Here is a 115343-nt window from a genome sequence, read left to right as displayed (position 1 = left end):
GGGCGAATTCGACCGGCATGCCGTCGGGGATGGTCTCGCGGGCCTCCTCAAGGAACTTCTCGTAGTCCTTGCGCGCGTAGACGGCGAGATGCTCGTCGGCGCGGTTGGCGGTCTGGCCGCCGTACTGGCTGGAGGCCACGTCCTTCATGATCTGCGTGATCTGCGTGGCGGCGATGGCGATGGACTTCGGGGAGGCCATCGGGGCGTTGCCGAGCGTGAAGCCGTTGGCGAGCATGTCCCAGAAGTTGGGCAGCGAGCAGTTGGACTGCGCGGTGAACGGCGAGTAGTCGGCGTCGTGGAAGTGGATGTCGCCCTTCATGTGCGCGTTGGAGACGGCCGGCGGCAGCATGTTGAACGCGGCGGCCTTGGAGACGGCTCCGGCGAGCAGGTCGCGCTGCGTGGCGTAGACGTTGGCGTCCTTGTTCGCGTTCTCGTGGATCAGGGTCGGATCCTGGTTGATGAAGCGGGCGACGGCCTCGTTCACGTCGGTGGCCTTGGCGCGCTGGATGTCCTTGTCGAGACGGTAGTTGGTGTAGGCGCGGGCCACGTCGTACAGGTGCGCGTCGATGAGCGCATGCTCGACGAGGTTCTGGATGTCCTCGATCTTGGCCGGACCGTTGTAGCGTCCCTTGATCTCGCCTTCGACCTGGTTGGCGAAGCCGCGGATCATCTTCTCCTCTTCCGGCCCGACCTGCTTGTCGAGGTCGCCGAAGGCGGACTTCACGGCCTCGATGATGTTGATCGGGTCGAAGTCGACCACGCGACCGTCACGCTTCTCGACCAGCACCGCGCCCTTGACGGTTCGGGCGGTCGTCGAGGCGGTGTCCATCACCTGAGTTTCCATCTGAAATCCTTCCTTGTCGATCGGTGCGGAGCGGCGTTTTCGCCGCCGATCCGCACCCTGTTAAGTTTTAGGCCCTATGTACTGTACGGCAACCCCACCCCGATATCTAGTGGCGACGCGCCGTATCAAACCTAGATATAGTGGTGAATGGCGGAATGACGCCGAAACAACCGGTTGTGTGATTTAGGTAACGGATTTTCTCCGCGTGTCGTGCGCGACGGCATGCGCGCGTATGACCGCCCGCTTCCGCGACCGGCGCAGACGCATCGGGCTTGTCCGTTATATACGCGAATCTGGACCGTATGAATTGGGATATGGGAAGCACGGCGCCGGCTCCCGCCGTACCGCTTGACCAGCTGCCGAGACTCGCCAGCGAGACGACGGCCGAGCGGCCATGGCCGGTGTCGGTGCTCAGTCAGAAGTTCCACACCGCCGTGGAGAAATGGCCGTCCGCATGGATCTGCGGGCAGATCACCGAAATCAACACGCGCCGCGCAGGCTCCGCATACCTGACCGTGCGCGACGACTTCGAGGACATCGCGATCTCCGTGTCCGGCTGGCGCGCGTTCGCCGCACAGGCCGCCGCATTCCGGCAGGGCGACCGCGTGGTGATCCACGGCAAGGCCGACATCTGGGTCAAGCAGACCCGGCTGAGCTTCATCGGCGACGAGATCCGCAAGATCGGCTCAGGCGGCGGACTCAAGGAGCAGATCGACGAGCTGCGCAAGAAACTCAAAGGCGAGGGGCTGTTCGACGCGGACCGCAAGGTGCCGCTGCCGGAGTTCCCGTCGTGCATCGGTCTGATTTGCGCCCCGCAGGCCCGCGCGGAAGGCGACGTGATCACGAACGTGAACCTGCGCTGGCCGTCCGTGCGATTCAAAGTCGTGCACGCGCACGTGCAGGGACCGCAGTGCCCGCCGGACATCGTCGCTGCGATCCGCAAGCTGGATGCCGATCCGGATGTGGACGTGATCATCGTGGCGCGCGGCGGCGGCGCGTTCGAGGATCTCATCGGCTTCTCCGACGAATCGGTGGTGCGCGCGACGGCCGCCTGCGCCACGCCGATCGTCTCCGCGATCGGACACGAGGACGATTGGACGCTGATCGACCTGGCCGCCGACCTGCGCGCCTCGACGCCGACCGACGCGGCGAAAAAGGTCGTGCCGGACGTGCGCGAGCAGTGGCAGCTGATCGACAATGCGATCCATCGTGCGCGCATGCGCATCGAGGCGCGGGTCGAAGGCGAACTGCGGCTGGTCGAAGGCTACGCGAACCGGCCGAGTCTGACGCGACCGCAGACGATGTTGGAGCCGCATCAGCGGTTCCTCGACGACGCGCGCCGGCGTATGGACATCGGGTTGACCCGGATCGTGGACGACGCGAGCCTGACGATCGAGAAACTGCACGCCAGTCTGACCGCGCTGAGTCCGCAATCCACGCTCGACCGCGGCTATGCGGTCGTGCAGACGACCGGCGGCCACGTGCTCGACGACCCGAACGACGTCTCCGGCGGCGATCCGCTGACCATCACCCTGAAGCACGGCCAGATCGACGCCACCGTTACCGGCAAAGCCCCTCAGGTATAACTCGCTCCCCCTGAAGGGGGAGCTGTCAGCAAAGCTGACTGAGGGGGGCGACACACCCGATACGCACAACCGTCACAACGCCTACGAACCCAAACCATTCAACGCAGACGCACGCAACAACCCCAAAGGAATCCATCATGACCGACAACAAGACCACCGAAACCACCACGTCGTCCCTGACCGACAAGGAGCGCGAGGCCATCGCGCAGATGCCCTACGAGGAGGCGCGCGACAAGCTCATCCAGGCCGTGCAGGCGCTTGAGGCAGGCGGCCTCAACCTCGACCAGTCGATGCGTCAGTGGGAGATCGGCGAGGCGCTTGCCAAGCGCGCGCAGAGCCTGCTGAACGACGTGAAGGCCAAGCTCGACGCCGCCCAGGCCGAGCAGGCGACCAGCGCCGACACCGCTGGGACTCAGTCGAATCTCGACTGAGTCCCCTTCGCGACCCGCTATCGCGGCCGCTCACTTCGCCTCGGCGCGGCATAGCCGCTCCCCTCACCTACGGACGCCCCACCGGGGCGTCCGCTTGACGGTTCGGCAGCTCAGCACAAAGCAATCTCGACTGAGTCCGTTATTTCACGGCGATGGTGGCGAGCAATGCCGCGTGATCGGATCCGGCGATCCTCTTGACCTGCATCTGGCCGGCGACGATGTCCCGGTCGAGCACGATATGGTCGATGCCGGCGAACCGCGGCAACGGCGTCAGGTCGGCGGGCCAGGTGAACGTGAACCCGTGTCCGGACTGCCTTGCCGCGTCCGAGAACCGGTCGCCAAGGAACCGGCGGAACGACGCATGGTCGTATGTCGCGTTGAAGTCGCCCATGAACACGTATCGTGCGTCGGTGCGCGAACGCATCAGCGCGAGTTCGTCCAGCGAGCGCTTCCACTGCGTCCAATACCCGGGTTTCGGCGACGTCGTGTGCACCGACACGAACCGGATCGGCAACGCTCCCCCGTTCTCGTCGCCGAACGTCACGGTGCCGCCCGGCATGAACGACGCGCTCGAATTCACCTCGTCGTCGGCGGGATCGGACAGGGGCGCCGCGGACCACAGTCCGTTGCCGTACACGCCGTCCGACGTGGACACCTGCATGTACGGCAGGTAGTCCTTGATGCCTGCCGCGTCGAGTGCCTCGACGAACGCGTCGGTCGTCTCCTGCAGAGCGAGCACCTCGACGCGCTGATCGCGCACGAGTTCGACGATGGCCTTGGCGTCGGCTTGTCCTCTATATACATTGCATGTCATGACGCGCGCATACCGGTCGGACGTATCCGCGGCGGCGCCCGACACTGCCGTCTCGGCCTCCGCGGGTAGCGTATCCGGCGCTTCGAAGAACGGATACTGCCACCACACCTGCACCGCCAGACACAGCACGGCGACCAACGCGGCCACCCATCGCCTCCCCATCAGCGCAAGCACCAGCGCCACGACGGCGACCAGTGCGAACCACGGCGTGACCGATACCAGCACCGGCACGTACGGCAACGCCTGCAGATCGGCGGGCAACGCGCGCGCGACCACCGCCACAGCGGCGAGAACCGCCAACGCCCACGCCGTCCATCCGGCGACCAGACGTCCGATGCGGGGATTGCCGGCACGCGACCCGCCAGCGGAACGGACCGCCGGCCGGCCCATCGGCCGTTTCGTTCCGCGTGACCGTGTCCGTGCGCCCATCGTCTTGTGCCTCCATGTGTCAAACGTCATCCCTTGCTCGCGCAACCTTACCGCATCGGGCGCGGAACCGCCCCGGCCCACACGAAGCATCCCCATTTCGGCCATGAAACCGACACAACAATCACATGTCCGACGCGACCGGCCGTGCGCCGGACCTTATGTTCATGTACAATGGTCGCTTGCGCCTCGGTAGCTCAGGGGATAGAGCACCGCTCTCCTAAAGCGGGTGTCGTCAGTTCGAATCTGATCCGGGGCACGTTCAACCCCTTGGAACCCAACGGTTCCAAGGGGTTTCCTGCTATCCCAGATTTTCAGGATCGATGAGGGAGGGACATGTCGCCGCGCACGCTCCACTTTCCATTGACCAGACACATCGTCGCTCACTTACCGTCACTGACCATCACTTACTTTCCAAGGATGAGCGAGAGGGTAAGTGATGGTCAGTGACGGTAAGTGAGCACGGAGAGACCGGCGATCAGCGCGGGGAGAAACCGCGCGAGTTGGTTGTCAGGTTCAACCCGCATGTATCGGCGTACCACGTCGAGCATGCCGCCCGTATACCCTCGTCCGTCCCCGATGTCCTCGATGTACGAGTACGCCCGGGAGTAGTCGATGGTGCTGTTCTCGGCACTGGAGACCAACGCGAACGGTCTTGCGCAGGTCGCCCGAAGCAATGTCGCGGCCTGTCTCGCTCCGCGAACGGATGTCCTCCGCGTCGACGGGATGGCGACGGCCCGCAGCCGCGTGGTCGCCCGCAGTGCGGAATACCAGCCACCGCCAATGCAGACCGCAAGAGCGATCGCCGCGACCACGGATATGACGACGGCGGGTGTCCCGCATCCACCGTCGGAAACGCCCGCCGCAAAATCTTCCCTGCATATCGGTCATCTAGTCGATTCTCGCCAGATCGGCGGCGCCGATGACACCGGCCATGTCGCCGGCCTTGGCTTCCAGAACGCTGGCATGCTGGCGGTACATGCTGGTCTCAAGATAGCGGCTGAACGCGGCTCGCGCGGGGTCAAGCAGTATGCCGCCGACCTCGGCGACGCCTCCGCCGATGACGAAGGTATCGGGGTCCAGCACGGAGGCCAGATTGGCCATGAGACGGCCAAGCCATTCGCCAAGCCGGTCGAACGCCTCGTTGGCGGTGAGATCGCCCTGCTGGGCGGCGTCCCTCACCATCGGGCCGATGAGCTTGCTTCGGTCGTATTCGCACGCCTCGAGCAGATGCTCCGACTGGCAGGGCTGCCTTCTGGCCGCGGACCATGCGAACCGTTCCAATGCGGAGCCGGAGGCATACTGTTCGGCGCATTCAAACAGACCGCACCCGCAGGCCTCGCCGTCGGGAACCATGCCCATGTGTCCAATCTCACCAGCCATGCCAAACCCGCCTCTGGCCTATTGACCGTTGACGATGACGGTGCCGCCGATATCGATGCCGAGCGTTTCCATGACTGATTTTCCTTGCTGCCGAGATGGTTGTTGAGAGCCGACCGTTGCTCAGTGGTTGCGGATGGCGTTGCGCAGTGGCAGAACGCTGGTGGGAGAGACGGACAGTTCGTCGAGTCCGATTTCGAGGAACGTGTCGGTCAGGCTCAGGTCCGCTCCGAGTTCGCCGCAGATGCCACACCAAATGTTGTGGCGGTGCGCCGCTTCGGTAGCCATCTGAATCATGCGCAGCACGGCGGGCGAATGCGGGTCGGCGAAGCGAGCGAGGTTCGGGTTCTGGCGGTCGCAGGCCAGCGTGTACTGGGTCAGATCGTTGGTGCCGATGGAGAAGAAGTCGACCTCGACGGCCAGTTCGTCGGCCATGATGACGGAGGCGGGAGTCTCGATCATGATGCCGACCTGGATGTGCTCGTTGAAGTCGATGTGCTCGCCGCGCAGCTCGTCTTTGACCTCGTCAAGGATCTTCCTGGCATCGCGCACCTCCTGCACCGAGGTGATCATGGGCAGCATGATGGCGATATTGCCGTACACGGAAGCCCGCAGGAGGGCACGCAACTGGACTTTGAAGATCTCTGGACGGGTCAGGCAGATGCGGATGGCACGGTAGCCGAGGGCGGGGTTGTCCTCGTGCTCCAGATTGAAGTAGCCGACCTGCTTGTCCGCGCCGATGTCAAGCGTACGGATGACGACGAGTCGATCGCCCATCTTTTGCGCGACCTCCTTGTACGCCTCGAACTGGAACTCCTCGGTCGGGTAGTCCTCGCTCTCCAGGTACAGGAACTCGCTGCGGAACAGGCCGATGCCCTCGGCGTCGTTGGCCAGCACCGCGGTCACGTCCGAGGGACGGCCGATGTTGGCGTACAGACGGACCTTCCGGCCGTCCTTGGTCTCAGTGGGCTTGCCTTTGAGCTCCTGCAGCAGGCGCAGGTGCTCCTCGTACTTGGCCTTCCTGCCGCGGTATTCGGCCAGCGTGGACTCATCCGGGTCGACGAACACCAGTCCGCTGGTGCCGTCGATCACGGCGGCGTGGCCGTCGTCATCCGGGTCGAAGGCGTCGCCGATGCCGATGATGGCGGGCAGCCCCATCGTGCGGGCCAGGATCGCGGTGTGCGAGTTCGAGGAGCCCTTGGCGGTCACGAAGCCCAAAACCTTGGCACGGTCGAGCTGCACGGTCTCGCTGGGGGCAAGGTCCTCGGCGAGGATGATGTGGCTATCGCCGTCTGTGGCTGCCGCGGTGCCGCCGCGCCGTCCTTCGAGCACGTTGATCACGCGGCGGGAAACATCCTTGACGTCGGCGGCGCGAGCCTGCATGTAGGAGTTGTCCATCGCGGCGAACATGGCGGCGAACTGTTCGGCGGTGCTGTTGACCGCGTACTCGGCGTTCACCTTGCTCTGAGTGATCAGGTCCTCGATGCTTTCCACGTAGTCCGGGTCCTGGAGCATGAGCTGGTGGGTGTCGAACAGTTCGGCCTTGCCCTCGCCGAACTCGGCCGCGGTCTTGTCGCGTAGTTGCTTGAGTTGTGCGACGGCCGTGTCACGGGCCGCGCGGAAGCGCTCCACCTCGGCCTGCGGATCGTCGACCACGCGGCGTTCGACGGCGTGGTCGGTGGTGTCGAGCACGCGGATCGCGCCGATGGCGATGCCGGCCGATACGCCGACGCCTTGTATCGTTCTCATCACAGATTCTCCTTGAGGAACCGCTCGAACTCCTCGGCGGCCTTGACCTCGTCGTTGCCCTCCACCTTGACGGTGACCTCGTCGCCCTGCTTGACGCCGAGTCCCATGACGCCGAAGATGCGCTTGGCGTCCACGGACTTGCCGCCGCGGTTGATGATGATGGTCGACTCGTATTGCTGCGCCTTGCCGACCAGCAGGCCGGCGGGCCGAGCGTGCATGCCCTCGGGGTCGGAGACGGTGAACGTGAATTCCTGGGTCATGATGACGCTCCTTATGCGTTTCCTATGGATTGACTCGATTGATGCGATTGACTCGATGCGATCGGCGCGCTCGGCGTCCGATTCACAGCTCCTCGCCGTTGGTGGCGATGACCTTCCGGTACCAGTCGAAGGACTTCTTGCGGTGACGCTCGAAGGTGCCATGTCCTTCGTCGTCGGCGTCGACGTAGATCAGCCCGTAGCGCTTCTTGAACTCGCCGGTGCCGAAGCTGACCACGTCGATGCAGCCCCACACGGTGTAGCCCATGACCTCCACGCCGTCGAGGTCGATGGCCTTGCCGACTTGTTCGATGTGGGCGCGCAGGTAGTCGATGCGGTCGTCGTCGTCGATGGTGCCGTCCGGGTTGACGGTGTCGTAGGCGCCGTAGCCGTTCTCCACGATGAAGATCGGCTTGCGGTAACGTTCGTACAGGACGCTCAGCGCGTAGCGCAGGCCGACCGGGTCGATCTGCCAGCCCCATTTGGTGGCGGGGATGTACGTGTTGCGCACCACTCCGGCGATGCCCGAGTCGAAATCGCCCGGGGTGGAGGCGTCGGCGGACAGGGCCATCGACATGTAGTAGCTGATGGAGATGAAGTCGACAGTGCCCTCGGCGATGGCCGTCTCGTCCCCCGGCTCCATGTGCGGGGTGACATCCTCGCGGGCCCACATGTTCCTCGCGTAGTTCGGGTATTCGCCGTTGACGTACACGTCGCCGAACACGAGCCGGTCGCGCATGGCGACTTCGGCGCGCATCACGTCGTCGGGGTTGCAGGTGGCCGGGTAGATCGGCACGATGGCCAGCATGCAGCCGATCTGGAAGTCGGGGTTGATCTCGTGGCCGCGCTTGACGACCAGGGCGCTGGCGACGAACTCGTTGTGCACGGCCTGCCAGACCTTGCGCTTGCGCTCGTGGATAGTGTCCATGTCGGAGAAGCGGATGCCGGAATCGGTGTAGGCGAAGATCGGGTTGTCGAGGTTCATCTGGTTGTTGACCTCGTTGAAGGTCAGCCAATACTTCACCTTGGTCTTGTAGCGTTCCATGACGGTGAGCGCGAACTTGACGAACAGGTCGATGAGCCTGCGGTCGGCGAACCCTCCGTATTTGAGGCTCAGGTTGAGCGGCATCTCGAAGTGTGAGAGCGTCACGACCGGCTCCATGCCCTTGGCCTTGAGGTCGTCGAACAGGTCGTCGTAGAACTTCAGTCCGGCCTCGTTGGGCTCGTCCTCCTCGCCATTAGGGAAGATACGCGACCATGCGATGGAGGTGCGGAAACATTTGAAGCCCATCTCCTGGAACAACGAGTCGTCGCCGCGAAAGCGGTGGTAGTAATCGTTGCCCCAGTGGTTCGGGTAGATCTTGCCGGTCTCGACGCTGCTGGTGATCTGCCGGGGCACGCCGTGCGCGCCCGCGGTCATCACGTCGGCGATGGACACGCCCTTGCCGTCCTCGTTCCACGCACCTTCGAGCTGGTGGGCGGCCACTGCGCCGCCCCACAGAAAGTTGCTTGGGAAACCCATGTTGTGTTCCTTTTCCCGATAAGCCCTATGGGTCAGTTGATCTTCTTGTACAACGCGATGAGCTCGTTGACCAGCAGTTTGACGGTCTCCGCGGCCATCATCTGGTCCTCGACGTGTGTCATGAGCAGGCTGACCTCGATCTTCTCTCCGGACGCCTCGCGCTGTACGAGGCTGGTGTGCAGGTCGTGGCCGGTCGCGAAGCTCTGGTCGCCGCTTTCGATGAGCTCGTCGGCCTTGTCGTACTTGCCGGCCTTGGCCGCCTGCAATGCCTCGATGTAGTCGGATTTGGCGCTTCCCGCGGCCGTGATCATCTGGAAGCAGAGGGTCTCCCAGTCGAAGTCCTTGTTGTCTTCTGCCATTGTTGCCACCCTTGGTTCGTTCGTTTGGTTGTCTGTTGTCCGTCTGTTGGGGTCGGGTTACTTGGAGGCGATGGCGATGGCATGTTCGAGCACCTTGTCGCCGCGCACCATGCCGTAGTCCTGCGGGTTGATGGCCTCAACCGGCTTGCCGGGCAGCAGCTTCTTGACGTGGTCGAGCTCGTAGCGCACCTGCGGGCCGAGCAGCACGGCGTCGGCGTTCGCGGCCTTCTCCTCGACCTCGGAGATCGGGTAGGCGTCGATTTCGGCCTCGATGCCCTTGGTCTCGGCGGCGGTACGCATCTTCTTGACCAGCATGCTGGTGGACATTCCGGCGTTGCAGCACAGTACGATCTTCATGGTGTTTTCCTTTCAGTGGGCCCCACACCGATCGTGGGGCGGTTGGTTGTTGCGGGTGTTATGTAAGTGTTGATAAGGAGGGAGCCAGGCAAAGGTGGTTGCTCGTACCGGGCTCCCATGTCATCCGATTGCCATCAATCAGAAGAGTCGGGCCGTGCGGCGGCTCAGGCCTTGGCCGCGGCGGCGGCCGTCTCGATGTCGGCGTCGTTGGCGATCTGCTCGGCGATCCATGCCTGGTCCTGCTTCTTGACGAACGGCAGGTAGACGACCACGGAGATCACGAGGATGATGAGCTGGATGAGCGCTGCCTTCCAGCCACCCAGCAGGAAGCCGGAGATGATCACCGGGGTGGTCCACGGCACCTGGACGGCGCCGAACGGAGGCATGAAGCCGATGTACATCGCGCCGTAGGTGATGATCATGGCGATCAGCGGGACTACGATGAACGGAATCAGGAAGAACGGGTTGAACACGATCGGAAGACCGAAGATGACCGGCTCGTTGATGTTGAACAGACCCGGCACGATGGACAGCTTCGACATTTCCTTCATCTGGCTCGACTTGGCCACGATCAGGCCGGCGATGAGCAGGCCGAGGGTGATGCCGGTGCCGCCGAACTTGACGAAGCAGTCGACGATCTGCGGGGTGAGGATGTGGCCGCCGTCGGCGGTGGTAACGGCCTTGCCTGCGTCCATGAGAGCCTGGTTGGCCACGGAGTTGGCGGTCAGCAGTGGCACCATGATGCCCATGACGACGTTCGGGCCGTGGATGCCGCACCAGAAGAGGATGGAAATGAGCAGGGTGATGATGATCGCGCCGGCCCAGTTGTCGGTGAGGTTCTGCATCGGGGTCTGCAGGATCTTGAAGATGAGCTCGGTGAAGCTCACGCCGCCGAACAGCTGGCACAGATGGTAGATGATGGCGGAACCGAGCACCACGAAGAAGCCGGGAATCATGGCGGAGAACGCGTTGGACACGCCCTCGGGCACGGAGTCGGGCAGCTTGATCTTGAGGTTGTGCTTCATGCACTTGACGAACACCAGGCCGGACAGCAGGCCGACGATGATGGCGGTGATCACGCCGTTGCCGCCGGTCCACGAGGTGGAGATCGCGCCGGATACGGAGGCGGTAGTGCCTTCCTTGATCGCGTCGACGGTGCTGTGGTCGATGCTCACCGAGGACGGCGAGAGGATGAAGAAGGCGACCAGGGCCAGCAGGCCGGAGGAGATGCCGTCTTCCTTCTCGTTGCGAGCGTAGGCGTAGCCGATGCCGACGGCGATGATGATGGCCAGGATGTTGAACGTGCCGGCGGACACCTGGTTCAGGCCGATGTTCCATTTATCGGTGAGCAGGTTGTTCATGAAGTCCGTGTAGCCCTCGAACGGCAGGTTCGCGAGCAGCAGGAACAGCGATCCCACCAGGGTGGCCGGCATCGTGAGCACGAAGCCGTCCTTCAGAGCGGTGACTGCCTTGGTCGTCGCGAATTTCATGAAGCCGTTGAGCAATGTGTTGCCGAACTCCTTCATTCTCGTCCTCCTTCGGACTGATGTGATCTTCCGGGCCGGCGTCCTTGCACCACCCCGGTTTCCTTTCCGTTGGTCAAGTCATTCGAATGAATAGGTAACATCCGAATGACTTGACTACAATATACGAGTTTCATTCGGCTGTGTCAAATTCATTCGAATGATTTTAGATACGGTGTGTCGCCTCCCCGAGGGAATACCGCAAGACGACGCGCCGCCCAACCGGCAACGCCGCCTCACGCATATAAGGGACTACTTCAGGTCGGCGAAATTAAAAAACGTGGCCTTCTTGTAGTGGTAGTAGACCGTGCCGGCGTTGAACATGCGTCCGCTGGCCAGATAGGCGTCGTCCTCGACCACCAGGGCGGGATCCCCAGCCGACAGGCCGAGGAGGTCGGCCCGGCCATAGTCCAGCTCTCGCGCGTATATCAGCTTGTCCGCAAAGCCCGTGCTCAGCCCCAGGTCCTCGCGAATATACGCATAGATGGAGCCGCTAGCAATCTCCTCGCTGAGATACGGCACGAACTCCTTGAGATACAGGGCGTACTCGATGGCGAACGGCTCGTCGTCCAGCAGGCGCAGGCGCGAGACGCTATAGACTTTGGCGTCGGCGGCGCACTTGAGGCGCGCAGAGTCCGCGCCCGCCTCGCGCTGCTCCAGCTTGATCAGCTTGGAGGACACGGAATGGCCGGGAAACTCCGAAGTCATGCCTCTCGTGCCGTTGATGTTGAGGCAGCCCTCGCGCCTGTTCTCCCGGACGAACATGCCGCTGCCCTGCACCGGGTACACATCGCCGAGCTCGGCCAGCAGGGCTATGGCGTTACGCACGCAGTACCGGGTCGCACCGAACTGCTCCATGAGCTCGGGCTCGGTGGGCAGCTTTCCCGTGTCACGGTATTTGCCCCTATCAATCTCCACCTTGAGAATCTTCGCCAGTTCACGGTACTTCATATGCCCTCCACAGTTGCATCATCCAGTCACGTCACTTCGACGTGACATACGACTGCCATAGTATCGCATGACTCAGATTCATTCGAATACTTCGCAGCTCCATTACAGCGCTCTTCCTGCATACCGGCAAGACAGACTGACGTACCGTCGCATCCGGCCGTCCTGCGCTGCTCATTGGATCAACGGCGGATCATCATGGTGCTCCAACACGGCCGCGACTAGCACATTGATCGCATAACGTGTGTATTCCGCAAGATCGATGGGGCCAGTGTCTTCGGACGAGTCGGCTCCGCCGTCGTCTTCCCCCTGCTGCAGCAGCCACTGGTACTGCAATCCGTCCATGACCGCGATGATGGCCGAGCTCGCCATCTCGGCTTCGGCCATGTTGATGGTGGCCTTGCGTTCCTTGGCCATCTGGACGAACGAGGCCATCAGGTCGTTGCGCAGGTCACGGTATCGGTCCCGGAAGTACGGCATGCTGGCGTTCTTTTTGACGACCGATTCTCCGGACATCATGGTGAACAGGCGCACCATGCCCGGATGCTTGGCGTTGTCGTCGGCCGTGGCAGCGAGATGGCGAAACCAGTCCTCGCCGTGGTCGATGTGCGTCTGCTCGCGCTGCTGGCCTCCGGAGACGTCGCGGTTTTTCACCACTTCCATCAGCAGGGCGCTTTTGGACCCGAAGTGGTGGAGCACGCCGGCCCGCGTGAGGCCGGTTCGTTCGGCGATCTCTTCCAGCGTCCCGTCGTTGAATCCCTTTTCCGCGAATACCTGCGACGCGGCGGCTATGATCTCGCGTCGTTTCTGCTCGGTTTCCGGGCGGTGCTTGCGGGGTTTGGACCCGCGGTCGCGCGCATCGTGCTGCACATTGTCCTGCATAATGACCTACCTACTACTACGATCGGGGTTTTCCATACGGCGTTTGACGGCCCGGTCAGGGCGCCATGGCCGCACCGCTCTCCACGCGCGTCCACCGGATGAGCCACGCCCTCGCATAGCACACTAGCCCGGGGAAAAAGAGCAGCGCCACGAGCAACAGCCACGGCACGAACGCCACCGACAGCACGGCGGCCAGCAGCGCGCACACCATCAGCGCGGATTGCAGCACATGCCCCAGCCCGGCGCGAACGGCCTCGCGAAACAGCATCGCAATCGGAACGTCCATTGCCGGCCGGAGCGCGAGCAGGGGAAACACGTTGACGCATGTCAGCATCCACACGGCTCCGACTGCAACCAGCGGCATCAGTATGTACTGGTTGCCGCCCGTCAGCATGGCAGCACCCCAGTACGCGGCAAGCAGCACGACGAATCCGGAGACCATGATCAGCCATACCGGCACTGCACGTTTCAGAGCGCGCAGGTAGGCCGATCTGAAACGGGACGCGATCGGCACGGAGCCTTCTTCGATCATGTCGAACCGCACGCGGAACATCGCCGCCGCACTTGCCCCGATCGTGACGATCGGCACGGAGCCGAGCAGGAACAGCAGGCTCAGTTCCATCACCTGCCAGACCAGTTCAAGCGTGCGGTATAGCTTGCCGTCAATGGAAAACAGTTTCATCGCATGCCATTATTCTCGTCGTTCCAGACCACGGTCAGCGCGGCCTTGGCCGGCAGCAGCGCCGCGCGCGACGAACCGCCCATTCCGGCGACGTTCACAACGACCCGCATGTCCTGATCGGTGTCGTTGAACAGCACCGCGACTGTGGAACCATCCAGATTGCGGCAGGCCAACGAACGCACGCCACCAGCCTGACTGCTGTCGATACGCACCGCACCAGGGCGGATGAACTTGCTGAAGTGGGCCAGACCGTAATAGTCCAGCGTGTATTCCACGGTCCGGTCGCGCCGGTCGACGCGCAGCAGGCCGCGACAGGTGCTGCGTCCGAAGCCGGGGACTACCGGTCCGTTGTGCTCGTCAAGCGCGAGGTTCCACAGGATGAACGATTTCGACCCGTTGCGCAGGATGTCGATGCCGGTGCGCATGAGGTTGCTGAACGCCGGTTCGAATTCGGGAATCCATTCGCCGCCGGAACCCTCGGTGAAGTACACGTCCTTGCCCGGGAAGACCGCCGCGACGCGCGACTGGCTGACGGGTCGGCCGCCGTACCAGTGCCATGCGATGCCGTCGAACGCGTCGGCCGCGTCGTCGAGCAGGTTCAGCGGATAATCGATGCGGTCCCAGTTGTGGTCATAGCCGAACACGCGCGTGGCGAGTCCCGCATCGTGCAGGGCGGGGCGCAGGAAGTCGCGCACGAAACGCACCTCCCGGTCCGCCGGCATCAGCATGCCCGGATAGTGGCCGGGCACGAACAGCGGCTCGTTCTGCGGCGTGACGGCGAATACCGGAACGCCCTGCTCGGCGTACGTCTGGAGGAACCGCACGAAGTACCGGGCGTAGACCTCGTAGCGATCCTCCTTGAGTTCTCCGCCGATCATGGAACCGCTGGTCTTCATCCATCCCGGCGCGCTCCAAGGCGAGGCGATGAGCTTGAGCTGCGGGTTGAGTTCCATGGCCCATTTGGTCAGCGGAATGATGCTTTCCTCGTCATGATGGATGGAGAAGTGCTCGAGTTCCATGTCCTCGTGTCCGTCGGGCATGTCGTCGTAGCTGTAGATCGTGCGTGCGTAGTCCGAGGCTCCCATCGGGTTGCGCAGCAGGGACAGGCCGATGCCGAGTTTGGGATCGAACAGTTTGGACATCGCGTACGTGCGATCCTTGTCGTCGAGCATCTGACCGATCAGGTGGGCGGATGCGTCGGTGAACGATGCGCCGAATCCGTCGATGCTCTGATGTCGGTGTCCGGGGTCGATGGTTATCGTCACGTCGGCGGCGCCGGCTGCGTCCTCTTCGATCGGCGTGAACATGCGTTCCGGGCCGTCGGTCATATATATGGTGTTCATGGGATTGGCTTCCTTATGGTCATACATGTTGGGTGTGAGACGTTTCGGGTCTGTCCCGTCACGGGACAGACCCGAAACGATGGCTTATTCGCCGAGCAGCTTCTCGTTGGCCTTGATCTTCTCGTTGCGCACCTTGTTGATGGCGTCGATGTCGTTGTTCTTCAGGAACGTTTTGTATTGGTCGACGATCTTGTCGAATTGCTTGTCCGAACCGGCTCGGATGAGCGAGACCAGCGTGGACGACCATTTGGTCGTGATGGCCGAGTACGAGCGGGCTTCCAGCGTGCCGGCGTCCGGCGCGATGTTCTCGATCTCGTACTGCGGGGTCAGATACTGCTGGTTGTGCTCCTGGAACTGCTTGATGGCGTCGGCGAAGGAGTCCTTGTTGAGCGCCTTGTACCGGTCGTGGCCGAAGAGCACGAACTCGCCCATGCGGTATTCCTTCTGCCATTTTTCGGAGTCGTTCAGGCGGATCTTGTTGGCTTCGGGAGTCCATGAGACGGTGCCGTCGGCGTTCGTCGTGTAGGTCTTGCCTTCGATGCCGTAGTTGACGAGCATTTCGCCGTAGTCGGACAGCAGGTAGGTGAAGATCTGGATGGCCTTGGCCGGGTTCTTGCACTGCTTGGTGATGTAGCTGACGGTCCAGCCGCTCAGACCGGTTTCGCTGAGCGTGGGCTTGCGTCCCTTGGTGCTGCGGATGCCGTCGATGGCGATGTACTGGCCGTCCGGGTTGGCCGACGCCCACTGCTGCAGGGGCGCGCTTTGGCCGACGAAGCTGGTGAGCAGCATGGTGGCGTATTTGCCGGTGCTTTCCTTCTCCTTGAACGTGTCGCCGTCGTCGGCGAAGCTGTCGTCGGAGATGTTGCCGTCCTTGTGCACCTGTCGCAGAGTCTTGAGCCAGGTCAGGTAGTCGTCGTCCATCTGCCGGTCGTAGAACGTGCCGTCCTCGCTCAGCGTGGGCACGCCGAGCATGTTCTGCAGCACGGTGTCGAGCGAGCTGTTGCCGCCGCTGAAGTCGTTGAATCCGAACGGCACGAGGTCGGGGAACTTCTCCTTGATGGCCTTCATGCCGGCGATGAATCCTTCGGGTGTGGTGAAGTCCTGGTCGCCGATGGCGGCGAGCACGTCCTTGCGGATGACGAACGCCTGCGAGGTGTGGATCATGCCGGACTTGTAGTCCTCGGACGTGTTGGAGTACGAGGGATAGCCGTGCGTCTTGCCGTCGGAGAGCTTGAACCAGTCGAGCGTCTCCTTCTTGGCGACCTTCATGAAGTACGGGTCGTATTTCGCTGCGAGGTCCTGCAGCGGGTACGACCAGTTCTTCGCGGCCTTGGCGACGCGCGACGTGCTGTCGAACACGGTGATCACGTCGGGCAGGTCGCCGCCGGCGAAGTACGTGTTGAGCTTGGTATCGTCGCCCGTGACGAACTTGATGTCGACGTTGAGGTCCTCCTTGATCTTCTTGGTGATCAGGTCCTGCCCGAACGACTTGTTCCACCAGTCGGCGTTCACGTACCAGGTGAGCGTGTTGTCCTTGGACGTGTCCGACTGCCATGCCGGCTTGTCCGCGGAGAGCGTGTACGCGGGGTCGGGCAGGGCGTCGACCGTGTTCGTGGTGTAGGCGTTGTCGACGCCGCAGGCGGCCAGCGGGGCGACCATTGCCGTCGCGGCCAGACCCGCGATGAGGGTTCGGATGATGCGATTGCGCTTCATTGCTGTGCTCCTTGATTCCGTTGCCGTCTCAGCCCTTGACCGCGCCGAGCATCGTGCCGCCGACGAAGTAGCGCTGCACCAGCGGGTAGAGCACGAGGATCGGCACGATCGTGATGATGATGGTCGACAGGCGCACGCCTCGCGTGGTGGTGTCGAGCACGGCGGAAGCCATGTTGCCGTTCTCGGACGCGGCCTGCGACTGCATGATGATGTTGTACAGGCGCATCTGCAGCGGGTACAGCTGCTCGTTGTTGACGTACAGTTTCGTGGTCATGAAGTCGTTCCACTGGGCGACGCCGTGGAACAGGCCGATCGTGGCCAGTCCGGGCATCGACAGCGGCAGGATGATCGAGGAGAAGACGCGCCATTCGCTCGCGCCGTCGATCTTCGCGGATTCGATCAGCGATTCGGGGATCTGGCGGAAGAAGTTCATCAGGATGATCACGTCGTAGTAGCTGAACAGCGCGGGGATGATATACACCCAGAACGTGTCGAGCAGGCCGAGCGACTTGATGAGCAGGAACGTGGGGATCATGCCGCCGCCGAAGAACATCGTGATGATGCCCATCGCCGAATACAGCTTGCGGCCCTTGAGGTACGCCTTGCTCATCGGGTAGGCGAACAGCGCGCAGAACAACGTGTGCGCGACCACACCGACCGCGGTCTTCGCCACGGAGATGAACAGCGCGTTCCACATGCCGTTGTCGGTGAACACGGCCTTGTAGTTGTCGAGCGTGAACTTGTCGGGTACCAGCGCGAGCCCGCCGGTCGAACCAGACGCGGAGAACGAGGCGACGACGATGTTCCACACGGGCACCGCGATCAACAGCGTGAAGATGACCAGCAGCGTGCAGTTGACCGCGTCGAACGCGCGGGAGGAATGATGGATGCGGCGCTTGGGGTCGAGCGCTCCGGATGACTTGTCTTGTGCCATGATGCTGCTTCCTTACAGTACCGACTGGTTGTCGTTGATCTTCTTGGTGACCGCGTTGGTGACGACCAGCAGGATCGCGGAGATGATCGAGATGCCGAGACCGACCGCGGTGGCGTAGGAGAAGTCGCCCTGCGTCATGCCCATGCGGTAGACGTACGAGTTGATGACTTCTGCCTTGGACTGGTTCTGCGAGTTCATGAGCACCAGGGTCTGGTCGAGGTTCGAATTGAGGATGCCGGAGACCGACAGGATCAGGTTGAGCGTGATCATGTTGCTGATGCCGGGCAGGGTGATGTGCCAGATGCGCTTGATCTTCGACGCGCCGTCGAGTTCGGCCGCCTCGTACAGGCTCCGGTCGATGCCGGCCATGGTGGCCAGGTAGAGGATCGTGCCCCAGCCGGCCTCCTTCCACACATCGGACAGCGACGCGATGCCCCAGTACTTGTCGGCGTCGAGCAGATAGTTCGCGCCAGCATCGATGCCGAAGACGTGCAGCGTCGAGTTCAGCAGGCCGTTGGAAGACAGCCAGCTGATCAGCATGCCGCCGAGGATGATCCAAGAGAAGAAGTGCGGCAGATAGGTGATGGTCTGCACGATCTTCTTGAACGGCTTCCACGGCACCTCATAGATCATCACGGCGAGGATGATCGGCAGAATGAATCCGAGAACGAGCTTGATCACGCTGATGCCCAGCGTGTTGACGACGGAATCCCAGAAATAGGAGTCGCCGAGGATGATCCTGAAATTGTCGAGTCCGACCCATGGGGCGTCGCCGATCGTGTCCACCACGGTGTAGTTCTTGAATGCCAGCACCAATCCGTAGATCGGAATGTAGTTGAAGATGATCATGAAGATGATGCCAGGCAGCACCATGATCTGTAACTGCCACTGGTAGAAGAAGCCCTGCCACCAGCGCGCGAACCGCACGCCCAACGACGCATGTTGCTCCGCAACAGCCATGCCTGTTCCTTTCCTTGTCTCGCGAATCAGCGACGACATTGCCATCCATGGCTTTCTCTCCGTTGAGGGAATCCGCCGCTCTTCGATACTCGAAAGTATATTACTCAGAGTAAGTAAAAGTCAAATTCAGGATTCACGAGGTACTGCCGCCATTTCTCATTGAAATTTCAGTATTTTCAGACACATATACACTCTCGTGACAAAATACAGTAAACTTACTATCAGTAACTTAACTATCAGTCACACCGCCCACGCACATACGGCAACGGGTAGAACAATCACAGACCAAAGAAGGAATCATGCACCCAGTCACCACACGGCAACCACGTCACAAACCGGCAACCGCTTTGGATCCGACCGTCGTATCCACGCAATACGGCCTGCTGGAAGGTATCCATACTGCCAACGACAAGACGAAGGACATCATCGAATACCGAGGCATCCCTTATGCCAAGCCACCGACAGGCGCGTTACGCTGGCAACCACCACAGGACCCCGAACCTTGGAACGGCGTATGTAAAGCCGATCACTACCGGTTCATGCCCATGCAGGACCTTGGACCAGACATCGAACCGTGGGGCTCCGACTTCTACTACGGAACCGTTCCGCAGATGAGCGAGGACTGCCTCTATCTCAATATCACCACCACGCAATCCGCGTTGGTCGGCACGGACAAGCGGCCGGTTTACGTATGGTTCCACGGAGGAAACCTCGACAGAGCGTATGCCTATGAGCAGGAAACGAACGCAGCCGCCTTCGCGGCCAACGGGATAGTTGCCGTCAGCGTCGAGCAGCGACTCGGAGCATTCGGATATCTTGCCTTGAAGCAGCTGACGGATGAGCAAGGGCACAGCGGCAACTATGGTCTTATGGACCAGATCAAGGCCATGCAATGGATAGCAGACAACATCGCGGCCTTTGGCGGAGACCCGTCCAACATCACCATAGGAGGACAATCGGGCGGCACTTCCAAATGCGTAGCGATGGCGGTCTCCCCCAAACTGCCCGTGCCAATACGAGGCATGATCCTCGAAAGCGGTCTGAAATGGACTGACACGTACCTATTGCAGAGCGCAGCGGAACAACGCGGGGCCGCATACCTTCGAGACCTCGGCCTTGCCCCGGATATTCCATTGAATCGGCTGCGATCCATGGATGCCGAACGGCTCATGGACACCGGTAGCGCTCATTGGCCGGGATACATGACGCAGGACGGCACCTATCTCATCCACGAGTCAGCAGCCAGCGCGATACGCGCCGGGGCATTCGACGCCATCAACATCCTCACAGGCACCAACTACGGCGAGGGAGACGACCATGGAATCGTCACCGCAGGGGATTTCCACGCCTATTACCGGCGTCTGCTTGGAGACCTGTATGATCAATACGCCTTCGAGGACCTCGTCACCGTCACCGACCGGACCGCAGCCTACACCGCGCGCGAACTGGAGACGTACGGCCTCGGCACCAACGGCGGCAGGAATCTGATGGTTGCCCGCGTCTTCGGCAGGATGATGAACAGACGCACCGACGGCGAACAGGCCACATACGCCTACCTGTTTTCGCACATCACACCGCAAAACATCGACGACATCGGGACCGGCCGGTCCCGAGCGGCCAACTGGGCATGGCATTCCAGCGAATTGTGGTATGCCTTCGACTCGCTGGACACCGGCGTGCCGCCGGCACGCCAATGGACCGGCTACGACCGAATCCTGGCCCGGCAGGTCAACTCTTACTGGTCCAACTTCATCAGGACCGGCGACCCCAATGGTCAATCCGATGGAAGCCCATTGCCTGCATGGCCGAAAGCCGACGACACGCTGGGCTACATTAATCTGGGCGACGGCATACAAGGTCACATCAAGGGATCATCGCTACTGGAACAGCTCCTCTACGAATATGCCACCAGGGCATTCGGACTGGATTGAATCAACGGCGAAAGCCAACGATTCGTCGGCACTATCATCATCACTCCAGCCGCTATCACACATCAGCACATCAACGAAAGGAAACCAATCATGGACGAAACGGCACGTATCGCTAATCTCATCGCGACCCGCACACAGGAACGAAACCTGAACGTGTACTACATACAGACACGACGAGCCGGAAAAATCACCGCCGACCTGCGCCGCCTGCCACGCAAGACCCGACTAAACATGTACTCCGTCAGCAAAAGCGTCACATCCATCGGCGTAGGACTGGCCGTTCAGGAAGGATTGACCGAACTCGACGAACACATATGCGACGCCCTTCCCGAGTATGTCCCAGACAACCCCAGCACCAATCTTCAAGCAGTCACCGTGCGGGATCTGCTCACCATGAGCTCCGGGCTCCGCGATCCGCTGTTCTTCTCGGAGGATGAGGACCGATACCGGGTTCATGACTGGATCTCATACTTCTTCCATGCCGATTTCGCGCACCAGCCGGGCACAAGGTTCCTATACAGCAACTTCAACACCTATATCGCCAGCTGCATCGTGGAGCGACGGGCTGGGCAGAATCTGCTGAACTACCTGCGCAACCGCCTGTTCGAGCCTTTGGACATCGGCAATCCGGACTGGACCCTCTGCCCGCAGGGTCACGTCTACGCCGCCAACGGCCTATACCTCACCATCGACGAACTCGGCAACTTCGGACAAATGCTCTGCCAGAACGGCGTCTTCAACGGTCTGCATCTTGTCGACGAGCAATACGTACGCGAAGCAACGACCAAACATATCGGTACCGATCCCGACCATAAGGAAAAGGCGCGCCATTCATACGGATATGGATACCAGTTCTGGATGGCGCCATGGCCGGGAGTCTTCCTCTGCGACGGCAGGTACGGGCAGTACTGCCTCGTCATCCCAGACCGGGAAACCGTGGTCAGCATCATGTCGATGGAACCGAACTACGGCGAGATACGCGACATCATGCTGGAGAGTACGGCCGAAGCGCTCAACCTGTAGGCGCAGGCGCTCACTGCCAGCACAGGACATTCTTGCATAAATTCATTCGGATGAATTAGGCTGAATGTGATGTTGATTCACGACAAACAGTACAGTCAATGTTTCACGGGAGAACACGCACATGGGCACATCCAAACTGGTATTCATCGACATTGACGGCACGCTGCTGGACAGCAGCCACCGCATTCCCGATTCCGCACGAGAGGAGTGCCGCCGAGCGCAACTGGCCGGTCACCGACTGTTCATCTGTTCGGGCCGTGCAGCGCTGGACATCGATCCGCCGGTGCTCGCACTTGGGTTCGACGGCATCGTATCCGACGGTGGCGCATGTGCCGAACTCAACGGTGAGACCATCATCGACGAGCGCATGCCCGCTGAATCCGTCCGCGCGGCGACCTCGTTCTTCATCGCGCACTCTATGCCGTATGCCTGGCACTGCACCGACGGCATGCACGCCACCGAACGCTTCCTGCACCGGCTCGGTATTTGGCGCAAACTGCTGCGACATCCGCAGATGCGCGGCTCTTGGCACACCATCACCGACCATTCTGCCCCGCTGCCTCCAGTCCGCAAAGGAACGTTCTACGTCCCCGAGAACGGCAGTCTCACCGTGGAGGACGTGTGTCGCGAGCTCGCTGGCTACGCGACCATTATCCACGGGTCAATCAACGCTTCCAGCGACGACAACGGCGAGATCCTCATCCCCGGAGTGGACAAGGGCACGGCGCTCATGAAAGTCTCTCAACGGCTTGGAGTTCCACTGTCCGACACGATCGCCATCGGCGACAGCGACAACGATCTTGAGATGATACAGACTGCCGGCATCGGCGTGGCGATGGGCAATGGCACCGAAGCCGTCAAATCAGTCGCCGACATGATTGCGCCAAACGTCGACAACAATGGTCTCGCGGCGGCACTGCATCGGCTGCTCCGCTAACATGCCAACCCGCCTCAGGAGAGAATGCTCCAGGCGGGGCTGTTCGACATACTCTCCGCGATCAGCGCGTGAACGCGGCCCCGGGTCATGCGCTGCGCGCATGACGGTGTCGTCTGGCCGCTCGCATGCTCGCGGCAGTGGGCCGCGTGGCATCTGACGAAGGTTTGCGGGTTAAGGGTCAAAACGTGGGTTTTAAATCCGGGGTGAGGTGTTCTCTCGTCTTGCGTGTTGGGGTGTGATTAACGGTTTGGGTGTTAATCCGGCTGGGTGCTTGACTTTTCGGGTTGGCTTGTTCCATGAGCAGGAACAAGTCCTCAAAGGCGAGAAAGTGCCCGGTGTGCAATGAACCGATGTGCAGGAACGGGTTCACGAAGGCCGGTGCGCAGCGTTGGAAGTGCGATGCCTGCCGACTGAGCTCGACCATGAAGCGGCAGGATCCGACCCGCATGGCGGAGTTCCGCGCATTCGTCGCGTGGCTGACCGGCAAGCAGTCCATGGGCGAGGCGGCGGCAGGGCTGGGATTGAAGCGCAAGGCGTTCGCCCGTCGAACCGCATGGTGCTGGCGCGTGGAACCGGCTTTGCCGTCTGTCCCGCGCGCTCATCGGTATGTGATGACGGACGGCACGTATGTCCCGTATGGCTGGTGCCTGCTGGTCCTGACCGGCGACGACGGCCGGCCGATCGCATGGCAGTGGTGCTCCGCGGAGACGAGGCCGGCATACCTGCAATTGTTTCGGGGCACGAAGAGGCCGAGCTCGCTGGTGTGTGACGGCGGCCAAGGCTGCCTCACGGCCGCCGAAACCCGCTGGAAAGAGGTACCCGTGCAGCGCTGCCTGGTGCACGTATTGCGCAACACCCGCGTCGACCTGACGAACAAACCCAGAAGTGCGGCGGGAAGGACGCTGCTCAAACTCGCGCGCGGACTCACCGAAATCAGTACTGCGGACGGGGCGGCCGCCTGGCTCGCGGACCTCAATGCATGGCACGGGGAACACGGGGATTACCTCAAGGAAAGAACCACGGCCAAACAGGATCCCGCGCACGCGAAGGGGCGCAAGTGGTGGTGGACGCACGAACGCCTGCGCCGCGCCTACTTCCGGCTCGTCAGATTGAACCGCGCCGGGATGCTGTTCGCGTTCTGCGATCCCGCCGTCGTCAAGGGCGACGCGACATTGCCGTCGACGACGAACCAGCTGGAGGGCGGGGTCAACGCGGTCGTCAAACGGACCCTCGACCACCACCGGGGACTATCCGAGGCGCATATGAGACGCTGCTGCGAATGGGCGGTGTACATGCTCACCGCGGATCCCGACCCCGTGTCGTTCGTCACGCCCGACCATTGGAAATCCATCCGGAAGGAACCAGCGGAGGACGACGCACCGACGCCTGGAACCCTGACTGGCGTGCAACTGCCGGCCGCCGGCATCGACGCCTACGAGGGCGGGCTCGGCATCAGGAAAGGCTGGGCCGGACGCTCACACTAGCTCACCGACACGCCAGTGACACGACAAATAAGACACACTTTTCTTTACTTAACCCCTACATGGATGCCGAACGTCCGACGCAAAGGCAGGAACGTTGTAACACATACTCTGTTATATGTGTTATGAGTGTTATTCCGAGTTTGCAATCGTTGGAAGAGCAACGATTGTCGTAGTCATCGGAGCTCGCTGAGCATAACAGCGTTATTTTGAGCGGGGTTTCCTTGTCGTCACCGGCGTGGCCATCAACGCGAGAGAAGGGTCTCACCATATCCCGCCATCCGAAGATGCTCCCTTCCCCGTTGATTGATATGGACCCGGCTATGGATGGCCGCATCGCCGTGAATACCAGTCGGATAGCGGGAGACTCCGGTTCCATGAAAATCACACCCGGGTGTAATTGGGGTGTAATGACCTCTCAACAAACGCGGTTCCGGCCAACATCCCCAACATTCGAGAAACAAAGAAACCGCTATTTTCCAAGCTTTTCGACAGACGACAGCGTCGTCGCAACCACAGCCGAAGCCATCGAGAAAAGCGGGTGTCGTCGGTTCGAATCTGATCCGGGGCACGTTCAGGGCCCGAAATCTCGTGATTTCAGGCCTTTGCTTATATGTGCCGGCGTCCGGCCCGTTCCGCATCACAACCATCGGAGGTTACGGCATGCCCGCCTGCGCTAGTGTGGTGACCGGCTGATGTTGTCGCATACGGTCACGCTCCCCGCACGAAGGATGGTGCGGACGGCGGGCCGGGAAGGAAGGTCGATGATGACTGATGCATCGCACATGCCGCAGCGTTTCGCGCATTGCGGTTCGATATCCGCGCTCACGTTGGGATTGCCTGCGGCAACGGCGATTCCCGAAGAGAAGTCCCGCCTGCCCAAGGCGATGTTCGTCGGACACGCGCAGCTGTCTGCGAAATTGCGGCAGCGTCTGACGAACGACGTCGCGGGCATCACGATGCTGGCGTTGATGAGGCCGGCGAACATGCGTCTTGCCGCCGGCGTGCGCGTGCCGGAGATACTGGTGATCGGCCTTCGGCTGTCACCGAAGGCCACGACCGTGCCGACCGAAGTGATCGAGCTGATCGCCGCGCAACGCAGGTCGGGCATCGTGTTCGCCGTGGTACGCGACGTGCCGCACGAAGGTTCCGTGCGGGAGGAATGCACGCTGGCGGTGCGTCGCGCGCTGCCGGGGCGCGCAGGTCATGTGCCGGTGCATGAGGTGTTCGCCGACGAGTGGCGTCCCGCCGGCGAGGTGACGTTGGATACGGACGGCATCGACGTTGCGTCGGCGTCCATCGATGATCTGTGGGCGTCGTTGTGCGCGCAGGTCATCCTCGGTTCCGCGGACGGCGCGGATCTTGACGCGCGAATCGTGCGCCGCGCGCAGATCGGCCAGCTGGAGGCGACGGTCGACAAGCTCGCCCGCGATCATCAGCGGGCCAAGGACGCCGACCAGCGCAATGAGATCTTCGCGAAGCTGCACAAGGCCCGGCAGCAGCTCGAGGCGCTGCGCGCGCAATAGCACTGCCTTCGGCGGCACGCTCTTTCCCGTGGCGGTCTGTTTCCGTCGGATACCCGTCCGGCGCAAGCAGACCGCCACGTCCGTCATGGACGGCATTGCGTCCATCCGACAGACCTGACGGATATCACTTCCCCGTCAATGACATCGTTTGCTTTACAAGCGGAAAATCGACACGTTTGATGTGAACGCTATCACCGTACAAGACATGAACAATCGGGGACGAATTTGTGACAGACTGTGCGCGACCGTGTCGCACGGTCGCCGCCAAACGCTATGATTCCAATGTCTGAACAGGCATAGGAACGATCAAAGGAGAGCCATGTCCACCCTCGCCGTCGATATCGGAGGAACGAAGATCGCAGCCGCCGTGTGCGATGCAAACGATTCCATCATTCAGCGCTGGCGCGTTCCCACACCGATGAATGCGGACGCCATCAACGAGAACATCGCCAAGATCTACCACGAGGCCGTCGCCTCCGGCCACACCGACATTCAGGCCATCGGCGTCTCCGCCGCCGGCAACGTCGGCGCGGACCGCAAGACCATGACCTTCGCCGCGAACATCCCCTCCTGGCTCAACTACGACCTGTCCGAGCACATCGGCGCGCTCATCGGCCACGCCGTGCCGGTCGTCATCGAAAACGACGCGAACTGCGCCGGCTGGGGCGAATACGTGCACGGTGCCGGCAAGGGCAGCCGCAACATGGTGGCGTTGACCGTGGGCACCGGCCTCGGCGGCGCGATCGTGATCAACGGCGAACTGTACCGCGGCTCCTTCGGCATGGCCGCCGAGCTCGGCCACCTGCCGATGGTTCCGGACGGCGACACCTGCGGCTGCGGCTTGCGCGGCTGCGCCGAACGCTACACCTCCGGCAGCGCGCTCGAGCATTTCGCCAAGTCGGCCGTGCGCCGCCGCCCGCAGGACGCCAAGCGTCTGATGGAGCTGTGCGGAGGCGACATCACCAAGCTCGAAGGTCCGATGGTTTCGCAGGCCGCTCAGGAAGGCGACGTGCTCGGCCTGTACGCGTTCAACAAGATCGGCGAATGGCTCGGCCGCACGATGGCCGCGACCGCCGCGGTGCTCGACCCGGACATCTTCGTGATCGGCGGCGGCGTGGTGGCCGTCGGCGACATCCTCCTCGAGCCGGCCCGCTACAACTACGCCCGCTTCCTCGAAGGCAGCGCCTACCGTGGCCACGCGAAGATCGTCGCGGCCACCGCCGGCCAGGACGCCGGTCTGATCGGCGCCGCGAATCTCGCGCTGCGCTGAGACGCCAAGCGCCGTCGCATCATGAAGGGCTGTTCCGCTCCCCTCTCCGGAAGGGAGCGGAACAGCCCTTCGTTTATCGATTCCATCGATTCCACATATTGGACACGTCGTTCGTATCCGCATTTTCGGATGCCACAATGATCCGCAATCAGCAAAGGGGTTGGCCCGCAGATCAGTCATGCGGGACAGCCCCTTTCGCATGTTTCGGCCTCATCCGACAGCCGGAAACCAAGGACAGGAGATCCACATGAAGAAGAAGGCACTGGCCCTCGCCGCCGCGGCGTGCTCGCTGGCCATGCTGCTGGGCGGCTGCGGCTCGTCCGGCTCCAACACCGCATCGAAGGAAGGCGGCAAGGACATCGTCACCGTCTACGCCTCCGAACCGCAGAACCCGCTCATCCCGGGCAACACCAACGAGACCGGCGGCGGCAAGCCCGGCTCCCTGATCTTCGCGCTGCTCGTGTCCTTCGACGCGAAGGGCAACGCGCAGAACGAGGTCGCCGAGTCCATCACCCCGAACGACGACGCGACCCAGTACACCATCAAACTGAAGTCCGGCTGGAAGTTCACCGACGGCACCCCGGTCACCGCCGAATCCTTCACCAAGGCCTGGAGCTACACGGCCAACGCGAAGAACGCCCAGAAGGACACCTCGTTCCTGTCCACCATCAAGGGCTATGACGATCTGCAGGACGCCTCCAAGCTCGACGGCACCGAGCAGCTGTCCGGCCTGAAGGTGATCGACGACACCACCTTCACCGTCGACATGAGCCAGCCCGACGCCGTGTTCCCGGTCAAGATCGGCTGCCTCGCGTTCGCGCCGCTGCCGGAATCCTTCTACAAGGATCCGAAGGCCTTCGGCGAGCACCCGGTCGGCAACGGCCCGTACAAGTTCGTCTCCTGGGATCACAACAAGGAGATCAAGCTCGTCAAGAACCCCGACTACAAGGGCAACCAGGTCGCGAAGAACGACGGCATCACCTTCAAGATCTACACCGACGACGACGCGGCCTACGCCGACATCCAGTCCGGCAACCTCAACGTGATGGAGTCCGTCCCGGCCTCCGCCACCAAGACCTTCGAGAAGAACAAAAAGGTCATCGCGTACAACCAGGCCGGCTCGGTCTCCCAGACCTTCACCATCCCGTCCAGCCTCGAGCACTTCGACGTGACCACCGAGGAAGGCCAGCTGCGCCGCCAGGCCATCTCCAAGGCCATCAACCGCGAGCAGCTGACGGACAAGGTCCTCAACGGCACCGGCACCCCGGCCGTCGACTTCACATCCCCGCTCACCCCGGGCTACTCCGACTCCCTCAAGGGCGCCGACAACCTGAAGTACGACGCCGCGGCCGCCAAGGAACTGTGGGCCAAGGCCGACAAGATCTCCAAGTACGACGGCCAGCTCACCTTCTCCTACAACGCCGACGGCGGTTCCAAGCCGATCTACGACGCGATCGTCAACCAGCTGAAGAACAACCTGGGCATCGACGTGGCCACCAACCCGGTCCCGACCTTCCAGGAGTTCCGCAACGAAGTCACGGACCGTCAGATCAAGGGCGCGTTCCGTACCGGCTGGCAGCCGGACTACCCGTCCGCCGAGACCTACCTGTTCCAGCTGTACGATTCGGCCGCCGCTGACGGCAAGGGTTCGAACGACGGCGACTACAAGAACAAGGAGTTCGACGCCCTGATGACCAAGGCGTACGCCGCGAAGACCACCGACGAGGCGAACAAGATCTACCAGCAGGGCCAGGAGATCCTGCTCAACGACCTGCCGTCCATCCCGCTGTACTACTCCAACGCGGTCGGCGTGGCCTCCACCAACGTCAAGGGCTTCGAAATGAACTGGCAGAACCTGCCGGTCTACAACGAGCTGACGCTGAGCAAGTGACGGCTCGCCGAACCCCTCGGCCACAGTGACATCGAAAGGGACGAACTTCGGTTCGTCCCTTTTTTCATGCCTGAGACCGAGCAACGCGACGTCCGACTATCATGGAACCGATCGATCACCGCATCGAGAAAGGCGGACGGATATGGCAGTCATCACCAATCAACCGGACGGCGAGGCCGACACCACACAGACCAGCACCGTGAACGGCCCGCGATTTGATGCGCGGCTTGCCGAACGGCTCTCCCGATGGACCGAAATCGACGGCGATCTCGCCTCGATGCCCGCCGATCGCGCGCGGATGTTCCGCATGAACCGCTACCAGACCGCACTGTTCGATCTGCCACGGTCCGAATACTGGCATGATCCGGACGGCGTGGACGCGATCTGCGACATCGCCTATCTGCCGGACGGCGGCACCGACCGTACGGCCGGACAGTGCCGCGGACATCTGCTCGACATCTATCTGCCGCACGAGGCCACGGTGCGCGGCGGCCACACCACGCCGGTGTACGTCGATATCCACGGCGGCGGTTTCACGTACGGGTACAAGGAACTCAACCGCAATTTCAACACGCATCTGGCCGCGCGCGGATTCGCTGTGGTCTCGCTGAACTATCGGCCCGCGCCGCAGACCGATCTCAAGGGCCAGCTGGCCGACGTGCAGGCCGCATTGCGCTGGCTCAGGACGCATCTGGACGAGTATCCGGTCAACCCGGATGCGGTGTTCGTCACCGGCGATTCGGCCGGCGGCGCGCTGGCGCTGCTCACGCTGGCCATCGAGAACGATGAGGATGCGGCCTGCGCGTTCGGCATCGCGCAACCGTCCGGATTGCGGTTCTCGGGCGGTACGCTGGTGTGCGGCGTGTATTCGCTGGCGTCCGCAGCCACGGCCTCACGTGACGGCATGTCCGGCATCGGTTACGACCCGTCCAAGCGGCTCATGCTCGAGCAGCTGCTCGGCGGGGAGTTCTTCGCAGGGCTTGACGCCGCCGATCCGACGTATCTGACGGCAGAGGGCATTGTGAGCGCCGTCGACCTGCCACCGCTGTTCATCCTCACGTCCAGCGACGATTTTCTCGAGGCCGACTCGCTGGCATTGGCGACCGCATTGTCGCGCAAGGGCTCCGATTTCGAACTGTCCGACCGCAAGACGGGTCGTCATGAGACGCTCGGCCACGTCTATCCCGTCGGCATGACGTGGCTGGACGAAAGCCAGCAGGCGCTCGACGCGATCGCCCGCTTCTCCTTCGCCCGCTGCTGACGCGGCCTTACGGCCTGCGTCGAACGAAGGGATTCCAAGGCCATATGCAACGATTGTCGTGAATCGTATATCGATTCACGACAACGGACGGCCGGTGGTGCCTGATCAACGATCCTGCCTCACCGCAACATATCGGCGACCTCGCGTTTGCCCCTCTACCGTCAGTTGCCCGTTATCCACCATGACCTGCAGACGCTTGCGTACGGTTCGCGCGTCCAGGCCGGTGTCCTTGACGATTTGCGGCACGGTCACCATACCGATCGCATCCAGATGCCGACGAAGGGATAGATATATAGCATATTCGGAATCGACCCCTTCATAGGGAACGGCGGAAACCCGTTGACCGTCGTTCTTCCCGCCCTTAGTCGGTCCGGCATTCTCGAGAGCGCTCATGTTCCGAGGATCAATGGCCGCATCATGATCGTCCTTATCCTCCATCCGCCCCTCGGCCGGACCCGGAGTGCGCGATACGGGGACGGTCGCGGCGAACACATCGCCATCCTCGAATTCCGGTTCCTCGCCCGTATACAGCTCCGAAGCCTTCATCAGGCTCCGCAACCCGCTTCCCAACTTCTCCGCAATGCCGGTTTGGACGAACACGTCGGCGATGATCGGGTTTTTGGGCATCGGGGTGAACTCGCCAAGACGCATACGCCCTTCGAAGAAGGACCGCGACGCGTTGATCGTGCGGATCGACGCGGAATCCATGATGATCCGCGCCACTATGGGACTGGAGTATTCCCTATGCATCAGGCTGTTGGCAACCAGTTCACGAGCTATGACATCGCGTGGACTGGTACGCTTGTCCCCGTCCAGCGCGAAACGGTCCGGCAATCCCTTACGCACGAAGGCTGTCAGCTGATCATAGGCGTCGAACAGGTTCGTGCGTACCATCAACCGGTCGTCATAACGGTCGACGTCGTCGCGACGAACGATCGCATCGGTGACGTAGGCCGGACAGACCGAGGAGATCACGTCATCCTTGCCCAGCAGCAGCACCGCAGCCAGATTGAATCCCTCCTCGCCTGTCGTATAGTCACGATCGTACAGTTTGGCGCTGCGGAACAGTTCTTCGTCCGACATGCTTCCCCAAGGGTGTCCGGCGCGTTGGGCAACCGCCATGTTACGCATCCTCGAAATGAGATCGGCACGCAGATCGAACGGGGTGAGGTACCGGAAAATACGTCGCTCGGAGTAGTAGTTCTGTTTGCGGATATACATCTGGCTAATCTGAATGTCACCATCAATTCGAACATCGGTATCGGCGACGCGGTCATACACCACTCCCTTGTACCGAATCACCGATGATCCGGACGCCACCCATACCCGAATCACCGTGTGCCCATTGCAGATAATACGTTCCGTTTCCACAGTCGGCGCCGGAGAAAACAATCGCCGATTGCTGGTCACGTTCGCTATGTTACGTTCGATTTCCACAGCCCGTTTGTCGTCAACTCCGACGATGGAACCGTCGTCGTTGACGCCGAGATAGATATCGCCTCCCATGCGATTGGCGAAAGAGCACACCGTTTCGAATGTATCCGCATGAGGCAGATCACTGCAGCGTTTGAATTCGACCATCGACGACTCTCCGCCACATAGCACCTTCATCAGTTCATCCTGCGTCATGCCTATTCCCGTCTTACACATTCAATTTATGACATTAATACATCACACAATGCCTCAATTATGTATATAATACCAATCGATGGGCATCACGACAACCCAGACAATACACACTCGTTAAATCATGCATGAATAATGCACTAATCTCTCAATCCATTCTACTTGGCGCATGTATGCGCGGCACGCATCCCGCGTTTTCACACCAAGGGATTGCAGGCTTTCAGCTCGCAGGTCACGCCGGTTTCCTGGCGCGCCCATTCGGCGGCCTGCAATGCGGCGATGTTCCACAACGCGTGCGGGATGCCTCCGAAATCCGGTTGCGCGGCCCAGAAGGTCAGGTCGTCGGGGAAGGCGGTGATGGCCGTCCCCTCGGCCGGGGCACCGCCATCCGACGGCATGACGGTACGGTACAGGCGGCGGGCCAGCGTGGCGACGAATTCGTTGGCGGCGGCGAACGTTTCGGTCAGATGATCCTCGGCGGTCACCGGCGGGCCGACGATCTCCCATGATTCGACGTCGGCGGCGTCCCAGTGCGCGGATTCGCCGTCCACCTTGCGTTCCAGCGCAACGAACAGCTTGGCGAACTCGCCGGAGGTCAGCCCGGTGACCCGCCTGCGAGTGGACAATTCGATCGGTGACATGCGACGCTCCTCCCTTGCGTTTCCCCGGCGTGATCCGGGTCACGGCCGCCGACGCGGGCAGCCCCGGACGCACCGCACCGTCCGCGGCGGCCGAATCATATCCCACAGTAGCGGCATGTCAGGCCGATGCACGGCGCACCCGCGAACCCCGTCATTCCAGCCCTTCCGATACCATGGTGGGCGGTGGTTTGGCATGGATTCGACCGCCATGCGGACGGATACGACAACGGCGCCGCACGGGGCGGACGACATGCATGAACCGGAGAAACGGCGGAATTCCAACCTTTGTTAAGGAGAAACTGCAAGTGGCAGAATTCATTTACCAGATGATCAAGGCACGCAAGGCCTTCGGCGAGCGCGTGATCCTCGACGACGTGACGCTGAGCTTCCTGCCCGGCGCGAAGATCGGCGTGGTCGGTCCGAACGGCATGGGCAAGTCCACGCTGCTCAAGATCATGGCCGGAATCGAAACCGTGTCGAACGGCGAGGCGTACCTGACTCCGGGCTTCACGGTCGGCATCCTGCAGCAGGAGCCGCCGCTGGACGACACGAAGACCGTGGGCGAGAACATCAAGATGGCGTTCGGCCCGATCGCGGAAAAGGTGGCCCGCTTCAACCAGATCGGCGAGGAGATGGCGAACCCGGACGCCGACTTCGACGCGCTGATGGACGAGATGGGCAAGCTACAGACCGAGATCGACGCGGCGAACGGCTGGGATCTCGACTCGCAGCTCGAGCAGGCGATGGACGCGCTGCAGTGCCCCGACCCGGACACCCCGGTGAAGGTGTGCTCCGGCGGCGAGCGTCGCCGCGTGGCGCTGTGCAAGCTGCTGCTTGAGGCCCCGGACCTGCTGCTGCTCGACGAGCCCACCAACCACCTGGACGCCGAGTCGATCCTGTGGCTGGAGAAGTTCCTGCACCAGTACAAGGGCGCGGTCATCGCCGTCACCCACGACCGTTACTTCATGGACAACGTGGCCGAATGGATCTGCGAGGTCGACCGCGGCCACCTGTACCCGTACAAGGGCAACTACTCCACGTATCTGGAGACGAAGGCCAAGCGTATGGAGATCCAGGGTGCGAAGGACGCGAAGCTCGCCAAGCGCCTCAAGGACGAACTCGACTGGGTGCGTTCCTCTCCGAAGGCCCGTCAGGCCAAGAACAAGGCCCGTCTGGAGCGTTACGACCAGATGGAGCAGGAGGCGCGCAACAACAAGAAGCTCGACTTCTCCGAGATCCAGATTCCGGCCGGCCCGCGTCTGGGTTCGGTGGTGCTTGAGGCGAACCACATCCACAAGGCGTTCGGCGATCGCGTGCTCATCGACGACCTGAGCTTCACGCTGCCGCGCAACGGCATCGTCGGCGTGATCGGCCCGAACGGCGTCGGCAAGTCCACGCTGTTCAAGACGATCGTCGGCCTTGAGCCGCTGACTTCCGGCGAGCTGAAGATCGGCGAGACGGTGAAGATCAGCTACGTCGATCAGAACCGCGAGGGCCTCGACCCGAACAAGAACCTGTGGGAGGCGGTTTCCGGCGGCCTCGACTTCATCGACGTGGCGGGCACCGAGGTGCCGACCCGCGCCTATGTGGCCAGCTTCGGCTTCAAGGGTTCCGACCAGCAGAAGCTCACGGGCGTGCTCTCCGGCGGCGAGCGCAACCGTCTGAACCTCGCGCTGACCCTGAAGCAGGGCGGCAACCTGCTGCTGCTCGACGAGCCCACCAACGATCTTGACGTCGAGACGCTGGAATCGCTCGAGAACGCGCTGCTCGGATTCCCGGGCTGCGCCGTGGTCATCTCCCACGACCGTTGGTTCCTCGACCGCGTCGCCACACACATCCTCGCGTGGGAAGGCGACGACGAGAACCCGGCCAAGTGGTACTGGTTCGAGGGCAACTTCCAGGCGTATCAGGAGAACCGCGTCGCCCGCCTCGGCGAGGACGCCGCCCGCCCGCACCGCCTGCATCGCAAACTGACGCGCTGAGCCGTGAAGAAAACAGTCCGGTGGACTGTTTTTAGGCTCAGCCGAGCCACGACAGTGGCGAGGTAACAATGAGTCTCGCCGCAGGCGAGTCCTTAATCGCAGATTGACGCGCCGAGCCGTCAAGAAAACAGTGGCGGGTCCGTATCATCGGGCCCGCCACTGTCATATCCGCCCCGTCCTCGTTCACCCCACGCTCACATCACCCTTACGCGTTGCTTACGCTCGTTACAAAACGCCGTTCCGTTCTTTACCTGCGCCCGATAGACTGCTCAACAGCATTCACGAATATCATCTGACAGTCATGACGGGAGTTGGCAGGAATGACGCAGGCAACAGCATCCCCTTTGGATCATCTGGTGAACGTCCTACGGCTTGGGGAGCCGTCGGAATACCGGGGGCACATGTACATCAACGGCGAGAGCCTGCATTTCCCGACCGGCCGCGTGTACGGCGGTCAGGTGATCGCGCAGTCGCTGATCGCCGCATCGAAGACCGTCGACCCGGGTCGTCTGCCGAATTCGATCCACGGGTATTTCATTTCGGCGGGCGACATCCGTCAGGATCTGCTGTTCGACGTGGAGAAGCTGCGTGACGGACGCTCGTTCTCGGCCCGCCGCGTGAACGTCACGCAGTCGCAGGGTCCGATCCTGACGGCGATCGCCAGTTTCCAGCAGACCGGACAGCAGGGCGTCGAGTTCGCCGATCCGATGCCCGACGACGTGCCGGATCCCGAGACGTTGACCAGCGCGAAGGAGCTGATGACGCCGTACGCCGAACGTTCGCCGTTCGCGAAGTTCTACGCGGAGAAGTCGCCGTTCGACATCCGTCATGTCACGCCGACGATCATGCTCGGCCCTGACAAGGAGAGCGCGAAGCAGGATTCCGGCACGCAGATGGTGTGGATGAAGGCGGACGGCCATGCGGACGTGCCGCAGATCATGCATCGTGCGATGCTCGCGTTGGGTTGCGATCAGCTGATGATGGAGCCGGTGCTGCGCCGTGCCGGTCTGAGCATCGCCACGCCGGGCATCTCGTACGCGTCGATCGACCATTCGATGTGGTGGTATCGCGACGTGGACATCAACCAGTGGCATCTGTACGTGCAGGATACGCCGACCGCCGCGCACGGCCGCGGTCTGGGCTATGCGAAGGTGTATTCGCGGGACGGCGAACTGGTCGCCGTCATCGCGCAGGAGGCCATGATCCGCGTGCCGCAGGCCTGAAGCCGGTCAGGATCGCACGTTCCGGGTTTTCGCGGCCGTCGGCGCAATGGTGCGCTGGCGGCTCGCCTCTTTCATCGTCGCGCTTTCCGGTCCGTCCATCGGCGGCAGCTGGCATAGCCACTCCCCCACGATGCCGATGACCATGTCGATCACGCATGCCGCGCATGCGATCGCGCATTCGAGGATCGCCTGCGCGTAGTATTGCGCTTCGGCGTGCTCAAGGCACATGAGGATCTGTCCGCCGTACCATCCGGTCAACGCCGCGCCGACCAGCGCGAGCGCCTTGGCCAGCACCAAGGTCGACACGGCGGCCTGCGGGTCCAGGGGTTTCATGCCGACGCGTTTGCGCGGGTCGGTGGTCGCGTATTTGTGCACGCGCAGCGCCATGACGAGCACGGTGGCGCCGATGAGCAGCAGCAGCGCGGATATGAACCATGGCACGCCGAGCAGCGACAAGCCGCTCATCTCATCGTATTTGGCGAGCAGCGCACCGCCGAGCAGTCCCCCGCCGACCGCGATCGGGTAATACCACCATGGTGTGCGTCGCGCGCTCATAGCGTTCCTCCGATGATCCAATGGTCCGACAGCAGTCCCACACGGTCGGCGTCCGGAGCCATGGCAAGCAGGAACGACACGGGATCGCCGCCGAGACGGGCGTTCGGATCCATGTCCAGCCACGGCGCGAGGACCGCCGCATGCCTGCGTGCGGTCGGCCACGGCACGCGGCAGTCCGGTTCGTCCTCGGTCACTCCGGCCATGTCGACGAGATCGAGGTCGAGCGCACGGGAACCGTCGGCGTGTTCGCCGGCCGACGCCGACGTTTCGATGCCGCCGAGCACGCCGATGAGTTCGCGTGCGCCGAGGTTCGTGGTGAGCTGGACGACGGCGGCCATGCCGTCCGGCCCTTCGAAGTTGCTGACGTGATACAGCGGCGAGATGCCGTCGATCTGGGTTCCGGCGATGCCGTCGATGGCGACGATCGCGGAGCGGAACAGCCGCTCGGCGTCGGTGGAGGCGCTGTCCATCGACACGATCGCGGTACGGAACACCGGCCGTTCACCCACGGTCGTCTCCTCGCCGGAACCGTGTGGTCCGGATAGGCTGTTCGCACCGTCGTCATGTCGTCCGGACACGCAAGCCGGGGCGGAGATGTCTTGCGTATCCACGTCGGTATCGTCGGTGTCCTCGGCGGTGGCGGCGTGAGCGGTACCGAACGCCGTACCGCAGGCACCAGCTCCGGTCATCCAGTCGTCGTCTGACGGACGCACGTCATCTCGGTCGGATGCGGCGGCGAGCAGGTCGCCGACCGCTCCCCCGTGTCTGCCGACGAGCGTGGCTGCGGGATCGAGCGCGTGCCACGGGGCGAGCACGAAGGCACGCTGCCATGCACGCGGATGCGGCAGGGTCAGGTTCGGATCGTCGCTGACCGTCGCGTCGTAGTCTATGATGTCGAGGTCGAGCGTGCGCGACGACCAGTGCGCCTCGCGCGTACGGCCATGCGCGGCCTCGATGGACTGCAGGCCGGCCAGCAATTCGGCCGCCGGCAGCGTGGTCGCCACCTCGATCACGGCGTTGAGGAAATCCGGGGTGCCGTCGGCCATGCCCCATGCGGCGGTGCGGTACAGCGGGGAGACTCCGGTGACCTGCGTGCCGTCGAGGCCGTCGATGTCGGCGACCGCGGCACGCATGGTGGCGGCGACGTCGCCGATGTTGCCGCCCATGGCGATGACCGCATGATGGACGCCGAACGTATCCGGTTCGTTGCCGTCCGCATCGTCCCGACTGCGGCTGATGGAGACGGACACGTCGGCGAACGGCACGGTGATCGGCGCGTTCGGCTTGTGCACGGTGACGTCGACGGCGGCTACCGACCGGTGTTCGGTCAGTATCGCGTCGGCGATGCGCGCGGCGAGTCGTTCGATGAGGTCGACGTGCGGACCACGGATGATGTCGACGATGCGTTCGGCGACCAGCCCGTAGTTGACGGTGTCGTTCAGGTCGTCGCTGTGCCCGGCACGGGTCAGGTCGACATGCAGCGTGATGTCGACGACGAACGGCTGAGGCCGTTCGTGTTCGAAGTCAAGCACACCGTGGGTGCCGTCGGCTCGTACGCCGGTCAGACGGATCGTGTCCATCATCGCTCCTTGTGTTCTGCTGTGTTCGTCTGTCCCGTTACCGTGTCGAGGCTCGCCATTCGTGTCCCATCGCTACGGCCGCGCGCGAACGGCGCACGTCATGCACGCGAACGGCCCACGCGCCGTGTTCGGCGCTCAGGGCCGAGATCGCGGCGGTGGCGTTGTCGCGGTCGTCCATGGTCGGCTCGTCGAATCCGGCCTCGGCCAGCACGGCCGAGACGAACCGCTTGCGGGAGGCGCCGACCAACACCGGGTAGCCGGTATCCTCGAACGCCTGCAGGCCGGCGAGCAACGGCAGGTTGTGTTCGATGCCGGGCTTGGAGAAGCCCAGTCCCGGATCGATGATGATGCGTTCGGGCTTGACGCCGGCCTCAAGCACCGCATCGACCTGACGCATGAGCTCGTCATGCACGTCCCTGAGCACGCCGTGCTCGTAGTGCGAGGTGTCGGCGTCCGGAGTCGATCCCTTCGCGCCGGCGAGCCAGCCGCGCCAATGCTGCACGATGTACAGGCAGTCGTGGTCGGCGACGACGTGCGGCAGTTCCTTGTCGAGCGTGCCGCCGGAGACGTCGTTGATGATCTGGGCGCCGTCCTCAAGCGCGGCCGCGGCGACGAGCGCACGGGTCGTGTCGATCGACAGAATCGCGTCGTGATGGCCAAGTTCGCCGCCGAGCAGCGCCTTGACCGCGCCGGTGACTCGGTTCAGCTCGTCGGTCTCGGACACGCGCTTGGCACCGGGACGCGTGGATTCCGCGCCGATGTCGATGATGTCGGCGCCGTCATCCAGCATCGCGAGACCATGCTCGCGCGCCTTGGCCGGGTCGAGCCACAGTCCTCCGTCCGAGAACGAGTCCTCGGTGATGTTGAGCACGCCCATCACGAGCGTGCGGTCGGCGTCATGCAGGCTTTGCAGATCAGTCATTTCGTATCCCCTTCCCGATAGGTTTTCCCGCTCCCCTGTCACGGAAGCCATACCACGGCAATCTCAGCCCTTCGCCATGATCAGGCTCATCGCCTCGGCTCGCGTGGCGGGGTTGCGCATCACGCCGCGCACGGCCGAGGTCACGGTGCGCGAGGCGGGCTTGTTCACGCCGCGCATCGCCATGCACATGTGCTCGCATTCGGTCACGACGATCACGCCCTTGGCGTCCGCGTATTCCATAAGCGCGTCGGCCACCTGCTGGGTGATGCGCTCCTGCACCTGCGGGCGGCGCGCATACAGTTCCACGAGCCGCGCCAGCTTGCTCAGGCCCACGACCTGACCGTTCGACGGGATGTATCCCACATGCGCCACGCCGTGGAACGGCAGCAGGTGATGTTCGCACACCGAGAACAGTTCGATGTCGCGTACGAGCACCATCTCATCGGTTTCGACCGGGAACCGCTTGGCGAGCACCTCCTGCGGGCCCCTGCCGAGACCCGCGAAGATCTCGCGTCCGGCGCGCGCGATGCGGTCCGGGGTTTCGAGCAGCCCCTCGCGGTCCGGATCCTCGCCGATCGCTGTGAGGAACAGGCGCACCGCCTGCTTCACGCCTTCCTCGTCATAGTTGTTCGTCATCATGCTCTCCTCTTATACAACAAGTTGCGGCGTGCCGTTCGTGCAGCACGCCGCAACATCAGTCGTCAACGGTCATCCACGGCCGCCGTCACTCGCCCGGCTGCATGCCGACCGAACGCTTGAGCGACTCGGGGATCTCCACCGGGGGCTTGTCGGAATCCGGGCGGCGGTCGTTCGACAGCCAGACCGGACGCTCCGGCGCCTTCCTGATCTTCGAGAAGATCTCGGCCAGTTCCTTCTCGTTCAGCGTCTCCTTGACAAGCAGCTGACGGACCAGCTCGTCGAGCACGTCGCGGTTCTCGTTGATGATCGTCCACGCCTCGTTGTGCGCGGTCTCGACGAGCTGGAGCACCTCCTCGTCGATGACTTCGGCGGTCTGGTCGGAGTACTTGTGCGGGGCGAGCGCGTCATAGTCGGCGCCGTTGGTGTCCTCGCTGCCCCACTTGATCGCGCCGAGCTTCTTCGAGAAGCCGTATTCGAGCACCATCGTGCGGGCGATGGCCGTGGCCTTCTCGATGTCGTTGGACGCGCCGGTGGTCGGGTCGTGGAACACGATCTCCTCGGCGGTGCGCCCGCCCATCGCGTACGCCATCTGGTCAAGCAGCTGGTTGCGGGTCTGCGAGTAGCGGTCGGAGGTCGGCATGACGGCCGTATAGCCGAGCGCGCGGCCTCGCGGCAGGATCGTGACCTTGGTGACCGGGTCGGTGTTGTGCAGCGCCGCGGCGACGAGCGCGTGACCGCCCTCGTGGTACGCGGTGTTGCGCAGCTCGTCGAGCGCCATGCCCTTGGTCTTGCGCTTCGGACCGGCCTGCACGCGGTCGATGGCCTCGTCGATGGCTCGGTTGTCGATCAGCTGTGCTCCGGCACGGGCGCACAGCAGCGCCGCCTCGTTGAGCACGTTGGCGAGGTCCGCGCCGGTGAAGCCCGGCGTGCGCACGGCGACCATGTGCAGGTCGACGTCCGGCACGAACGGCTTGCCCTTGGCGTGCACCTTGAGGATCGCCTCGCGGCCTTCGAGGTCCGGGGCCTCGACGGCCACCTGGCGGTCGAAACGGCCCGGGCGCAGCAGCGCGGGGTCGAGCACGTCGGGACGGTTGGTCGCGGCGATGATGATGAGGTTGGTGTCGTTGTCGAAGCCGTCCATCTCGACGAGCAGCTGGTTCAAGGTCTGTTCGCGCTCGTCGTGGCCGCCGGACATGCCGGAGCCGCGCTTGCGGCCGACGGCGTCGATCTCGTCGATGAAGATGATCGCCGGGGCGTTCTTCTTCGCCTCGTCGAACAGATCACGCACGCGGGAGGCGCCGAGGCCGACGAACATCTCGACGAAGTCGGAGCCGGCCATCGAGTAGAACGGCACGCCCGCCTCGCCGGCGATGGCGCGCGCGAGCAGCGTCTTGCCGGTGCCCGGAGGACCGTACAGCAGCACGCCGCGCGGGATGCGCGCACCGAGCGCCTTGTACTTGGACGGGTCCTTGAGGAAGTCCTTGATCTCCTCGACCTCCTGCACGGCCGCGTCCTCGCCGGCCACGTCGGCGAACTTGGTGGTCGGGGTCTGGCCGTCGAGCAGCTTGCCGTTGTTCTTCTTGCCGCCCATGCCAAGCATGCCGCCGGCACCGCCCATGTTGCGCATGAGCAGCCACCAGCAGGCCACGATCAGGATGATCGGGAACAGCATGTTCAGCAGGTAGCTGATGACGCCGCTCTGCTGCATGCTCGTGGTCCAGCCCTTCGACGGGTTGGCCTTGTTGATGAGCTGCACGACCTGGGCGCTCTGCGCGTAGGCGTAATAGAACTGGACGTTCTTGCCGTAGTTGCGCGTCTTGCCGGTGTCGGGGTCCTGCTTGGTGAAGTCGTTGTTCAGTTCGAGCTTGACCTGCTGCGTGTTGTCGACGATTTCGGCGTACTTGATCTCGCCGGACTGCAGCAGCGAGATGCCGTCCTTCGTGTCGATGGTCTGCGAGCCCGCGCCGGCGAAGATCTGGAACGAGACGACGGCAATGACGACGAGCAGCACGCCCCACAGCCAAGGCGACTGCCAGAACGGACGCTGGTTCTTGTTGCCGTTTCCTCCGTTGCCGTCGTTCGCGTTGTTGCGGTTGAACGGGTTGCCGAAGGGGTTATTGCCCGGCCCCTGCTGCTGGGGACCCTGGGGATAGCTCATGCGTTCACTCCTTGATACACTTCGGGCTTGAGCACCGCGATCGAATCGAGGTTGCGGAAACGCTCGTCGTAGTCGAGTCCGAAGCCGACGACGAATTCGTCGGGAATCTCATAGCCGCGGTATTTCACGTCGACATCGACCTCGCGACGTGCCGGCTTCTCCAGCAGCGCGAAGATCTCGACGGACGCGGCGCCACGGCGCTTGAGCTCCTCGACCAGCCAGGCGAGCGTGCGCCCGGAATCGATGATATCCTCCACGATCAGGATGTGCCGGCCGCGAACATCGGTGGACAGATCCTGACGGACCGTCACGGTGCCGCTCGACGTGGTTCCCGACCCGTAGCTCGACAGGCTCATGAAGTCGATCTGCGCGGGGATGCTCAGCGCTTCCGAGAACGCGGCGAGCGTGTTGACCGCACCTTTGAGCACGGCGATCAACAGCGGGTTCTTGCCCCGATAATCCTCGCTCGCCTGCGCGGCGGCTTCGCGGATCTTGCTGTGGATCTGTTCTTTGCTGACCAGTTCGTGGTCGATTTCATCTTGGACGTCGGCGATTCGCATGCCCACCATCTTGGCACACACGAATGACGTGTTTCTGACGGAAGGCTGAATAACCTCTGGGAAGATTCACAGCCGACTGACCGTGCCAATCGGCGATCAGACGGTCGATGGATTCGATCTGGGAGGCCGTGGCCGTGATGTTCGCCGCGGCGAGCGCGTGCGCGACGACGCGCGTGCGGATGGCCGGATGTTCGGCCTGCAGGGCGATGGCCGACAGCCTGACGGCGTCGCCCGGTTCCGGCTCGAGCACGGCCCGGGCGGCGACCTGATCGGCCTGCATGTCGAGATAGTCCTTGTCGCGGCGGGTGAGGCGCGCGCCGCCCGCAAGATGATCGACGATGTCGGAGCCGGCGAATTCCTCCATGAACGGAATCAGCCCATGGCGAATCCGCGATCTGAGGGGAAGGGAATGGTCTCGGACTCCTCGGGAGGAGGCATCCCCGTTGGTCGGATCGTCCCACCATTGCAGTCCAAGATCCTCGCACACCCCCGTCGTGTCCTCGCGGGTCATGCCCAGCAGGGGACGTGCGAACGTCACGCCGTCACGCACGAACGTGTCCGGCATGCCGGCGAGCGCGTCCACGCCGCCGGAGCGCAGCAACCCGATGAGCACCGTCTCGGCCTGGTCGTTCTTGGTATGCGCGAGCAATACCGCGGCGGCACCGGTCCCACGCGCCACGTCGCATATGGCCGCATACCGGGCGTCGCGCGCCGCGGCCTCCGCTCCTCGGCCGTCCGCACGCACCTGGACGCGGCGCACGGTCACCGGTTTCAGTCCCAGCCGTTCGCATCTGCCGGCCGCCTGCGCGGCGATCTCGTCCGACCCGTTCTGCATGCCGTGGTCGACGATCACCGCACCGCACCGCACGCCGAGCATGGCGCATACGCGCTCGGACAATGCCGCCAAGGCCATCGAGTCACGGCCGCCGGAGCAGGCGACGAGCACGAGCGGCGCATCATCGGCCGTCTCATGCTCGCCATGTTCCGCATACCGGCGCCCTTGCCGTTCGATGCCGATGCCGAGCAGAGCCGCACGCACCGCGCCGATGCCGGCCTTCAACCGTTTCGTGTATACCATGTGTTCCGCCTTGCCCAGCCGCCGACCGTTACAGCCGCGCCAATCCGTCGACGAACACGTCGATCGCGCCGCGCGCCGCGGACCAGTCGTCGGGCTTGTTGACGATCACCGCGAACGCGAGCGTGCCGCCGTCCAGCCGCGACACGTTGCCGGCCATCGACGTGACCTCGTCGAGGCTGCCGGTTTTCACGCGCAGCAATCCGGCCGTGTCCTCGCTGACCGCACGGTTCGCGGCGGTGCCGATGAGTCCGGGGATCGACAGTCCTTCGGCGGCGGCCGCCTCACCGCCTGCGGTCAGGTTGCGCGTCTGCACGGCGACGAGGGTTTTCACGCTCACCTTCGAACCGGGCGACAGGCCGGAACAGTCCGCCATCGTCAGTCCGGTCGTGTCGATGCCGAGCTTGGTCAGAGCGTTGCGTACGGCCGTGGTCGCGCCTTGCGGCGAATTGGCCTCACCGGCGGCGAGTGCGGTGAGCCGGCCGAATTCCTCGGCGAGCGTGTTGTCCGAGTGCCGCATCGCAAAGGCGAGGATTTCGGCCAGGGTGGCCGATTCGACGGAGGCGATCGGCGTGAGGCCGTCCGTGGCCGTCGCCCGTTCCCGTTCGGACACGTCGATGGTCTGGTTGGAAACGGTGACGCCCTGTTCGGCGAGACGTTTGGCGAACGTCGCCGCGGCGTCGGCCGCCGTGGTCTGGCTGAGTTCGGGATAGGCGCTGAACACGTCCGGATTCGCGGGGCCGGCGCCGTCCCACTGACGGCCGCCGTCGACGGCCATGGAACTGACGCCCGTGTAGTACAGGTTGCCGGGATTGTTGGCGGCGATGTCGTCGGGATACCGGTCGGCGCCGAACAGGGAGTCGTCGGCCATCAGCGTCACCGTGTCGATGCCGCGTTGGCGCAGGGCCTTGGCGGTGCGCGCGGCGAGCGTGCCGAGTCCGGCGCGGCCGTTGACGTGGTCGGGGTCGCTGTCGCCTGCGGACAGGAGCATGTCGCCGTTGCCGCGCAGGATCAGCGTGCCCGTACCGTCGGTGGCGTCGATGTCGGTCAGGTAGACGTCGGTGTCGAGCGTCGATCCCATGTCGAGGGTGGCGGACGCGGCGAGCGCGGTGAGCGTTTTCATCGTGGAGGCCGGTTCACGGGGCGTGTCGGCCGAAGCGGAGGCGACGACAGTGCCGTCGGCGGTCGCGATGGCGACGGAATAATGGTCGCCGACGCCTTTCGTGGCGGCGAACGTCCTGATCAGGGATTGCGCGGCGGAGGTGTCGATGGGCTTGTCCGTTGCCGCGTCGCCCGCGATCGTGCCGGCTTTGCGTGACGTGAGCGCGGCGGGGATGGTCCGGCGTTCGACCGGACGCAGGGTCAGCGGCCCGGGCAATGCGTCCGTGATGTCGGCGATGAGATATCCGCAGCCGAGCGCCACCGTGGCCAGCGCCGCGATCGCGACGCGTACCGCGCGACGACGGCGCATGCGCGCACGGTCCGCCGCCCGCTGCCGGTCGTCTGCTGTCATCGTGGTTCCGGCCGGCACGTCGCGCTCCTTATGTTGTACGGCTATCGTTGCAATGACGCGAACGAGTCGAGCGTGTGCATGACCGACAGCATCCGCGCATCCAACAGCTTACCGCCGAGCCATGTACCAAGTGCGAGCACGCCGATGCCGTTGGCCAGCGAGACCGGGATCATCAGCCAGTACAGGCCGTAGAACGCGCCGGTCGCCATCAGCGCTATCCATGCGATGAACGACGGCAGCATGGCGAGCAGGCTGCCGAACATGTAGACGAACGGGAAGAACCCCTGTGCGACCATGCGTCCCTGCGGCGAGGAGAACGGCTTGTCCATCGACGCGACCGGATACATGAGCGCGCACGACGTGACCTCGGCGATACCCAGACCGCTGAACGCGACGGCGACGCCCACCGAGGCGAACATCAGGCCCGCAAGCAGGCCGGACGGACTGGACCAGTCACCGGTGATGATCGCGGCCGCGACGAACAGGACCGTCATGTACGCGACGATGATGCCCACGTAGACGCGCACGCGGCCGATGCGATCGGTGACGCCCGGCACGCCGGCGATCACCTGCATGGCGAATCCCCGACCGTCATAGGACAGACCGTTGCTTTCGGCGACGAGCATCATCCAGCCGGACATCACCAGCGCGCCCCATACGATCTCGTGGATGCCGTGCGACTGCACGGTAAAGATCACGAGGAAGAACAGCGGCATGGCGAACAGCGGCGCCTGGCGAGGATCGCGCTTGAGATAGGCGAACAGACGTGCAGACACCGCGCCGGACCGACTGTCGGGCATCCACCCGAATGCGCCGATGCCCTTGGCCGTGACCGTCGCGCCGGCGACGTCCCCTTTCAGCCGCTCGTGACGCAGGCACCATGTGCATATGGCGAAGCAGACCACCCAGGTCGCGGCCAGAAGAGCAAGACGCGCGAGGCAAGCGCCCCATGCGCCCGTCGCCACGTCGAACGGGAGTTGGAAGGCCGCGCCGAACGGCGTCCATGCAAGCAGCGAGGCCATCGCATAGGCGACCTGGCCGCGGGCCTGCGGAGCCAGATCGTCCATGACGCCCGAATTGACGAGTATGTTCGGAATCTGGCAGATGGTGACGAACAGCAGGAGGATGACGATGTAGAACAGGCTTTTGCCGCGCTTCGACGTCACCAGCGTGGTCGCCAGGGAGATCAGCAGCTTGGCGATGCTCGTTATCGTGACGACCGCGAATACCGCGGCGACCAGTTCGGCCACGACCGCGCCGATGCCCATGCCGCGATAGGCAAGCGACCAGGCCATGAACGACAGCACGCCGGTGATCGCCGGAATGCCGGTCAGGCCCGCGGCCAACAGGCCGAACTGCAGCTCGCGGTCGGGAATGCCGTACAACGCGAAGCGTTTCGGGCTCATCGTGGAGCCTTCGCCGAGCATCATGAGCTGGACGAAACCGGTCATGAACGTGATGATCGAACCGAGAAAGACGGAGAACAGGCGCAGGAACCGATAATCGCCGTTCTCCAGCAGCACCGGACCCGTCGCGCCCATCGGCGACATGGAACCGACGCCCCACGCTCCCAGCGCGGTGCCGACGACGACGCACACGGCGATCACCACGCCGATCACGAAGGCGACGACCTGCCACGGCGACTTGCGCAACGTGGCACGGGTCAGCGCCCAACGCAGACGGATCAGCGTCGCCGCGGTGCTCATCGCGCGCCCCCGGCGTCGGGCGTTGCGGGATACGCGGCGGCTGCGGGCGGCACGGGTGCGGCAGATCCCGTCGAACCGCCGTCAAGCCAGGCGAGATGGGCCGCCTCATGACGGCCGCCGACCAGCTGCAGGAACCGGTCCTCCAAGTCCTCGCCGGCCGCGACCTCGTCCACGGTGCCGGCCGCGCACACCTGTCCATGGTTGATCACGGCCACATGCGTGCACATCTTCTCGACCAATGCCATGACATGCGAGGAGATGATGACCGTGCCGCCGGTTTTCGCGTATTCGATGAGAATGTCCTTGAGGTTCGCGCTGGAGACCGGGTCGACCGATTCGAACGGCTCGTCGAGCACGAGGATGCGCGGGCTATGGATCATCGCCGAGGCGAGGCAGATCTTCTTCGTCATGCCGGCCGAATAGTCGGCGACCATCGTGTTCGCGGCCTGCGCCAGATCGAACGCGGCGAGCAGGTCGTGCGCGCGCGTGAGCGACTCGGCGCGTCCCATGCCGCGCAGCATGCCCGAATAGATGAGCAGCTGCAGGCCGGTGAGCCGGTCGAAGATCTGATCGGGTTGCGGCATCACGCCGATCATGCGCTTGACCTCGTTCACATCGCGCCACACGTCATGGCCGAGGATCATCGCGACGCCGGCATCCGGCGTGAGCAGACCGGTGGCCATGGTCAGCGTCGTGGTCTTGCCTGCCCCGTTCGGTCCGACCAAACCATAGAACGAGCCGACGGGAATGTCCATCGACAGTCCGTTGACGGCGACCTTGTCGCCGAAACGCTTGAACAGGCCGCGGATCGAAACGGCCGCCGCGGGATTCGGCGGGACCGGCCGCGGCGGCATCATCGGCGAGGCCGCCGGCATCGGTTGCGGTTGCGACTGAGGAGTCGGCGAAAAACCGACATTCCCCTGCATGTTGCCCATACTCATGTCTTCACTGTAGACGACATGACGGGGACACGCGCGGAGGGACGCACGTGGATTGGGTGTTGAACGCGTCGCCTGCGGCACTGCAATTAAGGACTCGCCTACGGCGAGACTCAACATTGCCTTCGCTCGGCTATCGCCTCGCTCAGGCTGATGCTACGCGAAGCCCACCGGGCTTCGCGTTGACGCATCAGCCCTTATGCTCGATGGGTTTCCACTGGGCTTTGGCGAAGATGGCCTGAAAGGAGATCGGCACGTAGCTGAGCATGTAGATCGGGAAGCTGAGCACGTAGGCGAACAGCTCCTTGTTGGTCGCACCGATGTGATCTCGTTCGACGATGATCGTCAGCGCGGCGAGCGCCATCATCGTCACGATGGCCGTCACGATGCTTGACGTCCAGCCACCGAGCGAGGCGATCTGGCTCTGCCACGACACGAACCCGCAGACGGCGAACAGCCATCCCATCGCCATGCGGATGATCGCCAGCACCATGAACGGGCACAGCAGCAGCGTGAAGTCCACCGCCGAGAAATCGCGTTCGCGCACCGCGCGTTTGATGAGCGCCGGACCGTAATAACGGAACACCTGCAGGAACCCCTTGCTCCAGCGCAGCCGCTGACGCCAGCTCTGCTGGAAGCTGACCGGCTGCTCGTCGTACAGCATCGCCGTGCCGCAGTAGCCGATGCGGTCGCCGTGCAGCACGGAATCCATCGTGAATTCGAGGTCCTCGGTCAGCAGGTGGAACTTCCAGCCGTTGTTGCGTTTCATCACCTCGCGCGAGAACATGAATCCGGTGCCGCCCACATGGCAGCTGTTGCCGAGCCACATGCGCGAGGCGCTCAGGAAGCGCGATTCGCGGATGAACCACAGCGCCGAGCCCGACGAGACCCAGTTGTCGGACAGGTTCACCGAGTTGCGGTAGCTGGTCAGGATCTTGAACCCGGCCTGGAACGCCTTGTTCATCTCCTCGAAGTAATGCCGGTCGAGCCTGTTGTCGGCGTCGAACACGAAGAACGCGTCGTACTGGTCAGACACGCCGGATTCGTTCATCCGGTCAAGCAGGTAGGTCAGCGCATAGCCCTTGCCGATGAGCTCCTTGTTGAACCGTTCGATCACATGGCACCCCTTGGCGCGCGCCACATCGGCCGTATGGTCGTCGCAGTTGTCGGCGACGAGCCAGATGTCGATCAGCTCGCTCGGATAGGTCTGCGTGCGGATGCATTCGATGAGATTGCCGATCACGTTCTCCTCGTTGCGCGCGGAGATGAGCACGGCATAGCGGCGGTCCATCGGCGCGTCGGGGAAGGTGATGGGCTTGGCGAACAGGGAGATCACCACGCACAGCGCCTGATAGGCGATGCCGACCGTGCCGACGATGGTCATGAGGATGTCGAGGATGGATAACAGTGCCATCAGCGCCACTTGCTCCTTGGGTTGTCGTCAACGGACGTGGTCTTCGATGCCGGGTCATCCGCGGATTCGGCCGCATCGGAGACGTCGGAGCCGTCGGAATCGTCGGAACCGTTCTCGTCGTCCGCGTGAACCGCGTCATCGTCGGGACCGTTCGCGTCATCGGCACCGGCCAGTCCGGCCAGTCCGCCGTGCCGCGTTTCGTTCCACTTGCCGAGCACGCCCTTCGGGATAGCCATCGTCTCCGAGTCGTCCAGTTGTTCCGAAGTCGGCATCTGATAGACCTGTTCGGTCAGGTGACGCAGTTCCTCGTCGATCGGCACGCGGGCGCTCGACCCCTTGGCCGCGCGCGGCATGTGGTCGGCGACCGGCTTGACGACATGCGCGCCGAACGCCTCGGCGCCTTCCACGACCTTGGACTTGCGCACCGTGTCCGGATCGTACAGCAGCGGCGAATCGACCAGCTCGTAACGCTTCGTGTACACCTTGAAGATCGCCTGCAGGCTGGCGGTGATCGGCAACGCGAGGAACGCGCCGAGCGCGCCGAACACCGAACCGAACACGAGCACCGCGAGGAACGCTATCGCCGGGTTCAGGTCCATCGTGCGCTGGGAGATCTTCGGGGAAAGGATCAGGTTCTCGAACTGCTGGTACACGGTGATGAACACGAGCACGGCCAGCGCATAGGCGATGCCGTTCGACCCCCATGCGAACACGACCGGCAGCGCGCCACCGATGTAGGTGCCGACGGTGGGGATGAACTGCGAGACGATGCCGCAGAACAGGGCGAGCGGCAGCCAGTAGGGCACGTGGATGACCTCAAGGAAGATGGCGGTGCAGGTCGCGTTGATGAGCGCGAGGATGGACCGGGAGAACAGGAAGCCGGAGATCTGGTCCTGCACGATGGTCCAGGCGAGCAGGAAACGGCGCTGCTGGCTGTCGCCGAGCCACTGGCACATGCTGCGGCGCATCTTCGGCCCGGCCGCGGAAATATAGTAGGTGACCATCACGATGGTCAGCAGGTCGAGCAGCGCACCGAACAGGCCCATGGTGGTGCTGACGGCCTGCCCGGCGAAGTTCGCCACCCACGAAGTCTGCAGGTTCTTGAAGATCTCACCGCCGAGCGCGTCGATTTCAGGCATCTTGAACGTCGAATACTGGTTGACGAGCGCGACGATCTGGTCGTAGAGCGCGGGGATCCCCTTGACCATGGAGATCACCTGCTGGACGAACATCGACCCGAACAGCGTGAACAGCGCGACGATGACCACCGCCAGCCCGATCAGGCTGACCGCCGAGGCGACGCCGCGCTTCCAGCCGTGGCGGATCATGATGAGCACCATCGGTTCGATCGCGAGCGCGATGAAGATCGAGATCACCAGATCGAGGACGATGTAGTCGATCTTGCCCCATGAGTTCCACACGAAATAGGCGAGGAACACGGCGATCACCGCGTACAGCAGACCGCGTCCCCACCAGTCCGGCGGGCGGCGGGAGTCGCCTTTGGCCGGGAACACCGCCGCGAAATCGATTCTTTGGTCATCCTGTCCAGTCATGGCTCCCCATTCTAATGGCGGGAGGTCATTTCGGCCGGCAGGAGAGCGACGAATATGATCCGCGCGGACGATGTGCTGTCCGAGCCGCGCTTGTATGCTGGAGATATGCTGAAAGTGTCGATCGTCATTCCCGCTTGGAACGAAGCCGAACGCATAGCCGACTGCCTGCTCAACACGGTTCGTCAGACCGTGATGCCTCATGAGGTGATCGTGGTGGACAATCGGTCAACGGATGATACGTGCGCGATCGTGGAACGGTTCATGGCCGAGCATCCCGAGGCGCCGGTCAGGCTGCTGCACCAGGACGACGAACAGGGACTGATCCCGACGCGCGATTTCGGTCTGAACGCCGCCACGGGCGACGTTCTGGGCCGTTTCGACGCGGATTGCATGATCAAGCCGGATTGGGTGGAGGTCGTGACGGGCATCTTCACCGAGGATCCGGAAGCGATGGGCGCGACCGGCCCGGTGATGTATTACGACATGCCGTCGCGTCATTTCGGGCTGAAAAGCGACAATTCGATCCGCAAGCGCATCTACCGCGCCGATGGCGGCCAGCCGCTGCTGTTCGGTTCGAACATGGCCCTGCGGGCGAGCGCATGGCATCAGATCGCGGGCGAGGTGTGCCGCGACAAGTCCGACGTGATGCACGAGGACATCGACATTTCGCTGCATCTGATCGGCAAGGGACTGAAAACCGTGTATTCGCCGCGCATGATCGCGGGCATGAGCGCGCGTCGCATGGACACGTCGCTGGGATCGTTCCTGAACTACATGCGCCGCTTCCGCAACACGTTCGACGCGCATCCGCAGCATTGGCGCAAGCACAAGCCGGAGATCTTCATCACGGCGCTGTATCCGGCGATGCACCTGTTCTACCCGGTGTGGCAGAAGGTGCTGGACACGGCCGACATCAATCCGGCGGAGGCCGCGTGGATCAACGAACAGATGGAGCTCGCCGAGAAGGAAGGGCACGAGCTGTACGACGAGACCCCCACCGACGAGGAGTGGGACGACAGGCACGAGTAATCCGACGGGCGGCCGTCTCCCACGTCATGCAGTCCGCCAATAACGCGAATGGGCCTCGCACGGTATATCGTGCGAGGCCCATTCTCATGAACCTATGCGGTTCGGCGCTCAGTCCTCGGAATCCGGGTCATAGTCGACGCCGGTCTCGGCGCGCTGCGCGTCGGTGATCGGGGCCGGGGCGCCGGTCAGCGGGTCACGGCCGCCGCCAGCCTTCGGGAAGGCGATCACGTCACGGATGGTGTCGGTGCCGGCGAGGATCGACACGGTGCGGTCCCAGCCGAGCGCGATGCCCGCGTGCGGCGGGGCGCCGTACTTGAACGCTTCGAGCAGGAAGCCGAACTTCTCCTCGGCCTCCTCCTTGCCGATGCCGAGCACGTTGAGCACGCGGTCCTGGATGTCGTCGCGGTGGATACGCACGGAACCGCCGCCCATCTCCTCGCCGTTGCAGACGATGTCGTAGGAGTCGGACATGGCGTGTTCCGGATCCTGGTCGAACTTGTCGATCCAGTCCTTGGACGGCATGGTGAACGGGTGGTGCATGGAGGTCCACTTGGAGTGGCCGACCGCCACGTCGTCGTCGTCCGGATCGTCGGTGCGCTTGAACAGCGGGAAGTCGACGACCCAGGTGAACGCGAACTTCTTCGGGTCGAGCAGGCCTTCACGGCGGGCCAGTTCGACGCGCACGGCGCCGAGCAGCAGCTGCGAAGACTCGCGCGAACCGGCGGCGAAGAACACGGCGTCGCCCGGCTCGGCGTTCACGGCCTCACGCAGGCCGGCGCGCTCCTCGTCGGACAGGTTCTTGGCGACGGGGCCCTTGAGCTCGCCGTCCTCGGCGAAGACCACGTACGCGAGGCCCTTGGCACCGCGCTGCTTCGCCCACTCCTGCCACGCGTCGAACTGACGACGCGGAGTCGCGGCACCGCCCTTGAACACGACGGCGCCCACGTACGGGGCCTGGAACACGCGGAACGGCGTGTTCTTGAAGTAGTCGGTCAGCTCGACGAGCGGGTTGCCGAAGCGCAGGTCCGGCTTGTCGGAGCCGTACTTGTCCATCGCCTCCTGCCACGAGATGCGCGGCAGCGGCAGCTGGATCTCGTAGCCGGCGGTCTTCCAGATCGCGGCGATGACCTTCTCGGCCATGGCCATGACGTCTTCCTGGTCGACGTAGCTCATCTCCATGTCGAGCTGCGTGAACTCGGGCTGGCGGTCGGCGCGGAAGTCCTCGTCGCGGTAGCAGCGGGCGAGCTGGTAGTAACGCTCGACGCCGGAGACCATGAGCAGCTGCTTGAGGAGCTGCGGGGACTGCGGCAGCGCGTACCAGGAGCCCGGCACGAGGCGGGCCGGCACGAGGAAGTCGCGGGCGCCTTCCGGCGTGGACTTGATGAACGTCGGGGTTTCGACCTCGGTGAAGTCCATGTCCTCGAGCGCATGACGGGCGGCCTTGGCCATGTCGGAGCGCAGCTTGAGGTTGTGCTGCATGGACGGACGACGCAGGTCGAGGTAACGGTACTTGAGGCGCACGTCCTCGCCCGGCAGCTTGTTCTCGGACTCGTTCTCGAGAGCGGTGGAGACCTGGAACGGCAGGGCGTCGGCCTTGGCGAGGATCTCGATGGACTCGGCCACGACCTCGATCTTGCCGGTCGCCAGATGCGTGTTCTCGTTGCCGTCCGGACGCAGGCGGACCTCGCCGGTCACCTGGATGACGAATTCGGAACGCAGCGGGCGCGCCATCTCCTCGTCGTAGATCACGACCTGCACAAGGCCGGTCGAGTCGCGAAGATCGATGAAGGCCACGCCGCCGTGGTCACGGCGACGGTCGACCCAACCCGCGAGCGTCACCTTCTGGCCGACGAGCGCTTCGGTCACGTCGGTCGCATGATGTGTTCTGTAAGCCGTCTGGCTCATGCTTCCTCTATTCCTGTGTCATGGGCGTCCGCCGTCCGCACGAATCGGCACGGACGGGCAGACGCCGCAACAAACGGACTCAGCGATCCGCTACTTCCACGGTTTGACGGGCAACCACACTATCCGGCTCCCAAGACCGGGAATCGGCTTCGCACTGCTCGCCCGACACGATGTTCTTGACTTCGTCGTGAGCGTTCTCATCGGACTTGTCGGCCGGGAACCACACATACGGGATGCCGAGCTTGTCGGCGTACTTGATCTGCTTGCCGAGCTTGGCCGCGGTGGGGGCCACGTCGGCGGCGATGCCGCGCGCACGCAGGTCGTTCGCGATGAGGTTCGACTGGGGACGGTCCTCCTCGTTCCACACGGCGACGAGCACGGCGGCCGGCGAGACGCGGCTGGCATGCGCGCCGGCGGTGTGCAGCATGTACGACACGAGTCGCGACAGACCGATCGACAGACCGACGCCGGGGTACTTGCGGCTGCCCTGCGACGCGAGGTTGTCGTAACGGCCGCCGGAGCAGATCGAACCGAGCGACGAGGCGCCGTCGAGGAACGTCTCGTACACGGAACCGGTGTAATAATCCAGCCCGCGGGCGATCTTGAGATCGGCGATCACCGAGCCGGGACGGATGCGGGCGGATTCGTCGACGATCATCGCGAGCGTGTCGAGACCCTGACGGGCCAGCACGTACGCCTCGGAATCGGCGGCGATGCCGTGCTTGGCGCACAGCGCGTCGAACTTGACGGCCAGCTCGTCGCCGTTCGCCGCGGTCAGGTCGGCCAGTTCAAGGCAGGCGCGCGCCTGGTCCTCGCTCGCGCCGCAACCCTCGACCAGCAGCTTGGCGACCTCGTCGGCACCGATCTTGTCGAGCTTGTCGATCTCGCGCAGCACGCCCTCGATGTCGGTCAGCCCCAGACCACGGTAAAAGCCCTCGGACAGCTTGCGGTTGTTCGCGTGCACGGTCGCCTTCGGCAGACCGAACTCACGCAGGCGCTCAAGCGCGGACACCATGACCAGCGGCAGCTCGACCTCGTAGTGGTCGGGCAGGTCGCCCTGGCCGATCACGTCGATGTCGGCCTGCACGAACTCGCGGAAACGGCCTTCCTGCGGACGCTCGCCACGCCACACCTTCTGGATCTGCCAACGCTTGAACGGGAACGCGAGATCGCCGGAATGCTCGACGACATACCGGCTCAGCGGCACGGTCAGATCGAAATGCAGGCCGAGACGGTCCTCGACCGGGGTGTCGTTCTCCTGACCGACCTCCTGCAGACGGCTCAGCAGGTAGATCTCCTTGCTGGTCTCGCCTTTCTTGAGCAGGCTCGACCCCTGCTCAACGGCACGGGTCTCGATCCCGATGAAGCCGTTCAGCTCGAAAACACCACGAAGCGTGTCGATGACACGCTGCTCCACGACACGTTCAGAGGGGAGCCACTCTGGAAATCCTGAAATAGATGCGCCTTTAGCCACGGTTCCCTATAATAAGGGAGGTTGCGGAAAACACCGCGGGTCATCCATGCCCCGCGAGCGGTCCGCATCCCCTCTACCACCTTGTAGCTTAAGGAGCTGGCCATGGCCGACGAGAACGTCACCGAAACCGAGAACACCACCGAAACCACCGAGCAGGCTGCCGCGCCCGCTCCCCAGGAACAGGCCAGCGCGACATCTGCGGCACCGACCCCGGCACCGTCGCCGGCCGCCTTGGCCAAGCCGCATGCGCCGTCCCCGTCGGCATTCGCGAAGAAGCCGCAGCACGTCGCCGCTCCGGCCCCGGCCGCCACCGGCTATGCCGAGGATCAGGTCAAGGCCGCCGAGGCCTTCGGCCGCGTGGACGACAACGGCACCGTCTATGTCAAGGACGGCGAGGCCGAGCGTGAGGTCGGACAGTTCCCCGACGTGTCCAAGGAGGAGGCGCTGGCGCTGTACGCCCGTCGTTTCCTTGATCTCAAGGGCAAGCTCAACCTGTTCGCCGGCCGCCTGAAGTCCAACAACGTCAAGGCTCACGAGATCGACGAGACGATCAAGACGCTCGCCGAGGAGACCGCGCAGCCGGCCGTCGTCGGCGACGTCGCCGCTCTCAAGGCCCAGTTCGAGGCACTGAAGGCCGAGGGCGAGGCCAAGAAGGCGAAGATCACCGAGGCCCGCAAGGCCGCGGTCGCCAAGGCCGTCGAGGAGCGCACCGCGATCGTCGTCAAGGCCGAGGAACTGGCCGCGTCCCTGGGCGACAGCACCAACTGGCGTTCCACCGCCGACAAGTTCCGCGCCCTGTTCGACCAGTGGCAGGAGCACCAGCGCACCACGGTCCGCATCGACAAGGCCGACGCGGACGCGCTGTGGAAGCGCTTCTCCGCCGCCCGCACCACGTTCAACCAGGCCCGCCGCAAGTGGGCCCAGGCCCGCGACACCGAGCGCAACGCCGCCAAGGAAGCCAAGGAGGCGATCATCGCCGAGGCGAACGCGCTCAAGGATTCGACCGCCTGGGGCGAAACCTCGCACAAGTTCAACGAGCTGATGGACCGTTGGAAGCAGGCGGGCCGCGCCGGCCGCAACGAGGACGACGCCCTGTGGGCCCAGTTCCGCGCGGCCGCCGACACGTTCTTCAACGCGCGTCAGGCCGACCGCGACCAGATCTCCTCCTCCGAGAAGGAGAATCTCGCCAAGAAGGAGGCGCTGCTGGCCAAGGCCGAGGCGCTGGTGCCGGTGTCCGACGAGGCCGCCGCGAAGAAGGCCCGTCAGGCCCTCGCCGCCATCCAGGAGGAGTGGGATCAGATCGGCTACGTGCCGCGTGACGACATGCGTCGCATCGAAGGCCGTCTGGACGCGGTCGACAAGCAGATCAAGGCCGTCGAGGACGCCGCGTGGAAGAAGACCGATCCGGAGGCCGACGCCCGTAAGTCCAGCTTCGAAGAGCAGCTCAACGCTCAGCTCGCCGAGCTGAACGAGAAGATCGCCGCCGAGTCCGATCCGAAGAAGAAGGCCAAGCTCGAAGCCGAGAAGGCCACCAAGGAGCAGTGGCTGAGCGCCATCAAGTAAAGGGTTTTTACCCATCCTGGTGTTGGAATAGGCGAAATCGAACCCTATTTCGCCTATTCCAACACCATTTCACATCGCAAGAGGGCGGGTATCGGGACCACATCCCGATACCCGCCCTCTTCGTCCATACCCGACTGATCCCGTGTCATTATTCATATCATCCAATGGAATCGTCCGACGTCAGTCCAGCTGAATCCCCCATCGAACAGTCGGCTTGCGGTAACTCCCACGTTCTCGACGTGACCATTCTCGGCAATCATCCCCATTGTCCCCGACAGTTGCGCCACCGACTTCTCAGCGCAACTATTTCCGGAAATCGCTCCCACCGTCCGTGAATAGTTGCGCTGAGGTCTTCCCAGTGCAACTATTTTGGGAAGTCAACCCCGTTTTCCTGGAATTGTTGCGCCGGCCAATGCTCAGCGCAACAATTCCAGGAGAACGACACATCGTTCACCACCCTTGAACGATTCCAAGGTCCTATAACATAACGTAAGGGGTCCAGTCCGTTCGGACTGGACCCCTTACGTTATGGCGGTGAATCGCCAAATCGCCGTTTACTCGGCGGCGTGCTCTTGAGCGGCATCGCCACTGTCGGCGGCGACCGGCTGCGGCTGATCGGCCGCACCGTCGGCCGCGTCAGCGTCACCGCCGTTCTCGGATTCGTCGGACGCGCCGGATTCGGAAGCGGTCGACTCCTCGAACTTCTCGCCCTTGAAGGTGAACTCCTCTTCAAGCACGTTGTCGCCTTCGGCGTCCACGGTCACCTTCTGGCCGTCCTCCAGCTCGCCCATGAGGATCTTTTCGGAGATCGCATCCTCGATGTCGCGCTGGATGACGCGACGCAGCGGACGAGCGCCGAGCAGCGGGTCGAAGCCCTTCTGCGCGAGCAGGTCCTTGGCCGCATCGGTCAGTTCGAGCGACATGTGACGGTCGAACAAGCGGTCGTTGAGCTGCTTGACGTCCAGATCGACGATCTGGCGCACCTGCGGTTCGGTGAGTTGCTTGAACACGATGATGTCGTCCAGGCGGTTGAGGAACTCGGGGCGGAACTGCTGCTTGAGCTCCGTGCTCACCTGGTCCTTCATGCGCTGGTAGCTCGACTCGGTGTTCGTGCCGAGGTTGAAGCCCGTGTTCGCCATCTTCGCGATGTCGCGCGTGCCGAGGTTCGTGGTCAGGATGATGATGGTGTTCTTGAAGTCCACCTTGCGACCCTGGCCATCGGTCAGATGACCGTCATCCAGCACCTGCAGCAGCGTGTTGAAGATGTCCGGATGCGCCTTCTCGATCTCGTCGAACAGCACGACGGAGAACGGCTTGCGGCGCACCTTCTCGGTGAGTTCGCCGCCCTCCTCGTAGCCGACGTATCCCGGGGGCGCGCCGAACAGACGCGACGCGGCGTACTTCTCTGAGAACTCGGACATGTCCACGCGGATGAGCGCGTCCTCGTCGTCGAACAGGAACTCGGCGAGCGCCTTGGCCAGCTCGGTCTTGCCGACGCCGGTAGGACCAGCGAAGATGAACGAGCCGGACGGACGCTTCGGATCCTTGAGGCCCACGCGGGCGCGGCGGATCGAACGCGACAGCGCGGACACGGCCTCGTCCTGGCCGATGATGCGCTTGTGCAGCTCGGCCTCCATGTTCATGAGCTTCTTGGATTCGGCCTGGGTGAGCTTGAACACCGGGATGCCCGTGGTGTTCGAGATCACTTCGGCGATCACATCCTCGTCCACGACCATCTTGACGTCGGATTCGCCCTGCTTCCAGGCGGTCTCCTTGTCCTTACGCTCGGATTCCAGCTTCTCCTGGCTGTCGCGCAGCTTGGCGGCCTTCTCGAAGTCCTGGGCCTTGATGGCCTCGTCCTTGTCGGCGGCGAGCTTGGCGATGCGGTTGTCGAGCTCCTTGAGCTCCGGCGGCGCGGTCAGGCGCTTGATGCGCAGCCGCGCGCCGGCCTCGTCGATCAGGTCGATGGCCTTGTCCGGGAGGTTGCGGTCCTGAATGTAACGCGACGACAGCTCGGCGGCGGCCTGCAGCGCGCCGTCGGTGATCGTCACCTTGTGATGGTTCTCATAGCGGGAACGCAGTCCCTTCAGGATCTCGATGGTCTCCGCGATCGACGGCTCATACACCTGGATCGGCTGGAAACGACGTTCGAGCGCCGCGTCCTTTTCGATGTACTTGCGGTACTCGTCGGTCGTGGTCGCGCCGATGGTCTGCAGTTCGCCGCGCGCGAGCATCGGCTTCAACATATCGGACGCGCCGAGCGCGCCGTCCGCCGAACCGGCGCCGACGATCGTGTGGATCTCGTCGATGAACAACACGATGTCGCCGCGCGTCTTGATCTCCTTGAGCACCTTCTTGAGGCGCTCCTCGAAGTCGCCACGGTAACGCGAACCGGCCACCATCGAGCCGAGATCCAACGAGTAGACCTGCTTGCCCTTGAGCGTCTCCGGAACGTCGCCCGCGTTGATCTTCTGCGCGAGGCCCTCGACGACGGCGGTCTTGCCGACGCCGGGCTCGCCGATCAGCACCGGGTTGTTCTTGGTGCGCCGGCTCAGCACGACCATCACGCGTTCGATTTCCTTGGAACGGCCGATGACCGGGTCGAGCTTGCCTTCGGCGGCTTCCGCGGTGAGGTTGCGGCCGAACTGGTCGAGGATCGCGGAACCGGTCTGGGCGCGCTTGTCCTGCACGCCGCCGGCGTTCGCGAGATCGCCCTTGTTCTGGCCGTCGCTGCCGGCCGAATTGCCGCGGATCATGTCGATCGTCGCGCTGCGCAGCTCGCCGAGGTCGACGTCCATCTTGATGAGCACCTGCGTGCCGACGCCTTCGCCCTCACGGATCAGGCCGAGCAGGATATGCTCGGTGCCAATGTAGCTGTGTCCCAGCTGCAGCGCCTCGCGCAGGCTCAGTTCCAGCACCTGCTTGGCGTGCGGTGTGAAGGGAATGTGCCCTCCGGGGGCCGCATTGCCCTTGCCGATCATCTCCTCGACCTGTTTGCGGGTGTCTTCCAGGGTCACGCCCTTGGAGGCGAGCGCCTTCGCGGCCACGCCTTCGCCTTCGCGGATCAGGCCGAGCAGCAGATGCTCGGTGCCAATGTAGTTGTGCTGGAGGGCACGAGCCTCTTCCTGCGCCAACACGATCACGCGCCGGGCACGGTCGGTAAACCGTTCGAACATGCTTGTCCTTCCACTCTTGTTAGTCCATAACACTCTACCGATTCGCGGTGACGTTTCTTCCGTTTCTTCCATGAATTGCGCTGTGGACGCAACGCGGAACGATATGCTGGACGTAGTGGCTGTCATACGTTGCGCAAGGGAGGCATCATGACTGACAACATGGGCAACGGAACGCTCCTGTCCGACATCGTGGTCGGCGTGGACGGTTCCGACGAATCGTTCGCCGCGCTGCGCTGGGCGTTGCGTGAATCGCGTCTGACCGGACAGCGGGTGAACGCGGTCTATGGCTGGACCCGCTCGTGGGACATGGGCGCGGAACCCGATACCGAGGAAGGCTGGCAGCGGCTGCGCGAGCGCATCGCCGAACGGCTGAAGGATTGGGTGGACGAAGCCGTGGCCGGCATGGACGTGCCGGCGGATGCGGTGACGCTCACGTCGGTGCATGCGTCCGGCACGGCGGCGTTGCTGCGCATCGGCAAGGACGCGCAGCAGATCGTGGTCGGCCGCCGTTCGCTGGGTCGCGTGGCGCGCTGGTTCACGGGGTCGTTCTCCGCGTCGCTCGCCGAGGAGGCCACCGTGCCGGTCACGGTGGTGCGCATGGCCCACGACGAGGACGAGACCATGCAGGACGCGATCGCGAACGCGCTGTCGTCGTCCGAGACGGGGACCACTGGCCATGACCGTCAGCCGGCGGGCGGAGACGCCCGGCCGGTGGTGGTCGGCGTGGACGGATCGGCGACGTCGCGGCGCGCGCTGGAGTTCGCCGCTCATGAGGCACGTGTGCACGGCGTTCCGCTGCAGGTGCTGTTCTGCTGGCAGTTGCGCGATCTGGGCACGGTGCCGGGATTCGAAAACGCGATCGCGTCCGTGGAGGCCGGACAGAAGCGGGCCGAGCAGATTCTGGACGAGGTGCTGGCCGACCATTCGTTCATGCAAGGGCTCGACGTGGAGGCGCACGCGTTCCATATCGCCGCGGCGAAGGGTCTGATCACCGCGTCGAGGTACGCGGGACATCTCGTGGTCGGCTCGCGCGGACTGTCCGGCTTGGACGCGCATTTCCTCGGTTCGGTGTCGAAGCAGCTCGTCGCGCTGTCCGAGTGCACGCTCACCGTCGTGCACTGATACACATATACACGCTGACATATCAGCGTTGACATCATGATGGGACGGTCTCCATGACCGCCCCATCATGTTTTTCATACCGTTATATATATGCGATCCCACTCGCATTTCCGTTACGGCGGCATCGCCGGAACGCATCTCACCGCTCGCGCCACCGCAGCAGCTCAAAGACGAGCACGTACGCCAACAGCACCGCCGACGCGACGAACACGGACCGCAAAGCCACATCAAGCGACGGCAGGAACGTGGCGATGACGCCGAACACGGCCACGCCGATCGCGCCGCCGACCTGACGGAACGTGTTGAACATGGCCGACGCGATGCCGGCCTGCGCCGGGTCGACGGAACGCAGGACGACGCCGGCCGCGGCGGGAGTGGTGATGGCCGCGCCGAAACCTACGATGCTCAGGCCCGTCGCGACGACCCACACGGGAATCGGCGCGGGAGCGAGGAATTCGAACAAGAATCCGGCGATCATGATCGCGAGTCCCAGCGTGATCGAGAATCTCACACCGTGCGCGGTGATGATGCGTCCGCCGATCAGGTTGCCGATGATCGTGACGAACGCGGACGGCACGAACACGAGGCCGGCCGCGAACGCCCCCATATGCCGCTCGTTCTGCAGGAACATCGTGCAGATGAACACCATGCCGTACCAGTTGAAGATCATGATGAAGCCGATCTGCAACGCGACCTGCATGCCGCGGATGCGAAACAGGCCAAGCGGCATCATCGGGGCGACGACCTTGGTCTGGGAGACGACGAACAGTACCAGCGCGAGCAGCCCGACGCCCAGCAGCACGAGCGTCGCCGGAGCCGCGACACCGATCGCGCCAACTTCGATGATGCCCGCGACGAGCGTGGTCAGTCCGGCCAACGCGAGCGCCTGACCGATCCAGTCGAAGCGAATCACCCGGCGCGGCGAACGTCTGATGCGCGGTGCGAGCACGAGGATAAGCAGGCAGAACGGCACGTTGATCACGAACACCAGACTCCAATGGATCGGCGTGAGCAGACCGCCGAGCAGCGGACCGACCGCCGAGGCCGACGCACCGCCCGCGCCCCATAGTGCGAGCGCCCACGCACGGCGGCGCGGGTCGGGGTTCGCCTCGTTGATCAGCGACATGGACGCCGGCAGGATCAGCGCGGAGGCGACGCCGAGCACACAACGACCGAATACGAGCGCCGCCATCGACCACGCAAACGAACAGAACAGCGACGCGAGTCCGAACAACGCGGCGCCGATGAGGAACACGCGTTTCGCGCCGAACCGGTCGGCGAGACTGCCGGCGAGCAGGAGCAACGCGGCGAACAGCAGCGTGTACCCGTCGACGACCCACTGCTGGACGGCCATGTCGCCGCCGAGTTCGGCAGCGATGGTGGGCAGCGCGACGTTGACGATGAGCACGTCCATGCCAGCGAGGAACGAGGCGACCGAGGCGGCGACGGTGACGGCCACCGAGGACGAAGGAGATGGGGATGAGAATGCAGTACGGCCCATGCGTATCCTATCTGTACGTTCGTTATCCATACGTTGTTGCGATGACTATAATAGGACGCAGAAACGTTGGTATTGCTGGGTTTATGAATGATTGTGGTTTACGACATGTAAACCACAGGTTTACACACATCCAAGGAGGCGCCCATGTACGACCGCAGACTCGACGCGATCATCGCAGCGTCGGACACCGGCAGCTTCGCGCAGGCCGCGCGCAGGCTGCATATCTCCACGCCGGCCGTCGCCAAGCAGGTCACCACGTTCGAACGGGAATACGGTCTGACGATCTTCGACCGTTCCCGCTCGGGCGTCACGCCGACCCAAGCCGGCGCGCAGTTCATCGGCGACGCGCGGTCGCTCGTAAGCGAGTCGAACGAGATCATCCGCAGGACCCGCCAGCGCATGCATCAGCATGCCGCGCCGGTCCGACTGGGCATCTCCATCCTGCGCCCGGCCCGCCGCATCCTCGACCTGTGGCAGCGGTCCGGCCAGCCGGGCATCCGGCTGGAACTCGTGTCGATGCCGGACGACAGCACGTCGATCCAAGACATCATCACGCATCTGGGCGAGGACATCGACGTGATCGCCACCGCATTCGTGCCGGATCATTGGACCGGCATCTGCGGCACGCTTCCACTGTCATACGAGCCGCTGTGTCTCGCCGTGCCGCGCGGCAATCCGCTCTCGCGGCGGGCGAGTCTCACGATCGACGATCTGACCGACGAACGCATCCGCATCCTGCAGCGCGGCAACGGCACCGACGACATCGCCCGCGACCTGCTGGAGCGCAATCCCGGCATCACGCTGGTCGACATCGAGCGGTACGACCTCGACCTGTTCAACGAGTGCGCCGAGTCCGGTGATCTGCTCATCTCCAAACCGATGTGGGACGGCGTGCATCCGCAGCTCGTCAATGTGCCCGTCGATTGGCCGGAACCGGTCGGCATGCAGTACGGGCTGCTCTACCCGCTCTCCCCCGCCCCGCAGGTCGCCGCGTTCGTCGATCGCATCGCCTCACTCAACCGGCGGTTCGCGGATCGCTGACGATTACGCGCAGTCTGTCAGCATCCATCGGCTGTGAGCGTTACCATGGAAGACGTGGGGAACGATATTTCCATGATTTCCATGATGATGAATAGATGAGTATGAGTGATATGAACGATATGAATGACAGTATGAGCAGAGAACAGACAGACAACGATCAGGACAACAACCAGAACGTCACCGGCACCGCAGCCGCGACCGATACGACGACCGCCGCAGCCGCGACCGTCGACCGCACGTGGCTCACCAAGGCCAAGGACACGATCGGCCAGTGGGCGTACATCATGTTGAAGGACGCCGACGACCACGACATCGACTGGGACTGGGTGCGTTCGCTCGATCTCGAGCACGGCATCGGCGTCGCCCGGCCGGCCGATCTCGAACCGGGCGCGGCAGGCAACGTGCACGACCTGCTGAAAGAAGATCTCGCGATCCGCGACCGGCTCGAGGCGATCATCGCGAAGATGAGCATGGTCTTCATGCGCGATTTCGACCGGCATATCAAGACATACGAGCTGCCGCGCGCGCTCGCGTACGCGGATCGTCGCCTGACCGACCAGATCGATCTGTTGCGCGACCGCGGCGTCGCGGAAGGACTGTGGACGATCACCGACGAGGACCGCCAGCGCGTCACCGTGCCGGTGCTTCACGCGGTCGAGGGCGGTCCGCTCACCGACGACGATCTGGCCAACATCCAGGATCGCACCGCCGAAATCGTCAACGCGCGCGCCGAGCAGCGCAAGGCCGACCGCGAAAAGCGCGAGGCCGCCAAGCACGAACGGCAGATGGCACTGTTCGAGGCGGACGAAAAGCGGTACGGTTCCGTAGAGGCCGGCCCCGACGAGTCCGCGCCGGCCGATTCGAGTTCGGATGCGAACAGCGCGGACGATCTGGTCGAGGGACCGCAGATCATCAACGACGACAATCCGGCCGTGCCGAGCATCGAACAGGTGCATACGAACGAGACGGCGGTGCCCGAGGCGCGCTACGAACGCTCGCGTCACGCGGCCGCCGAGCACGTGGCCGCGCGTCAGGCCGCCGCGCCGAAGGACTACTGGCGCGAGGTGTATCTGCCCGGCCGTGACGTGGACAACGTGATGGGCATCGATCTGGAGACGAACGGCACCGAACCGTACCGCGCGTACATCATCGACGTCGGCTTCGAATACATGAACATGAAGTCGCCTCGTCCGACCGAGGCGGCTGGTGCCGGATACGCATACGACAAGGACTATTACGAGTCCGGCGACGCGTACGACCAGCATCGTTTCTCCTTCGGCGTGACCCCGGAGGCGGCGCGCCACGGCAACGCGTTCATCATCCAGCTGACCGGCATCGACATCAGCCAGCGCACCGGCGCCGAATTCCCGCTGTTCGACGAGGACCCGGACGCGCAGGCCGACCTCCTGCGCCGGCTCACCTCGCAGCCGTTCGTGGCGCATATGGCCACGTTCGAGCACAGCTTCTTCATGCTCAACGTGGCCGGTTACGCGGAGGCGTACCGCAACGGTCACGTGACGATCATCGACACGCTGCCGATGAGCCGCCTGTGGGACGAGGGTTCGATTCCGTGCGAAGGCCATCCGGACGGCGACAACACGCTGGACGCGTACGCCAAGCGCCAGGGCGCGCTGCACGAGGACGACGCCGAACGGCATCTGGGCCTCGAGGACACGCATATCATGCTGCTCGCGATGAAGCATCACCTGACGCAGCTCAAGGCCGAGGCGCGCGGACCGTGGGGCCCGGGCGGCAAGGCGGGCGTCGGCGGCAAGCGCATCGTCAACTATCGCCGGCGCACCTGGCGGCGGTAGTCGTAGAACCGTCCGTGCCGATCCCCTGCGCGATCCGGCATCACAGAAACGTCACTATGTTTGAGTGATCTCGACATCCACTCGAATATAGTGACGTTTTCAGTATTCCAATCATCACTATGTTCGAGTCGGCACCGTGATCGCTCGAACATAGTGACGGCAGGGAAGGCAGCTGTCGGCGGCCGACCACCGGCCGATCAGCGTGCCGCGGCCATCCGCGAGCGCACTTTGACGACCACGTACCAGACGAACAGCACGACGATCACCGCCGCCACCGCGACCTGGAACCGGTCGAGCACGCCGAGGATGCCGCACCATTGCGACCCCAGCAGATAGCCGGCCATGACGAGGATCGTGTTCCATACGAGCGAGCCGAACGCGGTGAGCAGCGTGAACCGCAGCAGATTCGTGCGCGCGATGCCGGCCGGGATGGAGATCAACGATCGTACGATCGGGATGACGCGGCCGATCAGCACCGACCACGATCCGTAGCGGGCGAACCAGTCGTTGGCCTTGTCGATGTCGCTCGCGTCGGTGAGCGGCATCAGGTCGAACAGGCGACGCATGCGCTCCGCGCCGATCGCATAGGCGATGCCGTAGAGCACGAGCGCGCCGACGACCGAGCCGAGCGTCGCGCCTCCGATCGCCTCGAACAGGGTCATGCGGCCCTGCGCGGCGGTGAATCCGGCGAGCGGCAGGATGACCTCGCTGGGGATGGGCGGGAACAGGTTTTCGAGGAACACGGCGACTCCGGTGCCGAGCCAGCCCATCGTGGACATGAGTCCGACGAGCCAATCGGTGATCGCGCCGATGAAGCCTCCGGCGGAGACCGGGCAGGAGGTGATCGCGGCGGCCGCCGGCGCGGTGGCGAGAATCGTTGCTGTGGTGAGGGTTGCAGTGATCATGGCCGCTACGCTACGGCAGGTCGGCTTAGGCGACGCTAAGCGTGACGCCATGCATGACGGTCATACGTGACGCTATGCATCGGCTGCGAGGGAGGATCGCGTCGGATGGCCGTCGCCGATGACGTCAGTCGTCCGTCTGCACCGACCCGACAGCCATCGCCGACCCGGCAACCTCCGACAGCGGCAATGTGATGAGCATGGTGGTCCCGTTGGCGGACGTGGATTCCACGTCGAGCGTGCCGCCGTACCGGCTGGCCACGTCGCGGGCGAGCGCGAGTCCCAGACCGTAGCCCTGATGCGCGGTGCCGTCGTCGTCGCGCGCGAACCGGCGGAACAGCCGTTCGGGATCGTCGCCGATGCCGCCGCCGTGGTCGGTGATGCGGATGGCCGCCGCGTCGCCGTGATGCAGGTATCCGAGCGAGACGGTGACGTCGGTGCCGTCCGGCGCGTGCGCGATCGCGTTGTCGAGCACGGCGACCACGCACCGAGACAGGCCGACCGTATTGCCTTGCACGACGAAATGCGCGGGATCACCGTCGATGCGGGTCGTGACGGTCACGTGGCGTTCGTCGGCGAGAGGACGCACCGAGTCGACGGATTGTCTGATCGCCGTGTCGAGCGCGACCGGCTCGGTGTTGACCGCGCCGCGCGCCGCGACGAGCAGGTCGGTGAGGATCGCGTTCATGCGGTCGACGTCGGCTCGCAGGTCGGCGATCGCGGCATCGATCGGCTGGCCGTGCGCGCGACGGAAGTCGATGAGGTCGATGCGCGTGGAGATCACCGCGAGCGGCGTCTTCAACTCGTGGCTGGCGTCGGCGACGAAGTGCTTCTGCAGTTCGAGCGCGTGTTCGAGCGGCGCGACCTCCTTGTGCGAGTAATGCCAGCCGATGAGGGCGACGGCCGCGATGACGCCGGCGACGAACAGCAACGTGAACGCGATGGCCTTGCGCGTGTCGATGACCATCATGCCGGAACCGAACTGTTCGGTCACGGACATGCTGTTCGGGTCGAGGCCGCGTTCGGCGAATTCGTGCCGCGAGCCGAGCAGCACGCCGGCCGCGAACAGAATGCCGCCGGTCACCGTGACGACGGCCATCGCGACGGTCATGCGCAGGCTGATCAGCCCGGCTTTGGTGTGGTTGAGTCGTGGCCTGCCGTGCAGGACGGCCGTGATGCGATGCCATGCGTGACGTTGTGTCGTGTCGTTCATTGGTGTCGATTTCTCGTGAGATGAGATGGATGGCGGCGCTGGGTGACGGCGATCAGTCGGCGAGCGGATTGCCGATACGATAGCCGCGTCCGCGTACCGTGTCGATGATCGCGCGGTCGGTTTTGCCGCGCACGTAGGAGACGTACACGTCGACGGTGCCCGCGTCGGCGCCGTCGGAGAACACCTGGCTGAGCAGTTCGTCGCGGGAGAACACGTGGTCGGGCGATGCGGCGAGCGTGGCGAGCAGCTTCGTTTCGGAGGCGGTGAGTGAGACGGCGTGCCCGTCCGGGTTTTCGATGAGGTTCGATCCGGGTTTGAGCAGCCAGTCGCCGATCTCGATGCCGGCGGCCTGCGCGTGGAATCCGCGCAGCAACGCGCGCAGTCGGGCTTCGAGTTCGACGAAGTGGAACGGTTTGGCCAGATAGTCGTTGGCACCGGAGTCGAGTCCTTCGACGATGTCGTCCACGCCGGACAGGGCGGTGAGGACGAGCGCCGGCACGGCGACGCCGCTGCCGCGCAGGGTGCGGATGAGATCGAGTCCGTCGCCGTCGGGCAGCCGTCGGTCGACCACGAGCACGTCGTAACGGCCGGAACGCAGCAGCTCTCGGGCGGCACCCGCCGACTTGGCCCAGTCCACGCGGTAATCGGGGGCGAGCATTTCGCTGGTCATCGAACCGAGGTTCGGATCGTCTTCGATCAGCAGCACCGCGGGCAGCAGCAGCCGCAGCGGGTCGCGCATCGCATCAGTCGCACGCCGTCCGTCGCCGGTGTTCGCATCACTCATCGTCCATCACGTTCCTCATTGTAGTGGCCGCGGGAATCGCACGGCCGTTCCGCCCGCCGCACCGCTTACGAACGGTCCGCGGCACGGTTTACGAACGTCCGCGGCACGGTCCGCGAATCGGTCCGCGCGGCCTGTGGCAGCCTGCGCGGCCCGCGTCTGCCACCGCAGCGTCCACTCAACGCCAAGCCGTCTAAGAGAACGCTTAGAATCGCCGCGAACGGCCGGATCGTCGCGTTTCCTCGTAGCATGGCGAGCATGGAGACCAGTATTCAGCCATTGTTCACGGCAGAGCATGCGACGTGCCGGATGCCGAAGACGACGACGGCCGCGGCGGACGATGCGGTGCGGCTGCCGTCATTGTTCCGCGGCTTCGCGCGCGCTCATGACGACGTTGAGTTCAGGACCATTTTCTCCGACGTGGCGTTCACGTTGCGTCGCGGGGACATCGTCGATCTGGTCGGCCCGTCCGGCGCCGGCAAAAGCACGCTGCTGACGACCGTCGCGCAGCTCAACCCGTATGCGAGCGCCGATCTGACGCTGGACGGCACGCCGAGCACGGCGATGACCCCGGAACGTTGGCGGCGCGAGGTGGCGTATCTGCCGCAGCGGCCGACGTTGACCGGCGCGAGCGTGCGCGAGGCGATTCTCATGCCGTTCACGTTGCGCGTGCACCGGTTCGCCGACGACGGTTCGTCGCTGGCCGAGCGCCGACCGGACGAGGCGACGCTGCGACGCACGCTGAACACGGTGGGGTGTTCGGACATCGAGCTTGAGCGGCCGCCGCAGGACCTGTCGGTGGGCCAGCAGGCGCGCGTGTGCCTGCTGCGCACGCTGCTCACGCTGCCGAAGGTGATGCTGGCCGACGAGGTCGACGCCGGCCTGGACGAGGAGAACGCGGACAAGGTGGGCGAGATCCTCGCCTATGCGGCGCGGGAGAAGGGCATGGCGATCGTACGCGTGCGGCATCGCGCGGCGGACGGACGCGCGACGCGCACGCTGCATCTTGAGGCGGGCATGCTGACGGAGATCACGGGGAACGCCACGGCCGCGCCCACGCAGACGCTCGGCGGCGAGCATACGGAAAGCGAGGCGACGCGATGAACGGCACGAGCGCAGGCTCCTACCCCATCGACGTGTGGGGTCTGATCATCACGATCGTTCTGGTGGCCGTGGCCGCGGGACTGTCGTATGCGATGCGGCTCGGCGTGCACCGGCAGATGCTGTGGGCGACGATCCGTTCGCTCATCCAGCTGCTGGCGATGGGCTACATCCTCAAGTTCGTCATCGAGCAGAACAATCCGTGGCTGGTGTTCGCGCTGATCGCCGTGATGATTCTCGCGGCGGTGCAGATCACGATGTCTCGCGCGGCGAACATTCCGCGTTCGGTGATGCCGTCGGTGCTGCTGACGCTGACGGCGAGCGTTATTCTGCAGGTGTGCGTGGTCACGGAGATGATCGTGAGGCCGCACCCGTGGTACGCGCCGACCGTATTGGCGACGTTGAGCGGCATGCTGCTGGGCAACGTGGTGTCGGCGATCGCCGTGGCGATGAGCCGGTTCTTCTCCGACATGGACGCGCGCCGCTACGAGATCGAGATGATGCTCAGCCTTGGCGCGACGCCGTTCGAGGCGGCCAAGCCGTCGATCATCTCGTCGGTCAAGCTCGGCATGATCCCGACGATCTCGCAGCTCGCGTCGAGCGGCATCGTGCTGATCCCGGGCATGATGGCCGGTCAGGTGATCGCGGGCGCCGACCCGCTGACGGCCGCGAAATACCAGTTCGTGGTGCTGGCGGTGATCAGCGCGCTGACGCTGATGGCCGATTCGCTCATCATGATCCTGATCTACAAGACCTCGTTCACCGCACTGCACCAGTACCGGCCGTCGAACGAACGGTAGGCCGCGCCGGTGTCCGTGCGGTCGGGTTCCGCCGCGCCGACTCCCTCCGTGCAGACTTCCGCCGTGCCGACTTCCGCCTCCGCGTGTTCGCTATCCGAGTGATCGTTGACTTCGAGCGCTTGAAGTTACCACAATCGGATAGCGGACGGCCGCCCGACACGACGGCCCATCGGGACGAGAGCCAAGCATCAGAGGACGTTTCATGAACGAACCTGCAACGAACCCGCAACCGGGCGTCATCCGCCAGGCTCGCCTGACCGGCGAGCGCGCGGAATTCTTCGCGCACGGCACCACCTACATCGACACGATTTTCGCGGACGGCGAGTCGCCGCTCAAGCATGCGAGCAATGTCACGCTGGACAACTGCTCGTTCCAGTGGAAGTATCCGCTGTGGTACGCGCACGACGTCACCGTGCGCAATTCGACGTGGTTCGAGATGGGCCGTGCCGGCGTATGGTACACGAACCGCATGCTGGTGGAGGATTCGACGATCGAGGCGCCGAAGAACTTCCGCCGCGCGAACGACATCACGCTGCGGCACGTCGACCTGACGAACGCCGAGGAGACGTTCTGGAGCTGCAACGACGTGACGTTGGACGACGTGGTCGCCCGCGGCGACTATTTCGGGATGAACTGCGAGCGCGTGGCCGCGTCCGGCTTCCGCCTGGTCGGCAACTACCCGTTCGATGGCGCACGCGACGTCACCGTGCGCGATTCGCGGCTCATCTCCAAGGACGCGTTCTGGAACACGGAGAACGTGACGGTCGAAAATTCGTATGTCTCCGGCGAGTACCTCGGCTGGAACTCACGCAACCTCACCTTCGTCAACTGCACGATCGAAAGCCTGCAGGGGCTGTGCTACATCGACAACCTCGTCATGAAGAACTGCCGTCTGGTCAACACGACGCGCGCGTTCGAATATTCGACCGTGGACGTGGACGCGCACGGCACGATCGACAGCGTGGTCAATCCGACCGGCGGCGTGATCCGCGCGGATGCCATCGGCACGCTCACGTTGGAGGCCGATCGCATCGACCCGTCGAAGACGACGATCATCACCGGGGAGCGTGCGGCATGAGCGAAATGAACGATACGAACCGCACGCATGACCGTAACCGCAACGGCGCCGCGTTCGATTTCGATACGCCTGTGGACCGTTCCGGCACCTGGTCGCTCAAATGGGAGGAGGCCGGCGGCGCGCTGCCCATGTGGGTGGCCGACATGGACTTTCCGACCGCGCCGGCCGTGCGCGAGGCGCTGGAACGCCGCGTCGCGCACGGCGTGTTCGGCTATTCTATCGTGCCGGACGAGTGGGCCCGGACGTACGTCGACTGGTGGGGTTCGCGGCACGGGCTGACGATCGACCCGGCATCGCTGATCTTCACGACGGGCGTGATCCCGGCGATCTCAAGCATGGTGCGCAAACTGACGACGCTGGCCGAGAACGTGGTCATCATGACGCCCGTGTACAACATCTTCTTCAATTCGATCCTCAACAACGGACGCAACGCGCTTCAGTCTCCGCTCGCCTATGACGCGGCCGCCGGACGATACGGGATCGACTGGGACGATCTGGAAGCGAAGCTCGCCGATCCGCAAACCTCGCTGATGATTCTGTGCAATCCGCACAATCCGACCGGCATAGTCTGGAATCGTGCCACGCTCGCGCGCATCGGCGAGCTGTGTTGGAAGCATCACGTCACGGTGATCAGCGACGAGATCCATTGCGATCTGACCGATCCGGACGTGGGGTATGTGCCGTTCGCGTCCGTGGATGAACGGTGCGCGGAGATTTCCGTGACCTGCATGGCGCCGACGAAGGCGTTCAACATCGCCGGCCTGCACACGGCGGCCGTGATGGTGCCAGATCCGACGCTGCGGCACAAGGTGTGGCGCGGGCTCAACACCGACGAGGTCGCCGAACCGAACGCGTTCGCCATCGATGCGGCGATCGCCGCATTCGGTCATGGCGGCGCCTGGCTGGACGCGCTGCGCGGATATCTGGCGGATAACAAGCGCGAGGCGGCGCGGCTGGTCGACGAATACAACGCCTCCGTCGACCCCGGCCGGCGCATCACGCCGGTGATCGGCCCGGCCACGTATCTGCTGTGGATCGACTGCTCGGCGTTCGTCGGCGACGCGTCGCGGTTCGCGACCACCACCGAGCTGTGCGATTGGCTCAGGCGCGAGCACAAGGTGATGTTCTCCCCCGGCGCGCAGTTCGGCGGCAACGGAGAACGGTTCATTCGCATCAACGTCGCCTGCCCGCGCGCGCGGATGCGCGAGGGGTTCGCGCGGCTGTTCGCCGGTCTGAGACTTTCCTAGGAAAGTCTCGCCTCGGGGTCCTCGATGCCGAGCATCGAGCGCAGCCAAGTCAGCTCGGCGGCGATTTCGGCGTCGTGCACGCGGATGATGCCGCGACGGTACGGGTCGTCGATGCGGTCGAACGGTATCGGATGGCCGGCGTCGCAGTAGAAGAAATGGACGTCGCCGCGCGACAGCAGGTCATAGCGTCGGCGCAGCACCGCGTCGCGGTCGGCCTTGTCGGGCACGACGGACAGGAACGTGAGCACGACGGTCCATCGGGTGATGTCGGAAACGTCGAATCCGTCCGCGGCCTTCAATTCGTCGATGAGACGCTCACGCCCGGCGTCGAGCAGCGTGAACAGACGACGCTGGCGTCCGTCGCGCAGTTCGGAGCGTTCCTCGATCAGCCCGGCCGCAACCAGTCGCCCGGTCGCCGGGTAGATCGCGCCGTCACTGAACTTGCGCGCGTATCCCTGCAGCTGTTCCATCTTCTTGCGCAACTCGTAGCCGCACATGGAACGCTCGGCCAGGAATCCCAGAATCATCGTCTCGATTACGCTCATGCGGTTCAGTATATCTCGTTTCGACATATGAGATGGCGATATCATCCCAGCGCGCAACCCGCGAGCGGATTCGGATACGGCTAGTCGCGCGACAGTTCACGCAGGATGCGCCGCTGGAACGGCACGGTCACGGCGAAGGACAGCACGTCGGACACGGACTGCGCCATCTCGACGCCGAGCACGCCGAGGAAATGCGGCAGGATCAGCACCGCGGGCGCGAGGAACAGACCCATGCGGCATACCGCGAGGAACGAGGCCACGCCGGTTTTGCCCATCGTCTGCGTGGACATGTTGCCCATCATGTTCACGCCGTTGAGCGCCACCGTGACGCACTGGAAGTGCAGCGCGGCCACGCCCACCTCGACCACGGCCGGGTCGGAGCGGAAGATCTCGACCAGCTGCGGAGCGAACGCCCAGATCAATGCACCGAGCACGACGAGCACGACGGTCGACAGCCGCACGCAGAACCAGTACGCCTCCTTGACGCGATCGTACTTTCCGGCCCCGTAATTGTAGCCGCACACCGGCTGGAAGCCTTGGCCGAGACCGACGATCACCGAATTGGCTCCGAGCATGATGCGCATGACGATGGCCATGCCGGCGATGGCGGCGTCGCCGAACGGGTTCGCGGCGATGTTCACGCAGGTGGTGGCGATCGATCCCGCTCCCTGGCGGATCAGCGACGGCAGGCCGCCGCCGGCGATCTCGCGCATGAGCAGCACGTCGGGCCGGCAGTCGCGCGACGACAGTCTGATCACGCCGAGCTTGCGGCTGAGCGTGGTCAGGATCAGGAAACTCATCGTCTGGCAGATGCCGGTCGCAAGGCCCGCGCCGAAGATGCCGAGGTCAAGGACGAAGATGAACAGCGGCGCGAGCAGGAAGTTGAGCAGCGCGCCGGACACGAGGCCGGTCATGCCGAACGCGGACTGGCCCTGATACCGCAGCAGGCCGTTGAGCGCGAACGATCCGCACACGCACGGGGCCGCGACAAGGATCGGCGTGAGATACTGCACGGCGTACGGCGCGATCGTGGACGTGGAACCGAGGGCGACGACCAGCGGACGCAGGGTCAGCAGGCCGAGCACGGCGACGACGAGCCCGCATGACACGGCTCCCGTAAAACCGATGGCGAGCAGTTTCGAGGCCCGCTCGTTGTTCTGCTTGCCGAGCTCGCGGCTCATGGAATTGCCTGCGCCGTTGCCGAAGAAGAATCCGATGGCCTGCAGCACGGTCATGATGGAGAACGCGATGCCGATCGCGCCTGATTGCGCAGTGCCGAGTCGGCCGATGAAAAACGTGTCCGTGAGATTGTACGCGGTGGTGACCAGGTTCGAGATCACCGCCGGAATGCACAGCCTGAGGATGAGCGGGCGGATCGGCTGGCCGGTCATCTGCCGGTATTTCGCGTCGGCGCTCGCCCGTTTGATCGCATGTATCTGAGCCACGGTGGCCACTGTACTCGCGGATCAGGCCGGCAGGCGGTCACGCAAGCCGGGATTGGACAAGACGGTTGAGCGACACACCCTGCTCGGCGGCTTCGATGACGAGACGGCGATGAGTTTCCGGAGGCACGCGCACCACGAACCGACCGGAATAATGACGGTCCTCGAATGGTTCGGGGACTTCCTGACCCTGGCTGCGCATGGCGGCGACACGTTCGGCGGCCAGCAGCCGCAGACCGGCCAACGCGTCCACCGATGATTGCGCGACGAACCGCAGACCGGGCAGCTCGGCCACCGTGGCGACGAATCCGTCATCGTCGTTCGACCAATGGATGCGGTATACGTACCGGTCGCTCTCGTCGGCCATCACACACCTCCCTGATTGCGTCGCTACGCACACCATAGCGCATCCCGACAACGGCGGGAATGAGGCGACACGCCACTTTCAATAATCGAACATTTGTACGACCTATATGGTATCACTATTAGTACCTCCACAACGTAGTGCCGATCGACGAAAGGAGCGACCATGACGAACGCGACACTGTATGCGCCCGAAGTGGATGAGCTCATGCGCATGCGCAATGCCGGTTCGCCGGATTTCATCCTGCCGTTAGACCTGCATGCCCAGGCGCTGGTCGCACTGCTGCACGGCATCGTTCCCGACCATGGGACGCGTGTCCTGTGGATACGGGCCGAACGCGGGCCGATCGAGGCATTCGGATCCTTCGAGGAACTGCATGCGGACGGGTTGGTCGACGACTATGACGAGTTCCGCTCCCAATGGCTCGCCGGATACCCCGATCCCGAACAGTGGTATGAGCTCAGATACGACGAGCAGGACGATACGTCCCGATTGTCCATCAACGACCGGTTCACGGTACGGTTCGTCAAGACGACATCGGTCTGCGCGGATCCCGCGCTCGGCCTGCAACTGGTGTCGTGGCTGGTGAGCGAGGTGGAGCGGTGCGTGCGCGAATGCGCCCAAGGCACCTACAACGACACGATACGGGAACGGCTGCCGTTCTCCCTACGCACCGGCGTGCTGTCGCGTAAGGCGTATTGGAGGATCTTCCCGGAAAGCCACGCCTACTTCCGGCATGTCATTTCCGACGAGGACATTGACCGGTTCTCCCTGCTGCTCGACGGCGGCCCGATGAACGCCCCGCTGCCGACGCTGTGCGCGAACGGGTATTACGACGCCTGCCGCATCGTCTTCTCCTCGCTCGGGATCGCGGAACCCGCCGCCGGCGCGGCGTCCGCGGACTGGTATGCGGCCTATGCCAATCCGCGTGGGGCGTCTCCGCGCATCATCGACCAGGAATCGCCCGGGGAATTCGCCTCGTGGATCGCCGACGGACGGGCGGACGACCACACCTGGCAGATACTGCCCGGACCGGGGTTCTCATGGATGGCATTGGAACCGGTCCACGGCGAACGGGGATGGACGATGGAGCTGCGCAGTGCGGACTATCCGATGTCGGCGTGCGCCATGCGCGCCGCCCTGGCGCTGCACGATGCGGGGCTGCCCGTCCGGGTTCCGCAGGCGCACACCTTGGCGTGCACGGCGCGCGGCGAGGACCGCATCGGCATTCTCCCGCAATACGTGATGCCGCCGTACGACGACGTCGCGTTTCCCGATCCCACGATCGTCGACTATCTCGCACTACCCTACGACCATACGCAGGAGGTGATACGGCATACGCAATGGTATCCGCTGCCGCAGGTGCGCCTGTTCGACATCCATGACGCTCCCGACACGACGCCGTGATCGTCGTGTCGGGCGTCAGGAATGCACCGACAGGTATCGGCCGGTGATGCACTTCGGATTCGCTGCGATCCCGTCCGGCGTGCCGGCGGCGACGATACGCCCGCCCGATTCGCCGCCGCCGGGTCCCATGTCGATGACGTAGTCGGCGTTGGCGATCATGTCGAGGTCGTGCTCAATCACCACGACGGTGGCTCCGGCGGCGACCAGACGGTCGAACACGGACAGCAGCACGCGCACGTCGAGCGGATGCAGGCCGATGGTGGGCTCGTCGAACACGAACACGGCATCCGACTGGGATCTGCCCATGTCGCCGGCGAGTTTGAGCCGTTGCGCCTCGCCGCCGGAGAGAGCGGGCGTCGGCTCGCCCAGCGTCAGATAGCCGAGTCCCAGGTCGTGCAACGTGGTCAGCCTGGCGTGAACCTTCCGCATATCGCCGGTCACGGCCAGCGCCTCGTCCACGCTCATCGCCATGAGCTGCGGCAGGGTCAGCGCACGTCCGTCCTTGCAGATGCGATGGACACGGTCGGCGTCAGGCGCGTACCGGGAGCCTCGGCAATCGGGACAGTCGATGGTCACGTCGGGCAGGAACTGCACGTCGAGGCTGATCGATCCGGTGCCGTCGCAGGTGGGGCATCGCAGGCGTCCCGTGTTGTAGGAGAAATCCCCGGCCCTGTAGCCGAGCCGCCTGGCGTCCTCGCTGCGGGCGAACGCGCGGCGCAGCTCGTCATGGACGCCGCAATAGGTGGCTACGGTGGATCGCACGTTGGCGCCGATTGGCGTCGAGTCGATGAGATTGACGTGCGCGATGCCGTCCGCATCGATCGAGCGGACATGCGGGGGCAGCGGTTCGTCGGCCGCCTGCGCCTTCAGGGCCGGAACCAGCGTTTCGAGCACGAGCGTGGTCTTGCCGGAACCGGAAACGCCGGTCACGGCGACGAGACGGCCCCGAGGGATGTCGACGTTCAGGGGCTTGACCGTATGCAGGCGTTCGGACTCCATATGGATGCGACCAAAGGCGAACACAACCGATTCGTCGCACCGGGCCCGTACACGTTGTTGGCCCCGTTCAAGCAGGAACGGCGCGATGCGGCTGGCGGGGTTCGCGCCGACCTCGCCGACCGTGCCCTGCGCGAGCACATGGCCGCCCTCCGCGCCGGCCACCGGACCCATTTCGATGAGATGGTCGGCGGCTTTGAGCACGCGTACGTCATGGTCGACCACCACGACGGAATTGCCGTCCGCCACAAGATCGTGCATCACGCCGAGCAGACCGTCCACGTTCGAGGGATGCAGGCCGATGGACGGTTCGTCAAGCACGTACAGCACGCCCGTGGTACGGTTGCGCACCGCACGCGCCAACTGCACGCGCTGGCGTTCACCGGTGGACAGGGTCGCCCCGGCGCGGTCGAGCGCGAGATATCCCAAACCGAGCTCCAGCAGGCGGCGGGCCACGTCGAGGAACGATTCGCAGATGTTCGTGGCCATCGGCCGCATGTCGGGCGCGAGCGATGCGGGTACGCCCCGCACCCAAGCCACCGCATCGTCCAGGGTCATGGCGGCGGCCCCGGCCAGGTTCAGTCCGCTGATCCGCGGCGCCCGGGCCGCCTTGCTCAGCCTGCTGCCGCCGCAGTCGGGGCATGGTTTCTCTTCGAGGAACCGGGCCACGCGCTTCAGCCCCTGCTCGTCCTTGGCCTTGGCAAGCGCGTTCTCGACGGTGTAGACGGCGTTGTAGTAGGTGAAGTCGAGTTCGGCGAAATCGTCCGATTTCTTGGACCGGTAGAGGATATGCTTCTTGACGGCCGGCCCGTTGAAGACGATGTCACGTTCCTTGGGAGTCAGTTCGCGGAACGGCACGTCGGTACGCACGCCCATCGCGCCGCATACCTGCTTCATGAGATCCCACATCAGCGAGCCCCATGGCAGCACGGCCCCTTCGTCGATGGATTTGCTCTCGTCCGGCACGAGCGAGGCCCGGTTCACCTCACGCACGATGCCGGTGCCCGAGCAGGCGGGGCATGCGCCGCCGGAATTGAAGGCCAGCGACTCCGCGCCGGGCGCGTCGAACCGTGTTCCGCAGTTCGCGCAGACGATCGGCAGTCCGGCGGCCACGTTCAGCGTGGGTTCGTTGCGCTCCCCGCAATGCGGGCATACGTGGGAGGCGCAGCGGGAGAACAACAGTCTGAGACTGTTGAGCAGTTCGGTCATCGTGCCGAACGTGGAACGGATGCCAGGCACCGCGGGCCGCTGGTGCAGGGCAAGTGCGGCCGGAACATGCAGCACCTCGTCCACCTGCGCGCGGGAGGCCTGGGTCAGGCGCCGGCGCGTATACGTGGACAGCGCCTCCAGATACCGCCGGGAGCCTTCCGCGTACAGCACGCCCAATGCCAGTGAGCTTTTGCCCGACCCGGAAACGCCGGCGACGCCCACCAGTTCTCCCAAGGGCACATCCACGTCGATGTTCTTGAGATTATGCACGCGGGCGCCGCGCACTTCGATCGCCTTCGGGGTTTGCCTGCGTCCGGCGGATTCCGCCGACCGCGGCGGATGGATACCAGGTTGCGTCATGGCATCCATCGTAGCCCGCGGACGGCGGTCCGTTCCGAAGCCCGGTCAGAATCGGATGAGCGACTTGATGACCTTGCGCTGGTCCATCGCCTCGTAGGCGTCCTGGATATGGTCGAGATCGTATTCGCCGGTGAACACGCGGCCCGGGTTGATTTCATGCTTGAGCACCGCATCGAGCAGGCCGGACTCCAGATCGTAGTGGCGCACCGGCGCCGGGCCGCCCTTGATGCCGATGTTGCCGTAGAATGTGCCCTGCGCGCTGATTTCCACATCATGCGGCAGACCGACGCGGCCGATCACGCCGCCGCGGCGGATCAGGCCGATCGCCGTGTCGAACGACTGCTTCGAACCGACGCATTCGAGCACCGCGTCCGCGCCGTAGCCGCCGGTCATCTCCAGCACCTTGTCGATCGCGGCCTGATCGCGCTCGGCGACGATGTCGGTCGCGCCGAACTCGCGGGCCACGGCCGCACGGTCCTCGTGCCGGCTCATCGCGATGATGCGGGACGCGCCGAGCATGTGCGCCGACAGCACACCGCACAGGCCGACCGCGCCGTCACCCATCACCACGGCGGTGTCGCCCGGCTTGACTTCCGCGGACACGGCCGCATGGTAACCGGTCGACATCACGTCGGCGATGGTCAGCAGCGAGGCGAGCGTCGCATCGTCGTAATCCTCCGGTGAACCCGGCACGACGACGACCGTGCCGTCGGCCTCCGGCACGCGCACGTACTCGGCCTGGCTTGCGCCGAAATAGCCGCCGTGCGGGCAGACGGACTCGAATCCGGCCTTGCACACCGGACAGGCGCCGCAGCTGTACGGGAACGGCAGCACCACGAAGTCGCCCGGCTTGACCGAGGCCACCGCGGAGCCGACCTCCTCGACCACGCCGATCGACTCATGGCCGATCTGCGCATGATGCGGATGGTCGGACAGCCCGCGAAAGTACCACAGGTCCGAGCCGCACACGCAGGCGCGCACCACGCGCACCACGGCGTCGGTGTCGGCCTCGATACGCGCCTTCGGCACCTCTTCGACGGCCATACGGCCCGGTTCCACGAACATCGCGGCCTTCATCGTTGCGCTCATGTCAGTTCTCCTTATGTCGTTTCGTACGTCAACGTCATCCAACGCTAGGAGCCTCAAGCGCTCGAAGTAAAGCGGGCGACACGCCGCCGGGAGAACGCGTCGCGGCGGCGCCCCCGCAAACGCCGCATATGTCCCGGCGGAGACCGCCCGTCGCCGTCCTGCCCGCGCAGGATACTGGGCCAATGAGCAGTACATTCGTTATTCGCAATATCGTCAATGAGGATGGATCGGCGCTGATCGGCGATCACGGCGCGCACGTCATCAACTGGGCCCCGACCGGCCAGCCGACCGTGGTGTGGCAGCCGAAGGCCGTGTATCTCGGCCCGAACGCGGCGGTCCGCGGCGGCGTCCCGGTGATCTTCCCGTGGTTCAACGCCGGTTTCGCGCACGGCGAGCCGACCGACAAGAAGCCCAAGCACGGGTTCGCGCGCCTGAGCTTCTGGAAGGCGGACGAGGCGACGCTGACCGACCGCCATATCCGGTACACGCTCGACTCGGACGACATCGATCCCGCGCTGGTCGATCAGCTCATCTCCGGCCCCGGCTCGCGCTTCCATGCCGAATACGACGTGACCGTCGGCGACACGCTTACGATGACGCTGACCGTGACCAACACCGGCGACCAGCCGTTGGAGTACGAGACCGCGCTGCACACGTACTTCCATGTGAGCGACGTGACGACGATCGGCGTCGAAGGCCTGGGCGGCGCGACGTACCTTGATGCGACGCAGCCGGGCTTCCCCCGCCGCGCGCAGGATGATCCGACCGTGACGTTCGACGGCACGACGGTCGACAGGATCTATTATTCGGACGACGAGCTACGGGTGCGCGACGAGGGACTCGGCCGTACGATCGTGATCGGCAAGTCCGGATCGCCGCAGACCGTGGTGTGGAATCCGGGCGAGGTCGCAGGCAATGCCATCGGCGACCTGGCCGAGGCCGAATGGCGTGATTTCGTCTGCGTGGAGGCGGCCGCGAACCGCGAGCTGGCGGTCGTGCTGGCTCCGGGCGAGTCGCATGCGCTCAGCCAGACGGTTCGCGTGGAGTAGACGCGGCGTTTTCCGAGAGGCCGTCACTCGGGGCTTTTGAGCGCGCCGACCATGTCGATGCGATCAAGCGACCGGTTCGTCGCCGCTTCGACCAGCACCGTGAACGCCAGCGCGAGCGCCGCGGCGGCCGCATAACAGTACCAGGCCACGTTCGGCACGATGGTCATGCCCGGCAGGTCGAGCCTGCCAAGCAGGAATCCGAGCAACGCTCTCCCGCTTGGCAGGCCGAGCGCGATGCCGAACGCGGCGAGCAGCAGCATCTCCTTGTTCACATAGCCGTGCACCTCGCGTTTGCGGAAGCCGAGCACCTTGATGGTGGCGAGCTCGCGTTCGCGCTCCGAAATGTTCGTGGAGGCGAGCGTGTAGAGCACCACGATGGCGAGGATCGCGGCCATGATCACGATGAAGCCGATCATCACGAAGAACATGAGAAAGCTCTTCGAGAAGTCACGCTCCTGCTTGGCGGAGCTCATGACGGACAGATAGTCGTCGTCGCCGGCAAGATCGTCGGCGAACGCGATTTTGGCGTCCGGATCGTCGTCCCTCACGTTGATGAGGTCGGCGTTCTCGGCAAAGCCGGTACCGAACACACGCTCGTATGCGGATTCGGTCATGATGACGAGATTGCCGGTGTAATACTGCGCGATGCCGGTGACGGTGACGTTCGCGCCGTTGGCCATCGCATCGGTCAGGTTGACCGTGACGCCGTTCGCAAGCGCAAGTTTTTTCGCGGCGTTGGTCGTGACGACCACGCCGGTATCGTCAGAACCGTCACCGGGATCTTCATTCGGCAGTGAGATCGGCGAGCCGTCCGAGGTATGCAGGTCGATGAAGTCACGCAATGACTCGCCGTCCGGCACGACCATGAGCTGAGCGGCGATCTTCGCGTCATCGGCCGTCGCGGCCGTGCCGTCCGCGTCGCCGCGCGAGTCCGTATCGTCCGTCGCGGTCAGTGTCACGCTTCCCAGCTGCAACGGCAGCGTGGATGCCACGCGCGAATCGTCGTCCAGTGACCGCTGCGCGGCATCATGGTCGGCGGCGGAGGTGACGGCGAGCACGTCGTACGGCGCGATGTCGCGGTGCTGTCGCGGCATCAGCGTGAGTGCGGACGATCCCATGCCGAAGCCGGCGGTCATGAGCGCGGTGCAGCCGAGCACGCCGATGATGACCATGAGCGCGCGGGACTTGTAGCGGAACAGGTTGCGGGCGGTCACCTTGCCGAGGAAGCTCAGATGGTTCCAGATGAAGCCGACGCGCTGCAATGCGATCGTGCGTCCGGCCTTCGGTGCCTTCGGACGCATGAGTTCGGCCGGTTCGAGTCTCAACGATCCGGCGGTCGCCGCCGCGGCCACGCCGGTGATCACGACGACGAACAGCAGCACGCCGCCGACGGCGATCCGCCAGTCCACCAACAGCGGGTATCCGGGCAACACGTAAATGCGCGAGATCAGCCGCCGCGTGAACACGAACGGCAGGCCGATCAGGCCGAGCACGTCCCCGAGCAGTCCGCCGAACAGGCAGGCCGCGCCCGAGTAGACGAGGTATTTGATCATCGTCTCGTGGCGCGTATAGCCGAGCGCCTTATAGGTGCCGATGAGCTGACGGTCCTCCTCCACCATGCGCGTGACGGCGGTCAGGCTCACGAGCAGCGCGATGACGAGAAACAGCACCGGGAACAATGTGCCCAGACGCGTGATCATCTCGCTTTGCGTCTTCACGTCCTCATAGCTGGTGACCGAGCTGCGGTCGCGGATGATCCACTTGGCTTCGGGCAGCGCATCGGCCTTCTTCTTGATGGCCGCCTCGGCTTTGGCGAGCCGCTGTTCGGCTGCGGTTTTGGCCGGCAATCCGTCGGGCAGCACGGCGATCGTGGCTTTCTGCTCGTCGAGCGCGCGCATCGCCTTGTCGAGCGCGGTCTGGCGCACGGTGTCGGTGCGGGCCCGTTCCCGGGTTGGTCGGATGGCTTCGACCGCGGTCGTCGCGTCGGCCACGGCGTCCAGATAGTCGCCGTCATACGTGTTCATCGAGGCCGCTCCGGCAACGGTGAGCACGGCGGACGTGTACGGCAGTTCGGCTGTCGAGCCCCTTCCGTCGCCGGTCTTGGCAAGCGAGCCGGTCGCGACGACCATCGGATACACGGTCCTGCTGCCGGAGATGAGCGCAAGAGGACCGGTCGGGTTCACGATGTAGTTCGGGTCGATGATCGTGCCGACGATCGTGTATGCACCGTCCGCGAACATGCCGGCCGTCTTGTCCGTGCTCGCCAAATCGTCCTTGTCCGTGCCCGTCGAATCATCCGTGCCCGTCGAATCGTCCGTCGTGTCGTCCGACGACGGACCGGTCGAGCCGGTCGCGGCCGTCATCGTCGAATCGTCCGGCCTGAACTTGAGCGTGTCGCCGATCGACTTGCCGGAGTCGTCCAGATACTGCGCGGTCACGGCGATCTCGTGATCGGCGTTCGGCAGCCGCCCATCGGTCACGTACGGCTCGTCGATGCCGCGATCATTGAGCGCGGTGACGGTGGCGGACGCCTGCCGACCGTTGATCGTCGTGACGACGCCGGCCGCGTATTCGCCGGCCGCATCCTTGACGCCGTCCACCTTGCGTAGCGCGGCGATGTCATCGTCATCGAAGCCAAGCGTGGAGACGATCGCGATGTCGTGCATGGTCGTTTCGTCGAAGAACGCGTCGAGTCCGGCGCGAATGTCGCGGGCGACCGAATTGAGGCCGCCGAGCATCATCACGCCGACCGCTACGATCACCATCATCGCGGCGAAACGCTTGCCGTTGCCGCGGATCGCACGCCATGCGTCCTTCCATAATGCGGTTGTTCCCATCATCGCCCCCCTACCACTCGATGTCCGCGATCGGCTTCGGATTCGGATTCGTCGTGATCTCGGTGACCTTGCCGGAACGGAACCGGATCAGACGGTCCCCCATCGGTGCGAGCGCGGAATTGTGCGTGACGAGCGCGACGGTGATGCCGCGGCGACGGCAGGAATCCTGCAGCAGTTGCAGCACCTCCTTGCCGGTGTTGTAGTCGAGCGCGCCGGTCGGCTCGTCGCACAGCAGCAGTTTCGGGTTCTTGGCGAGCGCGCGGGCGATGGAGACACGCTGCTGTTCGCCGCCGGACAGTTGCGCGGGAAAGTTGTTCAGGCGCTCCCCCAAACCGACTTTCTCGAGCGTCTCGCGCGCGTCAAGGGCATTCGGGCAGATCTGGCTGGCCAGTTCGACGTTCTCGAGCGCGGTCAGATTGGGCACGAGATTGTAGAACTGGAAGACGAAACCGACGTCGAACCGGCGGTAGTCGGTCAGCTGCGCCTCGTTGAACGCGGTGATGTCCTTGCCGTCGAGCCGCACGCTGCCGGAGGTGGCGCGGTCCATGCCGCCCAAAATGTTCAGCTTGGTGGATTTTCCGGCGCCGGACGCGCCGAGGATGACGGCGAGTTCGCCGCGTTCGATGTCGAAGGTGGCATGGTCGAGTGCGCGTACGGCTGATTCGCCGCTGCCGTACTGGCGTACCACGTCATGGAATTCAAGGAATGACATGTCGATCGGCCCTCTCTTGCGATTGACTGTTGCGATGTTTTGTGGACTTGCGGTTCCAAGAAATACATCAGTCTGTCGGGTAAATAAATCCACGCAATTCGACATTGTGATGGGTTTTACGACAGGATCGGCTTTGTGATGCCGAAAACACGATATTGTGTTGAATTATCACCCTTGCGGCCGCGAATACGACATCAGGCTGCATCGTACGCGTCGTCACCAGGAGGCATCGCATATGGCACGACCGAAAGCCGACGAGCAAAGCGCGCCGGAGAAAATGCAGACGGCCTTCTGGACGCTGCTCGAACACAAGCCGTACGCACAGATCACCATCAGCGACATCACGCGCGAAAGCGGGCTCAATCGCAGCGCGTTCTACTACCATTACGCCAACATCCCGGAACTGGCCGACGATGCGATCGCGGCGATCTATGAAGAACCGGGCGTGACCGAGTTCATCGCGCACATCATTCGTCAGGACGAAGACATCGACGGCATTCGCGACTTCGCGCTTGCCAACGTGTCATCGCCGCAACATCTCGCATCCATCCGCCGTCTATCGCTCATCGCCGGGCCGCACGGTTCGGCCGGTCTGGCGGCACAGCTCAAAACCCATGTCATCGAGATCTGGCTGACGGCGCTCGGCCGCGATCCGGCCACGCTGAACCCGGGCCAGCGCATGGTGCTGGAATTCGCGTCGAGCGGCATCCTCGGCCTCCTCGCCAAGGCGCCGGCCCTGTTCACGCCGGAGAACATCGAGTGGCTCAGTCATTCCATCATGCCGAATATCGTCTCCCAGCTCATCAATTCGCTCAAGGACAACGACAACACGCCACGGCCATGACACAACCGGCCACGGCGACGCCGATCACGGCCCGGAACGCGACATCCACTCCCGCTGGATCATCGCCGGCGGCGACCATCACCGCCACGAACACAGCCGAGCCGAGCGTGCCATGCATCGCGTCGAACGCGCGGCTGGCGTTCAGGCAGCCGGTTACCTCATAGCCGGCGTCGCGCAGCGTGACGCATGTGATGTCGTTGAGCGCCTTTCGTCCTCGACGACCAGCAGTCTCGCCATCCGGTCTCCTTCCGCCGCGCGTCACGCGACCATTATAGGAAGTCCGTCGGTACGATGAGGATATCAGCCGGCGCACGCACGGCGCACACCGGTACGGCGCGGCAAAGGCGACACGCACAGTGCCATCAACGTATGCGCCAATGCGCACATCACTGCACGACATGGCACATAGCATCACGGCAAAGGAGCGACCATGAGCAGTCAACGACGTAAGACACAGCCAATGACACCCGTCATTCCCGCCGATCTGACCGGCGAGGGGCGCGAGGTGTGGTCGCGCATGGTGTCCGGGCAACCGTACTGGGACATGCACCCGGAGCTGGAGCGTAAGCGCGTGGAGGTACGGCGGCTGTTCGAGGCGTACAACCGCACCGATTTCGAGGATGCGGCGCGCCGGCGGGCGTTGTTGGAACGGATGCTCGGCTCGGTCGGCGACGGCGTGGTGGTCGAGCCGAATTTCCGGTGCGATCTGGGATGCAACATCCATCTTGGCGCGGGATCGTTCGTCAATTACGACTGTGTGATGTTCGATGCGGCGCCGATCACGATCGGCGAGTCGGTGTGGATCGCGCCGATGGTGGGGCTGTTCACCACGAACCATGCGTTGGATTACGATGAGCGCGCGGCGGGCGGCGCGGTGTCACGGCCGATCACGATCGGCGACGGTGCATGGCTGGGAGCGCACGTGATCGTGCTGGGCGGTGTGACGATCGGCCGCGGCGCGGTGATCGGCGCGGGGTCCGCCGTCACACGTGACGTTCCGGACAACGTGGTCGCCGTGGGCAACCCGGCACGCGTGCTGCGGCCGATCACCGAAGCCGACCGCATGGGATTCACACGCTGACCGTTCGAGGTTCGTATCAATCATCCCCGGATCGTACCGTCACTATGTTCGAGTGATCGTGGCATCGGCTCGAACATAGTGACGATTCGCTCCTTTCAAACGTCATTATGTTCGAGCCCATATCGCAATCGCTCGAACATAGTGATGGTTTCCGTTCTCGACATCATCGTCCATCGAATATGGCACTGGTCGGCCATCCTCGAGCCATCCGCAATCCGTCAACCGCGACACGCCGAACAGCATACCGTTCGACCACATACCCCTGTTTTCATTGCGCGGCAACCAGCCGTCCCTCATCATGACGGCATGAGAACACATGCACAGATCGACCGACTATGCGACGCCGCCGAACGAAACCAACGATGCTTCACTCCGGCAACCAACGCGCAACGCCAAGCTGCCCTGACCCGACTGCGCGCCGGACTTTTGGTGCGTCCGCATCGCAACGTCTATGCCCGCACGGCCTATTGGGCGTCGCTGAACGCCGCGGAACAGGCGCGGCATGTCATTCGCACACTGGCGATTCAGCGTCCGAACCGCATATTCGCCGGACTAAGTGCCGCCGCGATGCTACGACTCGAATACGGCTGGAACCTGCATCAAGATGGAACCGTGTTTCTTGCATCGCCCACCGGCGGCACATCACGCTCGTATGGCTCCATATGCCATATCAGCATGCAGAGCCCACCGATCAGTATGGTCACCCGGACACGGGAACGAACCGGGGTCGTCACCTCATTGGTGGCGAACATGCCACCGGATGTAACCTCATATACCGGCACAATCGTGGATGCGGTACGGATCACCGCGCCGGAACGTACATTGGTGGACTGCGGGCTACGATATTCGTTCTCCCAGGCATTGCCCATGTTCGATTCGGCATTGCGTCGTGATTTGGTCACCCGCGAAAGCATCCTGGAAATCTGCGATGGCCTGCACGCCGACTGCGGTCCGGTGCTGCGGTTGCTGCATTACGCGAACCCGCTCAACGAGAACGGCGGCGAGTCGTTATGCTACGCGACGGTCATCGAAGAGGGGTTCGCCGTACCGGAGTTGCAACACGTGTTTCTTGATCCCGATGCACCGTGGGTCAAGCATCGCGCCGATTTCGTATGGCACACGCAGGACGGGCGCATCATCGTGCTGGAATATGACGGCACAGGCAAGTATGTGGATCCGGCGATGACGGGAAGGCGGGGCATACAGGACGTAGTGCACGAGGAGCGCAAGAGGGAAGACACCTTGCGCAACGCCGGGGTCACGCGAATCATTCGCACCAATTACGATGAGGTACGCCAACGCCATCCACTGAGGCACAAACTGCTGGATGCCAACGTGCCGATGGCCGTCATGTATCCGGTCTACGAGCGGGAGACGGATATCCTCGGCAACGAACGGTGACGACGATGTTCGGGGCTATCATCGCGCGTCGGTTAGTCGCAGACGCCGTCAACGCGCCACGACATGTACGCATGGCGGCAACGATGACCGTCACTATGTTCGAGCGATCGGCATGTCGTCTCGAACATAGTGACGGTACAGCCCCTCCAATCATCACTATGTTCGAGCCCATGTCACGATCACTCGAACATAGTGACGATTACAAGCGGTTGAGGCCGTTTATGGAGAGGCACCGCCCCCCCCGTGACCGACGCGACTCAGGCGGCGAGGAGCGCGTCGCGGCGGGCGACGAGCGCGTCGATCGCGGCGTCGCCCTCGATGACGGTGAACGTGACGACCTTGCGTTCGGTCGCCTGCGGCGCGATCGTGTGCAGGTCGCCGCGCTGCTCGTGCCAGCCGCGACCGTGCACGCTGGAGTTGGACGGTTCGAGGCCGACGACATAGTCGCCGGAACCCATCGACTTCCATTCCATGAAGTACGGGAAGTCGGCGGCGTCGAATTCGATCACGACGCCAAGGCCGAGCGTGCGGTTGACGACGGCGGCGAAACTGCGACCGTTTTCGTCGGCGGCCAGATCGTGCAGGTATACGCTTTCCGGCTTGTTCGCGACCGGCGCTCCGATCTCGTTCCACGGGGTCGTGTCGGCGGCGGTCGTCTCATCGCGCGGCGTCGCCTTACGGCTCGGGATCACGACCTCGGCGCCCTCGGCAAGCAGCGGCCAGCCGAAGTTGCAGTGGTACATCCACATGAGCGGCTCTTCGCGGAAGGATTCGTTGGTGACCTCGTCTTCGACGGTGATCGTGGACGTGCCGTACACCGACGAAATGCGCCGCCGCAGCACCATGTTCTCGCCGAACAGTTCGGCCTCGCGCATCTCGCCGGACACCTCGAGCACATACTGGTCGTTCTCGTTCCAGTACGCGTCGGAGGAGACGTGCTCGGCCGGCGTGGTGCGGATGCGGCCGTGCATCGGATAGCTGCCGGCCGGATACTTGGAGCCTTCGGGCGTGACGTACGGCGCGCAGATGTTCTCGAATCCGCAGGTGAAGAACAGGCCGCCCATGATGGAACGCTGCGCCTCGGCGCCGTTGGTGTCGAACTGGTTGCGGCCGTTGAGGCCCGGCTTGGACAGGAACGTGAGGTTCTCGCCGCGGTATTCGATCTGCGCGATGTCGAGCGCACGGTCGGACATCGACATGAAACGAAGCGGGCCGTTCTTCACCTCGATGCCGCGCAGGCCGTGGGAGCGCCCCTCCTGATATTCGATCGGACGCGTGTAGGCGGCCTGCTGCAGGCTACCCATGTGGGCGAGCATGTCGGCGCGGGTCGGGTTGGCGTGATTGACAAGCATGTGTACCTCCTTGTAGCGGCGTGACGCCGTGACATTTTCCTCTCCCACACTGTACTCGGCGATCCGCCATCAGCAAGCGCTTTCCACAAGCGCGCCGCAATCCGTCACGAACATCCGCGATCCACGCGGGCAAACCAAACGTCAATCAAATCCGACGATGTCATCGCCCGCAGTAGACTGGCCATGACATCGACCGGCAGGGGCTACGGCGTCACGCGATGGCGACCATCATCGATCTTCGACGAACGGCCGCGCACCGCACATCATGACGTTGACCGAAATCAGCTGGGACCACCATTCGCACTTCACGGAAGGGACAACCATGTCTGATTCGCACATGTCGCAGATCACGTCATCGCACACGGCGCAACGCGCGACGCAACCGCACGAGACCGCCGCGTCGCCGGATCGCAGGCGATCGATGCCCGCCGATCATCCGATCCTGCCGATCGTCATCATGATGATCGGCTCGTTCACCGCCATTCTCAACCAGACGCTCATGACGAGCGCCCTGCCGCATCTCATGCTCGACTTCGGCGTCACCAGCAATACCGCGCAGTGGCTGAGCACCGGGTTCATGCTCACCAACGGCATCATGATCCCGGTCACCGCGTTCCTCATCCAACGGTTCACCACGCGCCAGCTGTTCCTCTACGCGATCGGCATGTTCCTGTTCGGCACGCTGGTATGCCTGTGCGCGCCTGGTTTCTGGGTGCTGCTGGCCGGCCGCGTGCTGCAGGCCACCGGCGCGGGCATCCTCATGCCGCTGCTGCAGACCGTGCTGTTCCTCACGTTCCCGCCGAGCCAGCGCGGCACGGCGATGGGCTGGTTCGGCATGGTCATCGCGTTCGCTCCGGCGATCGGACCGACCTTGTCCGGCTTGATCATCGACCTGCTGCCGTGGCGTTTCCTGTTCGTGCCGCTCGTCGTGATCGCCGTGGCCGTGCTCGTCGCCGCGATCCCGACGGTGCGCAACGTCACGCCGCAGACCGATCCGACGATCGACGTGCCGTCGGTCACGCTGTCGACGCTCGGCTTCGGCGGCCTGCTGCTCGGGTTCTCGCTGGCCGGTCAGTCCGGCTGGGCCGCGACCGACACGCTTGTCTCGCTGGCGGTCGGCGCGGTCGCACTGGTCGCGTTCGTCGTGCGTCAGCTGCGCCTGCCGCGTCCGCTGCTCGACTTCCGCGTGTTCGCGCGGCCGATGTTCACATTGCCGATGATCGTGATCGTGCTGGTGTTCGTCACGTTCATCGCGACGATGAACATCCTGCCGATGTTCATTCAGAACGTGCTGGGGATGACCGCGCTGCAGTCCGGCCTGCTGCTGGCGGGCGGCGGCATCGCCGAGGGCGTGTTCAACCCGGTCGCCGGCCGCCTGTTCGACCGGGTCGGCATCCGTCGCATCGCTCCCCCGGCAATCGCCGTCATCGCGGCCGCGTCGTTCGCGCTGTCGCGGATGGATGCTGACACGCCGGCGTGGTATCCGGCCGTGTGCTTCACACTGATGATGACCGGCGTCGCGTTCTGCCTGATGCCGCTGACCACGACCGCGCTCAACCAGTTGACCGGGCCGCTGATCCCGCACGGCACGGCGATGAACAACACGCTGCGGCAGACGTGCGCGGCGATCGGCATCGCGATCTGCTTCACGGTCATGACGACGAATACCCTGCCGGCGTCGGCGGCCGGTTCGGCGGCCGCGGGACTCGCGCACGGCGTGGATGCGGTGTTCGTCGTCTCGACCGTCACGTCGATCGTCGCGTTCGCGTTGTCGCTGCTGGTGCGCGACGGGCGACGTTGACCGCTACGCCTCGACCAGTTCCGGCGACCGCCGCGTCGAGAACCGGAACATGAGCGCGGCGAGCGCGACGCCGACCACGGCCATGCCGGCCAGCACCCACATGCTTGACGAAAATCCCCGCACATAGGACGCGGCCTCGTCCGCGCCGCCCCGGGCCGCGGCGGCGGAGAACTCGGACAGCAGCGCGCTGGCCACGGCCGTGCCGATCGCGCCGGCGAGCTGCTGCACGGTGTTCATCACCGCGGATCCGTCGGCGTTGAGCCGCGCGGGCAGCTGGTTGAGCGCGTGGGTCTGATCGGGCACGAGCACGAATCCGGAGAACGCCATGAACACCGCGTAGGCGACGGCCACCGCCGCCACGCTGCCGGACGCCACGACGAGCACCACGTCCATCGCCGCGACGACCACAAACCCGGTCACGATGAACTTCGGCGGGAAATGGCGTTTCAACGCGCCGCCGATCATCGGCGCCGCGATCGCGCCGACCACCGCACCCGGCAACAAGGTCAACGCCGCGGGCAGACTGCCCAGTCCGAAGCCGCGTTGCAGCAGGATCGGCAGCATGAAGTTCAGTCCGAGCACGCCGCCGGACGCCATGAGCAGGATCAGCATGCCGAGCGAGAAACCGGAATAGGCAAACACGCGCACCTCGACCAACGGCCGCGTCATGCGCAGCTGCACGAGTACGAATACCGCCAGCACCGCCACGCTCGCGGCCAGGGTCAGCCAGAACCGCCAGTCGCCGTTCCAGCTGGCGAAGAAGCTCACCGCGACGATCAGGCCGGCGAGCCCGGCGGCGACCAGCAGCAGCGACGGCACGCTGATCGTCGCCTGTTCGGCGTCGCCGGAATGGCGGATCTCCGGCACGGTCGCCATGCCGAGCAGGAACGCGACGAGCAGGAACGGCAGCATCGTGTAGAAGATCCAATGCCAGTCGAGCCATTCCATGACCACGCCGCCGAACACCGGGCCGATGGCCGGCGCGGCGCAGGTGACGAGACTGACGATGCCGAGCATCGCGCCGCGCTGTTCGAGCGGCGCCTTCTCGAGGATGATGTTGGTGATGAGCGGCAGCGAGATGCCGGTGCCGAGCGCCATGACGAGTCGCGCGGCGAGCAACATCGGGAAGCTGACGGCGAACGCGCCGATCAGCGTGCCGGCGGCGAAGATCACGACCGCCGTGACGAACAGTGTCTTCGTGGCGAAGCGGCGCACCATGAACGGCGAGCTGGGGATCGCGACCGATAGCAGCAGCAGGTAGCCGGTGGTGAGCCATTGCACGGTGGACGCGTCGACCGCGAACTCCTGCATGAGCGTGGAGTAGGCGATGTTGAGCGATGTTTCCGACAGGATGCCGAGGAACGTGAGGATCGCGAGCGCGACCACGCACACGATGATGGCCGCGGGCACGGGTCGTTTGGCGTTGGCCGGCCGTGCACCCGAACGTGCGTCCGTCTCCGACGGTCGACGAACGTCGGCCGACGTGGACCGTTCGGATCGTTCTTGCCCGGACTGTTCCGGCCTGTCCTCCGGCATGCCGCCGTTTCTTGTTGCGTGTTCGGTCATGGGGCGCATCCTCCGTTGCGACGACGATTGTTGCATGTCAAACAATGTGTCATCGTACCGGCGAATGTTACGTGAAACTCACTCGCCGAGCTCGCGTTGGAGCCATTGGCGTTCGGCGTCGATTTCGGCGTCGTGGATCATCAGCACCGCGCGGCGGTACTTGTCGGCGACCTTGTCGTTGTCGATCGGGCCTTCGCCGTCGCTGTACAGCCGGCGTACGTCACAGCCCAGCGAGTCGAGACGGCGTCGCAGCACGGCGCGACGGTCGGCCTCGTCGGGGATGACGGAGAGGAACGAAAGGACCACCGCCCATTTGGTGATGTTGGTGAGGTTGTAGCCGCTGGTGTTTTTCAGTTCCTCGATCAGCCGCTCGCGGCCGGCGGGTTCGAGGTGGAATTCGCGCAGGCGCCGGCCGTTGACGACGGTGAAGGTCTCGCCGATGTAGCCGGCCTTGACGAACTTGTTCGTCACCGAATGCAATGTGCCGTCGGAAACGGCCTGCATGTAGCCCTGCAGCTGTTCCATCTTCTTGCGCAGGCGGTAGCCGCATAGCGGCTCCTCGCTCAGGAAGCCCAGGGTCATGATTTCTATCGTGTTCATCATACGTTCATAATATCTCAATCCGAGATATCTCAGAACGACACGCCGACGACAAACATTCCGCGATAGTCCACGATCGGCGGAATCATGCCGATTCAATGCAAGCCATAAATCTTTCTGATATATCTCGATTTGAAATATCTCTTTCCGAGACGCATACTGGCATCAGCGCGAACGCAGCGGACGGCAAACCTCCGCCGCCGCGATCGCAAGACCACAACCAAACCAACCACCCGACAATCACCACAGTCAACAACCACCGCACTGTCCGCACGCGACATGCAACGTACGGCACGCGGCATCACCGAAAGGAACATCACCATGAGCAGCATCACCATCTTCGGCGCAGGCAACATCGGCTCCGCGGTCGCAGGACTGGCCGTCAAGTCCGGTGCGAGCGTGCAGGTCATCGACCGCAACCCGGACAAGGCCGCCGCCGCTGCCGAAGGCGTCGCCGGAGCGAAGTTCGGCGACGCCGTCATCTCGGGCGACATCGTCGTGCTCGCACTGCCGTTCCCGGCCTACGACGAGGTTCTCGCCACCTACGCCGACCAGCTGGCCGGCAAGACCGTGGTCGACGTGTCCAACCCGATCGACTTCACCACCTTCGACCTCGCCCTGCCGGCCGGCTTCAAATCCGCCGCCGAATATGTGGCCGCCAAGCTGCCGAACAGCACGGTCGTCAAAGGCTTCAACACCACGTTCGCCGCCACGCTGGCCACCGGCGAAAACGACGGCGCGCCGACCGTCGTGCAGCTCGCCTCCGACAGCGAAACGGCCAAGAAGACCGTCGCCGCGTTCATCGAGGGTGCGGGTCTCAAGACCGTGGACGCCGGTCCGCTCAAGCGCGCGCAGTATCTCGAAGGCTACGGCGCGCTGCAGATCATCCTGGGCGTGACCGAGCAGACCCCGTGGACCGGCGGCTTCAAGGTCGTCAGGTAACGACTCGGCCGGCAACAGGCCGTAAGTCAGCATCTTCATGATGACTCTGTCGACTTACGGCCGTTTCCACCCGCTCCGGCGGCCGTAAGTCGACAGGATCACGATCGTCCCATTGACTTACGGTCGTTTCGGGGCAAGAACAAGGCCGTAAGCCAACAAGATCGAACCGATCATGCCGGCTTACGGCCTTGAAACGCCGAGACGCCGCGGAGACTTACGCCAAGGCGCGGTAGGCGTCCTCATCCACCGGCTCGAGCCACTCGTTCGACGCGCCCTCGGCCTTGGGCATGATGGCCACGTGCGCGAACGACTCGGCCGGCGCCGCTCCATGCCAGTGCTTCGTCTCCGGCGGGATGTAGGCCACGTCGCCGGGCTTCAGTTCGACCGGCTCCTGCCCTTCGATCTGGTAGTAGCCGCGACCGCCCACGGCAAGCAGGATCTGGCACACGCCGTGGTGGATATGCCAATGGTTCGTGCAGCCCGGTTCGAACGTGACGTTCGCCACCGACACCTGGTCGTCGGCGGCGAGCGGCGCGAGATAGCTCTGGCCCTCGAAATACTGCGCGTACGCGTCGTTCGGCGCGCCCATCGGGAATGCGCTCGGATTGTCCATGGTGGCTCCTTGATGACTTTTGTCCTTGATTCTCCGCCGTGATCATGTCGAGGTCATTGTCACGATCGCAGCCTCATCATCGACGGTAGAAACTTCAAGCGCTCGAAGTCAACCCGCGACCGTCGCGCAGCGGGCAAGGCGACCCGTCACGCGAATCGCACCCGCATCCGTCAGCCCGCACCGCACGCCGTCGGCCCACGGCGGTGTTCGCTCAGAACGTACGCGGCTCGCCAAACGACATGCCATCTGCGAAGGTAGTATCAATGTCGGTTGGCTCGTTTCGTGGTATCTCGATCCGGGATATCCCGAACGGAGCGGACATCATTACGCATATATTAAGGAGATCATCATGAAGACTTTGGTTCTCGTGTTCCACCCGGGTCTGAACACCCAGTCCCACGTCAACAAGGCGCTGGCCGACGCGGCCGCCGAACTGGACAACGTGACCGTGCGCGACGAGTACGCGCTCTATCCGGATGGCAAGATCGACGTCGCGGCCGAGCAGGCGGCGATCGAGGCCGCCGACCGCATCGTGTTCCAGTTCCCGTTGTGGTGGTTCTCCGCCCCCGCGCTGCTCAAGACCTGGGAAGACGAGGTGCTGCAGCATGGCTGGGCGTACGGTTCCGAGGGCCACGCATTCGAAGGCAAGAAGTTCCAGGTGGCGGTCTCCACCGGCTCGCCGGAGGCGAACTACCAGCCGGACGGCGCGAACAAGTTCGTGATCGACCAGGTGCTGGTCCCGTTCCAGGGCACCGCGAACTACATCAGCGCGACGTGGGTCAAGCCGTTCGTGACGTTCGGCGCGTTCGGCATCACCGATGAGGCGCTGGCCGAGGCGGTCAAGAACTACAAGGAGCAGCTGGCCAAGTAAGACGGCCCGATGGCTTCACCGGATATGGCCGGTCCCATGATCCCCATCGCGAGGTCATGGGAACCGGCCATATCCGTTATTTCAGCGGCGCCGACGGCCCGCTTGATCGCATCGTCATTTCGACAGCTTCCACACATACCACGCGACCGGCAGGGTCAGCAGACCGCCGGCGACGAACACCCACATGATCGGGATGATATCGGCGAGCGGCGCGAAGACGAGCATGCCCACCGGCATGCCGAACGTGGCGAGCGTGGTGTCGAGGCCGAATACGCGTCCGACCATCGACTCGTCGGACTCGGATTGGATGACGGTGCGCATCGGGCCGACGCACACGGCCGACGCGACGCCGCACAGCGCGTTGATGATGAGATAGCTGAGCAGCCCGGGCGCAAGTCCCAGTCCCACGACCGTGACGCCGACCGCGGCGATGCCGAGCGCGATCACATGCATGTTGTTGCGGATGATCTTCACGCCGATCGTCGACATGAACACGCCGCCGAGCAGCATGCCGATGCTCAGGCTCAGCTCGTTGGCGGCGAGCTTGTCGGATGCGGTGGTCAGGTTCACGAAGCCGAGGTTCAGGTCGATGCCCTCGTATTCGCGGGTCATGAGCAGCAGCGTGAGGTTGAGCGGCGCGACGGACATCAGACAGGTCATGCCGTCGCCGAGCACCACGCCCTTCAAGTGGTTGTGGCGCATCGTGTATGCGAATCCGGCCTTGAGGTCGTCCATCGTACGGCGGATGCCGGCGATGATCGGATGCGCATCGGTCGCGGCGGCCGGAGCGCCGGCGATCGCACCGGCCGTCGCGGTCGCGGCTTTGGCCGGCACACGGATCAACGCGACGAATCCGACGCCGATCACCGCGGTCGTCACGTCGATGAGCAGGATCGACCACAATGGCATGACATTGATGAGCACGGCGGCGACGGCCGGTGCGACGATCATATTGGCCGAGTTGATCATGCCGAACACCGAGTTGACGCGCAACAGCTTGCCGGTCGGCGTGATGTCGGGGATGAACGATTGGACGGCGGGCGTCTGCACGCCGCCGCCGGACGAACGGATGAGCAGCACGACGAACAACAGCGGTAGTCCGGCCCAGCCATGCGCGAACGCGAATGACAGGACGATGGTGACGGCCGCGATGATGAGGTCGGGCAGCATGATGAGCGGCTTGCGACGGTAACGGTCGGCCATCGAACCGCCGAAGATCGAGACGACGCCCTGCGGCAGCACGCCGAACACGGTGGCGAACAGCATGGACCAGCCGGATTTCCATTCCAGGGCGATCCACCACCACAGGGCGTATTGCACGATGCTGGATCCCAGCAGGGAGAAGGCCTGCCCCGTGAGCAGCAGCGCGACGCGCGGCTTCCAGCCGTTCTCGCGAGGGTCGGTTTCAGGTTCAGACGATGATACGGATTGCGTGTGTTGAGACATAGATGAGGTGTTGTTGCTTTCCGAACAGGACACAGCCGTTATCGATGGCGCGCTTGCGTATGATCGCACCGCATGCGGGATTCGGACCGCATATCGGCACACGACGGCATATGTCGACGAACATGATGAATGACGGGATTGGTGAAACAATGCGGATTCGGTCACGCCCGACTTCGGGCATGGCTCCGCCGGCCCGTTAGATCAGACCGGGCAGTCCGCCGGTCTGCGGGCAGACGCCCACCATCATGCAACACAAAGAACACATGGCTCCGCACACTAACAACCCGTTCAGACAATGGAGCGGGACAGCGGCACACTCCGCCGCGCTTCCTTCCAACCGCGCATACGAATAAGGGCGGTTTCCGCCATCCGGCAAAAACCGCCCATCGAACATGGCCGCGGTCGCAGCGAACCGTCGCCGGCCGATCTAGCGCCGTGCCGCGCGCAGACGGAACGCGGCGACCAGCGAGCAGACCGAGATCACGCAGATCACGATCATCGTGGCGAACACGCATGCGCCGCCGACCGCGGTGGCATGCCGGAACGTTGCCGATCCTTCCTCTCCGGCTTCGGCCTGCGCCACGCCGAGGATCGTCGAGAACAGCGCGGTGCCGACCGCGCCGCCGAACTGGAGCGAGGTCTGGAATACGGCATTGCCGTCCGGAGTGAATTCGCGGTCGATGCCGTTCAACGCGCTGGTCATGATGTTCGAGTAGCCGAGCGCATAGCACAGGCCGAAAATGAAGTAGAAGCCGGCCAGCAGCGCAGGCGTCAGATGCATGGAGAAGACGAGCAGCAGCACCGGGCCAAGCGTGGCCGTGCCGATCGCGGCGAGCACCGGACGGGGCGCGCCGAACCGGTCGTACAGCATGCCGCCCACGGGGGCGAAGAACGCGCCGATCAGCGCGCCCGGCAGCACGAGCGCACCGGCCACGAACGCCGTCGTGCCGAGCGACATCTGCGCCACGTTCGTGACCACGTAGCCGAAGCCGATGCCGACGATCGGCATGAGCAGGTACGGCAGCAGGTGCAGCAGCACGACCGGGTCACGCAGCCAGCCCAAGCGGATCAGCGGCGAGAACGAACGCTTCGACGACCAGCCGAAGAACAGCAGCGAACCGACGCCGATGACGAGGCTCACGGCGGCCAGGATCGCGGAACGCACCGCGCCGGAGCCTCCGGACACGGCCTCACCGACCGCCACGCCGGCCTGGTTGAGCGCGAAGATCAGGCCGCACAGGGCAAGCACGATCGCGACGAACTGCAGCGGATTGAGCTGCGCGGCTTCGGTCGGACGCGTCTGACGGATGCACTTGAGGCCGACCGGCAGGGATACGAACAGTACGATCGGGATGACGATGACGAAGATCGCGCGCCACGGCAGCACGCTGGAGATAGCGCCGCCGACGGTCGGTCCGATGGCCGGCGCGACGGTGATGACCAGCGAGCCCACGCCCATGAGCTGCCCGACCTTGGAACGAGGTGCCTGCTGGAGGATGATGTTCATCATGAGCGGCGTGGCCACGCCCGAACCGACGCCCTGGATGACGCGGGCGATCAGGATGAGCGGGAACGAGTGACCGACGATCATGATGAACGAGCCGAGCACGGCCAGCGTCACGGCCGCGACGAACAGCGTTTTGAGTCTGAACCGCCGGTTGAGGAACGACGACAACGGCATGGTGGCCGCGACGACCAGCAGGTAGATCGTGGTGATCCACTGCACGGTGGCGGTGTTGACGCTGAACTCGACCATGAGTTCGGGGAACAGCACGGTCATGACCGTTTCGGTGAGGATGCCGACGAACGCAAGCGAGCCGACGGCGACGATGGAGCCGATCAGGCTCAGCGGGATGCGTTCGTCGGTGCGCGCGGCGGCCACGGGTCCGGTTTCGGACGCGCGCGTATGCGCGGCGCCGCCATGTGCGGCGCCGACGTGCGTGGTATGGGTGATGTCGGTGCGTGCCGTTTCGGTATTGCCCGACTGATGTGTCGTAGGCGATTCCATGCGTACTCCCGTTTCTTGTGCTCAACTCTCATGACGGCAGTCGCATGGCGGCGACCACATGCGGTCATGATATCTGTGGAATGTGGTTTGCCAACCGTTCGGGCGTCTTGTCTCGACGGATCGCAACCGGCATTCGGCCATCCGTTTCCGCCCCTAACCACCGCACACCTTAGCCGACCACACCGGACAATCACGCCGGTCGGATGCCGCGTCCGGGGAACGTCACTCCCCTTCGTGAAGAATCTTGCGGATCTTCTCCAATCGCGGCTTCACCTCATGCTCGTATCCACGGTCGTTGGGATGGTAGTACTCCTTTCCTCTCAATTCCTCGGGCAGGTATTCCTGCGGGGCGACCGCGCCCGGCCAGTCGTGCGCGTACTTGTATCCCTCGTGGTTGCCCCACTCCTTCATAAGCTTGGTGGGCGCGTTCCTCAAATACAGCGGCACCTGGCCGATCAGCCCGGCGTCCACGTCGGCGAGCGCCGCGTTGATCGCGTTGTAGCTGGCGTTGGATTTCGGCGCGGTGGCGACGGCGATGGTCGCCTCGGCGAGGATGATCCGCGCCTCGGGCATGCCGATCATCGCGACGGCCTGCGCGGCGGCCACGGTGACCTGCAGGATCTGCGGCGCGGCCATGCCGACCTCCTCGGCGGCGGCGATCATGATGCGACGGGCGATGAAGCGCGGGTCCTCCCCCGCTCGCAGCATGCGCGCGAGGTAGTGGATGGCCGCGTCCGGGTCGGACCCCCGCATGGATTTGATGAACGCGGAGATCACGTCGTAATGGTCGTCGCCGTCCTTGTCGTATCGCACGGTCGCCACGTCCATGACCTTGCTGACGATGTCCGGCGTGATGACCGGCCGACGGGCGCCTTTTTTGCGCGTCTGGTCGCCGGTGGCCGCGCCGGCCGCCGCTTCGAGGATCGTCAGGGTCTTACGCGCGTCGCCGCCGGCGAGCCGGATGATCTCGTCCACGGCGTCGTCGTCGATCCTCACTTCTCCTTTGAGCCCGCGCGGATCCTCCACCGCACGGAGGATCAGCGTTTTGAGATCGTCAGGTTCCAGCGATTCGAGCTTGACGACGACCGATCGGCTGAGCAATGGCTTGATGACCGAAAAGCTCGGGTTTTCGGTGGTGGCGGCGATGAACGTGACGTCGCGGTTCTCCACGCTCGGCAGCAGCGCGTCCTGCTGCGATTTGGAGAACCGGTGCACCTCGTCGATGAACAGCACGGTCTCCTTGCCTTGGGACACGAGACGGTGCCGTGCGCGCGACAGCACGTCGCGCACGTCCTTGACCCCAGACGTGACGGCCGACAGTTCCTCGAACGCACGGCCGGACTGTTTGGCGACGATATAGGCGAGCGTGGTCTTGCCCACGCCAGGAGGCCCGAACAGGATGACCGAGCTGGGCGCGGTCAGCGACCCCTTCGACGCGGGGTTCGCCAGCCGGCGCAGGGGACTGCCCTCCCCCAGCACCTGCGACTGGCCGACCACCTCGTCCACGGTGTTCGGCCGCATGCGCACCGCAAGCGGCCGCGTCATCGTCTCGTCGGCGGCCGCGCTCGCGTCAAACAGGTCAGTATCGCTCATACGACTACCATACCCCAACCTTCGAACATCCGTTCGACATCTCGCGTGGCGGATCCCCAAACCGCCACGCCCCTCCACACGCGCCAGCGGTCCAGCCGCCGTCAGGCCGCGCCGACGTGGTAGTCGAAGAACACGACCTCGCCGGTCTCCTGCGTGGTGTCGAGGTCGACGGTGCCGGTGATGGCCCAGTCATGGTCGCCGTCGGAGTCGTCGATGATCTGACGCACCTTCCACGCGTGTTCCTTCTGCTCAAGCGAATCGTCGAGGATGAACAGCTTGCCGGAACGGGCGGCCGCATCGATGCCGACGTACTCATGCTCGTCGTAGTAGTCGTCGAGCGCATCCTCCCATTCGTGCACGCCGTAACCCCAGTCCTTGTCGAGCGCGCCGAGTTCCTCGGGTCGGTCAAGATCCATGAGCTGCACGCGACGGAACATCGCGTTGCGGATGAGCACGATCAGGCCGCGACGGTCCTCGACCACCGCCTCGCGCGAGCCGCCCGGCGCGGCCAGGTTCGCCGCGGCTTCGGCGGCCGCATCGGACTCGTCGCCCGCATGCTCCCATTCGTCCACCAGGCTGGAGTCGATCGAGCGGACGACCACGCGCAGCCACGAGATGATGTCGTCCAGCTGCTCGTCGCGTTTTTCGGCCGGCACGGTACGCGCGAGCGCACGGTACGCGTCCGACAGGTAGCGCAGCAGCGTACCTTCGGAGCGGGCGATGTTGTAGCGGGCGATGTACCCCGTGAAGTCGGACGCGGTTTCGACCATGTCACGCACGACGGACTTCGGCGAAAGCCAGTAGTCGTTCGCCCACGGCACGTCGGCACGGTACTGGTCGAACGCGGCCTGCAGCATGTCCTCAAGCGGCTTCGGATACGTGATCTCCTGCAGCTTGTCCATGCGCTCGTCGTATTCGAGCCCGTCCTCCTTCATCTCGACGAGCGCCTTGTCGCGCGCCTGACGCTCCTGCGCCTTCAGCACCTGCTTGGGGTCTTCGAGCGTGGCCTCGACCATCGAGATCACGTCGAGCGCGTACGTGTCGGACTCGGGGTCGAGCAGTTCGAGCGCGGCGAGCAGGAACGGCGACAACGGCTGGTCGAGCGCGAAATCGTCGGGCACGTCCACGTCCAGGTAGTAGTTCTTGCCGCCGTCGTCGCGGTCCTCGGTTTCGATGACCTTCGTGTCGAACAGGGTCTGGAAGATCTCGTCGGCCCGCTGGTGCAGCTTCTCCTTCTGGTCGGGGCTTTGCGCGGAGTCGTCGATGAGCCGGTCGACGCGGTAGCGCGCGTCGCCGCCCTGCGCGACCTCGTTCAGGACCATCGAATGCGTGATCTTCATGTGCGGCACGAGCGTTTCGGGGGCCGCGTCGATGAGCTTGTCGAACGTGGCCTGATTCCATGTGACGAACCCTTCCGGAGCCTTCTTGCGCTTGACCTTCTTGAGTTTCTTCGGATCGTTGCCGGCCTTGGCCACGGCCTTCGCGTTCTCGATCTCGAACTCGGGGGCCTCCGCGATCACGAGCCCTTCCGTGTCGAAGCCCATGCGTCCCGCGCGGCCGGCGATCTGGTGGAATTCACGCGCGCGCAGCTTGCGCATGTGCGTGCCGTCGAATTTGGTGAGCGCCGTAAGGACGACCGAGTGGATCGGCACGTTGATGCCGACACCGAGCGTGTCGGTGCCGCAGATGACCGGCAGCAGGCCCTGCTGGGCGAGCTGTTCGACCAGTCGACGGTAGCGCGGCAGCATGCCGGCGTGATGGATGCCGACGCCGGTGCGCAGCAGACGCTGCAGGATCTTGCCGAACGCGGTGGTGAACTTGACGCCCTTGATCGCCTCGGCGATGGCCGCGCGCTGCTCCTTGCTGGAGACTCCGGTCGAGGCGAGCGCCTGCGCGGTCTCCAGCGCCGCGTCCTGCGAGAAATGCACGACGTAGATCGGCGTGGACCCTTCGCGGAACGCCAGTTCTACGGTCTTCTCAAGCGGATCGAGCGTGTACTCGTAGGTGAGCGGCACCGGCCGCGGAGCGTCGGCGATGATGTCCACGTCCGTGTCGGTCATGTCCTCGAGCTTGTCGGCGATCGCGTCCACGTTGCCGAGCGTCGCGCTCATCAGCAGGAACTGCGTCTTCGGCAAGGTGAGCAGCGGAACCTGCCACGCCCAGCCGCGCTCCGGATCACCGTAATAATGGAACTCGTCCATCGCGACGCATCCGACGTCGGCATGCCGCCCCTCGCGCAACGCCTGGTTCGCGAGGATCTCCGCCGTGCAGCAGATGATCGGCGCATCCGCGTTGATATGCGTGTCGCCGGTGATCATGCCCACGTTGTCGCGGCCGAACACGTCGACCAGATCGAAGAACTTCTCCGAGACGAGCGCCTTGATCGGCGCGGTGTAATACGACCGCCGGCCGGTGCACAGCGCGGCGAAATGCATGCCGAGCGCGACCAGCGACTTGCCCGAACCGGTGGGCGTGTTCAGGATCACGTGATCGCCGGCGAGAAGGTCCATGATGGCCTCCTCCTGATGCGGCCACGGCTCGATGTGCTTGACGTCATGCACCCAGCCGAAGAACCGCTCGTAGATCTCGTCCGAATCGATGTTGCGTTCGCCGTCGTCCCAGCTCGGCGCCAGCGCCCCCAAGGAACCATAAGTCTCAGTATCTGCCATAATGCTCCCCAGTCTACCCGCTGCCCGTCTACCGCACTTCGAGAACGTCGGTCCAGATCAGCAGATCGCAATGGCCCGCGGACAGTATGGCACCGGCCGGCAACCGTCGCCCGTCGCGTTCGTCGGTGGCGGGCAGGCCGAGTTCGGCGGTGACGCCCTGCGGGACGTCGACGGACATGCGGACCACATGATCGTCGCCCTCCCACCATGCGACCGACGCCTTCCCATACGGCGTGACATGCGCGGCGGAGCCGGAGCGGATGCCGTGCGCGAGCGCTGCGGCAACCTGCGGCCGCACACGCATGCGTCGCCAACCGGCGTCGGCCAGTTCCAGCCCGCCGATCGCCGCGTGCATCCAGTCGAGCACCGAGCCGAATGCGTAATGGTTGAACGAGGTCATATCGCCGGGGTTCACCTCGCCGTTCTCCAGCATCGAATCCCAGCGCTCCCATGTGGTCGTCGCGCCTATGCGCACCTGGTACAGCCACGACGGGCACCGGTCGGACAGGAACAGCGAGAACGCCTCATCCGCGTGTCCGGTCGAGCACAGCGCGGGCAGCACAAACGGCGTGCCGGCGAATCCGGTGCCGACCACGTACCCGCGTTCGCGCACGAGTTGCGCGAGCCGCTCCCCCGCCGCCGCGCGCAGCCGGTCGTATTCGGCGGTTCCGTCCGCACCGGCCAGCATGTCGAGCGCGATAAGCAGGGCGTACGCGCACTGCGTGTCCGAAGTCATCGTACCGTCCGGTCGCACGAACCGCGTGCGGAATCCGGCGCGGATATGCGAGGCGAGCGATTCGTATCGTTCGGCATCGCGCAGCATCGTCGCGGCATCGCGCAGATTCCGACCGTCCGACGCATCATCATCCGGCATTCCGGCAACAGTTGCATCAGCGCCCGCGGTCGCATGCGTCGCGATCGCGCGTAGCATGCGTGCGACCAGATCGGCCGAATGCGCGGCGAACGCGGTGGCGACGAGCGCCTTGTCGGTCATGGCGCGGGCCGCATCGTCCGGCGGCGCGGTCGGATCGAGCCAGTCGCCAAGCTGGCCGCACCATACGTCGGGCTTGCGGTCCCATACGCCGTCATCCGCAAGCAGTCCCGCGATTTCATCCATCCAGCGACGGGACAATCCGATATGCCGCCGCAGCACCGCAACGTCGCCGGTCGCCATGTACAGCGCCCACGGCACCATCGTCGCAGCGTCGCCCCACAGCGCGACCGCGTCCGGCTTGCCCCAGCCCGGGAACGGATACGGCACGTAGTACGGCACGGTGCCCCAGCGTTCGGTTTCGATCGCGACGTCCGAGAGCCAGCTGTCGAGGAAACCGTTCACGTCGTACAGGTACGCGGCGGTGGGCGCGAACACGGCGATGTCGCCGGTCCAGCCGAAGCGTTCGTCGCGTTGCGGGCAGTCGGTGGGGATCGAGACGAAGTTCGACAGCATCGACCAGAGCGCGTTCTCGGAGAGCCGGTTGACACGTTCGTCGGAGCAGGCGAACCAGCCGAGACGGTGCCGCGCAGAACTGTATACGCGCGTATGCAGGTCGGCGACGGTGAGCGGACGATCGGACGGCCAGCCGCCGACGACCGCGTATCTGAAGCCGTGCATGGTGAAGCGCGGCTCCCAGACGGCCGGATTGCCGTCGCTGACGTAATGGTCGTGCTGGATGGCGCGGCGCAGCGGGCGAGTGGCCGGCGTGCCGTCGGGGTTGATGACCTCGACGTGCCGGATGTCGATCTCGTGGCCGGGCTCGGTTGCGGGGACGGTCAGGACGACGCGCTGCGTGCAGTTCTGGCCGAAGTCGACGAGCCAGCGACCGTCCGGGAGCTGGCTGATTGCCCTGGGATGATGTTCGTCGATGCAGCGCACGGCGGTCGATTCGTTCGCCGGATACAGGACCGACCGATCGAAGTCGAGCCGTTCGACCGGCTGCCAATGACGGTCGGATGTCGCCGATTCGGAGAACGGGTCACGTCCTTCCCTCGCGTCGAAGGTCTCCCCCTCGTACAATCCGCTGGCGAGAATCGGGCCGCAGCCCGTCTTCCATCGCCCGTCATCGGCATTCGACGCGACGACCGTGACCGTACCGTCCGCATCCGTCAGTTCCAGTTGCGCGAATATGCCCAGCCGGCTGCCGTAGTTGTCGCATTGCCCGCCGTTGAATCCGATCCGGCCGCGATACCATCCGTCGCCGAGCCAGAAACCGAGCACGTTCGCGCCGTCATGCACCAGATCGGTCACGTCGTAGGTCCAGTACGGCAACCGTTCGTCGTACACGGTCCAGCCGGGCGCCAGCACGTCCTCGCCGACTCGTCGGCCGTTCAATTCCGCTTCGAACAGGCCCCATGCGGTCACGCGCAACCGCGCCGCAGCCGGAGTGCCGGTCACGTCGAAATCACAGCGGATCACCGGCGGCCGTCGCATCTTGCCGCCCGCCGCGGCCGGATCGACCTCCACGGTGTCGTCCGGCCCGCCGATCATCTGCGCCTGCCATCGCACTGGTTCCGTCATCGTCATCATTGCGTCGCGCCCCCATCGCCACCATTACTGTATCGATACATACGTAATCATACTGAAATGAGACGGAAAGTCATGCAATCGCAGCAATTTCAGCAATGCCAAGATGTACCGTTATATGTCACTATGCCTTCCCGCCGAACGCGGTAAAGGGACACGCACTTCTACCTCCGCTCCGCCGCAAGACGTCGCTTCGCCTCGTCCGGATCGATGCCGGACTTCAGCGCGGGCCAGGTCATGTTCATGTTCTTCAGGCTCGTGCGCAGCAGTTCGGAGACGACGGCCCGCGAGTACCAGCGGTTGTCGGCGGGAACGAGATACCACGGCGCGGCCGGCGTGCTCGTACGCTCGAACGTCTCCTGCCAGGCGGCCATGTAGTCGTTCCAGCGGTCACGCGCATCGAGGTCGGACATGTCGAACTTCCAACGTTTGGTCGGGTCGTCGAGACGACCGAGGAAGTGACGTTTCTGCTCCTCGCGGCTGACGACGAGGAAGATCTTGATGATCGTGCAGCCGTCGGCGACGAGGTCTCGTTCGAAATCGTTGATGATGTCGTATCGCGCGCGCCATGTTTCCTCGGGCAGGGTGCCGTAGACGTGCGGCATGACGATGTCCTCGTAGTGGGAGCGGTCGAAGACGGCGATCCAGCCGGGATCGGGCAGTTCGCGTTCGACGCGCCACAGGAAGTCGTGCGCCCGTTCCTCGGTGGTGGGCGCTCCGAATCCGTGATAGTGGATGCCCATCGGGTTGCCCTGACGGAACACGTGCTTGACGATGCCGCCCTTGCCGGAGGCATCCATGCCCTGCAGCACGATAAGCAGGCGACGGCGTGAGCCACGCACGCCGTTGGCGTACAGGAGGTTCTGATAGCGGGCGATTTCGGTGGAACTCAGCGCGATGAACCGTTCCGCGTCGGTTTTGTCGCCGTCGAAGCCGGGCGTGGAATCGCCGCGGACCTGCGTGACCTGCATGCCGGCGTGGAACATGAGGCGCTGGGCGGGAGGCAAGGACCAGACCGCGCTGAGCAGTTCGCTGGATTTGGCCGCACGGGCGAGCCGCTCCGCCGCGCCGTCGCCCGTCTCAATGGACTCGATGCCGTTTTCGGCGCGTTTGAGCGTCTTGCCGATGTGCTTGCCACCGGCCGATTTGCCGATGCCCGAGTCGGAACCGTCGTCGGTTCGCTTGTCGCCTTTGCCCATGCACACGATTGTACGGCGGTCCGGCGCGGCGATTGCGAGGTGCTTCCGATACGTCGTCCGGGAGTTGCCCCGCCAGGAGACTATTGAGCGGGGCAACTCCACGGAACCATCCGGGAGTTGCCCCGCCACGGTATCGGCACCCGAGGCGAAACGGCGAAGGTATCCGCGTTTCGCCCCGGAAGTCAACCGGCCGTCACTCGTCGCAGCGCCGCACGCCCAAAGCGGCGAGTCCGATGCCGCCGAGGGCCACGAGAACCGCGGCGGCGAGCGCCATCCATGCCACGGACGCGCCGGTCGAGGATAGGACCGTCGGCGAGACGCCGGCCTGCGGTTTGGCGGACGGGTTCGCGGTCTGCCCGCCGTTCTGCTGGGGCCGGCCCGGCCTCTGCGGTTCCGGAGTGGGCGTCGGCTCGGGTTCCGGCGTCGGTTCGGGAGCCGGCTTCGTCAGCAGCGTCTTCACCGTCGCATCCCCGATCGCCAGCGCCCCGCCGTCGGCCGCGGCCGCATCCTTCGCAGCCGCCGGGGCCTTGTCCGCCGCGGCCACGAACGCCGCACGCTCAGCCGCGGTCAGCTTCCTGGTCACGGTCAGCGAACCGGCTCCCGGCCCCTGCTCCTCGCCGGTGAAATCAAGCCCGGTCAGGTTGCCGAAGTCCACGCCATTGGCGACGAGCCGCACACCCCACGGGCGTGGTTCGTCGGCGGTGAACGCGAAACCGCTCACGGTGAACGTCACCGTGCCGTCGGAGGCCAGATGCGCCGCCGAGAATCCCGCGCTGTGGCGGGTCTTCGCGGATTCGAGCTTCGGATGCGCCTTGAGGTAGTCGGAGAAGCCGTCGAAGTCGATGTAGCCGGTGTCGACGTAGCCCGTGCCTTGCTGGAAGACGGTGAAGTTGTCGCCGCCCGCGAGCAGGAACGAGTTGCCGGCGATCAGGTACTTGTCGTCGTCGCGCACGGCCTTGCCGTTGACGGTCAGGTCGTGCACGGCGCCGCGCGGCACCTGCTTGCCGTCGACGGTGGCGACGTATGTGTCGTACTGGTAGTCGACGTTGTCGGAGAAGCCGAGCCATAGGACGGGCCGCTGCGCGTCGGCCGGCTGCCACTGCTGTTCGATGAGCGTCTTCAGCTGTGCTCCGGTCAGGGTGACGACGGCGTTGGAGTTGCCGAACGGCAGCACGTCGTGCGCCTCCTTGAGCGTCACCTGCTTGTCGTCGTTCGGGTCGAGGTCGGCACGCATGCCGCCCGCGTTGATCACGCCGATGTCGGCCTTCTGGCCGGACTGTTCGGCGGCCCATTTCGCGGCGTTGCCGTTGAGGATGCCGAGCGTGGATTCGACGCCGCGGTTGTTGCCGCGCGTGGTCAGGTCGCCGGGCTTGCTGGCGCCGCGGTTGAACGTGGCGTCGTCGGCCAGCGTGCCGAGTACTTCGTTGCCCTTCGCGTCGGCGGCGGCCTTCGCGTCGAGGTAGATCTGGTTGACGGCCGGATCGGCTTCGAACAGCGGCACGCTCTTGCCGTTCGCGTCCTGCGTGAACACGTCGTGCTTGGCCGCGGTGGCGGTCACCTTCGCACCCTGGCCGCTGCCGGAGATTTCGAGATCGGTGGTGGAGTATTCGACGCCATAGTTCGCGGTTTCGATGATCGGCGCCCCCGAGTTGGTCTTCGCGGTCTCGTACAGGTGCGTGTGGCCGGCGAGCACCGCGTCGACGTTCGCGTCGAGGTTCTTCAGGTCGTTCGCGTCGGCGTGGACGAGGGCGACGACCGCATCGGCCTCGCCGTTGGACGGGTCGCCGTCCGACAGCTGGTCGGCGTACTTGTTGATCGCCTCGATCGGGTCGGTGACGGTGATCCCCTTCATGCCGGCCGGGGAGACGGAGTCGGCGAGCGTGGCGAAGATGCCGCCGATGAAGGCGATCTTCTTGCCGCCGGATTCCTCGATGACGTACGGTTCGACCTTGCCCTTGAGCACGTCGCCGGTCACGTTGGCGACGACGTACTTGGCCGGTGCGATGCCGGGCACGATGCGGTTCGCCAGGTCGGAGGCGCCCTTGTCGTACTCGTGGTTGCCGGTGGCGGAGACGGTCAGTCCCATCGCCTTGAGCTGATCCATGGCGGGCACGTCGTTCGCTATGGACGATTCGAACGCGGATGCGCCGACCAAATCGCCCGCGCCGACGAACAGCGTGTTCGGGTTGGCGGTCTTGGTTTCCTTGAGCGCGGTGGCGAGGTAGCCACCGTTTTCGATGTGGCCGTGGAAGTCGGTGATGCCGAACAGCGTCACCTTGGTGGGCTGCAGCGGATCGGGCTGCTGGTTCGGGTTGGTCGCCTCGATCCAGCCCTGGCGCAGCGAGTGGCCGTCGGTCACGCCGTCGTCGGCCCAGAAGACCGGCTTGTACGTCTTGCCGGCGATGCCGCCATCGATGGCGCGCGCGTTCTTGTCGGACGTGATCGCGAAGCCTTCGGAGTTCTGGCCGGCGATCTCGGTCGGGGTCGAGGTGAGCGCGGTGAGCGCGAGCGTGCCGTCCTGGCCGAAGGTGTAGGTGGCGATCTTCGCACCGGTGCCCTTGTCGTTGTCGCCTTCGGCGAGGAGCTGGCCGTGTTCGCCGTCCCAGGTCAGGTCACGCGGACCGTCGAAGCCGGCGTTGGCCGCGGAGACCGGCAGCGGAATCTGCGCGAGAGGGTACGCCACGTCATTGCCGCCGACGGTGGCGAGCGCGAACGCGTAGATCGCGTTGGTCTTCTCGAGCGCCGCGAAGAACAGGCCGCCGTAGTCGTTGGCGGTGCCGGCCGGATCGTAGTCATGCACGTTGCTCGGGTCGAGGTTGGCCTTGAAGTGCTTGGCGGTGAGCACGGAATCCGGGATGAACGCGATGCCTTCGACGCCGAGGTTGGCGTCGTCCTTGCCGAGGGTCACGCCGAACTGGCTGAGCGGCGCGACGAGGTTCCATTCGTGCGTGGCGGTCAGGTCCTGCGCGCCGTCGCCGTTCGTGTCCGAGGCGGCCGCGTTCACGTCATAGGAGAGGATGGACGGACGCGGCACGTTCTTGTTCTCGTTGTCGCGTTCGGCGCCGATGAACACGCCCTTGGACGAGTCGAGGGAGCCGTCCGTGCCCGGGATGATGGTGATGCCTTCGGAGTCGACGCCGCCCTTGCCGTCCTTGAAGTGCAGCTGCTTGCCGCCCTTGGTCTGGCCGTTCACGTCGAACGTCCAACCGCCGGTCGGGTCCTGCTTCCATGTGCCGGTCGCGGCGTCGAGCACGAACTTGTTGATCGATCCTGGTCCCTTGTCCTCGGTGTTGCCGAGCGTCGGGTTGAGGTCGTTGTCGGCGGCCCACAGCGTGTCGGCGGCGCCGTTGCGGCCGGATTCGTACACGAGTCCGGACAGGTTGCCGTCGGTGTGGTCGCCGGACTGGCCCTTCGCGCCGAATTCGCCGTCGGCGTCGACCGCGGTGACGGCGTCGAGGCCCGGCCACGCGTTGACGGTCATCGTCTCGCCCGGATCGGGGGTCGGTGTGGGATTCGGGAATTCGTTGGCCGCGCCCGGCGTCGGCTTGTCGCTGACCTTGAACGTGCCGTCGTCTGCGCGCGACCACGACTGCGCGTCGGTCATCTTGTCGGCGAGCTTCCATGTCGTCGAGTCGACTTCGGAGGCCGCATCGTACTTGTCGCCGACGGACGAGGTCAGGTAGACGGAATCGGCGTCCGCTCCGAGTCCGGGATCGCCGTTGTAGTCGATGTACGCGACGAGGTAGCCGTTTGGCTGGACGACGGTGTCGGCGTTGATCTCCTTGTCGACGCCGATCGTGTAGTGCTTGTTCTGCTTCTCGTCGTAGATGTCCCAGCCCTTGACGTCGACGGGCTCGGAACCGGTGTTCTTGAGCTCGACCCAATCGTCGCGCTGCTCGACCGGATCGCCGAGCTCCTTGGTGTTGCCGGCGAAGACCTCGTTGATGATGACGGATGGCTTGTCGGCCGCATCGACGGCGTGCGCGACGGGCACGAACGCGAATGCCGCGGTCGCGATCGTCGCCGCGGCGGTCAGCAGCGCGGCCACGGCGCGTGACACCGGATGAAGACCCTGATGATGATCCACGGATGTTCCTTCCCCTCGTATGGCCGGGCGGCCGTACGCTCACCCCGCGAACGCGCGGCCGCCGCCATATGCCTATGGACGTTTCCACGCTAGGAAATCCAGGTGAATCCGACACCGTATCCGCACGAACGCCGGCCGTACCGTATCTGAACACTGGGCAAACGGCATGCGGCATGAACCGCGGACGTTTCGATGCCGTCGCCGAGTCGGGGGAAGACACGAAACGGGCCGGCTCCGTAAGGGAGTCGGCCCGTTTCACCGTTTACGACGCTGCCCGCGAACGATCCGTACACCGGACGGATCAGATCTTCGGCTTGCCTCCGAGGTTCGGATGGCCCTTGCCCACGTCGTTGCCGTGCCTGAACACGGGATTGTGTTCGGGCATCGCGTCGGTGTGGTGCGCGGCCTTGTCTCCCGGCTTGGCGCCGGACTCGGCTTCCGCCTCGGCCTTGCGCTTGGCGCGTGCGGCCTTCGCCTTGGCGGCCTTCTCGTCTTCCGCGGCCTTGCGGGCGGCTGGGAATTCGCCGGTCAGCGGGTCGACCTGCGATTCGGGATGCGTCTCGTCGTAGCCCTGCTCGTACCGCGTGCGCCGCCAGTTGCGGATGGACGCGTTCGTGCCGCGGTGGTGCACATGGTACTTGCGCGGCGTGCCGCCGTACGGCAGTTCCTTGACTTCCTTCGCGACGGCGATCTGGTTGACGTTCGACGGGTCCATGATGGCGATCGGCGCGACCGGCTCGGGTTCGGCCGGAGCGGCCGTGCGCTGCTGCATGCGTTCCGGCAGCCATTCGGCCAGACGGGACAGCAGCCAGCATGCGATGAAGTAGATCACCGCGGCCATGACGAGCGTCTGCAGGATGTTGAAGTACATCGAGCCGAGTCGGCGCGACTCCTGCAGCAGGTCGGTGTACATGATGATCGAGCCGAGCGCGGTGTCCTTCAGGACCACCACGAGCTGCGTGACGGCGGCCGGCAGCATCGCGTACACGGCCTGCGGCACTTCGATCTGCATGAGCGACTGCGTTTCGGTCAGGCCCAGCGCCAGCGACGCCTCGCGTTGGCCGTTCGGCAGGTTGCCGACGCCGGATCGCACGAGCTCGGCCACGACCGAGCCGTTGTACAGCACGAGCGCGAGCACGACGGCCCAGTACGACGGGCTGGGCATGCCGGCGAATGCGAACAGTCGCCAGAAGAAGATCATGAGCAGCAGCACGGGCACCGCACGGCAGAACTCGACGATCACGGCGGAAACCGAACGGATCACGACGTTCGGCAGCAGTCGGCCGACGCCGAACACCAAGCCGAACGCGACCGCGCCGACCACGGCGACGATCGTGGCGCGGATGGTCGCCCACAGGCCCGGCAGGTAGAAGTCGGTCCATGCCTCGCGTTCGAGCGCGGGCTTCCACAGCTCCCAGCTCAGCTGGTTCTCGCCCTGCGGCGGATTGTGCAGACGCATGAGGATCAGCACGAGCACAATCGCGAAGATCACGCCGGCGATCCAGTTGGCGATGCGGATGGTGCGCCGACCCTTCGGGCCGGGCGCATCGAACAGTACGGAATTGGAAGTATCAGCCATCCGAAATCACCTCCTGACGGCGAGCTTGTTGGACAGGTACGTGGTGAGCATGCCGATCGGGATGATCAGGATCACGTAGCCGAACGCGAAGATCAGGAAGATCTGGATGATCACGTCGGGTCGGAATTCGATCATCTGGCTCATGAGCGACGACGTTTCGGTCGACACGGACGCGGCCGCGGCGACGGTCGAGTTCTTGAGCAGTGCGATCAGCGTGTTGCCGAGCGGGGCGACCGAACCGCGGAACGCCTGCGGCAGGATGATCTGCGTGGCGGCCTGCATGAAGCCGAGGCCGAGCGCGCGCGCCGCCTCCGCCTGGCCGACCGGCACGGTGTTGATGCCGCTTCGCAGCGATTCGCACACGAACGCGGCGGTGTACAGCGACAGGCCGGTGACGGCGAGCCAGAAGAAGTTCGTGGCGAACGTGTCGGAGAAGCTGAGCTTGAGCTGCGCGTACGCGCCGAGCACCATGAACACCATGATGATCGTCAGCGGCAGGTTCTTGAACAGCTCGACGTACGCGCCGGCGACGAAGCGCAGCGACGAGATCGGCGAGATGCGCATCATGACGAGGATCACGCCGAGCACGAGCGAGAACAGGGCGCTCCACAGCGTCAGTTCGATGTTGACGAGGAACGCGCCGAGCACGTCGTACTGGCTGAACAGTTCGAGGAATCCGTTCATCACTCCTCCTCCCCTTCGTTCGGCGTCGGCGGGTTGTAGCGCACGTCCGGCGTGTAGTCGGTGCCTTCGGTGTTGTCGCTGACGGCCCGCTGCCAGGAGCCGTCCTGGATCATCTGCACGATGGCGTTGTTGATCTGCGTGGCGAGTTTCGTGTCGCCCTTCTTGATGCCCACACCGTAGTATTCCTGCGTGAACGGCTTGCCGACGACGCGCAGCTTGCCGCGCGATGCGGAGGCGAGGCCGGCGAGGATGATGTCGTCGGTGGTCACCGCGTCCACGATGCCGGAGAACAGCGCGGTCGCGCATTCCGCGTAGCCGGGCTGCTCCATGAGCTGGACTTCGGACGCGAACTTCTCCTTGACGGTCGCTGCCGAGGTCGAACCGGTGACGGAGCACAGGCGTTTGCCGTTGAGGTCCTCCGGGCCGTTGATCGAATGGTCGTCCTTGCGCACGAGCAGGTCCTGGCCGGCGACGAAGTACGGGCCGGCGAAGGAGACGGCCTTCTTGCGCTCGTCGGTGATCGAGTACGTGGCGAGGATCATGTCGACGTCGCCGTTCTGCAGCATGGCCTCACGCTGCTTCGACGGCGCCTCCTTCCAGATGATCTCGTCCTCGGAGTAGCCGAGCTTCTTGGCGATGTACTTGGCCACGTCCACGTCGAAGCCGACGTAGGTGCCGGACTTCTTGAAGCCGAGGCCCGGCTGGTCGAATTTGATGCCGATGCGGATCTTGCCGGCCTCGTCCTCGCCGCATGCCGCGAGCGAGAACGTGCAGGCGAGCGCGGCCACGGCGGCGACCACGCGCGTGGCGATGCGTTTCACAGATAGTTTCACAGTCATATGGTTGCCTCCACCGCGCCGGATCAGTGGGTGAGGATCTTCGACAGGAAGTCCTTGGCGCGGTCGGTCTGCGGATGCTCGAAGAACTCGTCGGGCGTGTTCTGTTCGAGGATCTGGCCGTCGGCCATGAACACGATGCGATCGGCGGCCTTGCGGGCGAAGCCCATCTCGTGGGTGACGCACAGCATGGTCATGCCCTCATGCGCGAGCTCGACCATGACGTCGAGCACCTCGTTGACCATTTCCGGGTCGAGCGCGGAGGTCGGTTCGTCGAACAGCATGACCTTCGGCTTCATGGCGAGCGCACGCGCGATGGCGACGCGCTGCTGCTGGCCGCCCGACAGCTGCGAGGGCATCTTGTGCGCCTGCGAGTCGACGCCCACGCGGGCGAGCAGATCCATAGCAAGGTGCTCGGCCTCGGTCTTGTTCATGTGACGCACCTTGATCGGCGCGAGGGTCACGTTCTCAAGGATCGTCTTGTTGGCGAACAGGTTGAACGACTGGAACACCATGCCGACCTCGGCGCGCAGGCTGGCAAGTTCCTTGCCTTCCTGCGGCAGGGCCTTGCCGTCGATGCGGATGTCGCCCGAGTCGATGGTCTCGAGGCGGTTGATGGTGCGGCACATGGTGGACTTGCCGGAGCCGGACGGGCCGACGATGACGAGCACCTCGCCCTTGTTGACGGTCAGGTTGATGTCCTTGAGGACGTGCAGGTCGCCGAAGTACTTTTCGACGTGGGTCAGCTCGACGAGCGGGTGATCGGGGTATTCGACGCCCGGCACGAGCGGGGTGCGGGCGGTTTTCTCTTCTTCTTGGATTTGCGACATGCGGGCAGTATATCGGCCTCATGTTACCGATTCGGCACACGCCGTCCATTTCTCGGACGCCTTATGGACAGTGAACGCTCACTTACAGAACACAAGCCTTCACGCCCGCGGCTTGCTGATTTCTCTCCGTTTGTCCCATGAGGGGAGCAGATCCTTCTTCGCCCGCTCCCCCTGACAGGGGAGCTGTCAGCGAAGCTGACTGAGGGGGTCCGAGGCCTTCACGCCCGCGGCTTGCCCAGCCCGGCCACGAACGCGACGCTTGGAATGTCCGCGAAGATCGACCCGTCCACCACGAGCTTGGACGGTCTGATGCCCGACCCGATGTACAGCTTCGGCACCGCGAGGATGTGCTGGTCGACGAGCAGCGGCCAACCGGCGGGCAGCCCGATCGGCGACATGCCGCCCGATTCCATGCCTGTCGCCTCGACCGCGTCGGAGATCGGGGCGAAGCTGACCTTCGACACCTCCAGCGTGCGTTTGACCACGCCGTTGAGGTCGGCGCGCGTGTCCGCCGTCACGAACGCGGCCGCGAATTGCGGCGGCGCCTTGCGCGTCTTGTGCGTGTGCACGACCACTACGTTGCCGGTGTTTTCGAACGGCACGCCGTATGTCGGGCACCACAGGTCGGTGTCCGACTCCTCGTCCGTGTTGATCGTGACCCCGAGGATCTTGCTTTCCGGTACGCCGGCCCCCACCAGCCCCTTCAGCGCGTCGAACACCGGCTTCGCCAGCAGATCCCCGTCATGCCAGTCCAGCAGTTCCAACGTCATATCGGCCTCCCCCGCAACTTGTTACGGGCCAGCTTACCGGCCGCACGCAGTGCGCACCAGCGCGCGCCTATAGACGTTCCTTATGACCGACTATCGCCGTCCATGGTGGACTTGCCGGAGCCGGACGGGCCGACGATGACGAGCACCTCGCCCTTGTTGACGGTCAGGTTGATGTCCT

At 64.3% G+C, this 115343-nt stretch carries 90 protein-coding genes, 1 tRNA gene and 3 pseudogenes (1 of these 94 running past the window's edge); 30 read left to right on the top strand and 64 right to left on the bottom strand.

Features of this window, described 5'->3' with window-relative positions:
- Window positions 1–844, bottom strand: partial view of an anaerobic ribonucleoside-triphosphate reductase gene (gene nrdD, locus GFD25_RS02690; protein ID WP_163229720.1) — the beginning only. The gene continues 1553 nt to the left of window position 1, outside the view; 844 of the gene's 2397 nt are visible here — the first part of the coding sequence; the start codon lies at window positions 842–844; its stop codon lies beyond the left edge, outside the window.
- A 302-nt stretch (window positions 845–1146) separates the two neighbouring features.
- Between nrdD and xseA the strand changes: the two genes are divergently transcribed.
- Both xseA and GFD25_RS02680 read left to right on the top strand, forming a co-directional pair.
- Window positions 1147–2430 carry an exodeoxyribonuclease VII large subunit gene (gene xseA, locus GFD25_RS02685; protein WP_163229718.1) on the top strand — a complete coding sequence of 428 codons (1284 nt, stop codon included), beginning with the start codon at window positions 1147–1149 and terminating at the stop codon, window positions 2428–2430.
- Between the two features lie 137 nt (window positions 2431–2567).
- The gene (locus GFD25_RS02680; protein ID WP_163229716.1) at window positions 2568–2861 is read left to right on the top strand and encodes an exodeoxyribonuclease VII small subunit; all 294 of its coding nucleotides are present in this window, start codon (window positions 2568–2570) and stop codon (window positions 2859–2861) included.
- A 139-nt stretch (window positions 2862–3000) separates the two neighbouring features.
- Here GFD25_RS02680 and GFD25_RS02675 read toward each other — a convergent pair whose 3' ends face one another.
- Window positions 3001–4065: an endonuclease/exonuclease/phosphatase family protein gene (locus GFD25_RS02675; RefSeq protein WP_163229714.1), complete on the bottom strand. Its 1065-nt coding sequence runs from the start codon at window positions 4063–4065 to the stop codon at window positions 3001–3003.
- Window positions 4066–4287: 222 nt separating this feature from the next.
- Between GFD25_RS02675 and GFD25_RS02670 the strand changes: the two genes are divergently transcribed.
- Window positions 4288–4360: transfer RNA gene (locus tag GFD25_RS02670), tRNA-Arg, on the top strand.
- Window positions 4361–4544: 184 nt separating this feature from the next.
- Here the strand turns inward: GFD25_RS02670 and GFD25_RS12100 are convergent.
- The 15 genes and pseudogenes from GFD25_RS12100 to GFD25_RS02595 form a co-directional block, all read right to left on the bottom strand.
- A complete protein-coding gene (locus GFD25_RS12100) occupies window positions 4545–4745 on the bottom strand; it encodes a chitosanase (protein WP_275575569.1) in 201 nt (66 codons plus the stop codon).
- Window positions 4746–4992: 247 nt separating this feature from the next.
- Window positions 4993–5487 (bottom strand): annotated as a pseudogene (locus GFD25_RS02660) (ROK family protein); the annotation flags it as partial.
- Window positions 5488–5604: 117 nt separating this feature from the next.
- The gene (gene ptsP / locus GFD25_RS02655) at window positions 5605–7230 is read right to left on the bottom strand and encodes a phosphoenolpyruvate--protein phosphotransferase (RefSeq protein ID WP_163229710.1); all 1626 of its coding nucleotides are present in this window, start codon (window positions 7228–7230) and stop codon (window positions 5605–5607) included.
- The gene (locus GFD25_RS02650) at window positions 7230–7490 is read right to left on the bottom strand and encodes an HPr family phosphocarrier protein (protein ID WP_163229708.1); all 261 of its coding nucleotides are present in this window, start codon (window positions 7488–7490) and stop codon (window positions 7230–7232) included. The genes ptsP and GFD25_RS02650 overlap by 1 nt, the downstream gene beginning before the upstream one ends.
- Window positions 7491–7572: 82 nt before the next feature.
- Window positions 7573–9009 (bottom strand): 6-phospho-beta-glucosidase, encoded by a 1437-nt coding sequence (locus tag GFD25_RS02645; RefSeq protein ID WP_163229706.1) that lies wholly within the window; start codon window positions 9007–9009, stop codon window positions 7573–7575.
- Between the two features lie 32 nt (window positions 9010–9041).
- Window positions 9042–9368, bottom strand: a complete 327-nt coding sequence (locus GFD25_RS02640; protein WP_163229704.1) for a PTS sugar transporter subunit IIA — start codon at window positions 9366–9368, stop codon at window positions 9042–9044.
- A gap of 57 nt (window positions 9369–9425) precedes the next feature.
- Entirely contained in the window at window positions 9426–9725 is a 300-nt protein-coding gene (locus GFD25_RS02635) for a PTS sugar transporter subunit IIB (protein WP_100496667.1), read from the bottom strand.
- Window positions 9726–9889: 164 nt separating this feature from the next.
- Complete coding sequence (locus GFD25_RS02630; protein ID WP_163229701.1) at window positions 9890–11251, bottom strand: PTS sugar transporter subunit IIC; 1362 nt, start codon at window positions 11249–11251, stop codon at window positions 9890–9892.
- Between the two features lie 249 nt (window positions 11252–11500).
- Window positions 11501–12199 (bottom strand): GntR family transcriptional regulator, encoded by a 699-nt coding sequence (locus GFD25_RS02625; RefSeq protein WP_163229699.1) that lies wholly within the window; start codon window positions 12197–12199, stop codon window positions 11501–11503.
- 171 nt (window positions 12200–12370) lie between these two features.
- A complete protein-coding gene (locus tag GFD25_RS02620; RefSeq protein ID WP_163229697.1) occupies window positions 12371–13078 on the bottom strand; it encodes a TetR/AcrR family transcriptional regulator in 708 nt (235 codons plus the stop codon).
- A 55-nt stretch (window positions 13079–13133) separates the two neighbouring features.
- Window positions 13134–13760, bottom strand: a complete 627-nt coding sequence (locus GFD25_RS02615) for a DUF624 domain-containing protein (RefSeq protein WP_163229695.1) — start codon at window positions 13758–13760, stop codon at window positions 13134–13136.
- Window positions 13757–15103 (bottom strand): glycoside hydrolase family 30 protein, encoded by a 1347-nt coding sequence (locus GFD25_RS02610; RefSeq protein ID WP_163229693.1) that lies wholly within the window; start codon window positions 15101–15103, stop codon window positions 13757–13759. Before GFD25_RS02610 ends, GFD25_RS02615 begins: the two co-directional genes overlap by 4 nt.
- A gap of 84 nt (window positions 15104–15187) precedes the next feature.
- On the bottom strand, window positions 15188–16816 hold the full coding sequence (locus GFD25_RS02605; RefSeq protein ID WP_163229691.1) for a type 2 periplasmic-binding domain-containing protein: 1629 nt from the start codon (window positions 16814–16816) through the stop codon (window positions 15188–15190).
- Window positions 16817–16844: 28 nt separating this feature from the next.
- On the bottom strand, window positions 16845–17750 hold the full coding sequence (locus tag GFD25_RS02600; protein WP_163229689.1) for a carbohydrate ABC transporter permease: 906 nt from the start codon (window positions 17748–17750) through the stop codon (window positions 16845–16847).
- Between the two features lie 12 nt (window positions 17751–17762).
- Entirely contained in the window at window positions 17763–18710 is a 948-nt protein-coding gene (locus GFD25_RS02595) for an ABC transporter permease (RefSeq protein WP_163229688.1), read from the bottom strand.
- Between the two features lie 299 nt (window positions 18711–19009).
- Here GFD25_RS02595 and GFD25_RS02590 point away from each other — a divergent pair, with 299 nt between their 5' ends.
- The 3 genes from GFD25_RS02590 (at window position 19010) to GFD25_RS02580 (ending at window position 22601) form a co-directional block, all read left to right on the top strand.
- Window positions 19010–20641, top strand: coding sequence for a carboxylesterase/lipase family protein (locus GFD25_RS02590; RefSeq protein WP_163229686.1), 1632 nt, complete (start codon window positions 19010–19012; stop codon window positions 20639–20641).
- A gap of 90 nt (window positions 20642–20731) precedes the next feature.
- Window positions 20732–21664, top strand: coding sequence for a serine hydrolase domain-containing protein (locus tag GFD25_RS02585; protein ID WP_163229684.1), 933 nt, complete (start codon window positions 20732–20734; stop codon window positions 21662–21664).
- A 121-nt stretch (window positions 21665–21785) separates the two neighbouring features.
- Entirely contained in the window at window positions 21786–22601 is an 816-nt protein-coding gene (locus GFD25_RS02580; protein WP_163229681.1) for an HAD family hydrolase, read from the top strand.
- 178 nt (window positions 22602–22779) lie between these two features.
- Here GFD25_RS02580 and GFD25_RS02575 read toward each other — a convergent pair whose 3' ends face one another.
- The gene (locus GFD25_RS02575; RefSeq protein ID WP_204314748.1) at window positions 22780–23025 is read right to left on the bottom strand and encodes a hypothetical protein; all 246 of its coding nucleotides are present in this window, start codon (window positions 23023–23025) and stop codon (window positions 22780–22782) included.
- On the opposite strand from GFD25_RS02575, the gene GFD25_RS02570 reads away from it, so the two are divergent.
- The 5 genes from GFD25_RS02570 (at window position 22952) to GFD25_RS02550 (ending at window position 30030) form a co-directional block, all read left to right on the top strand.
- Complete coding sequence (locus GFD25_RS02570) at window positions 22952–24085, top strand: IS1249 family transposase (RefSeq protein WP_163229679.1); 1134 nt, start codon at window positions 22952–22954, stop codon at window positions 24083–24085. The two genes, GFD25_RS02575 and GFD25_RS02570, sit on opposite strands and share 74 nt — an antisense overlap.
- 764 nt (window positions 24086–24849) lie before the next feature.
- Window positions 24850–25608 carry a DUF4391 domain-containing protein gene (locus GFD25_RS02565; protein WP_420837539.1) on the top strand — a complete coding sequence of 253 codons (759 nt, stop codon included), beginning with the start codon at window positions 24850–24852 and terminating at the stop codon, window positions 25606–25608.
- Window positions 25609–25927: 319 nt separating this feature from the next.
- Window positions 25928–26878 carry an ROK family glucokinase gene (locus GFD25_RS02560; protein ID WP_163229675.1) on the top strand — a complete coding sequence of 317 codons (951 nt, stop codon included), beginning with the start codon at window positions 25928–25930 and terminating at the stop codon, window positions 26876–26878.
- Window positions 26879–27125: 247 nt separating this feature from the next.
- On the top strand, window positions 27126–28769 hold the full coding sequence (locus tag GFD25_RS02555) for a peptide ABC transporter substrate-binding protein (RefSeq protein ID WP_163229672.1): 1644 nt from the start codon (window positions 27126–27128) through the stop codon (window positions 28767–28769).
- Window positions 28770–28911: 142 nt separating this feature from the next.
- The gene (locus GFD25_RS02550; protein ID WP_239512361.1) at window positions 28912–30030 is read left to right on the top strand and encodes an alpha/beta hydrolase; all 1119 of its coding nucleotides are present in this window, start codon (window positions 28912–28914) and stop codon (window positions 30028–30030) included.
- Window positions 30031–30135: 105 nt separating this feature from the next.
- Here the strand turns inward: GFD25_RS02550 and GFD25_RS02545 are convergent, their stop codons facing one another.
- Window positions 30136–31659 carry an RNA-binding domain-containing protein gene (locus GFD25_RS02545; protein ID WP_163229670.1) on the bottom strand — a complete coding sequence of 508 codons (1524 nt, stop codon included), beginning with the start codon at window positions 31657–31659 and terminating at the stop codon, window positions 30136–30138.
- Between the two features lie 194 nt (window positions 31660–31853).
- The gene (locus GFD25_RS02540) at window positions 31854–32297 is read right to left on the bottom strand and encodes a hypothetical protein (RefSeq protein ID WP_163229668.1); all 444 of its coding nucleotides are present in this window, start codon (window positions 32295–32297) and stop codon (window positions 31854–31856) included.
- A gap of 305 nt (window positions 32298–32602) precedes the next feature.
- Between GFD25_RS02540 and ettA the strand changes: the two genes are divergently transcribed.
- The gene (ettA, locus tag GFD25_RS02535) at window positions 32603–34279 is read left to right on the top strand and encodes an energy-dependent translational throttle protein EttA (protein ID WP_163229666.1); all 1677 of its coding nucleotides are present in this window, start codon (window positions 32603–32605) and stop codon (window positions 34277–34279) included.
- A gap of 320 nt (window positions 34280–34599) precedes the next feature.
- Entirely contained in the window at window positions 34600–35502 is a 903-nt protein-coding gene (locus tag GFD25_RS02530; RefSeq protein ID WP_163229664.1) for an acyl-CoA thioesterase, read from the top strand.
- A gap of 6 nt (window positions 35503–35508) precedes the next feature.
- On the opposite strand, the gene GFD25_RS02525 is transcribed toward GFD25_RS02530, so the two are convergent.
- The 12 genes from GFD25_RS02525 to GFD25_RS02470 form a co-directional block, all read right to left on the bottom strand.
- Window positions 35509–36057, bottom strand: a complete 549-nt coding sequence (locus GFD25_RS02525) for a DUF3180 domain-containing protein (protein ID WP_163229662.1) — start codon at window positions 36055–36057, stop codon at window positions 35509–35511.
- The gene (folK, locus tag GFD25_RS02520) at window positions 36054–37637 is read right to left on the bottom strand and encodes a 2-amino-4-hydroxy-6-hydroxymethyldihydropteridine diphosphokinase (RefSeq protein ID WP_163229775.1); all 1584 of its coding nucleotides are present in this window, start codon (window positions 37635–37637) and stop codon (window positions 36054–36056) included. The genes GFD25_RS02525 and folK overlap by 4 nt, the downstream gene beginning before the upstream one ends.
- 37 nt (window positions 37638–37674) lie before the next feature.
- Window positions 37675–38559 (bottom strand): dihydropteroate synthase, encoded by an 885-nt coding sequence (gene folP / locus GFD25_RS02515; protein WP_163229660.1) that lies wholly within the window; start codon window positions 38557–38559, stop codon window positions 37675–37677.
- 63 nt (window positions 38560–38622) lie between these two features.
- A complete protein-coding gene (gene folE / locus GFD25_RS02510) occupies window positions 38623–39195 on the bottom strand; it encodes a GTP cyclohydrolase I FolE (protein ID WP_163229658.1) in 573 nt (190 codons plus the stop codon).
- 88 nt (window positions 39196–39283) lie between these two features.
- A complete protein-coding gene (gene ftsH, locus GFD25_RS02505) occupies window positions 39284–41356 on the bottom strand; it encodes an ATP-dependent zinc metalloprotease FtsH (protein WP_163229656.1) in 2073 nt (690 codons plus the stop codon).
- Window positions 41353–41925, bottom strand: a complete 573-nt coding sequence (gene hpt, locus GFD25_RS02500; RefSeq protein WP_163229654.1) for a hypoxanthine phosphoribosyltransferase — start codon at window positions 41923–41925, stop codon at window positions 41353–41355. Before hpt ends, ftsH begins: the two co-directional genes overlap by 4 nt.
- The gene (gene tilS / locus GFD25_RS02495; RefSeq protein WP_163229652.1) at window positions 41891–42994 is read right to left on the bottom strand and encodes a tRNA lysidine(34) synthetase TilS; all 1104 of its coding nucleotides are present in this window, start codon (window positions 42992–42994) and stop codon (window positions 41891–41893) included. The genes hpt and tilS overlap by 35 nt, the downstream gene beginning before the upstream one ends.
- 28 nt (window positions 42995–43022) lie before the next feature.
- On the bottom strand, window positions 43023–44504 hold the full coding sequence (locus GFD25_RS02490; protein WP_163229773.1) for a D-alanyl-D-alanine carboxypeptidase/D-alanyl-D-alanine-endopeptidase: 1482 nt from the start codon (window positions 44502–44504) through the stop codon (window positions 43023–43025).
- Window positions 44505–44545: 41 nt separating this feature from the next.
- Complete coding sequence (locus GFD25_RS02485) at window positions 44546–46210, bottom strand: ABC transporter permease (protein WP_163229650.1); 1665 nt, start codon at window positions 46208–46210, stop codon at window positions 44546–44548.
- Complete coding sequence (locus tag GFD25_RS02480; RefSeq protein ID WP_163229647.1) at window positions 46207–47151, bottom strand: ABC transporter ATP-binding protein; 945 nt, start codon at window positions 47149–47151, stop codon at window positions 46207–46209. The genes GFD25_RS02485 and GFD25_RS02480 overlap by 4 nt, the downstream gene beginning before the upstream one ends.
- Before the next feature lie 187 nt (window positions 47152–47338).
- Window positions 47339–48562, bottom strand: a complete 1224-nt coding sequence (locus tag GFD25_RS02475) for a glycosyltransferase family 2 protein (RefSeq protein ID WP_163229645.1) — start codon at window positions 48560–48562, stop codon at window positions 47339–47341.
- Entirely contained in the window at window positions 48562–50115 is a 1554-nt protein-coding gene (locus GFD25_RS02470; protein ID WP_163229643.1) for an AI-2E family transporter, read from the bottom strand. The genes GFD25_RS02475 and GFD25_RS02470 overlap by 1 nt, the downstream gene beginning before the upstream one ends.
- Window positions 50116–50220: 105 nt before the next feature.
- Here GFD25_RS02470 and GFD25_RS02465 point away from each other — a divergent pair, with 105 nt between their 5' ends.
- Window positions 50221–51144: a glycosyltransferase family 2 protein gene (locus tag GFD25_RS02465; RefSeq protein ID WP_163229641.1), complete on the top strand. Its 924-nt coding sequence runs from the start codon at window positions 50221–50223 to the stop codon at window positions 51142–51144.
- A 108-nt stretch (window positions 51145–51252) separates the two neighbouring features.
- Here GFD25_RS02465 and aspS read toward each other — a convergent pair whose 3' ends face one another.
- Entirely contained in the window at window positions 51253–53049 is a 1797-nt protein-coding gene (gene aspS / locus GFD25_RS02460; RefSeq protein WP_163229639.1) for an aspartate--tRNA ligase, read from the bottom strand.
- 79 nt (window positions 53050–53128) lie between these two features.
- Window positions 53129–54523, bottom strand: a complete 1395-nt coding sequence (gene hisS, locus GFD25_RS02455; RefSeq protein WP_163229637.1) for a histidine--tRNA ligase — start codon at window positions 54521–54523, stop codon at window positions 53129–53131.
- 102 nt (window positions 54524–54625) lie between these two features.
- Here hisS and GFD25_RS02450 point away from each other — a divergent pair, with 102 nt between their 5' ends.
- Window positions 54626–56086: a DUF349 domain-containing protein gene (locus GFD25_RS02450; protein WP_163229635.1), complete on the top strand. Its 1461-nt coding sequence runs from the start codon at window positions 54626–54628 to the stop codon at window positions 56084–56086.
- A gap of 554 nt (window positions 56087–56640) precedes the next feature.
- Here the strand turns inward: GFD25_RS02450 and GFD25_RS02445 are convergent.
- On the bottom strand, window positions 56641–59262 hold the full coding sequence (locus GFD25_RS02445) for an ATP-dependent Clp protease ATP-binding subunit (protein ID WP_163229633.1): 2622 nt from the start codon (window positions 59260–59262) through the stop codon (window positions 56641–56643).
- A 159-nt stretch (window positions 59263–59421) separates the two neighbouring features.
- On the opposite strand from GFD25_RS02445, the gene GFD25_RS02440 reads away from it, so the two are divergent.
- Window positions 59422–60384 (top strand): universal stress protein, encoded by a 963-nt coding sequence (locus GFD25_RS02440; RefSeq protein ID WP_420837538.1) that lies wholly within the window; start codon window positions 59422–59424, stop codon window positions 60382–60384.
- A gap of 139 nt (window positions 60385–60523) precedes the next feature.
- Here the strand turns inward: GFD25_RS02440 and GFD25_RS02435 are convergent, their stop codons facing one another.
- A complete protein-coding gene (locus tag GFD25_RS02435) occupies window positions 60524–61885 on the bottom strand; it encodes an MFS transporter (protein ID WP_239512360.1) in 1362 nt (453 codons plus the stop codon).
- A gap of 144 nt (window positions 61886–62029) precedes the next feature.
- Here GFD25_RS02435 and GFD25_RS02430 point away from each other — a divergent pair, with 144 nt between their 5' ends.
- Both GFD25_RS02430 and GFD25_RS02425 read left to right on the top strand, forming a co-directional pair.
- Window positions 62030–62926: a LysR family transcriptional regulator gene (locus tag GFD25_RS02430; protein ID WP_163229628.1), complete on the top strand. Its 897-nt coding sequence runs from the start codon at window positions 62030–62032 to the stop codon at window positions 62924–62926.
- A gap of 284 nt (window positions 62927–63210) precedes the next feature.
- Window positions 63211–64740, top strand: coding sequence for a DNA polymerase III subunit epsilon (locus tag GFD25_RS02425; protein ID WP_163229770.1), 1530 nt, complete (start codon window positions 63211–63213; stop codon window positions 64738–64740).
- Between the two features lie 197 nt (window positions 64741–64937).
- Here the strand turns inward: GFD25_RS02425 and GFD25_RS02420 are convergent, their stop codons facing one another.
- The 3 genes from GFD25_RS02420 to GFD25_RS02410 form a co-directional block, all read right to left on the bottom strand.
- Window positions 64938–65645: a DedA family protein gene (locus GFD25_RS02420; protein WP_163229626.1), complete on the bottom strand. Its 708-nt coding sequence runs from the start codon at window positions 65643–65645 to the stop codon at window positions 64938–64940.
- A 124-nt stretch (window positions 65646–65769) separates the two neighbouring features.
- Window positions 65770–66855, bottom strand: a complete 1086-nt coding sequence (locus GFD25_RS02415) for a sensor histidine kinase (protein ID WP_163229624.1) — start codon at window positions 66853–66855, stop codon at window positions 65770–65772.
- A 52-nt stretch (window positions 66856–66907) separates the two neighbouring features.
- A complete protein-coding gene (locus GFD25_RS02410; protein WP_204314743.1) occupies window positions 66908–67639 on the bottom strand; it encodes a response regulator transcription factor in 732 nt (243 codons plus the stop codon).
- A gap of 255 nt (window positions 67640–67894) precedes the next feature.
- On the opposite strand from GFD25_RS02410, the gene GFD25_RS02405 reads away from it, so the two are divergent.
- From GFD25_RS02405 to GFD25_RS02390, 4 genes are all read left to right on the top strand, one after another.
- Window positions 67895–68740 (top strand): ABC transporter ATP-binding protein, encoded by an 846-nt coding sequence (locus GFD25_RS02405; RefSeq protein WP_239512359.1) that lies wholly within the window; start codon window positions 67895–67897, stop codon window positions 68738–68740.
- Window positions 68737–69537, top strand: coding sequence for an ABC transporter permease (locus GFD25_RS02400; RefSeq protein ID WP_163229622.1), 801 nt, complete (start codon window positions 68737–68739; stop codon window positions 69535–69537). The genes GFD25_RS02405 and GFD25_RS02400 overlap by 4 nt, the downstream gene beginning before the upstream one ends.
- Before the next feature lie 202 nt (window positions 69538–69739).
- A complete protein-coding gene (locus tag GFD25_RS02395; RefSeq protein ID WP_163229620.1) occupies window positions 69740–70615 on the top strand; it encodes a DUF3737 family protein in 876 nt (291 codons plus the stop codon).
- 5 nt (window positions 70616–70620) lie between these two features.
- Entirely contained in the window at window positions 70621–71862 is a 1242-nt protein-coding gene (locus GFD25_RS02390) for a MalY/PatB family protein (RefSeq protein WP_163229764.1), read from the top strand.
- Here GFD25_RS02390 and GFD25_RS02385 read toward each other — a convergent pair.
- The 3 genes from GFD25_RS02385 to GFD25_RS02375 all read right to left on the bottom strand — a co-directional run bounded on the left by GFD25_RS02385 (window position 71859) and on the right by GFD25_RS02375 (window position 74216).
- Window positions 71859–72407, bottom strand: coding sequence for a PadR family transcriptional regulator (locus GFD25_RS02385; protein WP_163229618.1), 549 nt, complete (start codon window positions 72405–72407; stop codon window positions 71859–71861). The genes GFD25_RS02390 and GFD25_RS02385 overlap by 4 nt on opposite strands.
- A gap of 80 nt (window positions 72408–72487) precedes the next feature.
- A complete protein-coding gene (locus tag GFD25_RS02380; protein ID WP_163229615.1) occupies window positions 72488–73852 on the bottom strand; it encodes an MATE family efflux transporter in 1365 nt (454 codons plus the stop codon).
- Between the two features lie 37 nt (window positions 73853–73889).
- Window positions 73890–74216 carry a type II toxin-antitoxin system HicB family antitoxin gene (locus GFD25_RS02375; protein WP_163229613.1) on the bottom strand — a complete coding sequence of 109 codons (327 nt, stop codon included), beginning with the start codon at window positions 74214–74216 and terminating at the stop codon, window positions 73890–73892.
- A 162-nt stretch (window positions 74217–74378) separates the two neighbouring features.
- On the opposite strand from GFD25_RS02375, the gene GFD25_RS02370 reads away from it, so the two are divergent.
- Entirely contained in the window at window positions 74379–75620 is a 1242-nt protein-coding gene (locus tag GFD25_RS02370; RefSeq protein ID WP_163229611.1) for a hypothetical protein, read from the top strand.
- Between the two features lie 15 nt (window positions 75621–75635).
- Here GFD25_RS02370 and GFD25_RS02365 read toward each other — a convergent pair whose 3' ends face one another.
- Window positions 75636–78185, bottom strand: a complete 2550-nt coding sequence (locus tag GFD25_RS02365; RefSeq protein ID WP_163229609.1) for an excinuclease ABC subunit UvrA — start codon at window positions 78183–78185, stop codon at window positions 75636–75638.
- Between the two features lie 45 nt (window positions 78186–78230).
- Window positions 78231–79274 (bottom strand): zinc-dependent alcohol dehydrogenase family protein, encoded by a 1044-nt coding sequence (locus GFD25_RS02360; RefSeq protein ID WP_163229607.1) that lies wholly within the window; start codon window positions 79272–79274, stop codon window positions 78231–78233.
- Window positions 79275–79456: 182 nt separating this feature from the next.
- Between GFD25_RS02360 and GFD25_RS02355 the strand changes: the two genes are divergently transcribed.
- Entirely contained in the window at window positions 79457–80323 is an 867-nt protein-coding gene (locus tag GFD25_RS02355) for a D-hexose-6-phosphate mutarotase (RefSeq protein ID WP_163229605.1), read from the top strand.
- Window positions 80324–80346: 23 nt separating this feature from the next.
- On the opposite strand, the gene GFD25_RS02350 is transcribed toward GFD25_RS02355, so the two are convergent.
- Window positions 80347–83163, bottom strand: coding sequence for an ABC transporter permease (locus GFD25_RS02350; RefSeq protein WP_163229603.1), 2817 nt, complete (start codon window positions 83161–83163; stop codon window positions 80347–80349).
- A gap of 7 nt (window positions 83164–83170) precedes the next feature.
- Entirely contained in the window at window positions 83171–83872 is a 702-nt protein-coding gene (locus GFD25_RS02345) for an ABC transporter ATP-binding protein (protein WP_163229601.1), read from the bottom strand.
- 235 nt (window positions 83873–84107) lie between these two features.
- Between GFD25_RS02345 and GFD25_RS02340 the strand changes: the two genes are divergently transcribed.
- Entirely contained in the window at window positions 84108–84716 is a 609-nt protein-coding gene (locus GFD25_RS02340) for a TetR/AcrR family transcriptional regulator (RefSeq protein WP_163229599.1), read from the top strand.
- On the opposite strand, the gene GFD25_RS02335 is transcribed toward GFD25_RS02340, so the two are convergent.
- Entirely contained in the window at window positions 84685–84978 is a 294-nt protein-coding gene (locus GFD25_RS02335) for a hypothetical protein (RefSeq protein WP_163229597.1), read from the bottom strand. The two genes, GFD25_RS02340 and GFD25_RS02335, sit on opposite strands and share 32 nt — an antisense overlap.
- Window positions 84979–85146: 168 nt before the next feature.
- Between GFD25_RS02335 and GFD25_RS02330 the strand changes: the two genes are divergently transcribed.
- Window positions 85147–85797 (top strand): sugar O-acetyltransferase, encoded by a 651-nt coding sequence (locus GFD25_RS02330; RefSeq protein WP_239512357.1) that lies wholly within the window; start codon window positions 85147–85149, stop codon window positions 85795–85797.
- Between the two features lie 306 nt (window positions 85798–86103).
- Window positions 86104–87198, top strand: coding sequence for a CTP synthase (locus tag GFD25_RS02325; protein ID WP_239512356.1), 1095 nt, complete (start codon window positions 86104–86106; stop codon window positions 87196–87198).
- Between the two features lie 257 nt (window positions 87199–87455).
- On the opposite strand, the gene GFD25_RS02320 is transcribed toward GFD25_RS02325, so the two are convergent.
- Window positions 87456–88550 (bottom strand): aldose 1-epimerase family protein, encoded by a 1095-nt coding sequence (locus GFD25_RS02320; protein ID WP_163229595.1) that lies wholly within the window; start codon window positions 88548–88550, stop codon window positions 87456–87458.
- Between the two features lie 322 nt (window positions 88551–88872).
- Between GFD25_RS02320 and GFD25_RS02315 the strand changes: the two genes are divergently transcribed.
- Entirely contained in the window at window positions 88873–90351 is a 1479-nt protein-coding gene (locus GFD25_RS02315) for an MDR family MFS transporter (protein ID WP_163229593.1), read from the top strand.
- 3 nt (window positions 90352–90354) lie between these two features.
- On the opposite strand, the gene GFD25_RS02310 is transcribed toward GFD25_RS02315, so the two are convergent.
- Window positions 90355–91917: a DHA2 family efflux MFS transporter permease subunit gene (locus GFD25_RS02310; RefSeq protein WP_239512355.1), complete on the bottom strand. Its 1563-nt coding sequence runs from the start codon at window positions 91915–91917 to the stop codon at window positions 90355–90357.
- Between the two features lie 78 nt (window positions 91918–91995).
- On the bottom strand, window positions 91996–92517 hold the full coding sequence (locus GFD25_RS02305; protein ID WP_163229591.1) for a PadR family transcriptional regulator: 522 nt from the start codon (window positions 92515–92517) through the stop codon (window positions 91996–91998).
- A 279-nt stretch (window positions 92518–92796) separates the two neighbouring features.
- Here GFD25_RS02305 and GFD25_RS02300 point away from each other — a divergent pair, with 279 nt between their 5' ends.
- Window positions 92797–93459 carry an NADPH-dependent F420 reductase gene (locus GFD25_RS02300; RefSeq protein ID WP_163229589.1) on the top strand — a complete coding sequence of 221 codons (663 nt, stop codon included), beginning with the start codon at window positions 92797–92799 and terminating at the stop codon, window positions 93457–93459.
- A gap of 214 nt (window positions 93460–93673) precedes the next feature.
- Here the strand turns inward: GFD25_RS02300 and GFD25_RS02295 are convergent, their stop codons facing one another.
- The gene (locus tag GFD25_RS02295; RefSeq protein WP_163229587.1) at window positions 93674–94072 is read right to left on the bottom strand and encodes a cupin domain-containing protein; all 399 of its coding nucleotides are present in this window, start codon (window positions 94070–94072) and stop codon (window positions 93674–93676) included.
- A gap of 349 nt (window positions 94073–94421) precedes the next feature.
- On the opposite strand from GFD25_RS02295, the gene GFD25_RS02290 reads away from it, so the two are divergent.
- Complete coding sequence (locus GFD25_RS02290) at window positions 94422–94943, top strand: NAD(P)H-dependent oxidoreductase (RefSeq protein WP_163229585.1); 522 nt, start codon at window positions 94422–94424, stop codon at window positions 94941–94943.
- A 114-nt stretch (window positions 94944–95057) separates the two neighbouring features.
- On the opposite strand, the gene GFD25_RS02285 is transcribed toward GFD25_RS02290, so the two are convergent.
- The 13 genes and pseudogenes from GFD25_RS02285 to GFD25_RS02225 form a co-directional block, all read right to left on the bottom strand.
- Complete coding sequence (locus GFD25_RS02285; RefSeq protein ID WP_163229583.1) at window positions 95058–96389, bottom strand: MFS transporter; 1332 nt, start codon at window positions 96387–96389, stop codon at window positions 95058–95060.
- Window positions 96390–96816: 427 nt separating this feature from the next.
- Complete coding sequence (locus GFD25_RS02280) at window positions 96817–98397, bottom strand: MFS transporter (RefSeq protein WP_163229581.1); 1581 nt, start codon at window positions 98395–98397, stop codon at window positions 96817–96819.
- Window positions 98398–98619: 222 nt separating this feature from the next.
- Window positions 98620–99990 (bottom strand): replication-associated recombination protein A, encoded by a 1371-nt coding sequence (locus tag GFD25_RS02275; protein ID WP_163229579.1) that lies wholly within the window; start codon window positions 99988–99990, stop codon window positions 98620–98622.
- A gap of 101 nt (window positions 99991–100091) precedes the next feature.
- Entirely contained in the window at window positions 100092–102659 is a 2568-nt protein-coding gene (locus tag GFD25_RS02270; RefSeq protein WP_163229577.1) for a DEAD/DEAH box helicase, read from the bottom strand.
- Window positions 102660–102687: 28 nt separating this feature from the next.
- Window positions 102688–105174, bottom strand: coding sequence for an alpha-L-rhamnosidase (locus GFD25_RS02265; RefSeq protein WP_163229575.1), 2487 nt, complete (start codon window positions 105172–105174; stop codon window positions 102688–102690).
- A gap of 170 nt (window positions 105175–105344) precedes the next feature.
- Window positions 105345–106379, bottom strand: a complete 1035-nt coding sequence (locus tag GFD25_RS02260; RefSeq protein WP_163229573.1) for a PPK2 family polyphosphate kinase — start codon at window positions 106377–106379, stop codon at window positions 105345–105347.
- A gap of 193 nt (window positions 106380–106572) precedes the next feature.
- Window positions 106573–110466, bottom strand: a complete 3894-nt coding sequence (locus GFD25_RS02255; RefSeq protein ID WP_163229571.1) for a 5'-nucleotidase C-terminal domain-containing protein — start codon at window positions 110464–110466, stop codon at window positions 106573–106575.
- Between the two features lie 481 nt (window positions 110467–110947).
- Window positions 110948–112045: pseudogene (locus tag GFD25_RS02250) on the bottom strand (amino acid ABC transporter permease); the annotation flags it as partial.
- A 6-nt stretch (window positions 112046–112051) separates the two neighbouring features.
- Window positions 112052–112729, bottom strand: a complete 678-nt coding sequence (locus GFD25_RS02245) for an amino acid ABC transporter permease (RefSeq protein ID WP_163229569.1) — start codon at window positions 112727–112729, stop codon at window positions 112052–112054.
- Window positions 112729–113568 (bottom strand): glutamate ABC transporter substrate-binding protein, encoded by an 840-nt coding sequence (locus GFD25_RS02240; protein ID WP_163229567.1) that lies wholly within the window; start codon window positions 113566–113568, stop codon window positions 112729–112731. The genes GFD25_RS02245 and GFD25_RS02240 overlap by 1 nt, the downstream gene beginning before the upstream one ends.
- 23 nt (window positions 113569–113591) lie before the next feature.
- Window positions 113592–114395: an amino acid ABC transporter ATP-binding protein gene (locus tag GFD25_RS02235; RefSeq protein ID WP_163229565.1), complete on the bottom strand. Its 804-nt coding sequence runs from the start codon at window positions 114393–114395 to the stop codon at window positions 113592–113594.
- A 218-nt stretch (window positions 114396–114613) separates the two neighbouring features.
- On the bottom strand, window positions 114614–115165 hold the full coding sequence (locus GFD25_RS02230; RefSeq protein ID WP_204314742.1) for a YbaK/EbsC family protein: 552 nt from the start codon (window positions 115163–115165) through the stop codon (window positions 114614–114616).
- A 101-nt stretch (window positions 115166–115266) separates the two neighbouring features.
- Window positions 115267–115343, bottom strand: a pseudogene (locus GFD25_RS02225) (ATP-binding cassette domain-containing protein); the annotation flags it as partial.

It is taken from the genome of Bifidobacterium aerophilum (assembly GCF_010667685.1).
GTDB lineage: Bacteria > Actinomycetota > Actinomycetes > Actinomycetales > Bifidobacteriaceae > Bifidobacterium > Bifidobacterium aerophilum.
Note: the sequence above shows the minus strand (reverse complement) of the source record. Positions and strands in the feature narration are given on the sequence as shown.

Coding starts and splice junctions, on each gene's coding strand:
- xseA (WP_163229718.1), top strand. CDS start 1,147: ATGAATTGGGATATGGGAAGCACGGCGCCGGCTCCCGCCGTACCGCTT.
- GFD25_RS02680 (WP_163229716.1), top strand. CDS start 2,568: ATGACCGACAACAAGACCACCGAAACCACCACGTCGTCCCTGACCGAC.
- GFD25_RS02675 (WP_163229714.1), bottom strand. CDS start 4,065: ATGGGCCGGCCGGCGGTCCGTTCCGCTGGCGGGTCGCGTGCCGGCAAT.
- ptsP (WP_163229710.1), bottom strand. CDS start 7,230: ATGAGAACGATACAAGGCGTCGGCGTATCGGCCGGCATCGCCATCGGC.
- GFD25_RS02650 (WP_163229708.1), bottom strand. CDS start 7,490: ATGACCCAGGAATTCACGTTCACCGTCTCCGACCCCGAGGGCATGCAC.
- GFD25_RS02645 (WP_163229706.1), bottom strand. CDS start 9,009: ATGGGTTTCCCAAGCAACTTTCTGTGGGGCGGCGCAGTGGCCGCCCAC.
- GFD25_RS02640 (WP_163229704.1), bottom strand. CDS start 9,368: ATGGCAGAAGACAACAAGGACTTCGACTGGGAGACCCTCTGCTTCCAG.
- GFD25_RS02635 (WP_100496667.1), bottom strand. CDS start 9,725: ATGAAGATCGTACTGTGCTGCAACGCCGGAATGTCCACCAGCATGCTG.
- GFD25_RS02630 (WP_163229701.1), bottom strand. CDS start 11,251: ATGAAGGAGTTCGGCAACACATTGCTCAACGGCTTCATGAAATTCGCG.
- GFD25_RS02625 (WP_163229699.1), bottom strand. CDS start 12,199: ATGAAGTACCGTGAACTGGCGAAGATTCTCAAGGTGGAGATTGATAGG.
- GFD25_RS02620 (WP_163229697.1), bottom strand. CDS start 13,078: ATGCAGGACAATGTGCAGCACGATGCGCGCGACCGCGGGTCCAAACCC.
- GFD25_RS02615 (WP_163229695.1), bottom strand. CDS start 13,760: ATGAAACTGTTTTCCATTGACGGCAAGCTATACCGCACGCTTGAACTG.
- GFD25_RS02610 (WP_163229693.1), bottom strand. CDS start 15,103: ATGAACACCATATATATGACCGACGGCCCGGAACGCATGTTCACGCCG.
- GFD25_RS02605 (WP_163229691.1), bottom strand. CDS start 16,816: ATGAAGCGCAATCGCATCATCCGAACCCTCATCGCGGGTCTGGCCGCG.
- GFD25_RS02600 (WP_163229689.1), bottom strand. CDS start 17,750: ATGGCACAAGACAAGTCATCCGGAGCGCTCGACCCCAAGCGCCGCATC.
- GFD25_RS02595 (WP_163229688.1), bottom strand. CDS start 18,710: ATGGCTGTTGCGGAGCAACATGCGTCGTTGGGCGTGCGGTTCGCGCGC.
- GFD25_RS02590 (WP_163229686.1), top strand. CDS start 19,010: ATGCACCCAGTCACCACACGGCAACCACGTCACAAACCGGCAACCGCT.
- GFD25_RS02585 (WP_163229684.1), top strand. CDS start 20,732: ATGGACGAAACGGCACGTATCGCTAATCTCATCGCGACCCGCACACAG.
- GFD25_RS02580 (WP_163229681.1), top strand. CDS start 21,786: ATGGGCACATCCAAACTGGTATTCATCGACATTGACGGCACGCTGCTG.
- GFD25_RS02570 (WP_163229679.1), top strand. CDS start 22,952: ATGTGCAGGAACGGGTTCACGAAGGCCGGTGCGCAGCGTTGGAAGTGC.
- GFD25_RS02575 (WP_204314748.1), bottom strand. CDS start 23,025: ATGGTCGAGCTCAGTCGGCAGGCATCGCACTTCCAACGCTGCGCACCG.
- GFD25_RS02565 (WP_420837539.1), top strand. CDS start 24,850: ATGACTGATGCATCGCACATGCCGCAGCGTTTCGCGCATTGCGGTTCG.
- GFD25_RS02560 (WP_163229675.1), top strand. CDS start 25,928: ATGTCCACCCTCGCCGTCGATATCGGAGGAACGAAGATCGCAGCCGCC.
- GFD25_RS02555 (WP_163229672.1), top strand. CDS start 27,126: ATGAAGAAGAAGGCACTGGCCCTCGCCGCCGCGGCGTGCTCGCTGGCC.
- GFD25_RS02550 (WP_239512361.1), top strand. CDS start 28,912: ATGGCAGTCATCACCAATCAACCGGACGGCGAGGCCGACACCACACAG.
- GFD25_RS02545 (WP_163229670.1), bottom strand. CDS start 31,659: ATGACGCAGGATGAACTGATGAAGGTGCTATGTGGCGGAGAGTCGTCG.
- GFD25_RS02540 (WP_163229668.1), bottom strand. CDS start 32,297: ATGTCACCGATCGAATTGTCCACTCGCAGGCGGGTCACCGGGCTGACC.
- GFD25_RS02530 (WP_163229664.1), top strand. CDS start 34,600: ATGACGCAGGCAACAGCATCCCCTTTGGATCATCTGGTGAACGTCCTA.
- GFD25_RS02525 (WP_163229662.1), bottom strand. CDS start 36,057: ATGAGCGCGCGACGCACACCATGGTGGTATTACCCGATCGCGGTCGGC.
- folK (WP_163229775.1), bottom strand. CDS start 37,637: ATGGACACGATCCGTCTGACCGGCGTACGAGCCGACGGCACCCACGGT.
- folP (WP_163229660.1), bottom strand. CDS start 38,559: ATGACTGATCTGCAAAGCCTGCATGACGCCGACCGCACGCTCGTGATG.
- folE (WP_163229658.1), bottom strand. CDS start 39,195: ATGACGAACAACTATGACGAGGAAGGCGTGAAGCAGGCGGTGCGCCTG.
- ftsH (WP_163229656.1), bottom strand. CDS start 41,356: ATGAGCTATCCCCAGGGTCCCCAGCAGCAGGGGCCGGGCAATAACCCC.
- hpt (WP_163229654.1), bottom strand. CDS start 41,925: ATGGTGGGCATGCGAATCGCCGACGTCCAAGATGAAATCGACCACGAA.
- tilS (WP_163229652.1), bottom strand. CDS start 42,994: ATGGTATACACGAAACGGTTGAAGGCCGGCATCGGCGCGGTGCGTGCG.
- GFD25_RS02490 (WP_163229773.1), bottom strand. CDS start 44,504: ATGACAGCAGACGACCGGCAGCGGGCGGCGGACCGTGCGCGCATGCGC.
- GFD25_RS02485 (WP_163229650.1), bottom strand. CDS start 46,210: ATGAGCACCGCGGCGACGCTGATCCGTCTGCGTTGGGCGCTGACCCGT.
- GFD25_RS02480 (WP_163229647.1), bottom strand. CDS start 47,151: ATGAGTATGGGCAACATGCAGGGGAATGTCGGTTTTTCGCCGACTCCT.
- GFD25_RS02475 (WP_163229645.1), bottom strand. CDS start 48,562: ATGGCACTGTTATCCATCCTCGACATCCTCATGACCATCGTCGGCACG.
- GFD25_RS02470 (WP_163229643.1), bottom strand. CDS start 50,115: ATGACTGGACAGGATGACCAAAGAATCGATTTCGCGGCGGTGTTCCCG.
- GFD25_RS02465 (WP_163229641.1), top strand. CDS start 50,221: ATGCTGAAAGTGTCGATCGTCATTCCCGCTTGGAACGAAGCCGAACGC.
- aspS (WP_163229639.1), bottom strand. CDS start 53,049: ATGAGCCAGACGGCTTACAGAACACATCATGCGACCGACGTGACCGAA.
- GFD25_RS02450 (WP_163229635.1), top strand. CDS start 54,626: ATGGCCGACGAGAACGTCACCGAAACCGAGAACACCACCGAAACCACC.
- GFD25_RS02445 (WP_163229633.1), bottom strand. CDS start 59,262: ATGTTCGAACGGTTTACCGACCGTGCCCGGCGCGTGATCGTGTTGGCG.
- GFD25_RS02440 (WP_420837538.1), top strand. CDS start 59,422: ATGGGCAACGGAACGCTCCTGTCCGACATCGTGGTCGGCGTGGACGGT.
- GFD25_RS02435 (WP_239512360.1), bottom strand. CDS start 61,885: ATGGGCCGTACTGCATTCTCATCCCCATCTCCTTCGTCCTCGGTGGCC.
- GFD25_RS02430 (WP_163229628.1), top strand. CDS start 62,030: ATGTACGACCGCAGACTCGACGCGATCATCGCAGCGTCGGACACCGGC.
- GFD25_RS02425 (WP_163229770.1), top strand. CDS start 63,211: ATGTTGAAGGACGCCGACGACCACGACATCGACTGGGACTGGGTGCGT.
- GFD25_RS02420 (WP_163229626.1), bottom strand. CDS start 65,645: ATGATCACTGCAACCCTCACCACAGCAACGATTCTCGCCACCGCGCCG.
- GFD25_RS02415 (WP_163229624.1), bottom strand. CDS start 66,855: ATGAACGACACGACACAACGTCACGCATGGCATCGCATCACGGCCGTC.
- GFD25_RS02410 (WP_204314743.1), bottom strand. CDS start 67,639: ATGAGTGATGCGAACACCGGCGACGGACGGCGTGCGACTGATGCGATG.
- GFD25_RS02405 (WP_239512359.1), top strand. CDS start 67,895: ATGGAGACCAGTATTCAGCCATTGTTCACGGCAGAGCATGCGACGTGC.
- GFD25_RS02400 (WP_163229622.1), top strand. CDS start 68,737: ATGAACGGCACGAGCGCAGGCTCCTACCCCATCGACGTGTGGGGTCTG.
- GFD25_RS02395 (WP_163229620.1), top strand. CDS start 69,740: ATGAACGAACCTGCAACGAACCCGCAACCGGGCGTCATCCGCCAGGCT.
- GFD25_RS02390 (WP_163229764.1), top strand. CDS start 70,621: ATGAACGATACGAACCGCACGCATGACCGTAACCGCAACGGCGCCGCG.
- GFD25_RS02385 (WP_163229618.1), bottom strand. CDS start 72,407: ATGAGCGTAATCGAGACGATGATTCTGGGATTCCTGGCCGAGCGTTCC.
- GFD25_RS02375 (WP_163229613.1), bottom strand. CDS start 74,216: ATGGCCGACGAGAGCGACCGGTACGTATACCGCATCCATTGGTCGAAC.
- GFD25_RS02370 (WP_163229611.1), top strand. CDS start 74,379: ATGACGAACGCGACACTGTATGCGCCCGAAGTGGATGAGCTCATGCGC.
- GFD25_RS02365 (WP_163229609.1), bottom strand. CDS start 78,185: ATGACGCAACCTGGTATCCATCCGCCGCGGTCGGCGGAATCCGCCGGA.
- GFD25_RS02360 (WP_163229607.1), bottom strand. CDS start 79,274: ATGAGCGCAACGATGAAGGCCGCGATGTTCGTGGAACCGGGCCGTATG.
- GFD25_RS02355 (WP_163229605.1), top strand. CDS start 79,457: ATGAGCAGTACATTCGTTATTCGCAATATCGTCAATGAGGATGGATCG.
- GFD25_RS02350 (WP_163229603.1), bottom strand. CDS start 83,163: ATGATGGGAACAACCGCATTATGGAAGGACGCATGGCGTGCGATCCGC.
- GFD25_RS02345 (WP_163229601.1), bottom strand. CDS start 83,872: ATGTCATTCCTTGAATTCCATGACGTGGTACGCCAGTACGGCAGCGGC.
- GFD25_RS02340 (WP_163229599.1), top strand. CDS start 84,108: ATGGCACGACCGAAAGCCGACGAGCAAAGCGCGCCGGAGAAAATGCAG.
- GFD25_RS02330 (WP_239512357.1), top strand. CDS start 85,147: ATGAGCAGTCAACGACGTAAGACACAGCCAATGACACCCGTCATTCCC.
- GFD25_RS02325 (WP_239512356.1), top strand. CDS start 86,104: ATGAGAACACATGCACAGATCGACCGACTATGCGACGCCGCCGAACGA.
- GFD25_RS02320 (WP_163229595.1), bottom strand. CDS start 88,550: ATGCTTGTCAATCACGCCAACCCGACCCGCGCCGACATGCTCGCCCAC.
- GFD25_RS02315 (WP_163229593.1), top strand. CDS start 88,873: ATGTCTGATTCGCACATGTCGCAGATCACGTCATCGCACACGGCGCAA.
- GFD25_RS02310 (WP_239512355.1), bottom strand. CDS start 91,917: ATGACCGAACACGCAACAAGAAACGGCGGCATGCCGGAGGACAGGCCG.
- GFD25_RS02305 (WP_163229591.1), bottom strand. CDS start 92,517: ATGAACACGATAGAAATCATGACCCTGGGCTTCCTGAGCGAGGAGCCG.
- GFD25_RS02300 (WP_163229589.1), top strand. CDS start 92,797: ATGCAACGTACGGCACGCGGCATCACCGAAAGGAACATCACCATGAGC.
- GFD25_RS02295 (WP_163229587.1), bottom strand. CDS start 94,072: ATGGACAATCCGAGCGCATTCCCGATGGGCGCGCCGAACGACGCGTAC.
- GFD25_RS02290 (WP_163229585.1), top strand. CDS start 94,422: ATGAAGACTTTGGTTCTCGTGTTCCACCCGGGTCTGAACACCCAGTCC.
- GFD25_RS02285 (WP_163229583.1), bottom strand. CDS start 96,389: ATGTCTCAACACACGCAATCCGTATCATCGTCTGAACCTGAAACCGAC.
- GFD25_RS02280 (WP_163229581.1), bottom strand. CDS start 98,397: ATGGAATCGCCTACGACACATCAGTCGGGCAATACCGAAACGGCACGC.
- GFD25_RS02275 (WP_163229579.1), bottom strand. CDS start 99,990: ATGAGCGATACTGACCTGTTTGACGCGAGCGCGGCCGCCGACGAGACG.
- GFD25_RS02270 (WP_163229577.1), bottom strand. CDS start 102,659: ATGGCAGATACTGAGACTTATGGTTCCTTGGGGGCGCTGGCGCCGAGC.
- GFD25_RS02265 (WP_163229575.1), bottom strand. CDS start 105,174: ATGACGGAACCAGTGCGATGGCAGGCGCAGATGATCGGCGGGCCGGAC.
- GFD25_RS02260 (WP_163229573.1), bottom strand. CDS start 106,379: ATGGGCAAAGGCGACAAGCGAACCGACGACGGTTCCGACTCGGGCATC.
- GFD25_RS02245 (WP_163229569.1), bottom strand. CDS start 112,729: ATGAACGGATTCCTCGAACTGTTCAGCCAGTACGACGTGCTCGGCGCG.
- GFD25_RS02240 (WP_163229567.1), bottom strand. CDS start 113,568: ATGACTGTGAAACTATCTGTGAAACGCATCGCCACGCGCGTGGTCGCC.
- GFD25_RS02235 (WP_163229565.1), bottom strand. CDS start 114,395: ATGTCGCAAATCCAAGAAGAAGAGAAAACCGCCCGCACCCCGCTCGTG.
- GFD25_RS02230 (WP_204314742.1), bottom strand. CDS start 115,165: ATGACGTTGGAACTGCTGGACTGGCATGACGGGGATCTGCTGGCGAAG.